This is a genomic window from Gymnodinialimonas sp., from assembly GCF_059726805.1.
The window spans coordinates 1-108,913 of record NZ_AP041059.1; the positions used below are offsets into that span (position 1 = coordinate 1).

Here is a 108,913-nt window from a genome sequence, read left to right on the forward strand (position 1 = left end):
CGACCACCGACGTTCGGGGCACAATGGGCGCGCATGGCAGATTCTGGTGAGGATTCGGCGGTACAAACACGCCGGGCAAAATAAAGGACGGGACGTAGGCATGACGAACGACACTTGGGACGAAGTGCGGCAAGAGCTTTTGAAGGTTGTTGGCAAAAACAACTTCTCTGCATGGATTGAACCGATCTCTTTTGATCGGGTCGATGAACGCACCGCTCACTTCCACGTGCCGACGAATTTCATCGGGTCCTGGGTCACCAACAACTTCGGCGATCTGATCCTGCGTCAACTCTCCGCTCACGGGGCCGGGGCCGACCGGGTGAAGTTCACCGTCGCCCCCCGCGGCTCGATTGCCGCCGCGCCCGCCAACACGCCTACCCCTGCCCCGCAGCCCGCCGCACCCGTGCCGACCCCAGAACCCGTCGCCGCTGCCGCGCCCGCCGCACCGCCCGCACCTGTCCAAGCCGCACAACCCGCGCCCGCCGCCCGGCCTGCGCCAGCCGCACAACCCGCTGCCGTTGCCGCGCAGCCGCCCGAGCTTCCCGGCGCCAAGCTGAACCCGAATTTCACCTTCGCCAACTTCGTCGTCGGCAAACCGAACGAGCTGGCCCATGCCGCCGCGCGCCGTGTGGCTGAAACGCTGGACGTCACCTTCAACCCGCTGTTTCTTTACGGCGGCGTTGGCCTTGGCAAAACGCACCTGATGCACGCCATCGCCTGGGATCTTCAGGCGCGTTTCCCTGACGCCAAGATCCTCTTCCTCTCTGCCGAGCAGTTCATGCACCGCTTCGTGCGGGCCCTGCGCGAGCAGGACACTTTCAATTTCAAGGAAACCTTCCGCTCGGTCGATATCCTGATGGTCGATGACGTTCAGTTCATCGCCGGAAAAACCTCCACTCAGCAGGAGTTCTTCCACACGTTCAACGCCCTGGTGGAGATGGGCAAACAGATCGTCATCTCCGGCGACCGCGCGCCTGTCGATATGGAAGACCTGGACGATCGGATCGCCTCACGCATGCAATGTGGCCTAGTGGTGGACATCCACCCGACGGACTACGAGTTGCGCCTGGGGGTCTTGCAGCACAAGGCCGAGGTCCTGGGCACCAAGTATCCGCATATCGTTTTCGCCGATGGGGTGTTGGAATACCTGGCCCAGAAGATCTCGTCGAACGTCCGCGTGCTGGAAGGTGCCTTGACGCGCCTTTTCGCCTTCGCCGATCTGGTGCGCCGTGAAGTGACAGTTGATGTCGCGAAAGAATGCCTGTCAGATGTCCTGCGTTCGACCGACAAGAAGGTCACGATGGACGAGATCCTCAAGAAGACCTGCGAATACTACAAGATCCGCCAGACCGACATGATCAGCGCGAACCGGCAACGGATCTTCGCCCGCCCGCGTCAGATGGCGATGTATCTGTGCAAGCGGTTGACCGATCGCTCCCTGCCAGAGATCGGCAAGAAGTTCGGCGGACGCGACCACACCACGATCCTCTACGGTGTTCGCAAGATCGAAGCGCTGATGCAGGCCGACAGCCAGATCGCCGAAGACGCGGAACTGTTGCGCCGGACGCTGGAAGCCTAGGTTTCCACTTTGCACGGGTCGCTTGCCACTTGACGCTGGCAAGCGCGCGGGCAGTATCTTATTCAACTTGTGAATATCTGGGGTCCGAGTAGTCTCGTGGCCCCACACTTTGTCGGAGCGATTGCCATGAAACTCTCCATCGAACGCGCCACGCTGTTGCGCGCTGTCTCTCAGGCTCAGTCTGTGGTGGAGCGACGCAATACGATCCCGATCCTTGCCAACGTGCTGATCGAGGCCGAAGGCGATACGGTCAGCTTCCGGGCGACCGATCTGGATATCGAAGTGGTGGACAAGGCGCCCGCCCAAGTGGAACGCGCAGGCGCGACCACGGTGTCGGCGGTGACCCTGCATGAGATTGTGCGCAAACTACCCGACGGCGCGCTGGTGTCCCTGACGGAAGACACAACAGCGGCCCGCCTGACGATTGAGGCCGGACGCTCGTCGTTCCAACTGGCGACCCTACCGCGCGAAGACTTCCCGGTGATGGCCTCCACCGATTACGCCGCAAATTTCTCGGCCAAAGCGCCCGAGCTGCGGCGCCTGTTCGACAAATCCAAATTCGCGATTTCCACCGAGGAAACGCGCTACTACCTCAACGGCGTCTATTTCCACATTGCCGATGGCGACAACGGCAAGGCGCTGCGCGCTGTGGCCACCGATGGCCACCGCCTGGCGCGGATCGACTCCGCCCTGCCCGATGGCGCGCAAGAGATGCCCGGCGTCATCGTGCCCCGCAAAACGGTGGGGGAGCTGCGCAAGCTGCTCGATGATGATGACGCGCAAATCGCGGTCTCGGTTTCCGAGACAAAGATCCGCTTTGCGACGCCCGAGATCACCCTGACCTCCAAGGTCATCGACGGCACCTTCCCGGACTACACCCGCGTCATCCCCGCCGGGAACACCCGCCGCATGGAGGTGGACGCCGGTGATTTCGCCAAAGCAGTCGACCTGGTGGCAACCGTCAGTTCCGAGCGGTCCCGTGCCGTGAAGATGGCGCTGGATGAAGACCGCCTCGTGCTGTCCGTAAACGCGCCAGATTCAGGGAATGCCGAGGCGGAACTCGTCGTGGCCTACGCCGACGAGAAGCTGGAAATCGGCTTCAACGCCAAATACTTGCTGGAGATCGCCAGCCAGGTGGACCGGGAAAACGCCGTCTTCATGTTCTCCTCTCCCGCGGAGCCCACGCTGATGCGCGAAGGCAATGACGAAAGTGCGATCTACGTCGTCATGCCGATGCGCGTGTGACGGGTTTTGGGACCCTCCGGGGGGAGTTGTATTTGGCAAGATGAAGCCAGGGGAGCGCGATGAGCAAAGTGTTCGTCTCGTCGTTGGCCTTGTCGCATTTCCGGTCTCACAGGCGGGCGCGGATGGGGCTGGACGGGCGCCCTGTGGCGCTTTTCGGGCCCAATGGCGCGGGTAAGACGAACCTGATGGAAGCCGTGTCGCTGCTGTCGCCGGGGCGCGGGCTGCGGCGGGCGCAGGCGGAGGAGATCATCCGGCGGCCGGAGGCGATTGGCTGGAAGGTAAAGGCCGAGGTGACCGGGCCCGGTGTGGGCCACGAGATCACGCTGACGGCAGAACCGGGCCAGCCCCGTACGACCCAGGTGGACGGGAAAGGCGCGCCGCAAGTCGCGCTGGCAAAGCTGCTTCGGGTTGTCTGGCTGGTGCCATCCCAAGACAGGCTCTGGAGCGAGGCGGCTGAGGGGCGGCGGCGTTTCCTTGACCGGATCACACTCAGCTTCTTGCCAGATCACGCCGATGCCGTCCTGAGCTATGAGAAAGCGATGCGAGAGCGCAATCGCCTGCTGCGCGACGACGCCCGCGATCCCGCCTGGTACCGCGCGCTGGAGGCGCAGATGGCTGACGCCGGGACGCGGATTGTGGAGGGGCGCAACGCGGCCCTGGCGCGGATCAGCGCCGCGCAGGACGGCGCTGCCACCGCTTTCCCCGCCGCTGATCTAGGCATCGAGACCGAACATCCCTGTGCCACCGCCGAAGACTTCATGCAGGCCTTTGCGGAAAGCCGTCCGCGCGATCTTGCTGCCGGGCGGACGCTGGTCGGCCCCCATCGCGCCGACATGGCCGCCATCTACCGCGACAAGGGCGTGGCCGCCAAGCAATGCTCCACTGGCGAGCAAAAGGCGCTTTTGATCTCGCTGATCCTGTCCAACGCCCGCGCCCTGAAGGCTGAGACCGGCACCGCGCCCCTGGTACTTCTTGACGAAGTCGCGGCCCATTTGGATGCGAACAGGCGTGCCGCGCTGTTCGATGAGATTTGCGCGTTGGAGGCTCAGGCCTGGATGACCGGCACGGGGCCGGAACTATTCGCAGAGCTCGGCGACCGGGCGCAGCATTTCGAGATCACCGAAGACAGCGGCGAAAGCCTCGTGTCATGACGGAACAGGTGCTTTTGCTGCGCGGGATCAACGTGGGCGGGCACGGCAAGCTGCCGATGGCCGAGCTACGCCGCCTGCTCGATGAACTCGGCGCGGGAGGCGCGCTGACGCATCTGCAATCGGGCAACGCAGTCTGCCCTAAGCCCGTCGATACTCACGCGCTGGCCGAAAGCATCGAAACCGCCCACGGTTTCCGCCCCGCCATCATGGCTATCACCGACTGGCACGCCCGTGTCGCCACGAACCCTTTTGCGACGGACCAACCCAAGGCGTTGCACGGCTTTTTCCACGATGGCCCGCCGCTTAACGCCGCGCCGATGCAAGCCTTACTTTCCCCATCCGAGCGCCTCCATGCCACCCCCGGCGTCACCTGGCTTTACACGCCCGACGGCTTCGGACGCTCGAGAATCGCGACCCGATTGGAACGTTTGGCAGGGTGCCCAGTAACGGCGCGAAACTGGAATACCGTGGCCGCCGTCACGGCGTTGCTGATCACCCTCCAAACCCCCTAAATCTTGTGCCAATCGCGTGACATTGCCCCCGCAAATGCGTATATATTGGGCAGCAGAACGGGACAAAAAAGACATGAGCGACACACCCGCAAACGGCGAAGACTACGGCGCCGATTCTATCAAAGTTCTCAAAGGGTTGGAGGCCGTCCGCAAGCGCCCTGGCATGTACATCGGTGATACCGATGACGGCAGCGGTTTGCACCACATGGTTTACGAGGTCGTGGACAACGGCATTGACGAGGCATTGGCCGGTCACGCGGACGCCGTCACCGTCACGATCCATGCGGACTCCAGCGTTTCCGTGCACGACAACGGGCGCGGAATTCCCGTGGGTATCCATGAGGAAGAGGGTGTGTCTGCCGCTGAGGTCATTATGACCCAGCTCCACGCAGGCGGTAAGTTTGACAGCAACTCCTACAAGGTCTCGGGCGGTCTGCACGGGGTGGGTGTGTCCGTCGTGAACGCGCTCAGCGATTGGCTGGAGCTGCGCATCTGGCGCGACGGCAAGGAGCATATCGCGCGGTTTGAGCGGGGCGATACCGCCAAGCATCTGGAAGTTGTGGGTGACGCGGGCGGCAGGACCGGGACGGAGGTTCGCTTCATGGCGTCGACCGAAACGTTCTCCAACCTCGATTACATCTTCACCACCCTGGAAAACCGCCTGCGCGAGCTGGCTTTTCTGAACTCCGGCGTGCGCATCATCCTGCGCGATGAGCGGCCTGCTGAGGCGTTGGAGAGCGAGCTATACTACGAAGGCGGCGTACGCGAATTCGTCCGCTACCTCGACCGCTCCAAAACCTCCGCCATGGAAGAGCCGATCTTCATCACCGGTGAGAAGGACGAGATTGGCGTCGAAGTCGCCATGTGGTGGAACGACAGCTACCACGAGAACGTGCTGCCGTTCACCAACAACATCCCCCAGCGCGACGGCGGCACGCACCTCGCAGGCTTCCGGGGCGCGTTGACGCGAACGATCAACCTTTATGCGCAATCCAGCGGGATCGCGAAGAAGGAGAAAGTGAATTTCACTGGCGACGACGCGCGCGAAGGCCTGACCTGCGTGCTGTCCGTGAAGGTGCCGGACCCGAAATTCAGCAGCCAGACGAAAGACAAGCTGGTCTCGTCCGAGGTGCGTCCCGCTGTGGAAGGCCTGGTGAACGAGAAGTTGCAGGAGTGGTTTGAGGAGCACCCGAACGAAGCCAAGCAGATCGTCAGCAAGATCATCGAGGCCGCGCTGGCCCGCGAAGCCGCCCGCAAAGCGCGCGAACTGACCAGGCGCAAGACGGCGATGGATATCGCCTCACTACCCGGCAAGCTGGCCGATTGTCAGGAGAAGGATCCGTCGAAGTCCGAACTGTTCCTGGTGGAGGGCGACTCCGCCGGTGGCTCCGCCAAACAGGGGCGAAGCAGACACAACCAGGCCGTCCTGCCCCTGCGCGGCAAGATCCTCAACGTCGAACGCGCGCGGTTTGACCGGATGTTGGGCTCCCAGGAAATCGGCACGCTGATCACTGCGCTTGGCACCGGCATTGGCCGCGATGAATTCAACATCGACAAGTTGCGTTACCACAAGATCATCATCATGACCGACGCCGATGTCGACGGCGCCCACATCCGCACGCTGCTGTTGACGTTCTTCTTCCGCCAGATGCCAGAGCTGATCGAAGGCGGCTACCTCTACATCGCGCAGCCACCGCTCTATAAAGTCAGCCGCGGCAAGTCCGAGGTCTACCTGAAGGACGAAACCGCGCTGGAGGACTACCTCGTCGCTCAAGGCATAGAGGGCGCCTCCCTGAAGCTGTCCTCAGGCGAAGAGATCGCGGGCCAGGACCTCGCCCGCGTCGTCACTGGCGCGCGCAATTTCAAGCGCATCCTCGATGCCTTCCCCACCCACTACCCGCGTCATATCGTGGAACAGGCCGCCCTCGCGGGCGCGTTTGACGCAGGCAAGGCCGACGCCGACCTGCAAGGCGTGGCCGACACTGTCGCCCAACGTCTCGACATGGTCGCCGTGGAATATGAGCGCGGCTGGAGTGGCCGCATCACCCAGGACCACGGCATCCGCCTGTCCCGCGTGTTGCGCGGCGTGGAAGAGATCCGCACCCTCGACGGCGCGGTCCTGCGTTCCGGCGAGGCGCGCAAACTGGCCGAGGTCTCCAAGGACAGCCGCACCGTCTACCAAGACCCCGCGACCTTCTCCCGCAAGGAACGCACGCAATTGATCCACGGCCCGACCGAGCTGCTCAAGGCGATCCTCGATGAAGGCGCCAAGGGCCAGCAGATGCAGCGCTACAAGGGCCTGGGCGAAATGAACCCCGATCAGCTCTGGGAAACCACCCTGGACCACGAGGCGCGGACGCTCCTGCAGGTCAAGATCGACGACCTGGCCGATGCCGACGACATCTTCACCAAACTGATGGGCGACGTGGTGGAACCTCGGCGGGAGTTCATCCAGAACAACGCACTCAGCGTCGAGAACCTGGATTTCTGACCCCTTGCGCCTCGCCCCAACACTCGCCCTCTGCGCCGCGCTGGCGACGCCCGCCGCTGCACAAAGCGGCGCAGACCTGATCCGCCTCCATTTCTCCGGGATGCCCGGCGGGTCCGAAGCCCTGGAAACCGCACAGCGGGTCCTCATGGCTTCTGGTCAGCCGGTCCAGCCCACCGGCATCTGGGATGCCGCCACGGCACAGGCCTTCCAGACCTCGATCAACACGATGCGCGCGATCGGCTTCACCGGCCTCGACACTGATGACCCCTTCACCCTGACCCGCATCGTCATGGACTGGCACCTGGGCGCGCTCCGCTCGGAAATCGGCCTGCAAGACTTCCCGGACTAGCGCTCTCCCCTCTTTCCCCGTTCTTGAAATATCCCGGGGGTGCGGGGGCTGGCCCCCGCTTGTTGGTGTGTGCGGGGGCTGGCCCCCGCTGCGCCACCGGTGACTCTGCGCGCCAAAGCTCTATCATCATCCCGAAACGGGAGCTTCCACCATGTCCGACGGTTTCGACACCCTCATCACCCGCGCCAACGCGTTCTTCGCGCAACTCGCGGCCAACAACACGCGCGACTACTACGAGGCCAACAAGGCCACCTACAACTCCGACATCAAGAAACCCGCTGAACTCCTGGCCGACCTCTTGGCCGAGGATATCGCCAAGCACACCGGCAAGGCGCACAAGCCCAAGGTTTTCCGCATCCACCGCGATGTGCGGTTCTCCAAGGACAAGACGCCTTACAACACCCATTTGCACCTGATGTGGTCACGGCCCGGTCTGGGGCCCGCGTGGTTCTTTGGCGCGTCGCCTGAGTACCTGATCCTCGGGATGGGGATCATGGGGTTGGAAAAAGACAGCCTCACCACCTACCGCCAGATGGTCGACCGCCACGGCGATGACCTTAGCGATGCGATTGCCGCCTCCAACGCGCAGATCAGTGACTGGGGCCCCGATCCTCTCAAGCGGGTGCCCAAGCCCTACAACCAGGACCACCCCCACGGCGCGCTTCTCAAACGCAAAGCCCTGGCGCTTTCGACCGATTTGCCGACCGGGTGGGAGAACGACGGCCTCCTCAAGACCCTCAACAAGATGATTCCCGCGATTCTTCCGGTGTGGAAAATCCTGGATGAGACCTTTCCGGGCTGACCCCATTTTCAAGAATGATTCGAATCAACGCCAAGAGGTAAGGGCAGCCTTACCTTAAGCGAAGCTTCCGACGAATCCCGCGCCTGCGCGTCGGTTCAGGAATTGCGGGGAAACCTTACCTGCCGCTCTGACAGCCGATAACATCGCTCTTACAACGCCATGACAGAGTGCTATCGCGCAATTTTCCGACGTTGCGTCACCTCCGCCGCCCACTCAGTAAAAAACATATTTTTCAGCATGTTACACTGATGACATCCAATAACATCGTGCTGTTATGACCTTTCTTTTCACGGAAATTGTCTGACAGCCGGGGAATGGGCCAAAAGTTGGTCATCGGCTCACAGGGCATTACCCAAATACGAGCTGCACAACACGAACCTGAAACACACACCTAAACCAAAACTTCATATTTATAGGAATTCACACAATGAAACTCGCACTTATCAAAACCGCCGCCGTCTCCATCGCTCTGATCGCAACTGTTGGCGCCGCATCGGCCTGCAACATCGCAACGGCGACTCAGTTCGGCTGGGACAACTCCGCTGGCGTCCAGCAGTTCGGCAACTGCAACAACACCGCCATCGGTCAGAACGGCTGGAACAACGTCGCCGCCGGCATCTCCAACGGCAACTTCAACACTGTTGTGGTCGGTCAGGACGGCGCGTTCAACACCGGCGTTGTCGGCCAGAACGGTTCCTTCAACGCTGGCGCAGTTCAGCAGTCCGGCGCCTTCAACTACGGTGAGGTTGTCCAGAACGGCAACTTCCAGACCGGCGCAGTGATCCAGTCCGGCGTGGGTAACACCGGCATCCTGAACCAGAACGGCACCGGCAACACCGCCCTGATCATCCAGGCCAACTAAGACCCAAGACCCGGGCCAACCCCTTCTGGCCCGGAACCCTCCGGGGGCGGGATTCCCCTTCTCCCCTTCGCCCCGCCCCCGGAGTAAACCACCCCAAGATTTTCCAAGACGCCTTCTTCGACCCTCATTTTCATAAAGGACAGGCCAATGACCAAGCTTATCAAATCCTCCACGGCCCCCAAGACCGCTGCAATTACCGCCGCCGTCGCAACGGCCGTCCTGGGCTGCACCGCGATCTCTGCCGAAACCGCAGATGTCACCCGCGAAGCCCACGCCCAGACCGCCGCGCCGATTGCCTGCGCGCTCGCCATCGGCACCAACAACGGTCTTTTGCAGATCGAGCCGATGATCCAAGCCACCACCGCCGTTTCCGGCATCTACCAGTTGCGTGTTGAGGGCCCCGGCACTCGCATGAACCAGGGCGGTCCCTTCTCGGTCCGCGCCGGTGAAACGCTGGAGCTGGGTCGCATGATGACCAGCGGCTCTGCCTCCAGCCTGGATGCCGAGATGATCCTGACCATCGACGGGCAAACCTACCGCTGCCCCGCCACCCTGTAACACTGCTCCAAGACCAAGACCTTTTTCCAAGACATCTTTTATTCGACCCCTTCTCAAAACCACTTTTTTCCAAGGAACACTGCCATGTTTAAGAAAACCTTTACCGCCGCCGCCCTCGTTCTCGCCACCGCCGCTGTCCCCGCAGCTGCCCAACAGATCAGCTTCGGCATCTCCGCCGGCAACCAGCAGGAGCGTGACATGATGACCGGCGCCCTGGCCCTCTTCCAGATCGCCAACGGCGCAGATGCCGGCCAAGTCCTCGGCCAGGTTGCCCAGGGCGGCTCGGTGGGCGTCATCCACCAGGAAGGCAACGGCCACAACGGCTCGCTCGCCCAGGGTGGCGGAGGCAACGCCGGTGGCGTTTTCCAGTTCGGTGAAAACACCAACGCCCACCTCGCCCAGAACGGCAACCAGGGCGACCTGGTCTTCGTCTTCGGCTGGTAAGCCACCAATGACTTTCGGCTGGTAAGCCTCAATCGCACCAGCCTCCAAGGATCGGCCAGCCCCCTGGCCGAAACCCCGGGCACCTAACCCTCCCTAGCCCCCGTTTCCCCTGATGGGTTGGGTGTCCGGAAATTCTCTCTCCCTCTCTCTCACTCTCCCCCACGCATCCTCACTCAGGCGTGTCCCAACTCCCCCGGCGCAAGTCGGGGGCTTTTTCGTTTGGCAGCGTTCCGCGTCCGTGCGAGGTCCGGTCCATGACCCGTCGCTTCGCCCCTTTCCTGCTGCTGCTGTTCATCGGCACCCTCAGCAATTCTGCCGTGGTACCGTTCATGGGGTTCTTCCTGATCGATGGGCTGGGGCAACCACCCTGGATGCTCAGCGTCTACTCCTTCCTCGCCATTGTGCTGACGGTCACCGCAAACCGCGCCTTCGGGCGCTGGATCGATGCGGGCGTACCGGTGTTCCCGCTGATCGGGGTGGCGGCGGGCGGTTTTACGGTCGCATCGCTGGTCATGTCCGTGTCGCCGACCGTCCCGGTGATGCTTACCATCGGCGTTGTCGGCTACGGTATCAGCGCCTCGGCGATCTCAACGATGTTCAGCCTTGGCGGCCATATGGCCGAGCGGCACGGCGTGGCGCGCACGCGCTTCAACGCGATCATGCGCGCCACCACCTCCACCGCCTGGATGGTCGGCCCCGCCGTCAGCTTTCTGGCCGCCGGACAGTTCGGCAATGAGATCGTGTTCAAAGGCGCCACGGTCGTGGGCGCGGTGTGGCTGGCCTGGTGGTACCTAACCCTGCCCCGGGACGTACAGGCCAAGGCACCCGAGAAACCGCCCGCCGGGGGCAAAGTGCCCACAAACACCGGCCTTTGGCTGGCGGCGGCGTTCATCTTTGCGATGTCCGTCGCCCACGGCCTGACGTTCACCGCCCTGCCCCTGTTCTTCGTGACCGAGGTCGGCCTGCCCGATTTCGCGCCCGGCTTTGCCTTCAGCGTGAAGACGTTTGTGGAGGTCTTTGCGATCTTCTCCACCCCGTTCCTGATGGCGCGTTTCGGGCTCAGCGGCCCGCTGCTGGTCACAAGCTGCATCGCGGTGGGCGCGATCCTGTTTCTGTCGCAGGTCACGAGCTTGCCGCAGATGGTGATCGGCTCGGCGTTGGAAGGGCTTTACTACGGCCTCTTCGCCAGCCTCGGGATCAGCTACGTTCAAAGCTTTGCGCAGGACCGTCCGGCGCAGGCGACGGCGATCTATTGGAACACCTTGATGGTCAGCGGGCTCTTGTCAGGCCCGGCCGTGGGGTTGATCGCCCAGGCCACGAGCTTCCAGACTGTGGTTCAGGTGTCATCCATCGGCGCGGGCCTTGCCGCGCTGGTTCTGCTGGCCGGGATCTGGCACGGGCGGCGGGCGGCCTAGCGGCGGAAGTGAACCTCGCCCCGCGCCTTCGCCAAGGCGATCTGCTTTTGCCGCTCGCGGAACCGCGCGCGGTCGGCATCGGAGTGTACGTCGATGCAGCGCGGGCAAGACACCCCCTCCTCGAAGGCGGAATCCGCCTTCTCCTCGCAGGTAATCGGATGGCGGCAGGCGCGGCACAGCTCGAACGGCAGCTCCTTCAGATCGTGGCCCACGGCGACCCGTTCGTCGAAGACGAAACAGCCGCCCTGCCACAGGCTGTCTTCTTCCGGCACATCCTCAAGGTACTGCAAGATCCCGCCCTTCAGGTGGAACACGTCCTCCACCCCCTGCGCTTTCAGATAGGCGGTGGATTTCTCGCACCGGATGCCGCCGGTGCAGAACATCGCGATGCGCTGGTTGGCGAAACGCTCCTTGTTGGCTTCCCACCACGCGGGAAAATCGCGGAACGTCTCGGTGCCCGGATCGATGGCGCCTTCGAACGTGCCGATCTCCACCTCATAGGCGTTGCGAGTGTCGATCACGGCCACATCGGGCGCGCTGATCAGCGCGTTCCACTCCGCCGCCGCCACGTGGGTTCCGACCGTGGCCGGGTCCAGCCCCGGCGCGCCCATCGACACGATTTCTTTCTTCAACCGCACCTTCAGCTTCCCGAAGGGCGCCTCCTGCGCGTGGCTTTCCTTCCACTCCAGCCCGGCGAACCCGGGCAAATTGCGGATATGGGCCAGGACCCGGTCGATCCCCTCACGCGGCCCCGCAATCGTCCCGTTGATCCCCTCGGGCGCGATCAGGAGGGAGCCTTTGACCCCCGCCCCGCATGCCACCTGCGCCAGCGGCTTCTGCACAGCCGCAGGATCGGGCACGGGAGCGAAATGATAAAGGGCGGCGACGGTATACATGGCAGCCCAGATACGCCCTCGGACGGCTCAGTTCAATCACAGGCCCGCGGGCAGCAGCGCGACCTCTCTGGCCTTGGGGTGGCTTAGCCGCGCGGCGTCATAACCGATGCGCCCCAAGGCCTCGGGCCGCAGATCCGGGTTCTCGGCCACAAAGGCCTCACTTCCCTCTGGCCCCATCCGCTCTGCCACCAACGACAGGTACGCCAGGGTCAGCGTGGCGTTGAATTTCCCGGGCGCTCCGGCGGCTTGCGTCACCGCCCGCAGGGCCGAGGCATACCGATGGGCGGCTTCAAAGAACTCCCACCGGCGCAGGGCCGCATGGGCCGTGCCCAGATGATCCTGGTGGCTGAGCCCATTTGCGGGCATCTGGCCCGAAAGGATCTGGTCGAGCATCGCATCGTAAGTCATTTGAATTCTTCCTCCAGCCCATGGGCATCGTCCGAGGTCAGCGTGAAGCCATAGACATCGCGAAGCGCCGCAATCTTGGCGCGCGTGGTCTCGTTGAACACGGGCTTGTCGTCAAAGGCGTGCAGCGCAATCGCCTCCACCAGTTCGCTCATGGAAATGTCGAGGTATTCCGCCGTGCCTTTCAGCACTTTCACCATGTTCTTTTCCAGGCGCAGGCCCGTTTGCATCCGTTCGATCTTCTTCATGCCACGACGATAGCCTGATTCGTGTCATGACAACAAGACAACATTTCCACTATGAGGCCATCCACTGATCCACCCGATCCGCCAACCCGTCCCAATCCGTGTATTCGTGATCCAGGTTCGGGTCCGCTTCGGGATTCTTCGCGGCCACGATGCGCCGCATGATGAAGCGTTTCAGAATGTCGTACTGGCTGGGTTTGTAGGCGCCCGCGACATGCTCAATCACACCCGGGGTCCACCCCGTTGCGGCACTGAAATCTGCGGCGATCTTGTCCAAGGTCCGCCAATCCTCTGCATCATGTCCTGCCGCGGCCAGCGACAGGGACAGGAACAGCGCCGGGTGCGTGCCCAGCCAGGCGTCGTGCTGCGTCACGAACTCAGCCAGCGATGATTGATAATGGCTCGCATGGATGGACGCGATCAGCACGGCGCGGTCAAACCGGCTCAGGTCCAGGTCATCGCCGTCCGCCAACGCCATCAACTCCACCGAATGGCCGTCATCCACCAACCGGTCACTCGCCCAGCGCGCGACCTTCCGCGATTGGCCTTCCGTCGTCGCATATCCGATAAACACTTTCATGGATCATCCTCCTTGCCCGCATGTCCCGGTATGGGATTGCCAAGGCAAAAGGATACCGCACCGGGCCCGTTCGCGCGTTGATGCGGGTCAATTCCCGCGCCTGTCCGGTTTCCAAATCGCCCGTCACGTCGTACTTTCAGGTGTGCAGGAAAGGACGCCCCATGACCCAAGCCCTCCTCGTCATCGATGTGCAAAACGACTTCTGTCCCGGCGGTGCGCTGGCCGTGGCGGACGGAGACGCCATCGTGCCCGGCATCAACGCGCTGATGGCCGACTTCGCCACCGTCATCCTCACCCAGGATTGGCACCCGGCCGGCCATTCGTCGTTCGCGTCGTCCCATAACGCCGAGCCGATGAGCCTCACGCAGATGCCCTACGGCCCCCAGGTGCTGTGGCCCGATCACTGCATCCAAGGCTCCCCCGGCGCGGCCTTCCACGAAGACCTCACCACCGACCGCGCCGATCTGATCATTCGAAAGGGCTACGACCCCGCCATCGACAGCTACTCCGCGTTTTTCGAGAATGACAAAACCACGCCCACGGGGCTGGACGGCTACCTGAGGACCCGAGGCATCACGGCCCTGACAATGGTCGGCCTCGCCACCGATTTCTGCGTGAATTACTCCGCCGTGGATGCCGCGAAACTGGGGTTCAACGTGACCGTCCGCGAAGACCTCTGCCGCGCCATCGACTTCGACGGCTCGCTGGAAGCGGCACGCGCGGGGATGGCGGCGGCGGGCGTCACCCTCACATGATCCCCGCCATCGCCCAGCGGATCTGCGATACCCTTGTCACGTCGGGCAGCATCCGCGCCGTCTTTCTGGGTGGCAGCCATGGCACCCAGACCGCTGATCCCTACAGCGACGTCGATTTCGTCATTGTCACCGACGACGGCGCAACGGACGCCGTGGCGGTCCTTTGGCGTGCGGCGCTCGCCCCCCTTGGCGACATCGTCCTTTGGCGCGACCGCACCGTCGCCCCCACCCTGATCAACGCGATCCTGGCCCCTGCCACCCGCATCGACGTGTTGATCCTGAAACCGGATCAACTGGGGCGCCACACCCAGGACGCCACCCGTGCGCTGTTTGACCCCGACAACTTCCACCAAACCCTTGCCGCCACCGCGCCGCCCAGCTCGCTGGATCCCAAACGCCTCGCCTACCAGTTTGAAGAGTTCATTCGCATCCTCGGCCTGCTGCCGCTGGTGATGGGGCGCGAGGAATACATCAACGGCGTCACTGGGCTCATGCACCTGCGCACCCTCCTGATTGATCTGCTGATCGCCGAGGCGCACGTGCCCTACCGGGGTGGCGCGTTGACCCTGAACCCCCGCCTCACCCCTGAACAGCGCGACCTCCTGGTGTCACTGCCGCCGCTGATCCCGACGCGCGACGGCGTGCTTGAAGCCCATCGCGGCTATGCCTCAGCCTACCTGCACCGCGCCCGCAAATTCGCCGATGCAAACGATATCCCCTGGCCCAACGCTTTCGAGGATGCGACCCTCTCGCACATCGGCCAAACCCTCGGCCTGCGCATCTTCTAAACCGTCTTGCCCCGGCCTGCGCCCGCTCCTAAACCGTCTCAGCTACTGGTTCGGGAGGGGACGCCAATGACCAAAACTATCGTCAACAGCTGGAACGAATGGGACCCGCTGCGCCACGTCATCGTGGGCCGCGCCGATGATTGCCATATCCCGCCCGAGGAACCTGCGCTCGATGCCAAAGTGCCCGAAGACAGCGACATGCGCGGCCAATGGGGCCGCCGCCCGCAAGAGACGATTGATCGCGCGAATGAGCTGCTCGACACCTTCGCGCGTCAGTTGGAGGCCCGGGGCATCCGCGTCGACCGCCCCACCTCCATCGACCATTCCAAGCCCGCCACAACGCCCGATTTCCACACCGACAGCCAGTTCGGCTGCATGCCGCCGCGCGATGTCCTTCTGACCGTCGGTTCAGAAATTCTTGAGGCGACGATGTCCTATCGTTCCCGCTGGTTCGAATACCTCAACTACCGGCCGCTCATGCAGAAATACTGGGATGAGGACCCCAACTTCCGGCACGAGGCCGCACCCAAGCCCCGCTTGACTGACGCCGACTACCACCCGGATTACCTGTCCGAAAAAATCGGCAACGCCCAGCGCCTGAAATGGGCGGAAGAAAAGTTCTTCGTGACCACTGAAGAGGAGCCCCTCTTCGACGCGGCGGACGTCCTGCGGTTCGGCAAAGACCTCGTCGTCCAGCACGGCTTCACCACCAACCTCAAGGGCATCGAATGGCTCCGCCGCCACTTCCCGGACCACCGCGTGCACGCCGTGAATTTCCCCGGCGACCCCTACCCGATCCACATCGACGCGACCTTCACGCCGCTCCGCCCCGGCCTGATCCTCAACAACCCCCAGCGCCGCCTCCCCGAAGATCAACGCGCTATGTACGAGCGAAACGGCTGGGAAATCGTCGACGCCGCGCAACCGGCCCACAACGCGCCCCCGCCGCTCTGCTATTCCTCCACCTGGCTCAGCATGAACGTCCTGGTCCTCGACCCCAAAACCGTCTGCGTCGAAGCGTCCGAGGTCTACCAAGCTGAACAAATGGACAAGCTCGGCATGAACGTCATCCCCGTCGACCTGCGCGACGCCTACGCCTTCGGCGGCGGCCTCCACTGCTGCACCGCAGACGTCTACCGCGAGGGCAGCTGCGAGGATTACTTCCCCGTCCAGTAAGACCCCAAAGCGCCTGCAGGGTTTCAGGACTGTGCAGGCGCGCAGCCTGTCTGCATAATCCCCCCGCACCCCACGGAGGAGACAGACATGCGCACCGCCCTCAAACTGCTGACGCTTCTGGCGGCCCTCACCGTCCCCAGCCTTGTCCAGGCCGACACGCCCCGCACCCTGACCGGTGCTGCCCATAACGTCACGGTCGGCGTCCGCGCCGCTGCGACGCTCATCGTCGACCAGAAGCCTGACGGCACCTACGCGCTCTCGGGCGGCTTCGACAACATCAACCTGGCGGGCGATGTCACCGGCACCGGACGCGCGCCCACCTTTGAGGACGGCGTCTCCGCCTGCGCCCCCGGGCACGAATGCATCCTCTTCACCGGCCAAATCATGCTCGACAGCCGCGCCGGGTTTGCCGACGGCACCGCGACCACGTTCATCCTGTCGCTCGATATCGAGCAGGCCCTGGGAACGGCCACCGGCACCTATCACATCGGCCTGCTCCCCGGTTTCCCGTTCGAGCAATACGGCATCGTGCAACTGGCGGTGCCCACCAGCTGAACGACCCGCCGCAAAGACCCTCAATTCGGTGCACCAACATCCGTTTGCTTCTGCTCGGAAGGACGCGCGCCATGTGTCGTGGGCAGAGTGCCAAACCAAGCCCCGCATCGCCGACTCATGGAAGCGAGCAAGACGCCTCGGCCCCTGATGCGCAAGCCGCCCCAGCGACCGATCTCAAAGAAAACCGTCGGACCAGCATCGCATCGTTCAAAGCAGCCCCTGCCACAACTGCACCTTCGTCCCGGAATGATCCACCGGCCCACCGGCCTCCAAATCCAGCCCCGTGGCCTTCGCCAACCCGCCGTCACTGGTCACGATCCCCACACGCCAGCCGCCGAACTTCTCCGCCAGCACCGCCCCCAACGCGCCATACAACCCAAACAACAACTTCCGCTCCCCAATCCGCCCGCCATAGGGTGGATTCACAATCACAATGCCCGGCACCACCCCTTCGGGCGGTTGCAAATCACTCACCGCCCCGCGCCCAAACGCCACGACCTCGCTCACCCCTGCGCGCTCGGCATTCGCCACCGCACCGCGAATAGCCCCATCATTCCGGTCAAACCCAAAGAACCTCGGGACCCGTATCTCACGCCCCCCCATTTCCCCGTTCTTCAAATATCCCCGCCGGAGGCTCCCATCCTGTCCACCCGCCATATCCTCAAAAGCAAAGCGCCGCGACCGCCCCGGAACCAGCCCCAGCGCCATCTCCGCCGCCTCCAGCACAAACGTGCCGGATCCGCACATCGGGTCGACCACAGCTTGAGATCCATCAAACCCCATCTCTGCCAGAAACCCCGCCGCCATCGTTTCGCGCATCGGGGCCTTGCCGACGAATTCCTTGTGCCCGCGCCGGTGCAGCGCTTCTCCGGTCGTATCCACCGAGATCGTGCAAAGATCGTCATCGATCCGCACCTTCACCGAGATCGCACCGTCCTTCGCCACAGGAATCCCCGCCGCCGCCAACCCGCCAGAAACCCTCTGCACCGCCGCCTTGTTCACATAGATCTTCGATCTCCGACACACCGCCTCTACCCGCACCGGCACATCCGGGCGCAACACGGAAAGCCAATCCACCTTCTTCGACCGCTTGTCCAACTGCGCCAGATGCATCGCGCGGAACTCGGCCACTCGCAAAAGCACCCGCACCGCACAGCGGAGCACCAGATTGGCCCGCGCCGCTTCTGCCAAATCCCCTTCCGCCGCCACGCCGCCCGCCACGCGCTTCACCCCGGCGAACCCCAGCCGCCGGGCTTCCGCCTCCAACGGGCCTTCAAGGCCCGGCACGGCCACCAGGAACAGACCACTCATCCTACTCTCCCTCTTGGGACGACCGGCAATCCCCGGATCGCGTCCATGGCCAGGAACGCAGTGACTTCGGCGCTTGGCAAGGGGTCGCGCAGGATCACCTCCAGCGCCACCGCCCCGAAGTCGAGCCTCGGGTCCACGCTCACAAACCCGTCGTCCAGCCCCAGGTCAATCAGAAGCGCTGCGCCAAGGCCCGCGCGCACCATTTCTCGGGCGGTGGATTTGTCATTCACCGCAATCGCGCCGTCGAGCTCCAGCGTCACCTCTTCCCCCGTCGTCTTTTTCCGCGCCCGCACGCGCCCATTCTGCCCGCCGCCACCCAGCAGCGGCAGGTGCGCCGGATCCGCCCCGCGCGCCATCACACAGGCGAGCGGCAATCCGTGATCCGCCATCGTCGCGCGCACCGCCAGATCCACCGCGCTATCGCCCAGGTTCACCACGCCGTCATTGCTGTCCACATGCAGCTGCACACGGGGGTGGGCGGCGCGAAATTGCGCCAGGATCGGCGGCAACCAATGGGCCGCCAACTCCACCGGAACACTCATCGCCAGCCGCCCCGTCAGGGGCCGGTCCGGCGCGCCAATCGTCTGGGTCTGCGCCATCAACGCCACGATCCCGGCGGCTTTCTCGCGCACCCGTTCGCCAGCTTCCGTCAGCCGAAAACTCCGCGTCGTGCGCACCGCCAGGCTGACGCCCAGCTCAGCCTCCAGCTCGGCCAGCGCGCCCGAGATGACAGGCACCGACAAGCGCAACCGCCGCGCGGCGCCGCGGATCGATCCCGCCTCGGCAATCGCCGCGAAATACGTCATCCGCCGCAGGGTCTGGGCCGAAGGCAGTCTCTCCATTCTTCTAAAATCCCGAACAGTGTAATCTTCTTTTCTGTTCTACTGCATAAATGCGCGGCCCGCCATCCTCCTCTCACATACTCATCGAAAGGAAAGACCATGCGTTTTGCCACTCCGCTCCTTGCTGCCACGGCCATCGCCGCAAGCACCCTTGCCCTGCCCGCCCAGGCCGATGACCTCGCCGTCGTCCAGGCCTTCTACACCGATCTTCTGACCGCCCCCGGCGACACCACGCCCGAGATGGTGCGCGATGTCGTGGCCGAGGATTGGGTGACCACCCCCACCCCCCTCGGCGGCCCGGGGGCCGAGGGATTCGCCAACACCATGGCCGCCTTCGGGCAGATCATCCCCGATCTGACTTGGGAAGCGGTCGAGATAATCGAGGCCGGTGATCGCTACATCGTCCGGGGCCGCGCCACGGGCACGCCGGTTGCGCCGTTCTTCGGCATCGATCCCCCCACGGGCAACAGCTTTGACATCATGTCCATCGACATCCACCGGGTCGAAGACGGGCGCATCGTTGAAAGCTACCATGTGGAGGAATGGGCCACCGCGATCCGTCAGTTGACAGCGGAATAACCCCGCGTCGCTGCGGCGACAGAACCCAGGCCGGGCGGGCCCAAAACCCCTTGCGGCCCGCCCGGCAACCTTTCACTTTCCGCCCATGACAGATGACACGTTTCCCGCCCTTGATGCCGACCAGTTGCACGACCTCGACGCGGCCGCGCTGTTCCCGGATCGCGCTGGCGATCCGATCCGCATCCTGATCCTCTACGGCTCCCTGCGGGAGGTCTCTTACTCCCGCGCGCTGGCCCAGGAATGCGACCGCCTGTTGCGGCGCCTTGGGGCGGAGACCAAGATCTATGATCCCAAAGGCCTGCCCCAACCCGATGGGGAGCCTGACGCCCACCCCAAAGTGGCCGAGCTGCGCGATGCGGCGGGGTGGTGCGACGGCTTTGTCTGGGTCTCGCCGGAACGGCACGGGGCTATGACCGGGATCATGAAATCTCAGATCGACTGGATCCCGCTGTCGATGGGCGGCGTCCGCCCCACCCAGGGCAAGACGCTGGCCGTGCTACAGGTCAACGGCGGCAGCCAAAGCTTCAACACCGTCAATCAACTCCGCATTCTGGGCCGCTGGATGCGCCTACTGACGATCCCCAACCAATCCTCGGTGCCGATGGCCTGGGATCAGTTCAAAGACGGCCGCATGAAACCCTCGCCTTTGTATCGCCGCGTGGTCGACGTGATGGAGGAGTTGGTGAAGTTCACCCACCTCACCCGCGACAACCGCGACTACCTGCTCGACCGCTATTCCGAGCGGGTGGAAAGCCACGCGAAACTGTCCAAACGGGTGAACACGCCGAAGGGCGATTGACTGCCAAACCCGCGCTCAGACGTCGCGATTGTCGTCCAGAACCCGGCGCAGCTGTTCCAGCGTCGGCAACATATCCGTCACGCCCTCCACCTGCCCGATCACGTCGCGCAACGGCGCGTCCATGGCGGCGATCACGCCGCGATACACCTCACGCCCCGCGTCGGTCAGGTAAACCACCTTTTTGCGCAGATCATCCGGGTGGGTCTCCACCGTGATCAGTGCCCGTTTTTCCAGCTGCATCAAGGTGTTGGTCATCGAGGGTTTGGGCACCTGAAACGCCGCGGCAAGCATCGCGGGCGTCTTGCCATCGCCCAACCGCACCAGGTTGCCCAGCAGCGAAAACTGCGACGGATGCAGACCGTCGGGCAACCGCCGCGCCAGAATGGCGGTTGCCAGTTGGTTGATGATGCCAATCTCGTTGAAAACACGAAACGCGGCAGAGCGGGGATCGTCCAAAGGCACCTCAGATCAATCTTGCCTCCAATGGCCAGCGCGGACTGGGGGCGACCTGGGCTGCATAGCCGATCCGCGCCAGCATTTGAACCGTTCCGCCCTCGGACGCGAATTGCCGGTGCACACTGTCGTAGATCTCGGACATTTCCGGATACTCCTGCAGCGCCTGGCTCAGCGGCTGCATGGCGACCCCGTCGCGCGTCGCCGCAAGGTTGAGGCGAAGCCAATCGCGCCCGGCGGCGATCTGATCTTCCCGGGTGTTGCCCGGCGTCACCTGCCACAGATGCCCCATCGCCGTGTCCGTATTGGCATAGACCGCGCGCAGCCCCTCCTGGTAGGCGGTCGATGAGGTGTCCAGCAGCGCCTCCCGGTTCATCAAACCCGCCGCGCCCAGCAATTCGAACACCGGACCGGTGAAATCGATCCCGTCGGGGTTCGCATCCACCTGCCGGGCCCCGACCCGGAACAGATCGACGCTTTCCAGGTAGGTTCGGGGCGTCTCGATCTCGATCCTCAGGGCTTCATGGGTCAACTCCCGCAGGGCCGCGATGCTGTCCGGGGCGACCGAACCCGCAACGCGGGTCTGCTGTGCGGCGGCCAGAACCTGATCCAGGATCGCGGGCGTCACGGGCGCTTCGGTGTCGAAGGGCTCTTTCGTGGACCGCCGCTCTAGCCGATGCGCAAACAACGGATCGGGCTGCGCCGCGCCGCCAAACCGCAAAACCGCAACGGGGCGGCCATCAAGGCCCTGGCTGTCCGAGCCGTCTGGAAACAGCTCTGCCGTCATCGCCAGGGACTCTTCCGCGGCAGCCATCCGCGCCATCTCGATGAAACAGCCCAGACCGATGGTGATCTGGCGGTTCATCGGATCGGTCTCGGGCAGCAACCGATCCGTGTCGACAAACAGGGTCGCCTGATCCGGGACTGACAGATCGACCAGCCAGGGCTGCCTGTTATGCGGGTTCGGCGCCAGGATGGCCCAGGACAGAGCCCTTTGGCGCGGGTCCGAATAGGCGACGCCCGCCGTTTCCCACGGCAAAAGCGCCGTTTGGGTCTGGCGGCTGGCCACCAACCCGGTTGCGCCCGTCGCAGCAACGATCACGCCGCCACCAAGAATGGATAGAAAATGTCTGCGTTTCATCTGAGGCTCCATTAGTTTGATGTCGAACATATATTGTTCGATCTCGAACTATGTCAACTCACTTGTTGAAGATCCTGCTCAGAACCACCGCTCAGAAATGAAAAAATGTAGAAAGTCCCAACCGCTGGCAGCCCAGCAATTCCAAGGCGGACTCCCGCCCTTAGCGCGGTTCCCCCGCACAAAATCCGCTCATCAGATTTACCGGGACCCGGTCGCCTGATCCCAGACCTCGGCCAGAAGCTGCAACGCCTCGTCCACTTCCGTCACCGCACCGTCGATGTCCATCAGGTCGATCTCGTCGCGTGCTTCTTCCACGATCTGCCCACTCACGAAGATCCGGGCCCGGGGATTGCTGATCCGAAGCGCGATGATCAGCTTGGACAGCGGCTCGATTGATCTGTTGCCCCCCGCCGAAAGCCCAATGATGATCGCATGGGACGCGCTGAGGTCCTCCACCAACTCGTCGTGGGATTTGTCGAGCTTCAGGTCGATGTCCCATCCCGCCTTGCGAAACAGGTCCGCCGCCATCCGCACCCCCAGCACATGGGTGTCGCCGGGGACCGAGGCAAAGACAGCCGACCGCGTGGTGCCGACATGCTGACCGGCAAAATGGTGCCGCAACGCGCGCATGATCGCGTACATGCGCGAAGTTCCAAGTGTCACATCGGTGAAGGACAGTCGGTCGCTGTTCCACCAGTCGCCCAGCAGACGGGCGGCGCCCGCCAGATAGGTCAGGTAGACAACCTCGACAGAGGCGCCATCGGCACGCAGTCCCTTGATGAATTGCGCACCGGCCTGATCATCCTCGGACAAGAGCGCATTGCACAGCGCCTCCAGATCTTCCCCCTCTGGGGTTTGCGCAGGCAGGTCGACCGCGCGGGCGGCGATACGGCGCAGAACCTCCCGTGCCAGGGACTCAACCGAACGTTCCGGCAGGCGCGCCTTGAGGGTGCGAAGCTCGATCTGCGATTGCAGATACTGGTCGACGTCGAAGCGGTCTTCGCCTTCGTCGAAGTCTTCCATGGACAACCCTCCCAAGTCATCAACGCTGGCGTCGGGCAACCGCCCCTGACGCCACCGCGTCCCACAGGTTTAATGAATCGTCCCGCTCAATCAAGTTGGCAGACCACTTCTTGGCCCCGTCCGTCATTTTGACGCGGAGCCTGAGAGCGGAGGGCGCGCCTGCCCGCAAACCCCGTCACGCGGCGTTCACATGCTCCCACACCTTCGAAATCACGACAGAGCCCTCGCCCACGGCCGAGGCGACGCGTTTGACCGATCCCGCGCGCACATCGCCGACCGCGAAGACGCCGGGGCACGACGTCTCAAACGGCGATGTCGCATCCTGGCCCGTTATCACGAACCCGCGCGGGTCCAGGTCGCAGTGATCCCTCAGCCAGCCAGTGTTGGGCGCGGCACCCACCATGATGAAGGCGGCGGGCGTCTCCAGCTCCCACGGGGCGCCGTCCTTGGTGATGGTGACACGCTCCATCGTCTCGTCCCCGTGGAGCGCGGCGATCTGCGCCTTGTAGTGAACGGTCACGTTCGGGTTTGTGTCGAGGCGCGAGGACAGGTAATCCGACATCGACGCCGCCAGGCTTTCGCCGCGCACCAGCACATGGACGTGGCGCGCGCTGCGCGACAGGTACATCGCCGCCTGCCCGGCAGAGTTTCCGCCGCCCACCACGATCACCTCGGCGTTCTGGCAATAACGCGCCTCCATCTCCGTGGCCGCATAGTAGATCCCGCTGCCCTCCAGCCCTTCCAGGCCCTTCAGCGGCAGGCGGCGGTACTGCACGCCCGTCGCCACGATCACCGCGCGGGCACGCACCGTCTCGCCATTATCGAGCGTGGCGCTGAAGATGCCACCGTCCGTGGACAGCGCCGTCACCCGGCTTGGCATGGAAAAACGCGTGCCGAACTTCATCGCCTGAATCTCACCGCGCCAGACCAGATCCGCGCCCGAGATCCCTGTGGGAAAGCCCATATAATTCTCGATCCGGCTGGAGGTTCCGGCCTGCCCGCCCACGGCGGTGTCTTCCACCACCAGCGCTGAAAGCCCCTCCGCGCCCGCGTAAACCGCCGCCGCAACGCCCGCAGGCCCACCGCCCACGATCAGCACGTCAACAATCTCATCGCAGGCCAGATCCATCCCGATCCCCAGCAGCTGCGCGACCTTTGCGGGCGTCGGGCTTTCCACCACACGGTTCTCGCCGAAAATCACCGCAGGCTCATCCATGGCAACGGCGCAGATCTGCGCCGCCTCGCGCGCTTCGTCCGAGCCATCCTCAATGATCCGCACCGGGATCTTGTTGCGCGAGGCAAACTCCGCCACGGCGCGGATCTCTCGGCTGCGATCAATGCCGATCAGCGTCAGCGAGGTATCGCGGTCCTCGATCTGCCGCCGCCTGCGCGCCGCAAAGACGGTGATGATGATGTCCGACATCTCCGGGATCCGCGCCATCGCGTCCAGCATCTCGGCACGCGGCACCACGATGGCCGTCGTCTCCCGCTTGGCCCGCATCGGCAGCGAATAGACCCCGCCGCTCAGGAACACGATCTCGCCCATGAACTGCGTCGGCCCCAGGGTTGTCGGCAGATACGCCTCGCGCGTGACCGGGTGGATCACCTCGATCTCGCCCTCCACGATATAGGTGAACGTATCCATCGGATCGCCCACCTCCGCCACCATATGCCCCTCGGGGAAGGTCACGACCTCCCCGATCCGGCGCAATTCCGCGACATGCTCGTCATGCAAAGGCGTGCGCACCATTTCGCGCAGATTAGCGGCTAGGCTTTCCATCGGGCGTCTCCATCGGGGGCTTTCCCAAACCTAAGCGCGACCGCCGCGAAATCCATAGGCACCTTGCCTCGCCCGCGCGCTCTTGCTCTAACCGCCGTGCACAACGGAGCTACTGCCATGGTCGACATCGCCACCCGCGTCTGGAATCACCGTTGGAAGATCGACCCGATCGTCCGCTCCCTGATCGACACCGATTTCTACAAACTCCTGATGTGCCAGTCCGTGTTCCGCAACAAGCCCGACACCACCGTCACCTTCTCGCTCATCAACCGCACCACCCGCATTCCGCTCGCCGACCTCATCGACGAGGGCGAGCTGCGCGAGCAACTGGATCACGTCCGCACCCTCCGCCTCACCCGGGGCGAGAGCACCTGGATGCGCGGCAACACCTTCTACGGCAAACGCCAGATGTTCTCGTCCGAATTCATGGATTGGTTCGAGACGCTGCAACTCCCCCCCTACCACCTGGAACGCGTCGGCGACCAATATGAGCTGACGTTTGAGGGCAGCTGGCCCGAGGTCATGCTCTGGGAAATCCCCGCGCTGTCGATCCTGATGGAGCTGCGCGGCCGCGCCGTCCTCGGCACCATGGGCAAGTTCGAGCTTCAGGTCCTCTACGCCCGCGCGATGACCAAACTGTGGGAGAAGATCGAACGCCTCAAGGGCGACGACACCCTGCGCATCGCCGACTTCGGCACCCGCCGCCGCCACTCCTTCCTCTGGCAGGACTGGGCCGTCCAGGCCATGCGCGAAGGCCTGGGCACCAGCTTTGCAGGCACGTCCAACTGCCTCATCGCCAAGAACCGCGACCTGGAAGCCATCGGCACCAACGCCCACGAACTCCCCATGGTCTACGCCGCCCTCGCCTCCGACGACGCGAGCCTCGCCAACGCCCCCTACGACGTGCTCTCCGACTGGCACGAGGAACACGAGGGCAACCTGCGCATCATCCTCCCCGACACCTACGGCACCCAGGGCTTCCTCGACAACGCCCCCGACTGGCTGGCCGGCTGGACCGGGATCCGCATCGACAGCGGAGACCCCGCCACCGGCGCCGAAGTCGCCATCGACTGGTGGAAGTCCCGAGGCGAAGACCCCCGCGAAAAGCTCGTCATCTTCTCCGACGGGCTCGACGTCGACAAAATCGAAACCCTCCACCAACAATTCGCCGGAAGAGTCCGCGTGTCCTTCGGCTGGGGCACTCTCCTGACAAACGACTTCCGCGGCCTGGTAGAAAACGACGCCCTCGCCCCGTTCTCGCTTGTCTGCAAAGCGGTGTCGGCGAACGGACGCGCGACCGTCAAACTGAGCGACAACCCCGAGAAGGCCATGGGGCCTACGGCTGAGATCGAGCGGTATAAGCGGGTGTTTGGGGTTGGGGAGCAGGAACGGGTGGAGGTGGTGGTTTAGTCCGAAATTACCGAAAGCGAGAGCGGCCCCGACCTCCGACAATTTCCAAGATCCCACTACGAAAGTTAGCATCTTGCATTAAGCGATCGATAAATTCAGCATCCATTTCCGGTGGGTCGCCTTCGACCTTCGCATCCAACGACAGTGATCTCAAAAATAACTTCGGCAGCTCGTACATCGCAGCCTTATACTTCTCGAATTTCTTGGTGTATCCTGGGTAAAGTGAGCGTGACCTGCCCTGAGAGTTCAAGATTTCGATGTGGTTTTCTCGTGCTTGCTTCAGATAAGCATCCGCTGCACTGGAAATGAATTCTATTGCAGCACCAAAGGTTGCATCCCCAGGCACCCGACAAAGAAGATAGATTGAAAAAGATATACCTTGACGACCTTTTTCATCTTGCAATTTAGAATGGCGACTAACCATTTCAAACTCTAGCGCTCTGCCATCCATACTTCTTATCGCAATATTTGGCCAATCTTTGTTGTCTTTCTCCTCTAAGCCGGATGAAAGGCGCTCTTCAATTAAAGCTCTCCTCTTGTAAGAAACGTCATCGGCCTCCTCGGGAAACCACTTAGTAAAATAACCTGAATTCGGACTCGGATCATGCAGTAAAAAAAATGCGTCGATTGGAATGATTCTCATGACTCTGCTCCAAACGTTTCAACCCCATTCACAACGCCTTGCAGCAAATTTAAGATATTGACGTTAGTTTCCGCGCTAACCGTAAAGTACTTAAGGTTGGGCGCGAAAATTGACTCAATCACATCAAGGTTAGTCGAGTACTCATTTTTGAGATCATGAAGAATGCTGCTGAAGTTTCCTTTCTCATAGTCTTGCGCAAGATCAATTTTGTTAAATACTATACAGACTTGTTCAACTGAGCTTGCTCTCGTTCCAGAGCTTGTAAATGCGTCATTGAGGCGTTCCGCAAAAATTCGGCTATAGTAGCGAGTGTTAGAGCTACGGTCAGATAGATCAGCATTGAAAACAAAAATCACAGATGAACCCTTTGTTGACGCAAGTCTTTGGGCTGCAGCTAATACTTTTCCATCTTCTCCGGCATAGTCGTATATGCGAATCCACTTTTCAAATCTCTTTAGTCTCTTAACTGAAATATTCTCATCAAAAAAGGATTCTTCACGAGTATCTCCTACTTTATATTCATGCGTTTCAAAGTTAGGTGTTGGAGAAATTGATGAAATAATTTGCTCTATTTTGCACCATAGAGATACTATTGAACTCTTTCCGGATCCACGGGGGCCAATCACAACTAGATTGTGGTATTCCTTTGTTGTTGTGTAAACACTAGACGAAAAATTCTCCAGAGATTGCGCTTTGACACTAAGCGCTTTCAGCTCACTGTCCTTAATCTCTAGCGCCCTTTCGAGGCTATTAATGCGTGAAGTCTGATCTTCAATAGTAGACTGCCGCTGCCAGAGAAAGTAGGCCGCAAGGGTAGACGCTATCGTGGTTAACGTAAGAATTACGCTCAGTAAACTTTCCATAAACTGTCACCTAGACTTCAACGTATTCTTGTTGTAGCGACCTCGGCTTTGTATTCAAGACTTTTCCGATCCCGTAACGCCTTCACCTCGCCCCGCTTCTTCGCCGCCTCCACCTGCTTCCGCTTCTGGTTCAACGACAACCGCGTCTTGACCCGCCGTTTCGGCGCGACCAGAGCCGCGCGCATCGTCTCGGCCAGCCGCTCCGCGCGATTTTGAGCTACAGCGCTTGAGACCACTTCTCCGTCCTGAACTCGTAGGGTGGGTGAAACCCACCGCCCCGAGACACCGGTTACCCCGTGTCACCCGTCGCACCTTTTAGTGGATTCCACCCTCACGTCCACGCATCCAACAGCCTTTCATGCAAAACTCACCCAAAACACGGTTAATCAAACGCAAACAAAACTGATTTCACATATAAAACAAATGCTTAATGCCCTGCTCAAGCTTGAGCAGCCCTCTCACTCCTCCCCAACAGACCCCCGCAGCGCCTTCACCTCCCCCCGCTTCTTCTTCGCCTCCACCCGCTTTCGCTTCTGGTTCAGCGACACCCGCGTCTTCACCCGCCGTTTCGGCGCGACCAGAGCCGCGCGCACCAGCTCCGCCAGCCGCTCCCGCGCGATCTCGCGATTCCGGGCCTGGGACCGCTCCTCCGCCACGAACAGCACCAGCGCGCCTTCTTTCGTCCAGCGGCGTCCGGCGAGCCTCCGAAGCCGTCCCTTCACGGCCCCCGGCAACGAAGGGGACCGCTCGGCCTCGAACCGCAGCTCCACCGCCGTGCTCACCTTGTTCACGTTCTGCCCGCCGGGCCCGCCCGCGCGCACGAAGCTTTCGGTCAGCTCCCAGTCCTCGATCGTGATGTCGTCGGTTATGCGCAGCATCGGCCTTGTCCGTTCGGTGTACAGGTTGTGTACAGGGTGTGTACGGGCTGTGACCCGCTGTTTCAGCCCAGTCTACACCAAAAAGGGCTGCCCACGGAGGGCAGCCCTTTCGAGAAATCAGGAGGTGGGCGCGGTCAGAACCAGCGGCTCACCTGGGTTGGGCTGTTGGCCCTAGGGTTGCCTAGCGGCGTGCCCCCCAAGTTGTCCCGACACCATTCTCCAATACCTCTCTAGACACTGGATCACCTCCTTCCGATTTTGTTTCAACTAAGCTGATGCTGCCACAGATTTTGTGGATGTCAAAACATTTTACGCAGGATGTGCCATGATTTTGCGGGTGAGCAGGCGGAACGGCACCAAAGCGATCAAGGCGAGGGCAAGTTTGACACCCCAGTCGGCGATGGCGAGGCTAACCCAAAGCGGTGCCTCGGGACCCATGCCGAGGATCGGCAGGATCTCGTTGGCCCAGGCGACGTCGCCGGGGAGCATGGGGGTGAGGGCGCCCGAGAAGGCGATGAAGAAGAACAGCGCCGTGTCGACGGATGATCCGATAATGCTAGAGATTACAGGGGCTTGCCACCAACCGCCGTTGCGCAGGCGATCGAAGATCGACACGTCCAGAAGCTGCGCGACAAGGAACGCGGTGCCCGAGCCGAGCGCGATGCGCAGTGTGACCAGCGGGCCGAACTCACCCATGATCTGCGTGCCGATCAGCGAGCAGATGACCCCCACGATGAAGCCCGAGAACACGACCTTGCGCGCCACGGCCGCGCCGTAGACGCGGTTCATCACGTCCGTGACGAGGAACGCCAAAGGATAGGTGAAAGCGCCCCAGGTCAGCCATTGGCCGAACAGGAATTGCACCAGGATGTTTGAGGCCACCACGATGGCCGCCATGGCGAGGACGCCGGGCAGGAGTTTCGTCATTGATTTGGTTCCGTTTTTGCAAGGTAGTCGGAGACTTGGTTGTCGCGCCTTTCCTGAAGGCGCAAAGACGGCGCGGAGTACGCCTCTACGGTGCCTCCGTCAACCCAGCACAGCCGCCAAAGCGCGGGCGACCTTGGGGATGTTGTTAACCGTCAGCCCCGCCACGTTCATGCGCCCGTCGCTCACCACATAAACGCCGTGGTCCTCGCGCAACGCATCCACCTGCGCGGGCGTGGTGCCAAGGAGCGAGAACATGCCCTGATGCGCCGCAAGAAACCCGAAGCGGTCCGATCCGGTCTCCGCCCGCACGGCCTCGGCCAGCGCATTTCGGTTGCCGGTCATGCTGTCTCGCATCTCGGTCAGCTCTGCGTCCCACATCTGCCGCAACTCGGCGTCGTGCAGGATCATTTCCACACAGCGCGCGCCGTGGTCGGGCGGGAACGAAAAGCTGTTGCGGTTCATCGCGGTCAGGTGCCCTTGGACGGCAGCGCGCGCACCGTCAGAGGTCACGACGAGCGCCACCCCGGCACGTTCCCGGTAGAGCCCGAAGTTCTTGGAGCAGCTGGCCGCAAGGAACAGCGTCGGGACCTTTTGCGCCAGCAGGCGCGTGCCAGCGGCGTCTTCCTCCAGCCCCGCGCCAAACCCCTGATAGGCCATATCCACAAGGGGCGTGGCGCCGGTCTCACGGCAGATCGCGGCGACCTCTTCCCAATCCGGTAGCGTCAAATCGGCGCCGCTGGGATTGTGGCAACACCCATGCAGGATGATCACATCGCCCGAGCGGGCGGCGCGCAGATCTTCCATCATGCCGTCGCGGTCCAGCCCGTTATTGGCACGGTCCAGATACCGATAGTTGCGCCGTGCCAGGCCCAGATGATCGGTCATCGCGGCGTGAATGGGCCAGCTTGGGTCCGAGACCCAGACCTGCGCGCCGGGCGTCAACGTGCGCACCAGCTCCAGGATTTGGCGCACGGCGCTGGTGCCGCCCACGGTGGCGATCCCCGCAATCTGGGCCGCATCAACCGCGTCGCTCAAGAGGAGGTCTCGCATTCCGTTGATGAAGCCCGCATCGCCCGCAAAGCCCAAATACGCCTTGGTATCCTGCGCTTGCAGGATGCGGCGTTCCGCCTCTTTCACCGCGCCCATCACCGGCGTCACGCCCTCCGCGTTGCGATAGAGGCCAACCAGCAGATCGACTTTGTCCGGGCGCGGGTCCGCCGCGAATTGGCCGGTGAGCTGGAAGATCTTGTCGGGCGTGGGCGCGGTGAGGGTTTCAAACATTAGATCGCCTGTCATAGCTCAGCACCCGCACCCGCTCTTCCCGGCGCACGGGGGCGAACCCCATCTTCTGATAGAGGCGCAGGGCGGCGGGGTGGTCCAGGGTACAGGTGTTCACCGTCATCTTCTCCACCCCTTCACGGGCCCATCCCGTGGCGATGGCTGTCTGCACCAGCAACGGCCCAAGACCCGCGCCGACAGCCTGTGGCACAAGGCCGAAATAGGCGAGGTCGCATTCGCCGGGTTCCCGCCAATCGAGCATGAAGAACCCGGCGGGCCAGCCGTGCTTGAACGCCGTCCAGATCACCACATCGGGGCTGCGCACGAAGGCTTGCAGGGCGGCGGGATCTTCGTCGGCCTGATCAAACCGGTCCTGCCACTCATAGTCCCGCCCCACGGCGTCATAGAGCGACAGGAAATACCAGACGGGTGGGTCAATCGCGCGTTCCAGCCGCACATCTCCCGGCAGCTGCGCAGGCCCGTATGAGGGCCGCGTGGGCATCTCCAGGTAGGTGATCGTGAAGGGAACCTTCGTCCCCGCGGGGATGACGCTCATCCGACCTCGACCTTCAACTGATCGAACTGGCCCCACTCGGACCAGGAGCCATCGTAGAGCGAGACATCGTGTTGCCCCAAACGCATCAGCCCCAGCATCAGGATCGCCGCCGTCACGCCCGAACCGCAGGTGGTGATGATCCGCTTTTCCAGATCCACGCCACCTGCCTCAAACGCGGCCTTCAGGGCGTCGCCCTCTTTCATCGTGCCATCGGCATTGAACAGCGTCGCATAATGGACATTCTTGGAGTTGGGTATATGACCCGCGCGCAGGCCTTCACGCGCTTCGAGTTCCTCCCCCCGGAACCGCGCGGGGCCGCGGGCGTCCACGATCTGCCAATCCCCAAGCTTGGAGGCCGAGGCGACCTGCGTGACATCCTTCACCAGATGCGCCTGGCGCTGCACGGTCATGTGACGGTCGCGCACGATCGGCGGCATATCCTCCATCGCCCGGCCCTCGGCCACCCACTTCGGCAGGCCGCCGTCCAGCACGGCGACGTCGTTCTTGCCCATCAGCCGGAAATTCCACCAGACCCGCGCGGCCGAGAACAGGCCCATGCCGTCGTAGACAACAACCTGATGCCCGTCGCCGATCCCCATGGCGCGCATGCGGGACATGAACTTCTCCACCGGGGCCACCATGTGCGGCAGGTCCGAGCGGGCGTCGGAAATCTCGTCGATGTCAAAAAACCGCGCGCCGGGGATGTGGCCCGCGTCGTACTCGGCCTTCGCATCGCGGCCCATCTCGGCCAGGTAATAAGACGCATCGATCACGCGCAGGTCCGGGTCACTCAGATGCGCGGCCAGCCAATCAGTCGACACCAGCGTTTGCGGATCGTCCCCGGTGATCACCTCGGCCATTCTGCGCACTCCTGTCCAGATTTCCCGAAAGTCCTACGCCGCCGCCCAGGGCCACGCAAGCCTTCCGCGCGCAACGCTCCCCCCTTCATCTTGCCAAATACAACTCAAATCCCGCAGCCCGCAAAGGGCGCTGTCAGCCGTTCTGCTTGAGCAACCGCGCCTTTTGCCGGTTCCAGTCCCGCTTGGCCGAGGTCTCGCGCTTGTCCTGGGCCTTCTTGCCCTTGGCGATGCCGATCTTCAGCTTCACCAGACCCTTGTGATTGAAGTACATCACAATCGGTACCAGCGTCATGCCCTCGCGCTGGGTGGCGTTCCACATCTTCGACAGCTCTTTCTTCGACGCCAACAGCTTGCGCCGCCGCTTTTCCTCGTGCCCGAAGGTCTTCGCCTGGACATAGGGCGCGATGTAAGAGTTCACGAGCCACAGCTCGCCCTCCTTCACCTCGGCATAGCTTTCGGCGATATTGCTTTGACCCTGGCGCAGGCTTTTGACCTCGGAGCCTTCCAGGATGATCCCAACCTCCAGATCGCTTTCGATGGCATAATCGAAGCGGGCACGCCGGTTTTCGGCGATGACTTTGTAGTTGGGGTTCTCGGGTTTCTTGGCCATGGTGAGGGGTATCTAGGCACTCGGGGGGGCCAAGTCTACCGGCTGATCCAGGCCGAGGCCAATAGATGCACCAGCGCGACAAGGGCCATCGCCCCGCCGACCCATCCGAGCGACAGCAACCCGGCCTGGGTGATCGCCGCACCGCCGATGGCCGCACCCGCCGCCGTGCCCACGTAAATCGCCGCCGCGTTCAGCGACAGGATCACCGGCGCGCGTTTCGGCGACAGGCCAATGATGCGCGCCTGCTGCGGTGCGGTGAAGGACCAGCCGAAGAGCGACCAGATGAAGACCAACACGAACAGCAGCCATCCCGCCATCGGAAGGCCTGACAGGAACGGCGTCAGGATGACCTGAGTTAGCGCCAGGAACACCAGCGTCCGGGTGGCCCCAAACCGGTCCGACATCCAGCCGCCCATCAGGTTGCCGATCACGGCAGCCAGGCCGAAAACCAGCAGCACGGCGGAGATGCCGTTGCGGCCAAAGCCCATGTGGGTCTCCACCAGCGGAGCGAGGTAAGTGAAAGGCACGCAGATCGCGGCGAGGAACGTGGCGGTAAAGAGCGTCGCCAGCATGATCCGCCAATCGCCCAGAACCCCGGCCAGATCGCGCAGACCGACGGGTTGGAAGTGCAATCCACGGGGCACGCGGGTCCAGATCAGCCAGAGGCAGGGCAGCGCCAGAACGGCGACCAGCGCGAAGGCAAAGCGCCAGCCGATGCTGTAGGCGATGAAGCTGCCCGCCGGCACGCCGATCACCTGCGCGAAGGTCAGCCCGAACAGCACCGCCGCCAGCGCCTTGGCGCGGCGTTCCGGCGCGACCACGCCCGAGACGACCGCCGCCGTGACCGGGGTGATCATCCCCGCACCCATCGCGGCCAGGGCGCGCGCTACGAAGACGACATCGCTATTGGGCGCGAGGGCGGCCAGCAGGTTGGCCCCCGCGAAAAGGGAAAGCCCCAGAAACAGCACCTTCCGCCGCCCGAGCCCGCCGGTGCCCGACACCAGCAGCGGCGAGGACACGGCGTAGGCCAGCGCGTAGAACGTCATCACCCAGCCCGCGCCCGCCGTGGTCAGGCCAAGGTCTTCGGCCATCGGTGGCAGCATCCCGATGACCATAAAGGCCCCCATCCCGACGACGAAGTTCGTCGCCGACAGGATGTGGATCAGGCTTTGGGTGGACCCTTGGTCAGGGCCCTCGGTCACGCAAGAAGGCCAGCGTGGCGCAGCGCGGCCTCGATCTTGGCCTTGGTGCTGTCTTCCACCGTCGTCAGGGGCAAGCGCACCTCGTCCGAGCATAGGTCCAGCACGGACATGGCGTATTTCACGCCGCAGAGGCCAGGCTCGGTGAAGATCGCCTCGTGCAGGGGCATCAGGCGGTCCTGGTACTCCAGCGCCAGCGCCCAATCGCCCGCGCGCATCGCGGCCTGGAACTCAGCACAGAGCTTGGGCGCGACGTTGGCCGTCACGCTGATCGCACCGACACCACCATGGGCGTTGAAGCCAAGCGCGCTGGCATCTTCCGCCGACATCTGGATGAACTCCTTGCCACAGCTCGCGCGCTGTTGCGACACGCGGGCCATGTCGGCGGTAGCATCCTTCACCCCGATGATCATCGGGTGCTTGGCCAGCGTGCCCATCGTTTCGGGCGTCATGTCGATGATGGACCGCCCGGGGATATTGTAGACAAAAATCGGGATGCCGACCTCGGCCAGCGCTTCGAAATGGGCGATCAGCCCGCGCTGGGTGGGCTTGTTGTAATAAGGCGTCACGACCAGCGTCGCATCGGCGCCCACTTCCTTGGCGTGCTGCACGTGGCGCAGCGCCTCGACGGTGTTGTTGGACCCGGCGCCCGCAATCACTGGCACGCGGCCGCCCGCGGCTTTGACGACCGTTTCAATCACCTGTTCATGCTCGGTATGGCTCAGCGTCGGGCTTTCGCCGGTAGTCCCAACAGGCACCAACCCGTTAGAGCCTTCCGCGATCTGCCAATCCACCAGACGTTTCAGCGCGTCGAAATCCACAGCACCATTTGTCATCGGAGTGACCAGAGCGGGCATCGAGCCATAGAACATCATTCGCGTCCTTCTATCAGGAGTGTGGGCAAGGGGATTGGAGTGGCAATTTCCCGCCCCAATACAAGGCCCTCACACAATTGCCAAGTTCGTGAGTTGCTTCCTCGTGCGTGTGACGTATTTTACCTGTTCTGGGGACAACTAATTTAGGAGACGCCGCGTGATCATGCGACGCCTGATATCAGCACTTGCCCTCAGCTCCCTCCTTGGGGCGACCGCAACTTTCGCACAATCGGACTCGGAAGCCTTGGCAAACGCCCTTGCGGCCTACAACGCCGGGGATCTGGCGGGCGGCTCGGCGGCGGCGCAAACGCTGACCGATCCGGTCGCGTTGGACCTTCTGGCCTGGACCCGCCTGCGGCGCGGCCAGGGCGATTTCGCGGAATACATCTCATTCCTGGATCGCAACCCCGATTGGCCCGGCCTGCCCTACCTGCGCCGTCAGGGTGAGCCCTCTATCCCCGATGGCGGCGATGCGGCCACCATTCTGGACTATTTCGCCGACATCCTGCCCGAAACCGGCGCCGGGTCACTGGCCTTGGCCCGTGCGCTGGCCGACACCGGCAACCCTGTCGTGGCAGAGGCCATAGTCGTGCGCGCCTGGACGTCGCTGGTGATGACCGGCACCGACGCACAAGCGCTGAACCGGGCCTTTGGCGATCTGTTGACGCAAGACCACCACATCGCGCGGCTGGACCATCTGCTGTGGGAAAACGCCGAGGAACGGGCGCGGGCGATGTTCTCGCTGGTGCCCGAGGAATATGCACCACTGGCCGAGGCGCGCCTGGCCCTGCGCGACCGCGCGCCCGGGGTGAACGCTTTGATCGATGCGATCCCCGCGTCTTTGCAGGGGGATCCAGGGCTGGCCTACGAACGCTTCATCTGGCGCGTTCGCGAAGGCCTTTGGGACACCGCCGGAGAGTTGATGGCCGAACGCTCCACCTCGCCCGCCAGCCTGGGGCGGCCCGCGGCCTGGGGCAGGCGTCGCGCCGATCTGGCGCGCGATGTGATGCGCGAGGGCGATCACGCCACCTGCTATGATTATGCCGCCAATCACCACATCGACCCCGATGACGACTATATCCGCTTCGCCGATCTGGAATGGATCGCGGGCTATTGTGCGCTGCAACTGAACCGGGCCGAAATTGCCGTCACCCACTTCCAACGGTTCCGCGAAGTCGTGTTCTCCCCGATCTCGGTCGGGCGCGCGGGCTATTGGATGGGGCGCGCCCATGAGGCGGCGGGCAACGCCGATGCAGCGGCAGAGGCCTATGCCCTGGGCGCGCAATATCAATCCAGCTTCTACGGTCAATTGGCGCAGGAGCGCGGTGGATTTCCTGTCGATCCCGAGTTCTTGGGCACGCGAGATTACGGCGATTGGCGCACCTCCAGCTTCGCCGAGCTTGACGTGTTCCACGCCGCGCAGCTGCTTTACGAGGCAGGGCAGATCAACCTGGCCGAACGCTTCTTCACCCATATCACCGAGCGCCTCAACGAGGACGAGGCCGGGCAGATGGGCAACCTCATGCTCGAGATGGGAGAGCCACACCTTGCCCTTCTGGTTGCCAAACGTGCCGCCCAATCGGGTCATGAGATCTTCCCCGCTTATTACCCCCTCGCCGATCTGGAGGACGTGGACCTGCCCATCGACCGCGCCTGGGCCTTGTCCATCGCCCGGCGCGAAAGCGAGTTTGATCCCGTCGTCGTCTCAGGCGCTGGGGCGATTGGCCTGATGCAGGTGATGCCGGGGACGGGGCGCGATTCCGCCGGAGATCTGGGGATCAGTTTCTCGGAAAGCCGTCTGCGCAGTGATCCCGCCTATAACGTGCTTCTGGGCTCCAATTACATCGCGGGTCTGATGGAGACCTATGGCGGCAACCCGGTGCTGGTCTCTGTCGGGTATAACGCCGGGCCGGGGCGCGTGCGGCAATGGCGGGAACGTTTCGGCGATCCGCGCAACGTCGACGATGTGATCGACTGGATCGAGGACGTGCCGTTCACCGAGACGCGCAACTATATCATGCGCGTGATCGAGAGCCTGCCGATCTATGAAGCGCAATTGACCGGAGAGTTGCCGACGTTGGGCCTGAGTGAGCGATTGGTACAGTAGCAGACTAAATTGACAGCCAGGGTGTACCCCGCAGGCGAATGGGGTAGGTTCGGCCCATGGATTGGTCAGTCTTCCCCCTCTTTCTTGGTGCCTGCTGCGCGGCGGCCACGACCGGCGCGATGTTTTCGCCGGGCCCGTGGTACCGCGATCTGTCCAAGCCAAGTTGGACCCCGCCTGATTGGGTCTTCCCGATCACCTGGACAGTGCTTTACATCGCGTCTGCCGTGGCCGCGACGCGCGTGGCCTTGCTAGACGGCAATGCCCACGCCATGGGCTGGTGGGCGTTTCAGATTGCGTTGAACACGCTCTGGACGCCGGTGTTCTTTGGGATGGAACGGATTAAGGCGGGCGCCCTGGTGCTGGTGTTCCTCTGGATATCAGTCGCGGGCTCCATGTGGACGTTCTTCCAGCATGACACTTTGGCGGGTTTCCTGATGGTGCCCTATCTGGTGTGGGTGACAATCGCGGGCGCGCTCAACTTCTCGGTCTGGAGCCGGAACCCGGCGGAAGCTGCCAAGGGGTGAGTCGGCTTTTGGGCTGAATCTTTCGGAATGTGAGTCGTCCACGCCGCTGATTCCCCCGCGATCTTCTTGAAATGTTGCAATTTCTGCCGCCGTGCTCACGGGGGCGAGATGGGGGCTCACGGGGGCGTGGGGTTGGTGCAGGGGCTTGGGGTTTGTGTGCGCATTCGCACCATCCTCCGCCCATTCTCGCGTTTACGTGTGTGGAATGACGGCTTCGCCCGGCGCATATTCATCTCATCGGAACGGAGCAAGACGCAGCGTTCCACACCAACAATCTAACCCGGGGCCGCGAGATACGCCGCCCAACCAAGACAGTGAAAAGGACTAACACCATGAAAAAGATCGCAATCATCGCCGCCCTCGCCGCTTCCATCGCCGCTCCGGCCGTCGCACAATCGACCTCCTCGGCCTTCGCCATCGCGCATTTCAACCAGTCGGTTGAGCGTTCCTCGGACATCCGCACCCCCAGCAGCGCGAACACCTCGGTTGTGTCGACGCAAGGCGGCTCGGCGCTGGCCAACGCCTTCGCCGTGTTCAACGGCAGCCAGGACAGCGCGGGTGATCTGCGCGGCCAGAACAACACGACCGTTGTCTCCGGCACGCCGGCCTACGCCCAGGACATCTTCGCCCGCCTGCGCGCTGAATCCGCAGAAGACGAGTAAGTCTTGGCGATTTGACCCTTCATCATCCCCAAGGGCACCCCGAATGCGGGGGCCCGCACCCCCCCATTCCAAAGGACTAACACCATGAAAAAGATCGCAATCATCGCCGCCCTCGCCGCTTCCATCGCCGCACCGGCCGTCGCTCAATCCACCTCTTCGGCCTTCGCCATCGCGCATTTCAACCAGTCGGTTGAGCGTTCCTCGGACATCCGCACTCCCAGCAGCGCGAACACCTCGGTCGTCTCCACGCAGGGCGGTTCGGCCCTCGCCAACGCCTTCGCCGTCTTCAACGGCAGCCAGGACAGCGCCGGTGACCTGCGCGGTCAGAACAACACCACGGTCGTCTCCGGCACCCCCGCCTACGCCCAGGACATCTTCGCCCGCCTCCGCGCTGAATCCGCCGAAGACGAGTAAGAACGGGGCGTTACAGCTTCACTCTCGGGACAGCCCCTCGTCAAACTGGCGGGGGGCTTTCTTTTCTTGGAGAACACGAACGAAAAAGGGCGCCACAATGGGCGCCCTTTGTTTTGTTTCGCTGCTTGGGTCAGGTAAGCGAGCGCTCAACCTCTTCCCGCTCGAAGATCTCGATGACATCGTTGGGACGGATGTCTTCGTAGTTCTCGAACGCCATACCGCATTCCTGGCCGGACTGGACCTCTTTGACCTCGTCCTTGAAGCGCTTGAGCGTCTTCAGCGTGCCTTCGTGGATCACCACATCGTCGCGCAACAGGCGCACTCCGGCGGAGCGGCGGGCCACCCCTTCGGTGACAAGGCACCCGGCGACGTTGCCGACACCCGAGACCTTGAAGACCTCTTTGATCTGCGCGTAGCCGATGAAGTTTTCGCGGATCTCCGCGCCCAGAAGGCCAGAGGCCGCCGCTTTCACGTCGTCCACGAGGTCGTAGATCACCGAATAGTAACGGATCTCCACGCCCTTTTGGTTTGCGGCGTTGCGTGCCGGAGCATTCGCCCGGACGTTGAAGCCGATGACCGGCGTGCCCGAGGCTTCGGCCAGGCCGATATCGCTTTCCGTGATCGCGCCGACACCGTAGTGCAGCACGCGGACGCGGACCTCATCGTTGCCGATTTTCTCCAGCGCCTGGACAATCGCCTCGGCAGAGCCCTGCACGTCGGCTTTCATCACCACCTGCAGCTCGCGCACATTCTCGTCGGCTTTGGCGTTCGCCAGAAGCTGATCGAGGGTTGTCGCGGCGCCCACGGCGGCCCGTTTGTCCTTGGCGGCTTGCTCGCGGTATTCCGCGATCTCGCGCGCCTGGGCTTCGGTTTCCACCACGTTCAACACGTCGCCTGCCTCGGGGGTTCCGTTGAGGCCAAGCACCTCGACCGGGACCGAGGGGCCCGCTTCGTTGACGCGCTCGCCCTGGTCGTTGATCAGCGCGCGGACCTTACCCCACTGCTCACCGACGACGAAGATGTCGCCCCGGCGCAGCGTGCCTTTTTCCACCAGAACGGTGGCGACAGGGCCGCGACCCACGTCCAATTGTGCTTCGATAACAGCACCTTGCGCGGCGCGGTCGGGGTTGGCCTTCAGCTCCAGCACTTCCGCCTGAAGCGCGATGGCTTCCAGAAGTTCGGACATGCCCTGACCGGTTATGGCAGAGACTTCAACGTCCTGCACATCGCCGGACATCGCCTCCACGATCACCTCGTGCTGCAACAGATCCGTGCGGACCTTTTGCGGATCAGCTGCGGGGCGGTCGATCTTGTTGATCGCCACGATCATCGGAACGTCAGCCGCTTTGGCGTGGGCAATGGCTTCGATGGTCTGGGGCATCACGGCGTCGTCCGCCGCAACCACCAGAACCACGATATCCGTTACCTGAGCACCGCGCGCCCGCATCGACGTAAACGCCGCGTGGCCCGGGGTATCGAGGAACGACAGGACCGCACCGCTTTCGGTGGTCACCTGGTACGCTCCGATGTGCTGGGTAATGCCACCGGCTTCGCCTGAGACGACGTTCGCCTGGCGAATGCGGTCGAGAAGCGAGGTCTTGCCGTGGTCGACGTGACCCATGATCGTGATGACCGGGGGACGCGGGAGCAGCTTGCCCTCGTCATCCTCGACCGTATCGATCACCTGCTCCACATCGGCATCGGACACGCGCTGAATGCGGTGGCCAAACTCTTCGATGATCAACTCGGCGGTGTCCGCGTCAATCGGTTGGTTCTGCGTGATCATCATGCCGTTGTTCATCAACGCCTTGACCACATCACCCACACGCTCGGACATCCGGTTGGCCAATTCCGAGACGATGATCGTCTCGGGCACCTGCACGTCGCGGATGACCTTTTCACGGTCCACAGTGCCGCCCATCGCCTTTTGGCGTTGGCGTTCCTGCTTGCGCTTCATCGCCGCCATGGAGCGTTGGCGACCGCCTTCGCCGCCCGTCATCGCCTGGTTCACGGTCAGCTTGCCGGAACGACGGCCCCCGGCATCATTGCCGCGGCCCCGCTCGTTGCGCTTGTTGTCGCGCTCGGGCTCGCGCCGGGCTGGCGTGGCTTTGCCACCGCCGCGCGGGCCAGAGGGGGCCGCGGCTGGATCTGCGGCAGCGGCGGCCGGAGCAGCAGGCTCGGGCGGCGCGTTGCGGCGCGCCTCTTCCTCGGCCTTGCGGCGTTCGTCTTCTTCGGCCTTGGCTTTCAGGGCTTCTTCGCGCTCACGCTCTTCCCGCTCTTTGGCTTCGGCCTCAGCACGGCGGCGGTTGCGTTCTTCTTCACGCTCGCGTTCGGCTTTCACACGCTCTTCGGCTTCCTGGCTTTCGCGGGCCTTGGCGGCTTGCAACGCCTTCAGGCGCCGCTCCATCTCGGCGTCGGGGACCGACTTGTCGCGCTTGCCGCCTTCGGCGTTTTGCATCGCAGCAGAGGGCGCACCAGGCTTGGGCACAATCACGCGCTTGCGCTTCGTCTCGACCACCACAGATTTGGTGCGCCCCCGCGAGAAGCTTTGGTTCACGCGGCCTGACCGCGCGCCACCAGATAGGCCAAGTGGTTTTTTTCCGTCTTGATCGCTCATGCGTTCCGTCTGTCCTTCTCGGTGGTCTGGCCACCGTCTGCTAAGCGCAGTCCCTGGAGTTTCGCCGCCCCCTCTATAACACGGGGGGCGAGTCCACCAGCGGCAAGCGCGCCATGTATCACACTTTGGCGTCCGAATGCCAAACCCAATTCCTGGGCGGTCAGAATGCCGAAGTATCGGGCCCCTTCCGGGGTCCAGAGTTTCGATTTACCGCGTTCCGACCCATCGGAGGCCTGAAGCAGCACGCCGACGTTTCCGTTCGCCAGCCAGTCTTTCACCTTTTCAAAGCCCGCAACCGCCTTGCCGCCCTTGCGACACAGGGCAATCAGGTCGGTGACCCGGCGCGCCAGTTGGGTTTCCACCCGGTCGACCAGATCCTCGGGCACGCTCACTTGTTGCTTTGCGGCGCGCGAGAAGAGGTTCTTCTTCACCGCCAATTCAAGCGCCGCGCGATCCGCGCTGACCCACATGCCACGACCGGGCAGTTTTTCGAGTGTGTCAGCAGCAACCTGCCCATCGGGCGCCACCACGAACCGGATGAAACCGCGTTTGGGCGCGATTTCTCCGGTTGCGATGCACTTCCGTTCGGGACCGTCTGTCCGGTCCTTATGTTGGCCACCACGCGTCATTCGCGGGCTCCCGGCAAAGGGCGTTAGCCCTCTGCCCGCTCCTCTGCTAGGGCTTCAGCTTCGGCAGCGGCGTCGGCTTCCAATTCCTCGATTGTCACCCAACCCAATTGCAGGCGTGCGGTCATCACCATGTTCTGTGCTTCTTCCAAAGAAACTTCGAAGGGTTCCAGCAACCCGTCGTCCTTGATGCGCTCTCCGCCTTCGGTTGTCCAACCGCCGGCCAATTCCCAGTCTGCGCAGGTGGCGAAGTCTTCCAGCGTTTTCACGCCATCTTCACCCAAGGCCACCAACATTTGGGGGGTGAGCCCCTCAAATGCAATGAGGCTGTCTTCCACACCCAGTTCTTTCGCGGCTTCCAGCGCCTTTTTGTTCTGCTCTTCCAGGTAATCACGGGCGCGGGCCTGCAATTCTTCTGCGGTGCCTTCGTCGACGCCGTCGATGACCAGAAGCTCATCAGCTTCAACATAAGCCACTTCCTCCAGGGCCGTGAAGCCTTCGGAGACGAGAAGCTGCGCGAAGAATTCATCCAGGTCGAGGCTGTCCATGAACAGCTTCGTGCGCTCTTCAAACTCGGCCTGACGGCGCTTGCTTTCTTCTTCCTCCGTGAGAATGTCGATGTCGAGGTTGGTCAGCTGAGACGCCAGGCGCACGTTCTGACCACGACGGCCAATGGCCAGCGACAGCTGCTCATCCGGGACCACGACTTCGATTTTCCCGGCGTCCTCGTCGAGAACAACTTTGGAGACCTCGGCAGGCTGAAGCGCGTTCACCAGGAAGGTCGGCGCATCCTCATTCCACGGGATGATGTCGATCTTCTCACCTTGCAGCTCGTTCACCACGGCTTGCACGCGGCTGCCGCGCATACCCACACAGGCCCCGACAGGGTCGATACCGTTGTCATACGAGATGACGGCGATCTTGGCGCGGGACCCAGGGTCGCGAGCGACGGCCTTGATCTCGATGATGCCGTCGTAGATCTCGGGCACTTCCATTTTGAACAGCTCGCGCATGAACTCGGGCGCGGTGCGCGACAGGAAGATCTGGTGGCCGCGGTTCTCGCGGCGCACATCCTTGATGTAGCAGCGGATGCGGTCGCCGTTGCGATAGGCTTCGCGGCCGATCTTCTCGTTCCGGCGCAGCTGCGCCTCACCGGCGCCCACGTCGACGATGACGTTGCCGTATTCCTCACGCTTGACGACGCCGTTGATGATCTCGCCCACGCGGTCCTTGAACTCTGCGTACTGACGATCCCGCTCGGCCTCGCGGACCTTCTGCAGGATCACCTGCTTGGCCGATTGCGCGGCGATCCGGCCCATTTCCACGGGCGGCACCTCGTCGGCGATCATGTCGCCGACAACGGGGCCAGCGGTCTGGTCCACGCCTTCGGACAGCAGCTTGTCGGCTTCCGTGGGTTTGCGCAGCAGGAAACGGCGGACGTCGCGGGTTTCCACCAGCTCGCCTTCTTCATCGTAGGTGTGGGACTTGGCGTTGAAGACAACAACATCGGGGCGCGCGTGCTTCACGAGGTCCGTGGCATCGGCGGGCAGCATCTCGGCCTTGTCGTTTTCCAGCATATCCTCATCGGTGACGGTGCGCACGCGGGTGAAGGTGGCGCGGCCCGTCTTGCGGTCGATGGACACGCGAATGTCCAACTCGCTGCCGTAGCGAGACTTGGCGGCACGGGCGAGGCTTTCTTCCATCGCTTCGACCACCAGATTGGGGTCGATCATCTTTTCGCGCGCCACGGCTTCCGCGGTTTGCAGCAGTTCCAGCTGGTTGGCTGATGTAATGGCCATGTTTTATTCCTCCGCCCCAGGGGCAATGTCACCGGGCTCTTCTTCGATATCGTCAAAATCGGCCTCGTTGATGAGGCCCGCATCTTTGCGCTGTTTCAGCATTTCCTTGATCAGCTCGTCCGTCAGGACCAGCTTGGCATCGCTGAGCCATTCGAAATCAAGGCCGACGGTCACCGTCTCTTTGCCTTGCTCGATATTGACCAGCACTTCGCCGTCTTCCACGCCCGCCAGCACGCCCTTGAAGCGGCGCTGACCGCCGATCATCTCGGACGTCTCAAGCTTTGCCTCATACCCTTCGAACGTCTCAAAATCCTTGAGCCGCGTCAGGGGGCGGTCGATGCCGGGGCTGGAAACCTCCAGCGCATAGGCGTCTTCCAGCGGGTCTTCCACGTCCAACAGGACCGAGATCGCGTTGGAGATCTGGGCGCATTCATCCACGTCGATGCCGCCTTCGGGGCGTTCCGCCATGATCTGCAGCGTGTTGGTCTTGCCGCCCATGACGCGAATGCGCACGACCTCAAAGCCAAGCGCCTCGATCGAGGGCGTGACGATTTCCGCCATCCGGCGGTCCATGGAGGTTTTGGCGATCAGGTCAGACATTATGGTCGTGGGGGTCCTAGAAACGAAAAAGCGGGCCGTGCGGCCCGCTGGAAGTGTCGGTGGAGCCGGTAGTCTCGGCGCCGCTGTTGAAGGGGATATAGGGGGAATCAGGGGGCGGTGCAAGGCCGCCCGCCCTCCTTGGCAATTAACCGCAATAGACGCGGTCGATCACGTAATGCGCGTCCGTGCTAATGTTCAGGCGGTAGGGCAGATAGTTCATCGTGCCGTAGGGGCTGTCGGGCGTGAAGTAACGCGCCGCGATGCCATAGGATTGCGCGACAGTGACGTGGTGACCAAGCAGGCGCTGATACTGCTGCGCGCCGCAGTCCTGGGCTTGCACCGGGGTGCCAATGACACCCGGAGCCAGCAGGACCTGCATCCCGCCTTGAAGCTGCTGAGGGATAGCGACCCCATTGATTTGGGCGCCACCGGGGCTCGGGAAGATCGGGTAGATGTCGTTCTGGGCCGAGGCCACAGCGGGGGTGAGGCTCAAGACGAGGGCTGCGAAAATCGCTTTGCTGGAAAAGGTCATGTGACGGGCTCCGAAGGGGGGAAGGGCGTCAAATATCGCGATAACCTACCCCAAACCGCCCCCGCCATCACCGCTGGAATCCCGTAACCTCCCAGGCTACCCGCAATAGATGCTTGTGATGACGTTATCGTTGTCCACGTCGAAATTGATCCGCTCCAACCGGTGGTCTCGCGTTACGATCGAGCCGGGGGTGATCACGCGCTTGGGCTGGTCCAGCACCAACATCGCGGCAATCTCGGCGCTTTGGCCCACGAGGCCCTGAAACCCCGCCGCACCGCAGGTGTCTGGATCATCCGATTGCGCCATGGTCATCACCGGCAGCGCGATCAAGGCCGCGATCAAAGGGAAACGGGTCATGGTATCCTCCGTTGCTTTGTATTCGAGATTGTCACAGTCTTGGACAAACACAAGTCTGTGGGAGGACACAACAATATGCGCACACGTGCAGCAGTCGCTTTGGAAGCGGGCAAGCCACTGGAAGTTATGGAAGTAAACCTCGACGGCCCGCGCGCCGGTGAGGTTCTGGTCGAGATCAAGGCCACGGGCATCTGTCATACGGACGAATTCACCCTGTCCGGCGCTGACCCCGAGGGGCTTTTCCCTGCAATTCTTGGCCATGAAGGCGCGGGCGTCGTGCTGGAAGTCGGCCCCGGTGTGACCTCTCTGAAGCCCGGCGATCACGTGATCCCGCTTTACACGGCGGAGTGTCGCGAGTGCGAATATTGCCTCAACCCCAAGACGAACCTGTGCCAGAAGGTCCGGGCGACGCAAGGCCAGGGTCTAATGCCCGACGGGTCTTCGCGATTCTCCATGCTCGATGGTACGCCGATCTTGCACTACATGGGCTGTTCCACCTTCGCGAACCACACCGTGGTGCCCGAGGTGTCCTTGGCGAAGGTCCGCTCCGACGCGCCGTTTGACAAGATCTGCTACATCGGCTGCGGCGTGACGACGGGCATTGGTGCCGTGATCTATACGGCGAAAGTCGAGATCGGCAGCCGCGCGATTGTCTTCGGCCTCGGCGGTATCGGCCTCAACGTGATCCAGGGCCTGCGCCTTGCCGGCGCAGATCAGATCGTGGGCGTGGACCTGAACCCTGGCAAGGTCGAGATGGCGACGCATTTCGGCATGACCGATTTCGTGAACCCCAAGGATGTCACCGGCGATCTCGTTGGTCATCTAGTGGAGCTGACAGGCGGCGGCGCGGATTACACCTTTGACGCCACCGGCAACGTGGACGTCATGCGCACCGCGCTGGAAGCCTGCCACAAGGGGTGGGGCGAAAGCATCATCATCGGCGTGGCTCCTGCAGGCGCCGAGATCAGCACGCGCCCCTTCCAGCTTGTCACCGGGCGCAGCTGGCGTGGCACGGCCTTTGGTGGTGCCCGCGGGCGTACCGACGTGCCGCAGATCGTCGATTGGTACATGGACGGCAAGATCGAGATCGATCCAATGATCACCCACACCCTGACGCTCGACAACATCAACGAAGGTTTCGACCTGATGCACCGCGGAGAATCCATCCGCTCGGTTGTCGTCTACTAGTCCCGAAATTACCCGAAGAAGACTTTGAGAAAGGATCCCTAATGAAACCCACACGTATTCTGACTGTCGCCGCATTGTCGCTGGCCGCCGCCGGGGCCGCTCAGGCCGAAGGCTGGACGGTCACAGATTTCTCGTCCCTGCCAGACCGTGATACCTGCATGAACTACGCCGAGACGACGTTTGACACCTACCGCCAGCGGTTTGGCGGCGACGGGTTCACCGGGCGGTCGAACTGGACCATTGGCGGCTATGACCTGCGCGGCGAAGTGGTAGACGGGCTGTTCATCTGCGCCGACGAAAGTGGCCTCGTGGCGCCCTTCCTGGTGGTCTACAACGTCGACGACGACAGCGACGCGCGCGAGACCATTGCAGATCGCCTGGGCGACATCTGGGATGAAGTGGTCGACGGCAACGGCGTGCCCGGCGGCGCGGCCCCCGCGCCCGTACCTGCACCGGGCGGCACGAAGTAAGCGCCCCGGACTATCACCTTGTGAAAGGGCCACTTCGGTGGCCCTTTTTTGCGGGTCCCCTGACTTCTGGTGAAGCCTTCAAACGTCCGATAGGGTGACATGATGAAGTCTCATCTGCCCGCTCTGGCCCTTGCCTTCGCACTCTTCCCGCCACTTCCCGTGGCGTCTCAGACGGGGAATCCGCTGTCCCTGCTGACCAATCTGCCCGAGCTTCCGATGTTGAGCTACACGACCATCGGCAGGATGAATGCGATCTCCCCCATTGACGTGCGCGAGATTGAAATCGCCTCCTCCGGCGACCAGACGGATGTGTTCATCCGCTTGTTTGACGGCGCGAAACAAGACCTCGCGGACTGGACCACCCTGGCCGAAGGCTTCGCGATGACCGTGTCAATTTGCGGGGCTCGGGCGCTGGAGGTCGAAAACCTCTCGCCAATCACCTCCGGGACGCTGTACATCCCCAATCTGACCTTCGTCCAAGCCGATGCGCTGCGCAGCATCTGGCACGGGCGCGAAACCTGCTCCACCCTATCGCCCGAGGTATTTCCCGTTGGCCAATGATACGCCCCTTCTTGCCGTCCTGATCGATGCCGACAACACATCCCACAAGCACGCCCAGGCGATCTTTGAAGAGATCGCGCGGTTTGGCGAAGCCTCTGTGCGGCGCATCTATGGCGATTTCAGCTCGACCCACATGAAGGGCTGGTCCGGGGTGCAGGCGGAATATGGCATCGTGCCGTTTCACCAGCCCGCCAACACCGTGGGCAAGAATGCGTCAGACATCGCGCTGGTGATCGACGCGATGGATGTGCTGCACTCGGGCCGGTTTGACGGATTTGTTTTGGTGTCCTCCGACAGTGATTTCACCCGGCTCGCCAGCCGCATCCGCGAACAGGGCCTCGACGTTTACGGTATCGGCCAGCAGAAAACGCCCGAGGCGTTCCGCAAGGCCTGCAAGCGGTTCATTTTCATCGAGAACATCCTGCCCGATCAGCCCAAAGGCACCCCTGCCGCCAAGTCCGAACCCAAGCCCCAGGCCGCCCCGATTAACGAGGCGCGTGACCTGATCTTTCGCGCGATGGAGGCGATTGAACAGGACGACGATTGGTATTCGCTGGGGCAGCTTGGCCAATACATGACCGCCGCCAACCCCGATTTCGACACCCGCACCTATGGCAAGCGCAAGCTGAGTGATCTGGTGGAAAGCCTCAAGATGCTGGAAGTTAAGCGCGGCCAGGGCAACCAGCTTCTGGTGCGCCGCCTGGATTGACCTAAGTGCGGTTGTGGCTGGCATCCGAGGCGGAGAAGGCGGACGTTAGCGAGGCCTATGCCGCCTATATGGCCGAGCTGGTCCCGCAGGAAACGCGGCAAACGCCGGACCCCTACTTTGACCTCTACTGGCAAGCGCCCAGGGATCGCTTTCCCTATCTGTTCGGGGACGCGGGGCCCCTGGGCTTTGCCTTTGTGCGCGGCCTGGACGAGCCGGACCTTGACTTTGAAATCGCCGAGTTCTGCGTCTACCCGGTGGCACGGCGGCGTGGCGTGGGGACAAGGATTTTGCCTGCGCTCCTCTCCGCCCATCCGGGTCGGTGGGAGGTATCGGTCTTGATGACCAACGCCGCGGGTCTCGCGTTTTGGCCAAGCGCCTTGCGCGGCGCAGGCGTTCAGAATCTGCGCATCTGCGAAGATGAAATCTCTCGTGATTTCCGGTTTACGGTCGCTTAGCCCATCGCCTTGGGCACCCGGCGGTAGCGAGCCAGGAAGGTGCGCACGGCCTCATCCACAATGCGGTCCAATTCCTCTTCCGAGGGGTCCTTCTCGATCCCGAACATCACCTTCAACATCAGGTCAGTCCGGCACAGCTGCGCCAGTTGGTCAGCCGCCAGCAGCGGGTCTTCGATGTCCAGGCAGGCGCGGGACTTGTCACTGCACAGGAACCCCGCGATCTTCTCCCCCCAATGCTTGGGGCCGCTGGCGTAGAAGGTCTCTCCCAACTCAGGGAAGCGCTTGGCCTCGGCGACGCAGACGCGGAACATGTCCTGCCCGAAATCGCTGACGAAGAACGTGATCAGCTTCTTGCAGATCACGGCCAGCTTTTCCTCGACACTCAGGCCGACCTGCTCGAACAGCACTTCAACCTCAGACTGGGCGGTGCATTCGGTCTTCAGCACCTCAAGAAACAGATGCTGCTTGTCGGGGAAATAGCTGTAAAGCGTCGCTTTCGAGACGCCCGCATCCCGCGCGATTTCATCGACGGACGCCCCTTCAAAACCTTCGCGCATGAACACAGCACGCGCCCCGGCGACGACCTGGTCGTACTTACGACCTTTCTTGATCTGTAACTCAGCGTTCATAAGGTGGCGTCTCTCTCCTGACACCTATTGTAAACTACTTAGTTCAGTTCCGGCAAGCTGGACGTTTGGGCAAGTCGCTTGCTGGACAGTGGCGGGCGCTTGGCATAGCGCTGGGATATGCTCGAGATCTTCTTGAAGACGCTGCCCTTCTTCGCCCTGATCGCGCTGGGTTTCCAAGCCTGCCGCACCGGGTTCTTCACGTCCGAGGCAGCGGCCTACCTTACGAAGTTCGTCTTCTACTTCGCTCTCTCGGCGATGTTGTTCCGGTTTGCGGCCAATCTGTCGCTGTCTGACATCATCGATTGGCAGTTCGTGGGCGCCTACCTTTCGGCCTGCATCGTCGTCTACCTGATCGCCACGGCGGTCGCGATGGCCCGCAAGCGCCCCGTCGCCGAAGCCGCGTTCGAGGCGCAATGTGCCATCATCGGTAACGTCGGTTTTCTGGGCATCCCGATGCTCGTCGTGTTGCTGGGGGAAGCGGCGGCAGGCCCGGTGATCCTGGTTCTGTCGGTGGATCTGATCGTATTCTCCAGCCTGATCGTGATCATCGTCACCGGATCGCGCGACGGGCGGATGTCTTTGGGTGTCCTGCGCACCGTGGGCCTTGGATTGTTGAAGAACCCGATGATCGTCTCGATCACCCTGGGCCTCGCGTGGTCCACGACGGGCCTTGCCGTGCCTGGCCCGGTCAATGAGTTCCTGGCGATCCTGGGGGCGGCGGCGACCCCCGGCGCGCTTTTCGCCATCGGTGCGTCGCTGGCGGACAAATCCGCGGAACGGATGTCCGTCGCGGGTTGGCTTACCTTCTGCAAACTGGTCCTGCATCCGCTGGCTGTCGCCGTCGCCGCACTGTGGATCTTTGACGTGCCCGATTACGACGCGGCGGTGATGATTGCCGCCGCCTCTCTGCCCGTGGCGGGCAATGTCTACATCCTGGCGCAGCACTACGGGGTGGCGCCGCAAAGGGTCTCGGCGACGATCCTGATCTCTACCGCTCTGTCGATTTTGACGGTTTCTGCGGTGATTGCCTGGTTGGCGCCGCTTTCGGGCACGTAAACGGGGCCCTTGGGCACGTAAACATTGCGCTTTCCGGGTCGCCCGCGCTACTCCATGACAAAATAGGTTGGGGAGCATCGAGCCAATGGAAACCATTTCCGAAAACAAGGCCTTCGGCGGCACGCAAGGCGTCTACACGCACCGGTCCGATGCGACGGGCTGTGACATGACCTTCGGCCTTTTCATGCCGGGCGAAGCGGCGCACGGGCCGGTGCCCGTCCTGTGGTATCTGTCGGGCCTGACCTGCACCCATGAGAACGCCATGAGCAAAGCGGGCGCCCAGGGATGGGCCGCCGAGCAGGGCATCGCGCTGGTTTTCCCCGACACCTCGCCGCGCGGCGAGGACGTGGCCGATGATCCGGCCTATGATTTGGGCCAAGGCGCGGGTTTCTACGTGAACGCCACGCAATCGCCGTGGGCGCCACATTTCAACATGTGGGACTACATCGTGGACGATCTGCCCGGGCTGCTGTTCAAGTCCTTCGCGCTCGATCAGGAACGCCAGGCCATCACCGGGCATTCCATGGGCGGCCACGGCGCGTTGACCATCGCCATGCGGCACCCGGATCGCTTCACCTCCGTCTCGGCCTTCGCACCGATCTGCAACCCCACCGACAGCGAGTGGGGCCGCAAGCAATTGACCGCGTATCTGGGCGAGGATGAAGAGGCATGGGCCCCCCATGATGCCACGCTGCTGATGCATGCGGCGGGCTTTGACGGGCCGATGCTGATCGACACCGGCACCAACGACCAGTTTGGCGACCTTTTGAAGACCGAAGCCCTGGCCCATGCCGCAGCACTTCGCCGCCAGGATCTGCAATTGCGATTGCAGGAGGGCTATGATCATTCCTACTTCTTCGTGTCGAGCTTCATGGAAGACCACGTGAATTTTCACGCCGAAGCGCTCTACGCCGTCTGATGGCCGTTGAAGCCGTCATTTTCGACATCGGTAACGTTCTGATCGAATGGCAACCCGAGCGGCATTATGACCGGGTGATTGGCGAGACGCGGCGGCGCGAAGTGTTCGCCGCAGTCGATCTGCACGGGATGAACGACCGGGTGGATCGCGGCGAGAACTTCCGCGAGATGGTGGTGGAAACGGCCGCCGCCTACCCCGATTTCCACGATGAGATCATGCTGTGGCATGACGACTGGCTGCACATGGCCTCGCCGGTCATTCCCCATTCGGTCACGCTCCTCCGCCATTTGCGCCAAGGCGGCGTGCCCGTCTTTGCCCTGTCGAATTTCGGGATCGAGACCTTTGACATCGCAAAGCCCGAATATCCGTTCCTGAGCGAATTCGACCACTCCTACATCTCGGGGCATATGGGCGTGATAAAGCCGGACGCCGAGATCTTTCGGCGGGTTGAGGCGGATTGCGGCCTACCGCCCGAGAGCCTGCTGTTCACCGACGACCGCGCCGATAATATCGCCGCAGCCGCGGCCCGGGGGTGGCAGACCCATGTGTTCGAGGGTCCGCGAGGATGGGCGGAAAGGCTCGTCCAAGAGGGACTGTTGAGCGAGAAGGAGGCGGGGTTATGACGGTGATCATCGGACCCGAGGCAGAGGAAAAGCTGGACTGGATCGCGCTGAGCGATGCCATCGAGGCAGGCCACCGCCTGCCCCGCGCCGAGATCGGTGATACCTTCCTTTATCGCGGCGATGATACTCTGCTGAGCCGCGCGGCGTGGATCGATGGGCTGGGGCAATTGGCCAAGACGGCGACGATTTTTCCCGGCAACAAGGCTTTGGGCAAACCCGCGATCAACGGTGGCGTGTGCCTGTTCTCGGACCGGGATGGATCGCTTGAAGCGATCATCGATTTCCATCTTCTGACCAAGTGGAAGACGGCAGGCGACAGCCTGTTGGCGGCCCGCAAACTGGCGCGCCCGGACGCGCAGCGGATCCTTCTGGTGGGGGCCGGTAACGTGGCGCAATCGCTCTACGAGGCCTATTCCGCCGCCTTCCCGGGGGCCGCTTTCACCATCTGGAACCGGAGCCTCGCCAAGGCTGCCGCCTTTGCGACCCGCTACCCCGGCATGACAGTCGCGCGCGATCTGGAAGAGGCGGTAGGCGAGGCCGACATCATCGGCACCGGCACCATGACGACCGAACCGATCCTGGCGGGCAAATGGCTGCAGCCGGGCACGCACCTCGACCTGATCGGCGCGTATCGGCCCGATATGCGCGAGGTCGATGATGACGCGTTGCGTCGGAGCCGCGTGTTTGTGGACAGTCGCGCGACGACGTTCGGGCACATCGGCGAGCTGAAGATCCCGCTGGAGGCAGGGGTGTTCTTCGAGTCCGATGTGGTGGGGGATTTCTATGACATGGACATGGTGACACGGACGTCGGAGGCCGAGATCACCCTGTGCAAGAATGGCGGCGGGGCGCATCTGGATCTGATGGTGGCGCGCTACATTCTGGATGCGGTGCGGGTTGGCTAACCGGTGTTTCGCTCGCTTTGCGAGCGACCAATGCGAGGGGCTCTGCCCCTCGCGCTCCCCGGAGTTGTAGGGGCAAGATGAAGGAGCGCGTCAGGCGGCGTGTGGGAGGCGCTTGGTGAGGGGGATTTCCTTGATTGGCAGGTGGATGATCGCCGAGAGCGCGCCGACGCCGACGCCAACCCACCAAACGGCGGTGTAATCTCCGGTGGCGTCAAAGAGCGCGCCGCCGAGCCAGACCCCCATGAAGCCGCCCAATTGGTGGCTGAAAAACACGATGCCGTAGAGTGTTCCCATGTAGCGCAGCCCGTAGATGTAGCCCACGAGGCCGCTGGTGAGCGGCACGGTGGCGAGCCAAAGCGAGCCCATGACGGCGGAGAAGACGATCACGGAGGTGGGCGTGATCGGCATCAGGATGAACGCCGCGGCGGCAATCGTGCGGGCGGTGTAGATACCCGCCAGAAGGTTCTTCTTGGAGTAGGTCTTGCCCAGATAGGCCGCCAGCAGCGTGCCGCCGATATTGGCCAGGCCAATGACCGAGATCGCCAATGCGCCAAGGGCCGAGGTCGTTGTGACGCCCATGGAATGCAAGACGCCACCCGGTGGGATCGGGCCACAGAACTCGGTGATGAATGCGGGGAAATGGGCGGTGATGAAGCCCAATTGGTAGCCGCAGGAGAAGAAGCCCACGAAGATCAGGGTGAATGACGGATCGCGCAGCGCCTTGCCGACGATCTGGGCCATCGTCTCTTCCAATTGCGGCGTGGCCGCGCGTTCAGGCGCGCGCAGGAGCGGCAGGAAGAGGAGCGACGCAAAGACCATCGCGGCAAAGATCAGGAACACGGATTGCCACGGGAACGCGCTCAAGAGCGCTTCGGCAAGGGGCGGACCCACGATCTGCCCGCCAGATCCCGCGGCGGTGACAATGCCCAGGGTGAGCGAGCGGTTTTCGTCCGATGCGGCGCGGGCGACCATGGCGAGGATCACCCCAAACCCAGTGCCCGCAATGCCAAACCCTACAAGAATTTCAAGAAGATGGTGCTGGCCCGGCGTGATCGCATAGGCCGACACCGCAAGCCCGATCACATAGAGCGCGACCCCCAGCATGATCGCTTTGCGATCACCGAACTTCTCGGCCAGGGCGCCGAAAATCGGCTGGCCGACGCCCCAGGCCAGGTTCTGGATCGCGATGGCGAGGCTGAATTCGGCGCGCAGCCAGCCGAATTCCTCGGCGATGGGGATCTGGAACAGGCCAAAGCTGGCGCGCACCGAGAAGCTGATCAGGATGATGAAGCAGCCGCCGATCAGAACCGGGGTGAGGAGGGTGTCTTTGCGATCCACGGGGCTTCCTTGACGCGGTGATCGCATGACTGTGCCGCCTCGGCGCAGGAGGGTCAAATCAGACCTTGTGACATGCGCGGTGAATTTCTGTGAACATGCTGATTTCCATGGGCAAACGGGCGGTTTATCCGGTAGAACGCCAGTCATGCCGCAACACCTGACCTCGCTTTATGATACCCGCGTCTCGGAGGGGCTTTTACGTCCTGACCCGGCGCAGCGGGCCGTGATGGAACGGCTGGAGTCCGTGCGCGAGGCCCTGGAGGCGCCGCAACCCAAGCGTTTTCTGGCACGGTTTCGCAAGGCGGAACCCTTGGGAAAACAGGGGCTTTACCTCTGGGGCGGCGTCGGGCGCGGCAAGTCCATGCTGATGGACATGTTCTTCCAGCACGCGGGCATTGCGGCCAAGCGGCGGGTCCATTTCCACGCCTTCATGCAGGAGGTCCAAGCCGCCCTGCATGAGGTGCGCAAGACCGGGGTGGACGACGCGATCAAGCCGGTCGCCGATGACATCGCCCGCGACCTGCGCCTTTTGTGCTTTGACGAAATGCAGATCACCGACATTGCCGATGCAATGATCGTAGGTCGCCTGTTCGAGCGCTTGTTCGAGGCGGGCGTTGTCGTCGTCACAACCTCCAACAGGCCCCCCAAGGACCTATATAAGGACGGGCTTAACCGCGCGATTTTCCTGCCTTTTATCGCTCTTCTGGAAGAGCGGATGGAGGTGGATGAGCTGGATGCCATGACGGATTATCGGCAGGATCGTCTGGCCGGCGAACAGGTCTGGTTCACCCCCGCCAATGCCGAGGCCACGCGCGCCATTGACCTGATTTGGCGCGATTTGACCGGGGGCCGGGACGAGCCGATGACGCTTGAGGTCAAGGGCCGCAGCGTGGTCATTCCGCGGTTCTGGGCGGGCCAGGCGCGCGCAACTTTCGCACAGCTGTGCGGCACCGCGCTGGGGCCTGCGGACTACCTCGCGTTGGTGGGGGCGGCGAACGTTCTGGTCCTGGAAGACATCCCGCAGATGGGGCCTGCCAACGCCAATGAGGCCAAGCGTTTTGTGACCTTGATCGACACGCTTTACGAGGGCCACGTCCGCCTGATCGCCAGCGCCGAGGCCGAGCCAGAGGCGCTTTATGTGGAAGGCACCGGGGCATTCGAGTTTGAGCGGACCGCCAGCCGTCTGCGCGAAATGCAGGGCGCGGAATGGGGCGCGGCCGGACAGGTCAGTTAAGAGAAACTGATCTGAGGCCCCTGTGACATCCGTACACCGGGTGTACACAACCTGTACACCGCTGCGCCACAAACCTGCCGGACAAGCACGGGAGTGCCACCATGACAGAGCCTTTGCCCGCGCTGGCCCTTTCCGTCCGGCAACCCTCGGCCTGGGCGATCATTCATGGCGGCAAGGAGGTGGAGAACCGCTCGCTCGGGTCGATCCGGGCGGGGCGGATGGGACCCGGGCGGATCGCGATCCATGCATCGATCGGGATGAAACGGGAGGAGTACGATTACCTCGTGTGGCGCTGGCAGCGCGATGGCGTGCACACCCCGCGCCCCGATGCCCTGCCCCGCCGTGCGATCATCGGGACGGTCGAGGTGGTCGATGTCATTACCGAGAGTGACAGCCTCTGGTTTGGCGGCGAGGCGGGACTGCTGCTCCGCAACCCGGAACCCTGCGTGCCCGTGCCCGCGAGTGGCGCGTTGGGGTATTTTCGGTGGGAGGCATCCGGTGCGCTGGCGGACCCCCTGCCCTGGATGCGGGACTGGGGCGCCAGTGATGGAGGCTTGTTCGAGGATCTTCCCGTGGCGCACAAAGAGGATCCGACAAAACCCTTCGGACGGAAAAAGATCTAGAGCCCGTCCAACGCCTGTTGCACGGCGGCGAAATAGGCACCGACATGGGCGCCATCGGCCAGGGCGTGGTGAACCTCCAACGTCATGGGCATCGAGAAACGGCCTGCGTCTTCCACGATCTTGCCCCACCCCACGCGGGGGATGCAGTCCTCCGGGCCGGGCATTGCGTTGGTCAGCGACGTGTAGTCCAGCCAGGGCATGCAGGAGAGGTAGGCGAGGTCATCGCGCTCACCCGCGTTCGCCGCCAGATCGCCCCCAGCTGCCACGGCGTCGATCAGGGATTTGGCGGTTGCATCGAAGCTCGCGAAATCGGGCATGAAAGGCACATAGGCGTAAGAGAAGCTGCCCGCCTTGGTGGGCACCGTCATCGACAGCTCCACCGCGTCATGGCGCACAACGGCGTTGTCCCGGAAGCGCATCAACAACTCGGGCACCGCATGGATGCCCGCGCCGATGGCATAGAGGCTGGCACGATACGGCGAGGTGCCTGCCGGTTTGTGGCGCGTCATCAGATCGGTCACATCGATGCGCGAGGTGACGGCAAAATGAGGCCGCGCGTAGGTGCGGAAGAACTGGAACTGCGCCGCACGGGGCCAGGAGGCAAGGTCGACGGAATGTGCCATCAGCTGACGGGAACCGTGGTTTCACAGCTCAACAGCACATCCATCGGTTGCGCGAACAGCGGCGTGTCGGGGTCGATGGAGCTATCCTCGATCCAGACGTTGTTGATGCAGACATCCTGCGCGTAGTTGCCACCGTTCCAGCCGAAGCCGTCGACCGCGCCGCAATTGTTGACCTGCCCGTTGGCGTTCCACTCCTGATAGGAGTTCTGGGACCGAATGCCGCCGGTGGGAAAGCTGAGCGTGTCAGTATCGAACCGCAGCAGCCAGGACGTCTCGGGCGTGGCATCGGCCATGTTCCAGGAGCCGATGGCGACGCCATCGACCAGGCCGATGATCTGGAAACTGGTCACGTCGGTCTCGGTGATCAGGCCGGTGCCGAGGTAGGCGTCGGGGAAGCCGATCTGGCCTTCCATCGTGTAGCCATTGGCGCCCACCCAGCAGAACTGGAACTGGGCGGCAGACGCGGGCGTTGCGGCAAGGATGAGGGCGATAAGCGCGGTGTACTTCATACCCGGGAAGGTGGGGCTTGTTTGGGCCGGGGTCAACTGGATGAAAGCCTGCCTTGGCGCGTCGGGGTGGGCGGGTGGGCGGCGCGACAAGGCAGGCGACGGTGCCCCTTAGCCGTTCGTCTTGAGGATCTCGCCCGCCAGGTAGAGGGATCCGCAGATGAGAATGCGGGCCGTGGGGTCCTTCTCGGTGATGGCGGAAAGCGCCGCTTCCACGCTCGGGGCGATCTGGGTCTTCATGCCCGCGGTTGAGGCCGCCGCGGCGGTATCTTCCGCGCTGAGCGTTGCGGTTTGGCCCGGGATGGACACGGCGGTGAGGCTTTGCGCCCAAGGCACCAGCGGCGCCATGTAGCCGGTGACGTCCTTGGTGTTGAGCATGCCGCAGATCAGATAGGTGGGCCGTTTGGGCAGGGTCGCCAGCGTCGCCGCAATGGCGCGCGCGGCATGGGGGTTATGGCCGCCGTCGAGCCACAGTTCGGCCTCGGGCGCTGCTTCCGTCAGAGGGCCCTCACGCAGTTTCTGCATCCGGGCGGGCCAGGTGACGTTGGTCATGGCGGCATCCGCATCGCCTTGGCCGAGTGTGCGCAGGGCGGCGATGGCGGCGCCTGCGTTCTGGATCTGGTGCGGTCCCGCCAGGGCTGGCAGGGGCAAGTCCAGCAGGCCCGTCTCATCCTGGAAGATCAGCCGCTCCCGCTCCGTGGTGACGTGCCAGTGCTGGCCGTAGGCGACGACAGGGGCGCCGAGGCGGGCGGCGCGCGCCTCGATCACTTCAAGCGCCTCGTCCTGTTGGGGGCCGACAATGACCGGGACGCCGCGTTTGATGATGCCCGCTTTTTCGCCCGCGATGGCGGCGAGCGTGTCACCCAGGAATTGCTGGTGGTCCATATCGATGGGCGTGATCACCGTCAGGGCGGGCTTGTCGATGACATTGGTGGCATCCAGCCGCCCGCCGAGCCCGACCTCCAACAAGGTGTAATCGGCGGGGGTCTGGGCGAAGGCCTGCAGGGCGGCGGCCGTTGTGATCTCGAAGTAGGTGATCGGGTCGGGGCCATTGGCCACAAGGCAGGCGTCGAGGATATCGCTGAGCAGCCCCTCCTCGATAAGATCTCCTCGCAGCCTGATGCGTTCGTGGAAACGGGCGAGATGCGGCGAGGTATAGGCGTGGGTGGCCAGGCCCGCGCCTTCGAGGCCCGCGCGGATCATTGCCTGGGTGGAGCCTTTGCCGTTGGTGCCGGCGATGTGGATGACCGGCGGGATCCTCTTTTCTGGGTGATCCAGCGCCGCGAGGATGCGCCACATCCGGTCCAGGGTCAGGTCAATGATCTTGGGATGCAGCGCCATCATCCGATCGAGCAATTGGTCTGATTGCAGCGTCATGGCTCTTCCTGAGAGTGCGGCGCCTGGGGCTGGTGTGGGAGCCTCCGGCGGGAGTTTTTCTGGCAAGATGAAAGGGGAGCGGCGCTAGTCCGTTTTGGCCGGCGCGCTGTCGGGGTCGGGCGCTGGGGCGGTTTCGACCGCAGGCTCGGCCGGTTCCGGGGCGGGAAGGTCGCCTTTGACGGCGGGGGTTTGGCCCATCAGCATCCGGGTGATGGTGATCAGCTCATCGCGCATCTGGGCGCGGTGGGTGACGCGGTCGAGCATGCCGTGGTCCAGCAGGTATTCGGCGCGCTGGAAGCCTTCGGGCAGTTTTTCGCGAATGGTCTGCTCGATCACGCGGGGGCCGGCGAAGCAGATCAGCGCGTTGGGCTCGGCGATATGGACATCGCCCAGCATGGCGTAGGACGCCGTGACACCGCCCGTTGTGGGGTGGGTGAGCACGACAATGTAGGGCAGGTTTGCCTCTTTCAGCATCTGGATCGCAACGGTCGTGCGCGGCATTTGCATCAGGCTCAGGATGCCTTCCTGCATCCGGGCGCCGCCTGCGGCGGAGAACAGGATCAGCGGGCGGCCTGTGGCCACCGCACGTTCGGCGGCGGCGATGATCGCGTTGCCCACATACATGCCCATCGAGCCGCCCATGAAGGAAAAGTCTTGGGCTGCGGCCACGATCGGGGTGCGGCCAATGTCGCCTTCGGCGACCAGCATCGCCTCGGTCTCGGAGGTGGCGGCGCGGGCGGCTTTCATCCGGTCGGGGTACTTCTTCTGATCGCGGAATTTGAGCGGGTCAGCCAGCGGCTCGGGCACTTCGACCTGGGCAAAGACGCCGTTGTCGAACAGTGCCGTGAAGCGGTCGCGCGGGGTCAGCGCCATGTGGTGGTCGCAGTTGGTGCAGACGTTGAGGTTGTCGGTCAGTTCCCGGTGGAACAGCATGGTGCCGCATTCGGAGCACTTGGACCACAGGTTCTCGGGCGTCTCGCGGCGCGAGAAGATGGAGTTGATCCGCGGGCGGACGTAGTTGGAGATCCAGTTCATGGGCACGCTATCCGGTCTGTTGGCCTTTGGCTCAGATATTGTGCGCGGCGTGGAATTGCAAACGCCGAAAGCCTATGAGGCGCGGGTGACCGCCAGGCGGATCAACACCCAGGTGACCACCGTCGTGCCCATATCCAGCAGGATCAGCGGCCGGATTTCTGCGGAGGCGGCTGAAAGCGGGGCCGTGTAGAGCGCCAGGCCCGACAGCGGGCCGTCGAGCGCCACGATCAGGATCGCCACCACGTTGTTGGCGAAGTGAAAGCCCCAGGCCGCCCCGATGGAGCCTGTCTTGGCTGTCAGATCCGCTGCCAGAAGGCCGAAAAGCCCGGTCGCCGCGACGACAAGCATGGCGTTGTCGCCCATCACGGAGGGCTGGTAATGGAGCGCCGCGAACAGGAGCGAGGGCAGCACCATCCAGATCAACGGAGAGGCAAAGCGCGCCGCCAGTTGTTGCTGGACGTAGCCGCGAAACAGGATCTCTTCCGCGCCGGTTTGCAGAAGGATGCCCACCAGGGCCAGGGGCAGGAACGACAGCCACAACGCCCGCTCCATCGCCGGTTCGATGCGAAGATCACTGGGCAGGAAAAACGTGATGCCATAGGCCACGACGCAGACGGCCATGGCCACCAGGAAATGACGCAGGGTGCGCGGCAGCGGACCGAAGAGGCTGCTGATACTGCGGCCATGCAGCAAGACCACGGCCAGCATCGGCCCAAGGGCCATGCCAATGAAAGTCGCCAGGATCAGTAGCGTGCCGGTGGGGCCCGTGGCCTCGACCATCTCTGCGGCCCAGGCCTGCATGCCATCGAGGCCAGAGACGAGGAATATGCCGCCAAAGACCATGGCAATGCCGACCCCATAGATCAGCATCGCCACGATCAGCCCCAGGAGCAGACGCCAGAGCTGCGGGCGCGTGCGGGCGGGGGCCACGAATTCGATGTGGGCGGGGTACTGCATCGGGGGGCCTTGTTGTCTCGGCGGTTTGGGGAAGTCTACCGTGGTATACTGACGCCTTCAATCGCGGTTCTGCACCTCTGTGGCGGTGTTTCCTGCCCCTGTTAATCCGCACATAGACGCGCGGGCGGGGGTCTCGCACACTTTGGCGTAACGCGCGGCGTCGGACGAAAGGGTTGGGCATGAAGATCATGGGCAGGGTTGGTGCGGGTGCGCTGTTGGGGGCACTTACGGGATGTGTGAGCGTCGGCGGGCCATCCGCGGTCCCGCCGTACGGGGCGCCTGCCGCGACGGCCGCCCTGGCCGAGGCCTGCATCCAGGAATTGCGGGCTGTGACGAATAACCCGGTCGATGACATCAACGTCCTGGGCTCGGACGCGCGGGACGCCTTGCGCGACTACACGTTGGAGATCGGTGGCACCGGGATCTGGAGTTGCCAGATCGATGGCACTGGCAGGCCTGTGTCGGTGGATCTGCTCAGCTCGGACGGCTCTGCGCTGGCGTAGAAGCGGCGGGGGGCGGGCGCGCCGTCTCTCTCTTGCCCCTCGCGCGCCTGCGCACTATCCCGAACGCAACACGTGTTTCAGGGAGATCCGCCATGTCCGCCAACCGTCCAGACAAATCCAAACTGCCAAGCCGCCACGTGACGGAAGGCCCCGAACGCGCGCCGCATCGCTCGTATTTCTATGCGATGGATCTGACCCAGGAGCAGATTGACCAGCCGTTTGTGGGCGTAGCCACCTGCTGGAACGAGGCCGCGCCGTGTAACATCGCGCTGAACTGGCAGGCGCAGTCGGTCAAACGCGGCGTCGCGGATGCCAGTGGCACGCCGCGCGAGTTTACGACGATCACTGTCACCGATGGCATTGCGATGGGGCATGAGGGGATGCGGTCTTCGCTGGCGTCGCGCGATGCGATCACCGACACGGTGGAGCTGACGATGCGGGGGCACTGCTATGACGCCATCGTGGGGCTGGCGGGCTGCGACAAATCCCTGCCCGGGATGATGATGGCGATGGTGCGCCTGAACGTGCCCTCGGTCTTCATCTATGGCGGCACGATCCTGCCCGGCAAGGCGCCTGCGGGCGCGGATATCCCGGCGGAATTCGCCAACCGTGATCTGACCGTGCAGGACATGTTCGAGGCCGTGGGCAAGTATCAGTCCGGCCAGTTGAGCGAAGAGGCGCTGGCGGTTCTGGAACGCGTGGCCTGCCCCAGCGCCGGGGCCTGTGGCGGTCAGTTCACTGCCAATACGATGGCCTGCGTAAGTGAGGCGATTGGCCTGGCGATGTTGAACTCGTCGGGCATGCCCGCGCCCTATGAGGGGCGGAAGGAATTCGGCGAGGCCTCGGGCCGGGCGGTCATGAACCTGCTCAACAACAACATCCGCGCCCGTGACGTCGTCACTCGCAAGGCGCTGGAGAATGCGGCGCGCGTTGTGGCCTGCACCGGTGGCTCGACCAACGCAGGTCTGCACCTGCCCGCGATTGCCCATGAGGCCGGGATCGATTTCGACCTGTTCGATGTCTGCGATATCTTCAAGGACACGCCTTACTTCGTCGATATGAAGCCGGGCGGGCAATATGTGGCCAAGGACCTTTATGAGGTGGGCGGCGTGCCGGTCGTCATGAAAGAGCTTCTGAAAGAGGGGCTGTTGCATGGCGATTGCCTGACCGCCACCGGCGAGACGATGGAAGAGGCGTTGGACAAGATCCAGGGCGAGCCCGATGGCCGCGTGGTCCATACGGTTCAGAACCCGATCACCAAGACCGGGGGCGTCGTGGGCTTGCAGGGCAACCTGGCTGTGGAAGGCGCGATCGTGAAGGTCGCGGGCATGGACGAGGAACAGCAGGTGTTCACTGGCCCGGCCCGTGTGTTTGAGTGTGAGGAAGACGCCTTTGCCGCCGTGAAGGCGCGGGGCTACGAGGAAGGCGAAGTGATCGTTATCCGCAATGAGGGGCCCAAGGGCGGCCCCGGTATGCGTGAGATGTTGGCAACGACCGCGGCGCTGTCGGGCCAGGGCATGGGCAAGAAGGTGGCGCTGATCACCGATGGCCGGTTCTCGGGCGCGACGCGGGGGTTCTGCGTGGGACACGTGGGGCCGGAGGCCGCCGTGGGCGGGCCGATTGGCCTGCTGGAGAATGGCGATATGATCACCATCAATGCGATCACCGGGGAGCTTTCGGTGGCGCTGACCGATGCTGAGTTGGAGGCGCGGCGCGCGAATTGGAAGGGCCCGCGCGAGACGATCTATGCCTCGGGCGCGCTGTGGAAATACGCGCAACTGGTGGGCGAGGCGCGCTATGGCGCCGTGACCCATCCGGGCGCCGCGCAGGAAAAGCACGTTTATGCAGACCTCTAGGCTTCGGCTTGGGGTCGCGCTCCTCCTCGGCCAAGGCCTCCTCGCAGCTTGTGTGAGCCTGGGGGGAGGGGCTGACGCGCCGCGTCAGGTGCAGGTGACGTCGGATCAAGTGACGATCACCGGGCCGCGGGGCTTCTGCGTCGACCCCACGGCGACGCGGAACGCGGGCGACACGGGGTTCGTGCTTCTGGGCAATTGCGCCGCGATCTCGGGCTCGGCCCGGGCGGGGCAGCCGGAGGTGCAGGCGGTGTTGACCGCGGCCGTCTCTGCGCCCTCGGGCGGGGCTGGATTGACGGAGAACCTTGGCGCGCTGGAAGCCTTTTTCCGGTCCGAGGACGGGCGCGCGCTTTTGAGCCGTTCGGGTGATGCAAGCTCTGTCGAGATCCTGGATACCCGCGTGCAGGCGGGCATGTTCCTGCTGCACGCCCGCGATACCAGCGCCGGAGACGTCGTCGGCGTCGCCAGTGATTACTGGCGTGTCTACATGGATATCGGGCCGCGCCTGGCGACCCTGTCGGTTCTGGCCCTGGAGGATGCCGCCGTCAGCGACGCCGCCGCCCTCGCCACCCTGACCCAATTTGCCGCCGCCGTGCAGGGCGCAAACCCCGCCATAGGCGCGGCAGACCTGCCACAGGGGGTTAACGAAGAGTTAACACCCCCCTTCCGCCAAGGCTTGTTTCGGCGGATATTCCAGTAACCGTTTGCCAAGAGACATCTGTTATAAGGATGCCAGGGTGCGGTTCGAGTACAAAGGGCATCAATCATGGGTCAGGAATTTCCTGGTATTTTCGGTGGGTTTGGCCTGGGTCAGACCCTGAAACGCTGGCAACGGGCGTTGCGGACACCCGGGGATCTTTCGACATCTGAACTCAAGCGCATGAACGGCGACATTCGCGGGATGCGCGACCGGATGGATGCCATGGCGGCCCAGTCCCGATCCGCGCTGCTGGCGCGCTCTGCCGGGTCTGACGGGATCGAGCGCCCGGACCAATGCGACTGGGCGGCGCGTCCCGCCCCCTGGAGCGACGAGATGCGGCCCCGTGGCATGGTGGGGCTGAGCTCTCCCACACCGCTGCCGGGCGGCGCGACGGTCTTCCACGACGCCAGCCACGCCGAGATGAGCCTGCGCCAGGAACGCGCGCCCCATTGGGTGCCGGGCGCGCAATTCGGGCTGGTGTTGGAGGTCTACCGTTTCGACGGGTCCTTCGTGTCTTTCGTCCAGGACCTGGCGCCCGAGGCGCTGGTGGGCCTGACCCGCAACCACTTCATCACCGTGAACCTTGTGGCCGACCGCGAACAGCCGGTCGAGATTTACGCCCGCCTCAACATCCAGCACGGCCCCAATGTCGAACAGATGGTGCGCCAGGTGGAGTTTGAAGACACCAAGGGGCAGGCCGAATTCGACCTCGCCTATTCCAAGATCAACGAAAAGCGGCTGGAGAAGGCCTGGCTGGACCTGATCGTGGAAGGCCCGAAGATGACCCGGGTCGCCCTGTGGGACATGGTGATGCTGCGCGCGCCGCGGGCTGATTTTTAAGGAGTGACCATGGCAGAAGCATTGGTGCGCACGACCCTTCAAGCTGGCCGTTATCAAGGCGTGCTAACGGGCGCGGGACAGACCGAGATCGAGGCGCTGCACAAAGGCCGCATCGTCGGCGTGGCGCAGGTCACGGCGCATCCCGATGAGCCGGGCGCGATGCAGGTGGCGCTGGACCTGCCGGCGGATGTGTTGAGCGATGGGGTGCAGGTGGTGGGCCTGCGGTCCACGGCCACGGGCGAGGTGCTGGACCGGATCACGCTGATGGCGGGCTCGGCACTGGATGAGGATATTCGGGGCGAGTTGACGCTACTGCGGGAAGAGCTGGAGATGCTCAAGCGCGCGTTTCGACGGCATTGTGCAGATACGGGCGAAGACTGATCCTTCCGTGATCTGATCAAAATGAGCGCCTTTGGCGCATTTCCTTTGTTTTTGGGGGCTCTGCCCCCAAGCGCATCAGGGATGCGCAGACCCTCCGGGGGGAGTTTTTCTGGCAAGATGAAAGGGGCGCGAAGGGTGGGCGGATTTCCCTGCCCTTCGCCACGGGCGCCCGCGCGAGCCTCCCCCAAAAGGGGGGAGGGGAGAAGAAAGGAATGCGCCCTTGGGCGCTCCTTTAAGTCACGGCACGCGTTTAGTCGTTGAACTTGCGGTTTCGGGCGGCGAGCAGTTTCAGGCGCAGGGCGTTTAGTTGGATAAAGCCTTGCGCGTCGGTCTGGTCGTAGGCGCCCATGTCTTCTTCAAACGTCACATGCGCTTCCGAGTAGAGCGAATGATCGGACCAGCGGGCCACGGTGCGCGCGGCACCTTTGTAGAGTTTCAGGCGCACGGTGCCGGTCACATGTTCCTGGCTTTTATCGATCAGGGCTTGCAGCATCTCGCGCTCGGGCGAGAACCAGAAGCCGTTGTAGATCAGCTCGGCATAGCGCGGCATGATGCTGTCTTTCAGGTGGCCCGACGCGCCGTCGAGCGTGATTTGCTCGATCCCGCGGTGGGCTTCCAGCAGGACCGTGCCGCCGGGTGTCTCGTAGATGCCGCGGGATTTCATGCCGACGAAGCGATTTTCCACGAGATCGAGGATGCCGATGCCGTGCTTGCCGCCCAAGCGGTTGAGCTCGGTCAGGATCGTGGCGGGGCTCAGCGCTTCACCGTTGATGGCGACGGCGTCGCCCTTCTCGAAGGTGATTTCCACCATCTCGGGCGTGTCGGGCGCGTCCTCCGGCCGGGTGATGCGTTGCAGGATGTGATCGGGCGCTTCCTCGGCCGGGTCCTCCAGCATCTTGCCCTCGGAGGATGTGTGAAGAAGGTTGGCGTCGACGCTGAACGGTGCCTCGCCGCGTTTGTCCTTGGCGATGGGGATTTGGTGCGCCTCAGCGAATTCGATCAGCTTGGTGCGCGAGCCCAGATCCCACTCGCGCCAGGGCGCGATGACCTGGATCTCGGGGTTCAGGGAATAAGCGCAGAGCTCGAACCGGACCTGATCGTTGCCCTTGCCGGTGGCGCCGTGGGACACGGCATCGGCGCCGGTTTCCTCGGCAATCTCCACCAGCCGCTTGGAGATCAAGGGCCGCGCAATCGACGTGCCCAGAAGGTACAGCCCCTCGTACAAAGCATTGGCGCGGAACATCGGGAACACGAAATCGCGCACGAATTCTTCGCGCAGATCCTCGATATAGATGTCGGAGGCACCCATCATCTCGGCCTTTTTCCGCGCGGGTTCCAGCTCTTCGCCCTGGCCCAGATCGGCGGTGAAGGTGACGACCTCGCAGCCATACTCCGTCTGCAGCCACTTGAGGATGATCGAGGTATCGAGGCCGCCGGAATAGGCGAGCACAACCTTCTTTGGGGCAGACATGGGCGGAACTCCGTGATGCATGTTGACGCAAGGCGCGATACCGGGTTTTCAGGGGGCAAGCAAGCAAGTGGAGCGCCCGATGGACTATGGCTACCAACTCCTCCGGCACGTGGTGGTGCAGGTCTTCGGCAACCTCGGCCATGCCGCGCGGATCACGCTGGTGCTTTTGGCGGTGCCCGTGGTGATCGTTCTGGTCACCAACCCTGGCTTGCTGACCGGCGAAACCTTCTTGATGGGCATCGATACGGGGCCGGATGATGGCACCGCAGCGGGCGTCTGGGGGTTTGTGCTGGCCGTGATTGCCGGGTTTGTGTGTTGGCTTTGGGCGGCGGTCGCCTGGCATCGATTTGTCTTGCTGGAGGAATATCCCACCGGGCTGTTCCCGAACTGGCGCGGGTCGAACATTGCCAATTACCTTGGCAATGCGATCCTGATCGGCCTGATCATGATCGGGGCGGGCTTTGGCATTGCCCTCGTGATCGGCATCGTCGTGGCGGTTGTGCAAAGCCAGGCGCTGGCCATCGCCCTTGGCGTTGGCCTGGTCTTTGGCTTGTCGTGGATCGCGACGCGGATCGGGCTGATCCTTCCTGCCGCCGCCATTGGTGAGAAACTGGGGATTGGCGAAAGCTGGCGGGCGACGGCGCCGGTGTCGGGCCAGATCGTGCTGCCGATCATCGTGATTGCGCTGGCGTCGACGATCCTGAACCAGGGCATCATCGCCGCCTTCGGCACGGCGATCCCGGTCGAGACTCCCTTCGGCGCGCAACAGCAGGTGACGCTGTCGATGGTCGGCGTGATCCTGAGCATTGCGGTCAGCTGGATGCAGATGCTGGTGAACCTGGCGCTGATGACAACGCTCTACGGCAATCTGATCGAGGGGCGTCAGTTGAACTGAGCCTCGGCGTGATCTTTGGCTGGACTCGAAGCGCGCAAGCCGCCAAGTCAGAGAAATGACTGTTTTTTCCACTGCCACCAGTTTTTCCGAGAAGGCGCGGGCCACAACTGCCGCGCTCCGGGATTTGTTTCCGGCGACCCCGCTTTTGAAGAACGCTTATCTGAGTGAGCGTTTCGCGGCGGACATCTGGCTAAAGCGCGAAGACCTGTCGCCGGTGCGCTCTTACAAGCTGCGCGGCGCGTTCAATGCGATGCGCAAGGTGCGTGCGGCAAAGCCGGACCAGATGGATTTCGTCTGCGCCAGCGCCGGCAACCACGCCCAGGGCATGGCCTATGTCTGCGCGCATTTCGGGGTGCGGGGGCGGATCTATATGCCGGTGACAACGCCGGATCAGAAGGTGCTGAAGACCCGCACCTTCGGCGGCGACGCGGTCGAGATCGTGCTGGAAGGCGATTTCTTCGACGAAACGCAGGCCGCCGCTAAGGCCTATTGCGCTGAGGTTGGCGCGCATTTCCTGTCCCCTTTCGACGACCCGGACGTGATCGAGGGCCAGGCCTCGGTCGCGGTGGAGATGTTGGAGCAATTGGGCCGCGCGCCCGATCATCTGGTGCTGCCGGTGGGCGGCGGCGGCCTGTCGTCGGGCATGTTGTCCTATCTGCGCGATATGGGCGCCGGCACCGCCACGACGCTGGTCGAGCCCGCGGGCGGGCCCAGCCTGACCGCGTCGTTGAAGATCGGCGCGCCGCAAACCATTGAAATCACGGATACATTTGTGGACGGTGCCGCCGTCGCCCGCATCGGCGACCGCAACTTCGAGGTCCTGCGCAGCGTCAGCCCGCGCGATGTGCTTGTCGTGCCCGAAAACCGGATCTGCGTGACGATTCAAGAGATGTTGAACCTGGAAGGGGTCGTGTTGGAGCCTGCGGGGGCGCTGTCTGTCACGGTGCTCGATGACATCCGCGATCAGATCGCGGGCAAGACGGTTGTGTGCGTCACCTCGGGCGGGAACTTTGATTTTGAGCGGTTGCCTGAAGTGAAGGAGCGCGCCCAGAAGTGGCAGGGGTTGAAGAAGTACTTCATCCTCCGCCTGCCACAGCGCCCCGGCGCGCTGCGCGATTTCCTGGATCTGTTGGGCGAGGACGACAACATCACGCGGTTCGAGTACCTCAAGAAGAACTCCCGCAACTTCGGGTCAGTGCTGATCGGCATCGAGTCGCTCCGTGCCGCCAGTTTCCCCGAGTTGGAAGAGCGTGTCGCGTCGCGCGGTTTTGGCTTTCGCGATATCACCGACGACCAGATCCTGGCGGATTTCCTGATCTAGGCCGCCAGCTCCGGGACATGCGGCGCAACCTCGTTCAGGGCGGCGGCGAAGGCGCGGCTTACGGCGTTTACGTCGGGCTTTTCGCTGGCATTGCACGCCGCTTCTGCCAGGGAACAGGCGTCGACCAACGTCACAAACCCCAGGTTCGCCGCAGAGCCCCGCAGAAAGTGGAAATCCGCCGTCGTGGCCTTTTCCGGCGTCAACTTGTCCAGCGTTTCCTGCAACTCGGCCACGAAAAGCATCGCGACATCGGCGAAATCTTCTTCCCCGATATCTGCGCGCAACTCATTCAGGCGGTCCCAATCGACATGGTCCATGGTCAGATTCCTTCTCGTCCGTCACCGCGCAGTAGGCCGTGCAAACCTTAACAAAACGATGGGGCGGGGCAGGAAATCCGTTCGAATTGTTCCATTCACACCCCGTTAAATGAATCGGCCCATAGTCCGCGTCGAAACAGACCGAGGACGATCATGGGGGCACTATTTCCGACAGCGGTGACGGCACAGGTTGGCACCGCCGATCCAAGTCCCGATTCCCTGACCGTTCTGGTGTTGGATGACAGTGCCGCGCAGCGCAACATGGTCTGTGCATTGCTGCGAAAGTGGGGCCATTCCGCGATCTCTACCGGCGACCCGGTAGAGGCGTTGACGCTGGCGCGGGATCCGGCAGTCTCCCTGATCCTGTGCGACTGGATGATGCCCGAGATGACGGGGCCGGAATTCTGCCGCTGCCTGCGCGCCGAGGTGACCGAGACCTATCCCTATGTCCTGCTTCTAACCTCCAAGTCCGAGCGGAGCGCGGTGGCCGAGGGGTTGGCCGCGGGCGCCGATGATTTCCTCAACAAACCCGTGCGCCCGCCCGAATTGCAGGCCCGCATGAACGCGGGCGCCCGGATCGTCGCCATGCAGCAGGAACTGCGGAAGAAAAACGGCCTGTTGGAGACGACGCTGGACGAATTGCAACTGCTCTACAGCGCGATTGACCGCGACCTGGATGAGGCGCGGCGCCTGCAAATGGCGTTGCTGCAAGACGCCCATCGCCCCTTCGACGGCGCCCGGGTGTCGTTGTTGCTGGAGGCAAGCGGCCATGTCGGCGGCGATATGGTGGGCTATTTCAACGTGAGCGAGGATGTCATCGGGCTGTTCAGCATCGATGTGTCCGGGCACGGGGTCGCCTCGGCGATGCTGGCGGCGCGGATTGCCGGGATGCTGTCAGAGGCCTCGCCGGATCAGAACATCGCGCTGACGCGCGGCATGGACGGCACGCTGTGCGATCTGCCGCCCGATGTGGCGGCGGGGCGGATGAATGACCTGATGCTGAAAGAGGTGCAGACTGATCGCTATTTCACCATCTGCATCGCGGTTGCGAACCTGAAGACCGGGTTGGTGCGCATGGTACAGGCAGGCCACCCGCACCCGATGATTCTACGCGCTGACGGCCATGTGGATATGGTCGGCGATGGCGGCCCCCCGGTGGGCCTTTTGCCCGAGATGCCCTTCACTTCGTTCGAGGCGCAGTTGCACCCCGGTGACCGTCTGTTGCTCTACTCCGATGGGTTGACCGAATGCCCCGACCCGGACGGAGAGATGTTGGACGATGACGGCCTCATCGCCCTGATGGGCGCCCACAAAGACAGCCAGGATCAGGCCTTCCTTGACGCGCTGCGCAACGGGTTGGTGGACTTCGCGGGTCACAAGGATTTTCCCGATGACCTCTCGGCGCTGCTGTTCAGCTACGACGGGCGCGGCCCTTGAGGTAACGGGCAAGGAAATGGCGGTCGCCGGACACGGCGAGCTTCTCTGCCGCGACGTCCCAGGGCAGAAACACCGCCGTGTGCCCCGGCTCGGTCGGGGCGGACCAGCGACGGCCCAGGCGCGCGGTGTAGATATGACATTGCTTCTGCGCATAACGATCATAGTCGGGCATGAAGGTATAGCGGTGGAACATGCCCAGGCGGCGCAGGGAATGAATGCGGTAGCCGGTCTCCTCCATCACCTCGCGGTGCAGGGCGGCAAGCGGCTGCTCTCCGGGGTCGATGCCGCCGCCGGGCAATTGCAACTCGGGCACCGGGGCTTCCTGGAAAGAGGCCAGAAGGCCGTCGCCCGCGTCGATGATGGCATAGACACCGGGGCGCGGCGGGTGCGGTTGGCCGGGCTTGGGCCAATTTCCAAAACGTCTGTTCATGGCGCCTGTTCTGCCACGGGCGGGGACGGGCGAAAACCCAATCTTCTCGCCAAGCGCGCGCGGCTCCGCTAAACGGCGCATATGTCCGATGAAATACCCCATTCCCTGCGCGACACTGGCGCGCGCGTGTTGCACACCGAGGCCCGCGCCGTCCGCGCGCTGGCTGACGCCCTGCCCGAGGATTTTGCCCCGGCGGCCGAGGCTATTCTGGCCACCACCGGCCGGGTGATCCTGTGCGGCATCGGAAAGTCCGGCCACATCAGCCGCAAGATCAGCGCGACGTTTGCCTCCACCGGGACGCCGTCGACCTTTGTTCACGCCGCCGAGGCCAGCCACGGCGACCTGGGCATGGTGATGCCGGGCGATCTGGTGATCGCGATCTCGAATTCCGGCGAGACGACGGAATTGGGCGACATCATCGCCCATGTCGCGCGTTTTGCGATCCCGCTGGTCGGGATCTCGAAGAAGCCCGACAGCACCCTGATGCGCGCCGCCGACTACCGCCTGACCCTTCCGGCGGCGGAAGAGGCCTGTGCCCTGGGGATGGCGCCCACCACATCCACGACCCTCGCCCTGGCGCTTGGCGATGCGCTGGCCGTCGCGGTGATGGAACGCCGCGGGTTCCTGCCCGAACAGTTCCGCACCTTCCACCCGGGCGGCAAACTGGGCGCGCAACTGTCCACCGTGGCGCAACTGATGCATGGGCCGGATGCGCTGCCCCTGGTGGAAGCCGCCACGCCGATGGCCGAGACCCTGGTGGTGATGAGCGAGAAAAGCTTCGGGATCGCTGGAGTGATTGAGAACGGTGCCCTGACGGGCGTTATCTCGGACGGGGACCTGCGCCGCAACATTGCCCATCTCACTGACCACACCGCGGGGGAAGTGGCGACGCGAAAGCCCCGAACCACCGCGCCGGACGCGCTGGCGGCTGAGGCGATGGGCGTGATGGCCGCCAACAAGATCACGGCGCTGTTTGTGGTGGATGCGGAGACGCGGCCCATCGGGATCATCCATCTGCACGACCTTCTGCGCGCGGGCCTTGCGTAAACGAAAACGGCCCCCGCCGTGAAGACAGGGGCCGCAGGTTGCTAGGTGTCTGGGCTTAGTTGCCGCCTTCTTCCTGCTCTTCCATCAGGCGACGGAAGATGTCGGCTGCGAAGGCCGGATCGCCCATGATCACCGTGACGCCGTTGCCGGAACCCGCAACGTCCATGGCGCGGTCAGCGTCCATGTTGAGGTGCGAGAAGACGTCAGCGATGGTGCTGCCGGGTGTCAGTTCGACCGTGGTCAGGCCCATGGGCGACATGCGACGGTCACCGGCGCTGTCCTGGTCCATGTTGAAGTGCATGATCGCGAACTCGGCGGCGCTGCTTTGCGCGAAGGCCGGAGCGGCGATGGTGGAGGCGGCGAGTGCTGCTGCAAGTGCGAGGCGTTTCATTGGTAGTATCCCTTCAGTTTCATATGTTTAGGGCAATCTCTCGTGCCGTGTGCCGGGCCGTTTGGCTTGTCCTTGGGACCCGACGTTTGGCTGATTGCCTGGGAGTACCTTTGGAGCCTGAAGGCGGCTCAAAATAGATGATTTCACTCTCCTACTCTCCAGGTGATGACCCCGTGAGCGGCGTTCTCACGGGTCGGTGTTCACCCAAGGTCATTCCCGTGAAGAGCGCGTGAACACCACCGCTGAGACTGTAACATTTCACCAAAACACCGGCCCGAGGGCCCTGGGGCCGCTCGAATCACGAAGGTCATGCGTTGGGGGGATAAAAGGCGGCGGATCTAGCGCCCGACGCCCTCGTAGGCCTCGAACCCGGCGCGTTTGGCGTCACGGGGACTATAGACGTTGCGCAGGTCCGCCATGCGGGGCACCGCCATCTTCTTGGCAAGTTTGGTCAGATCCAGCGCCCGGAACTCATTCCATTCCGTCAGGATCACCACGAGGTCGGCCTTGTTGGCCGCCTTATAAGGGTCATCGACCCAATTGACGCCGGGCAGCAGCGCCTCGCCCTCGCGGAAGCCCTGGGGATCCACAACGCGGACCTTCGCGCCACCGCCCACAAGGGCTGGCACAATCGTCAACGACGGCGCGTCGCGCATGTCATCGGTGTTGGGCTTGAACGTCACGCCAAGCACGCTGATGATTTTGCCGTTGAACGTCCCATCGCAGAGGTCGCGCAGCTTTTCGATCATCCGGTGCTTAATGTCGTCGTTCACCCGGATGACCGTTTCGACAATGCTCTGGGGCACAGCGTGGTCCTGACCGATGCGGGCCAGGGCAGAGGTGTCCTTGGGGAAGCAAGACCCGCCATAGCCCGGCCCGGCATGGAGGAACTTGTTACCGATGCGCCCATCCATGCCGATGCCCTTTGACACCTCTTTGACATCCGCGCCGACCTTTTCACACAGCGCCGCAATCTCGTTGATGAAGGTAATCTTCGTCGCAAGAAACGCGTTGGCGGCGTATTTGATCATTTCCGCGCTTTCCAGGTCCGTTGTCACGACGGGGAAGTCGCGCAGGAACAGGGGGCGGTAGATCTCGTCCATCACCTCGGACGCGCGGGGGGATTGCACGCCGACAACGACACGGTCGGGCCGCATGAAATCGTCAATCGCAGCGCCCTCGCGCAGGAACTCGGGATTGGAGGCGACGTCAAACTCCAGATCGGGCCGCGCCTTGTGGACGACCTGTTTGACCTTGCGGTTGGTGCCCACCGGCACGGTGGATTTGGTGACGATCACGGCATAGTCGGTCATCGCATGGGCGACTTCCTCGGCTGCGGCCATCACATAGGTCAGGTCTGCATGGCCATCGCCGCGCCGTGTGGGCGTGCCGACCGCGATGAACACCGCATCGGCACCGTCCACGGCAGAACCCAGATCGGTGGTGAAAGACAGACGCCCGGCCTCCACGTTCTTGGCCATCAGCGCATCAAGACCCGGCTCATAGATCGGCACTTCGCCCGCCGTCAGCATCTCGATCTTGCGGGGGTCTTTGTCCACGCAGATCACATCATGGCCAAAGTCCGAGAAACAGACACCCGAGACGAGGCCGACATATCCGGTTCCAATCATGGTGATGCGCATTTGCGAAAGTCCTTGTGAGCTTAGACGTTGTAGTAGTCGCGATACCACGCGACGAAATTGGCGACACCCTCGGTGACTTGGGTCCGGGGTTTGTATTGGGTCAGGTGCTGCAACAGGCTGGCGTCGGCCCAGGTCGCGGGGACATCGCCCGGTTGCATCGGCATCATGTTCTTCTCAGCCCTGCGCCCGGTGGCCGCTTCGATCGCCTCTATATAGTCGAGCAGTTGCACCGAATTGGAATTGCCGATGTTGACGATCCGGTGCGGGGCCACGGGCGACAGGCTGTCGCCTTCCACGCCGTCGGTGCCGGGAACAGCCTCGATCAGCCGGATGATCCCGTCCACCAGGTCCGTCACATAGGTGAAGTCGCGCGCCATATCGCCATTGTTGTAGACGTCGATGGGCTGGTCTTCGAGGATCGCCTTGGTGAACTTGAACAGCGCCATGTCGGGCCGTCCCCAGGGGCCATAGACGGTGAAGAAGCGGAACATCGTCGTCGGCAAATCGTAGAGGTGCGCGTAGGAATGGGCCATCACCTCGTTCGATTTCTTGGTGGCGGCGTAGAACGACATCTGGTGGTCGGCCTGCATCGTCTCGGCGTAGGGCATTTCGGTGTTGGCGCCGTAAGCGGACGAGGTGCTGGCCAGCAGCGAATGCTTCGGCGGGAAGGCCCGCATCGCCTCCAGCAGGCGGAAGGTGCCGATCAGGTTGGCCTCGACATAGCTTTCGGGGTTGTCGATGGAATAGCGCACCCCCGCTTGCGCGGCGAGGTGAATGACCGCCTCGGGACGGTGCTGGTCGAACAGGTCGTGCAGCACGCCGGGGGTTTCAACGCGCGCCTGGACCGGGGTGAAGGCCTCATTCGCGGTCAGCATGGCAAGGCGCGAGTCCTTCAGCGCGACTTCATAGTAATCGGTCATCGCATCAAGGCCCACGACCTTCCAGCCGTCCGCCAGCAAGCGCGCGCAAAGGTGGTAGCCGATGAACCCGGCCGAGCCTGTGACAAGCGCGGTCCTCATTCCTCGGGCTCCTCTGACGAATGCGGCCCAACGATCCAGCCCCAGCTGGAGGCGCACATGTCGTCCAGCGACTTTTCGGTTCGGAAGCCCAGGACTTCTTCCGCCTTGTCGGCCTTGGCCACATAGATCGGCACGTCGCCCGCGCGGCGTTCCACCACCCGGTTGGGGATGTCGCGGTTTGATGCGCGTTTGTAGGCGGCCAGAACCTCGCGCACCGAATTGCCAACCCCGGTGCCAAGGTTCACCAGATGGCTCTGGTCATCGCCCAACAGCGCGCGGAGTGAAAGGACGTGTCCGCGCGCGAGGTCTTCGACATGGATATAGTCGCGCACGCCGGTGCCGTCCGCGGTGTCATAGTCGTCGCCGTAGATGTTCAGCTCGTCCAGCTCGCCTGCGGCGACCTTGGCGATGAAGGGCATCAGGTTGTTGGGGATGTCGCGCGGGTCCTCGCCGATCAGGTGGCTTTCGTGGGCCCCGGCGGGGTTGAAGTAGCGCAGGATGCCGATGTTCCAGCGGTCATCGGCGGCGACCAGTTGGTTCAGGATCTGCTCACCGCTGATCTTGGTCTGGCCGTAGGGGTTCATCGCGCGGAACTCGGCCGTCTCGGGCGTCGGCGTCTCGTCCGGGACACCGTAAACGGTGGCAGAAGAGGAAAAGACGATCTTCCGACACCCCGCCGCGTCCATCACGCGCAGCAGGTTGATCAGCCCGCTGATGTTCACGTCGAAATAGTCGAGCGGTTTTTCGACACTCTCGCTGACGGCCTTGAGGGCGGCGAAATGCACGACCGCGTCGAACTGATGCTCGGAAAACAGAGAGGCCAGCGTGGTGGCGTCGCGCACGTCGGCCTCGGCCAGGTTGACCGGCTTGCCCGTCAGCTGCGCGAGCCGGTCCACGACCGAGCGGTTGGCGTTCTGGAAATTGTCCAGAATGGTCACCTCAAACCCGGCCTCGACCAACGCCACATAGGTGTGCGAGCCAATGTACCCGGCGCCGCCCGTCAAAAGGATGTGTTCTGCCATGCGCGGTGTGCCTTGCCCGACCTGCCGTCTTCGTATTGCACACCGATTGCCATGGAATTGCCCCCGTCGTCAAAGGCCTAACGGCAGTTTCATCGGCTAGGGTAAATTTGCACCGCCCAAAGCGGAATGCGCCTGCCGCCGTTGACGGCGCGGGTTTGCGCTGTAAACCTCAGGCGAACTCAAAGGTTTGTCACCTGATCTGGGGGGATCTCTGACACCCATGGCCCGATTGCGGTTATCAAAGATCTTGGCCTGCGCCGCCCTGTCGCTGACCCTTGTGGCCTGCGATGCGTTACCCCGTGGCGCCCCGGTGGAACGGGAGGTGACAGAGGCCGCCAGCGGCGAGATTGCCGATTTCGCCGTCTACCCCGTGACCCGTGTTTTTCTGGGCATCCTCAACGACTGGCCCGCCACCGGCGAGCGTCACCTGAACTGGATCCCCACCTCGGGCGGGGCGCGCACCCAGGTCATCGCCTCGGGCGATCAGCTGCGCCTGACCGTGTGGGACAGCGCCGATGACAGCCTGCTGACGAATGGAGAGCCCTCTGCTGTCATCGACGCGCTGACCGTGGGGCCTGATGGGACGATCTTCGTGCCCTACGTGGGCAACGTCCGTGTGTCCGGCATGTCGACGCAATTGGCGCGAGAGCGGTTGCAGCAAGAGATCGACATCATCGCCCCCTCCGCTCAGGTGCAGCTGGAACTGGTGGAGGGCCGCACGAACTCCATCGATCTGGTCGGCGGTGTAGGCGCGCCGGGGCGCCTGCCGATGCCCGACCGCAACTACACCGTGCTGAACGCCATCGCCGATGCCGGCGGCGTGCGCGGCGGGATGGAGAACCCGCAGATCCGGCTGATCCGCGCGGGCTCGATCTATGGCACTTCGATTGACCGCCTGTTCGCGGAACCCGGCCTTGATACGCTGCTGCGCGGCGGCGACCGGGTGATCGTGGAGGAAGACCGCCGCTATTTCCTGTCGCTCGGCGCGGCGGGCCAGCAGAACCAGCACGCCTTCCCGCAGGACCGCGTCACCGCGCTGGACGCGCTGGCGATCATCGGCGGGGTGGAAAGCCGCCGCGGCGACCCCGGCGGCATCCTGATCCTGCGTGAATATCCCACCTCCGCCGTGCGCAACGACACGCGCGGACCCAGCCAATCGCGCGTCGTCTTCTCGCTTGATATGACCAATGCCGACGGTCTGTTCTCGGCCCGCAATTTCCGGGTGAACCCCGGCGATCTGGTGCTGGTGACGGAAAGCCCGGTGACCGGCGTTCAGACGATCTTCGGGCTGATCGGCTCGGCCTTCGGGTTGGTGGGCTCTGCCAACAACATCGCGAATTGACGCTCTTTCCTTGCGCTACCGCCCTTTGGGTTACTTGAGCGCGGGCAACGCGATCCGTTTCGCCTTGGGCACCAGCGCATTGATGCGCCGCAGATGCTCGGGCAGGCACACCGTTTGGAAGTCGTAATTCTTGACCACATGCTTGCGGGCGGCGGGGCCCAGATGCGCATAGGTGCCGGGCCGCTCCAACACGTCCACCACCTTGCGGGCGATATCCTTGGGCTCGAAGAAATCCGCCAAAAGCCCGGTCTTGCCATGCTCGATCGCCTCGCGCACCGGCGCCACGTCGGACGCCACAATCGTGGCCCCCATCGACATCGCCTCCAGACAGGACCACGACAACACGAATGGTACCGTCAGGTAGATGTGGCAGCGGCTGACCTGGATGATCTTCTGGTAATCCTCATACGGCACCCGCCCCAGGAAATGGACGCGGGACCAATCGACGGCATCGCCAACCTCCCGCTCCATCTCGGCCCTATAGCCACCCTCGGACCCCGACTTCTTGCCATAGGACACGTCTGACCCACCGATGATCAACGCCCGCGCCTTGGGGCGCGCATCCAGAATGTGGGGCAGCGCCCGCATGAAGGAATGAAAGCCGCGGGTCGGCTCCATATTGCGGGCCATATAGGTGAAGATCTCGTCTTCTTTAGTGACAGACCGGCCAAGACGTCCCAGGGCGACCTCTGCCTTGGGGTCCGGCAACAGCTTGTCGGTCCGGATGCCGTCATGCTTGACGTAGATCTTGTCCTTGAAACTGTCCGGGAAGGTGTCGCACTGCCACTGGGTCGGCGAATGCCCCTGATCGACGGTCTGGATGTTGGCGAAGTTGACCGCGTTGCGGGCATGCATGGTGAAGGGCGCATGGGGGCTGGCGGGAAACTCCGGGTCAAAGCCGACGCTGCCGCCCTTGGCGAGGAAGTAATACTCGAAATAGCCGATGATCGGCGTGTTGGGCCAAATCTCTTTCAGGAACGTCAGCTCTCCCCAGCCGACGTGGCCCAGAATGATGTCAGGCGTGAACCCCTCGCCGCGCAGCTTGCCGGCGGCCTGGGCGCAGCCAAAGCCGTTGCCGGTGCATTCCTCCCAATATTGGGTCAGGGCGTAGGCGTCCTTGGCGGGCTTGTGGTGCGTCGCATAGGTCACGATCCGCGCGCCTTCCATCACCGGCACATCCTTGCGCTGGGTCAGAAACACCAACTCATGCCCGCCTTGCGCCCGCAGCCACGAGAACAATTCTCGGTACTGGCCGGGGAAGTTTTGATGCACGAAAAGGATCTTCATCATTACGCCTGCTTTTGGTTAACCGGGGTGTCCCAACCCCATGCGGCAGACGCAAGGCAGAACTGCGGCAGGAAGGGGGTTTGGTGTTGCCCAAGCGCCCCCTATATGGGACCAGAACTTCCAATATTCGGTAAAGGGGGGCTGACCCCATGACTTTGACCACAAAACTCGCGTGGGATGACACGGTGTTGCCGTTCCAGCTGGACCGCTCGGACATCCGGGGGCGCGTGGCGCGCCTGGATACGACGTTGGACCGGATCCTGTCGCAACACGACTACCCCGCGCCGGTAGAGGCGATGGTGGCCGAGATGGCCTTGCTGACCGCCTTGATCGGGCAGACCATCAAGCTGCGCTGGAAACTGTCGTTGCAGGTGCGCGGCGATGGGCCGATCCGGCTGCTGGCCACGGATTTCGTGGCAGGCACCGCCGAGGGGGAGCCGGCGCAGATCCGGGCCTATGCCTCTTATGATGCAGACCGGTTGGACCTGTCCGCGCCCGCGTTCGAGCAGATCGGCAGCGGCTACTTCGCGATCCTGATTGATCAGGGGCCTGATATGGCACCCTATCAAGGGATCACGCCGCTTGCCGGGGGGTCGCTGTCGGCCTGTGCCGAGGCCTATTTTGCGCAGTCCGAGCAGTTGCCGACGTCCTTCAAGCTGTCCTACGGGCGCGCCCAGGAACCGGGCCAGGCCGAGGGTTGGCGCGCCGGGGGCGTGATGCTGCAGGTGATGCCGGAAACCTCGCTGGAAGCCAAAGATGGCCCCAGCGGCGCGGACGGCGTGTTGACGGCGCAAGACCTGATCGAGCCCGACAAGGCCGAGGATTGGAACCGCGCCAACATCCTGATGGGCACGGCGGACGAGATGGAGCTGATCGGTCCCCATGTCGCCCCGACCGAGCTTCTGGTGCGTCTGTTCCATGAAGAGCAGCCGCGCGTGTTCGATGCCCTGCCCGTGGGGTTCGGCTGTACCTGCTCCGAGGATCGCGTGCGCCAGTCCCTGTCGATCTATTCGGCCAAGGACATCGCCCATATGACAACGGACGAAGGCCGTGTGACCGCAGATTGCCAGTTCTGCGGCGCGCATTACGACTTTGATCCCCTGTCTTTGGGGTTTGAAGCCGAAAGGGCCCCCGATGGGTCGCCCGTTTGACCTAAGCAACCTGGAGGCCGCGCTGGACCATGTTCCCGCGCGGCCTTCCTCAGATTACGATCTGAACCCCGGTGTGGTCCTGCCCGAAGGCCGCGTGCTGCGCCCGGCTGCGGTGTTGATCGGCGTGTTGGACGATCAGGTGATCCTCACCAAACGCGCCTCCACCCTGAAGCATCACCCGGGGCAAATCGCCTTTCCAGGCGGCAAGGTCGACGCGGGCGAAAGCCTCGTTCAGGCCGCCCTGCGGGAGGCCCGCGAAGAGATCGGGCTTGATCCGTCCAACGTCTCTGTTCTGGCCGAACTCCCCGCCCACGAGACGGTGACAAGCTACTCGGTGACGCCCTTCCTCGCCCGGATCGAGGCCGAGTTTCAGCCACGCCCCGAGCCTGGCGAAGTGGCCGAGGTGTTTCGCGCGCCGCTGTCGTTCCTGATGGACCCCGGCAATTACGCCGTGGAAGGCCGCCGCTGGCGCGGGATGCGGCGCGAATACTACGTGGTGCCGTTTGGCCCCTACTACATCTGGGGCGCGACGGCGCGGATGCTGAAATCCCTCGCGGACCGGGTCGCGTGATGCGGCTTTCCGCACCCTGGCTGACCTCGGCTGAAACCGCTGCCATTTTTGATGCCCTCGGGGATCACGGCGCCTGGTTCGTCGGCGGCTGCGTGCGAAACGGCTTGCTGGACGCGCCCGTGGCGGACCTGGACATATGCACTGAGTTGCGGCCTGAAACAGTCATGGAACTGGCCACGGCAGCCGGCCTGCGCGCCGTCCCCACGGGGATCGACCATGGGACCGTCACGGTCGTCTCAAACGGCACACCCTATGAAATCACGACCCTACGCCGCGATATAGAGACGGACGGCCGCCATGCCTCCGTCGCCTTCACCCGGGAATTGGCGGAGGATGCCGCACGACGGGATTTCACCATTAACGCGTTATACGCCACGCGCGACGGCGCGGTTCTGGACCCCAACGGCGCGGGCTTGGACGACCTCAAGGCAAGGCGCGTGCGGTTCATCGGCGACGCGGACGCGCGGATCGCCGAGGATTACCTGCGCATCCTGCGGTTCTTTCGGTTCCATGCCTGGTATGCCGACCCCACGGGCGGGCTCGACGCCGAGGGCCTCGCCGCCTGCGCCGCAAACCTCGACGGGATCGCGCGGCTTTCGGCGGAACGGGTGGGGTCCGAGGTTCAAACCCTCCTCCGCGCGCCTGATCCAGCGCCCGCTGTCGCGGCGATGGATCAGACCCACGTCCTCGCAGCGGTCTTGCCCGGGGCGTCATCGCGGATGCTGACGGTGTTGACGGGGCTGGAAGACGGCCTCCGCCCGGATGCTATCCGGCGCCTCGCGGCCCTTGGGGGGGACGCAAACGCGTTGCGCCTGTCGAAGGCAGAGGCGAAACGGCTCACGCTTTTCCGTGACGAGATGGCAAGCACGACGACGCCGGGCCCCCTTGGCTATCACCACGGGGTCGACGCCGCGCGCGATATTCTGGTGCTGCGCGCCGCGCTTTTCGAGCAGCCGGTGGACGCAAACGCGCTGCACGCGGCGGAAATCGGCGCAAAGGCCACCTTCCCGGTGAAGGCCGCCGACCTGCCTGATTTTCAGGGCAAGGCGCTGGGGGATCAGCTCAAATCCCTGGAACAAGCCTGGATCGACAGCGCCTTCACGCTAAGCAAATCCCAGCTGCTCAGCCGGTAATGGTCATTCCCGACCCGGCGGGTTATACCACCCGTCTGACACGGGAAATGTCATGTTCAGAAAATTCGAAAATCTGGTCGATCCCTATGTGGCCCATGCCGAACAGGATCGCCCGCCGCGCCGTCTTTGGCCGTTCCTTTGGGACTATTCGCAGCCTTTCAAAGGGCTCTTTGCGCTGACCGCCTTCATGTCGGTCGTCGTCGCCGCGATCGAGATCGGGCTGATCTGGTACATGGGCCGCGTGGTGGACCTGATGACCTTGGGCGACCCGGCGACGGTCTTGTCGGAGTATGGGTTGGAGCTGACCCTTGCCGCCGTCTTCATCCTCACGATCCGCCCGATCCTTCAGGGCCTCGACGTGGCGCTGCTGAACAACGCCATCCTGCCGCAGTTTGGCGCCTTGGTCCGCTGGCGGGCGCACAAACAGGTGCTGCGCCAATCGGTTGGCTTTTTCGAGAATGACTTCGCAGGCCGCATCGCCAACCGGATCATGCAGACGCCCGGCAGCGCGGGCGATGCGATTTTCCAGGTGTTCGACGCGATCACCTTCAGCCTCGCCTATCTGGTCGGCGCGGCGATCCTGCTGATGGGCTCGGACCCTCGGCTGGCCCTGCCGCTGATCATCTGGTTCACGCTCTACGCCCTCCTCCTGCGCTGGACGATGCGCCGCGTCGGCCCGGCCTCCCAAGCGGCCTCCGATGCGCGCTCCATGACCACGGGGCGCGTGGTGGACAGCTACACCAACATCCATTCCGTGAAGCTTTTTGCCCATAACGAGACCGAACTCGCCTACGCCAAGGAAGCCATCGAATTCACCCGCCAGACCTTCGCCAAGGAGATGCGGATTTTCACCACGATGGATGTGATGCTGGTGATGCTGAACGGCTTCCTGATCGTGGCGGTCGTCGGCTGGGGCATCCTGTTGTGGAGCCAGGGCGCGGCCTCCGTCGGCGTTGTCGCGGCGGCGACCGCGCTGGCGCTGCGGCTTTCAGCTATGACCGGCTGGATCATGTGGGCGGTCTCCACATTCTTCCGGTCCCTCGGCATCGTCGCCGAAGGGATGGAGACGATCACCGAGCCGATTGATCTGGTCGACGCGCCCGGTGCGAAACCGCTTGTCCTGACCGAGGGGGAGGTGCGCCTTGAAAACCTCAGCCACCATTACGGGCGCGGCGCAGGGGGCCTCGACAGCATTTCCATGACCATCAAGCCGGGCGAAAAAATCGGCCTTGTAGGCCGGTCCGGCGCTGGGAAATCCTCGCTCGTGAAGCTGCTTCTCAGGTTCTACGACGCCGAACAGGGTCGGATTCTAATCGACGGGCAGGACATTGCCCTGGTGCAGCAAGACAGCCTGCGGCGCGTGATCGGCATGGTGCAACAGGACTCGTCGCTGCTGCACCGCTCGGTGCGCGACAACATCCTTTACGGGGCGCCCGATGCGTCCGAAGACGCCATGATCGAGGCCGCCAAACGGGCCGAGGCCCATGATTTCATCCTCGACCTCGAAGACCCCCAGGGCCGCAAAGGCTATGACGCCCATGTGGGCGAGCGGGGCGTGAAATTGTCGGGCGGACAGCGCCAGCGGGTGACGCTGGCCCGGGTCATCCTGAAGAACGCCCCGATCCTGGTGCTGGATGAGGCGACCTCGGCGCTCGACAGTGAAGTGGAGGCCCAGATTCAAGAGACGCTTTACGGCGTCATGCAGGGCAAGACCGTGATCGCCATCGCCCACCGCCTTAGCACCATCGCGCAGATGGACCGGATCATCGTGCTAGATGATGGGCATATCGTCGAAGACGGCACCCACGACGCGCTTTTGGCCAAGGGTGGCCTATATGCAGGCTTCTGGGCCCGCCAATCGGGCGGGTTCATCGGCACCGAAGAGGCAGCGGAATGAAGACCCTGATGGACACCCTGATGCGTCTTGTGAATTGGCTCGCAGGCCTCGTCCCGCCATTTGCGGAGGCCTCCGGCCCGCCGCCGCGCACGCTGTGGCCGTTCATGAAATGGTGCCTCTCGGGCGCCTGGCCGATCATGTTCGTCGCGGCCCTGATGTCGGGCCTCGCGGGCTTGATGGAAGTTGCCGCCGCCTGGTATCTGGGCGCCTTGATCGACACGACCACCGGCGGCAATGCCGATTACCTGGCCCAGCACGGCTGGCTGATCGCGGGCTATATCGCCTTCTACCTTCTGGTGCGCCCGCTGTTTTTCGGTACCTCTGCCGCCTTCACCGGGATCGTGCTGCCGCCCAACATCGCGCCCCTGGTGCAGTCACGCCTGCACCGCTGGACGCTTGGCCACGACATCACCTTCTTCGACAATGATTTCGCAGGCCGCATTGCCCAGAAGCAGATGCAGGCCGCCACCGCGATGGTCAACATCGTGACCGAGGTGATCAATGCCGCCGCCTATGCGATCATCACGCTTCTGGGGACGGTCGTGCTGCTGGTCGCGATTGATTGGCGGATTGCCGTGGCGCTGGTGATCTGGTGCGGGCTCTACACGGTGATGATCCGCTGGTATCTGCCGCGCATCCGCGTCCGCTCCAAGGCGCGGGCGGCGACGCGGGCCAATGTCACCGGGCAGGTGGTGGATACGATCACCAACATCAAGACGGTGAAGCTGTTTGGTCATACGGATCATGAGGACGCCGCCGCGACTGGCGCGATGGACGATTACCGCACCGCCGCCCTGTCGTTCGGCGTGCTCTCCACCGGGTTTCGTTTCGCGCTGATGACCACCGCCGGGCTGTTGCCCGTCGTGCTGGTTCTGGGCGGCGTGGTTCTGTGGCAGAACGGTCAGGCGACGCCCGGCGATATCGCTGCCATCGGCGCCATCTCCATGCGGATTTCCCAGATGACCGGTTGGGTTTCTTTCACGCTGATGGGCATCTACGCCAACCTGGGCGAGTTGGAGGACGGCATGCGCACCCTCACCCCGCCCCATGGCCTGACCGATGCGGGCGGCGCACAGCCCCTGCCTCGCGTCACCGGAGAGATCACCTTTGACGCCGTCTCCTTCGCATATGGCCAGCGCACGGGCGGGATCGATGCGATCAACCTGACGGTGAAACCGGGTGAGAAACTGGGCGTCGTGGGCGCCTCGGGTGCGGGTAAATCGACCCTCGTGGCGCTTCTGATGCGGCTCTATGATGCGGAACAGGGTCGCGTTCTGGTGGACGGTGTGGATGTGCGGGGCGTCACCCAAGACAGCCTGCGCCAACAGATCGCTATGGTCACCCAGGACACCGCCATGTTCAACCGCACCGCGCGCGACAACATCCTTTACGGCCGCCCCGATGCGAGTGAGGCCGAGGTGATTGAGGCCGCCAAACGGGCCGAGGCCCATGACTTCATCCTCGACCTGCGCGACCACCGTAACAACGCGGGCTATGACGCGTTCCTGGGCGAACGCGGCGTGAAGCTTTCCGGCGGACAACGCCAACGCGTGGCGCTCGCCCGTGCCTTCCTCAAGGACGCCCCGGTGCTGGTGCTGGACGAGGCGACCTCCGCGCTGGACAGCGAAGTGGAGGCCGCGATCCAGGACACCCTGCATTCGGTGATGGAGGGTAAAACCGTCATCGCCATCGCCCACCGCCTGTCGACGCTCAGCGCCATGGACCGGATCATCGTCCTCGATCAGGGCCGCATCGCCGAGGATGGCACCCACGCCGAACTCCTGTCGCAAGACGGCCTCTACGCCCGCTATTGGAACCGCCAATCCGGCGGCTTCATCGGGCTGGAGGACGCGACGGCGGCTGAGTAATCCGGCCATGAAACGCGTCATGATCATCGGCCAGCCGGGCTCGGGCAAATCGACCCTCGCCCGCGCGTTAGGGTCAAAAACAGGCCTCCCCGTCGTCCATGTCGACCACATCCACTGGATGTCCGGCTGGGAGGAACGACCCAAGCCCGAGAAGATCCGCCTCGCCCTGATCGAACAGGAAAAGAACGCCTGGATTTTTGAGGGCGGCCTGGGCGCGACCAAAGAACATCGGCTGGCGCGCTGCGATACGCTCATCAACCTCGACTTTCCGCTCTGGCTCCGCGCCTGGCGCGTCTTCAAACGCACGATCAAGCACTACGGCAAAACGCGCCCCGACCTGCCCGAGGGCTGTCCCGAGCAGTTCAGCGCCGAGTTCTGGAAATGGATCTGGGACACCAGCGCCACGAACCGCGCCGCAAACCTGCGCTGGATGGCGAAGGCCGGGCCCGGCGTGGCGGTCCACCATCTGACCTCCCCACGCGCGGTGCGTCGATTTCTGGATGGGCTGTAGGGCGGGACTTGTCCCGCCGCCCGCTTTGTCGCAATGCTCCCCCATGGATTATGAAACCATCTCTGCCGAGGATTTTGGCCGTTCACTGACAGGCATCGGCGTGAACCTGTTGACCCGCGATGTCCGCGCCCTCGCCGCCTTTCTGCAGAGCGTCTTCGGCCTCCAGGCCCACCGCCTCTCCGATGATTTCGCCATCATTACCCACGGCAACGCCGTGTTTCAGCTGCACGCCGACGGCACCTACCATGCCAACCCCCTGCCGCAACTCATCCCCGAAAACCCGCCCCGGGGCGGCGGCGCGCAGTTCTATCTGTTCGGCATCGACCCCGACGCCGCCGTGGCCCGCGCGGACGCCGATATGGTGATAGAGCCGCCCGCCGACAAACCCCACGGGTTGCGCGAAGCAACGATCCTGTCGCCCGAGGGCTACGCCTTTTCCCCCGCGGTGCCCCGTGCCTGAGGTCACGATCACCCGCCTGGGCCACCACGGCGATGGCATCGCGGAAGGGCCCGTTTTCGTCCCCCTCACCCTGCCGGGAGAGGTCGTTTCGGGCGAGATCGACGGCGACCGCATCGCCGCGCCCTCTGTGATCACACCCTCGCCCAACCGCGTAAAGGCACCCTGCCCGCACTACAAATCCTGTGGCGGTTGCAGCCTGATGCATGCCTCTGACCCCTTCGTGGCCACGTGGAAGGCAGATGTGATCACAAAAGCCCTACACGCCCACGACCTGCCCGCGCCCCTGCGGCCCATCGTGACCTCCGCCCCCAAGTCCCGCCGCCGCGCGACCCTGGCGGGCACCCGCACCAAGAAGGGCGCGATGATCGGCTTTCACGCCCGCAAATCAGGCACGATTGTGCCGATTAGAGAGTGTTTTTTGCTGGAACCGGCTCTGCTTGAAACCCTCCCGGCGCTGGAGGAAATCGTCAAACTCGGCGCCTCCCGCTCGGCCACACTGGGCCTTTCCGTCACCCTCACGGAAACCGGCATCGACCTGCATGTCACCGGCGCAAAACCCCTCGACGGGCCGCTGCGCGCAGCGCTTCCCAGCGTGCAGCACACGTTTTCCCGCCTCACCTGGGGGGATGAGCCCGTTTATTCCGAAACACCGCCCCGCCTGACCCTCGGCACCGCCCGCGTCACGCCACCGCCCGGCGCGTTTCTGCAAGCCACCAAGGACGGCGAGCAGGCCCTGCAAGCCGCCGTGACCGAGGCCACCGAAGGCGCCAAACACATCGCCGATCTCTTCTGTGGCATCGGCACCTTCGCCTTGCCGCTCGCCCAAACCGCGCCGGTCCACGCCGTCGAAGCCGCGCCTGACCTTCTCGATGCGCTGGACCACGCCACCCGCTTCGCCACCGGCCTCAAAGCGATCACCACTGAAAAACGTGACCTCTTCCGCCGCCCGCTTCTGCCCGATGAGCTTGCCAAATTCGACGCAATCGTCATCGACCCGCCCCGCGCGGGCGCGGAGGCGCAGACCGAACAACTCGCCAAGGCCCAAATCCCCATCATTGCCGCCGTGTCCTGCAATCCCGTGACCTTCGCGCGCGACGCTGCGATCCTGAAAGATGCCGGGTATTTACTCGAATGGGTGCAGCCGGTGGATCAATTCCGCTGGTCGCCCCATGTGGAACTTGCGGCACGCTTCTCGCTTGCCCATATCAGCGCCTAAGCTGAAGGAGCCCGCCATGAATGACATACGCACCCGCCTCGCCGCATGGCTGGAAAGCCCCCTCGTGCGCAATTTCATCGTCGGCGTGATCATCTTCAACGCGGTCATCCTGGGGATGGAGACTTCTGCGCCGATCATGGCCGCCGCTGGCCCGCTGATCCTGATGCTCGACACGCTCTGCCTGTCGATTTTCACCATCGAGATTGCGCTGAAACTCTTCGCCCTGGGCCCCCGCTTCTTCCGCAACGGCTGGAACATCTTCGATTTCGTCATCGTCGGCATTGCGCTTGTGCCCGCGACCCAAGGCCTCAGCGTGCTCCGCGCCCTGCGCATCCTGCGCGTGCTGCGCGTCGTCTCTTCCGTCCCCTCGCTCCGCCGCGTGGTCGAGGGCCTTTTGACGGCGCTGCCGGGCATGGGAAGCGTGTTCCTGCTGATGTCGATCATCTTCTACATCGGCGCGGTCATGGCGACGAAGCTCTTCGCCGCCCAGTTCCCCGACTGGTTCGGCACCATCGGCCTGTCCCTCTACACGCTGTTCCAGATCATGACGCTGGAAAGCTGGTCCATGGGCATCGTGCGCCCAGTGCTAGAGGTCTACCCCTACGCCTGGCTCTTCTTCGTGCCGTTCATCATGGTGACGACATTTGCCGTGGTGAACCTGATCGTAGGCCTCGTGGTGAACTCGATGCAGGACGCCCACTCGGAGGAATCGAACGCCGCAACGGATGCCTACCGCGATGAAGTGTTGGAGCGGCTCCTGGCGATCGAGAAGAAGTTGGAAGACCGAAAGTAGCCCCCTCGCCGACGCCGCTTTGCGGGCTGCGAAAGCTATGGCATGATTTTCGCCGTCATTCCCAACCCGCGCCGAACGGAGGTTTTCGCTATGTCCAACCCAAGCATCGTTCCCTATCTCTCGTATAAAGACGGCGCGGCGGCCATCGACTTCCTGACCCAGGCATTCGGCTTCCGCGTCAACATCAGGGCCGACGATCCGGAGGGCGGCGTCCTCCACGCAGAATTGGTCTATGGCGACGGCGTGATCCTGATGGGGACAGCGGATCTGCCAAAAGGCTCTCCGGGCATCTATCTGGTCGTCGAAGACGTCGATGCCCACCACACCACGGCGATGGCTGCGGGCGCGACGGAAGTCTACCCGCCCGAAGACACCGAGTGGGGCACACGCCGATACCGCTGCACGGACCCCGAGGGCCACGAATGGACGTTCGGCAGCTACAGCCCGTCGACGGAAGCACCCGCCTGGGGCTAAGGCTTCGGCGCGTTTGATCGAGTCTTCAGGCGGCCATTGCCCCGCGCAACCGGCATGTGTCACGACCGCTGCACCTGACCGTTCGAGCGCTCACGCCCGCTGGCTCAGCACCTCGACGCCCAAGGTCGTCAGCACCTTGGCGACGATATCCTCCGCGTTCATCCCTGCAACCGCATACATGTCGCGCGGGCTGGCCTGGTCGATGAAGACATCGGGCAATACCATAGAGCGGTACTTGATCCCGGTGTCGAACACGCCCCGCTCTGCCAGCAGATGCGCCACGTGGCTGCCGAAGCCCCCCACGGCGCCTTCCTCCACGGTGATCAGCGCCTCGTGATGGCGGGCGAGTTGCAAGATCAACTCTTCGTCCAGCGGTTTGGCGAAGCGCGCATCGGCAATCGTCGGCGTAATCCCGCGCTGCGCCAGCGCCTCCGCCGCCTCCTGCACCTCCTTCAGACGGGTACCGAAGTTCAAGATCGCCACGCGGTTCCCCTCCGAGATCATCCGCCCCTTGCCGATCTCCAGCGCCACACCGCGCTCGGGCAGCTCCACCCCAACGCCCTCGCCCCTCGGGAAGCGGAAGGCGCTGGGGCGGTCATCGATCTCCAAGGCGGTCCGCACCATGTGGCGCAGCTCGGCCTCATCGGCGGCGGCCATGACGATGAAACCGGGCAGGTTGGCGAGGTAGCTGATGTCGTAGCTCCCGGCGTGGGTGCAGCCGTCCGCCCCCACAAGCCCCGCGCGGTCGATGGCGAAACGTACGGGCAGGCGCTGAATGGCGACGTCGTGGACGACCTGATCATAGCCGCGTTGCAGGAAGGTCGAATAGATCGCGGCGAAGGGCTTCAGCCCCCCTGCGGCCATGCCGGCGGCGAAAGTCACGCCGTGCTGCTCTGCGATGCCGACGTCGAAACAGCGGCTGGGGAAGCGCTCGGCGAAGAGATCGAGGCCCGTGCCATCGGGCATCGCCGCCGTCACCGCGACGATCTTCGGATCATCCTCGGCCTCCGCAATCAGCGACTGCGCGAAAACCTTGGTGTAGCTCGGCGCATTGCTCGGCGCCTTCACCTGCTCTCCTGTGGCGATGTTGAACTTCGCCGTGGCGTGGCCGCGATCCGCCCGGTGCTCAGAATATCCCTTGCCCTTCTTGGTGATCGCATGGATCAGGATCGGGCCGTCCGCGCGCGCCTTCACGGTCCGCAAAACCGACAACAGGCTCTCCATATCGTGGCCGTCAATCGGCCCGACGTAGGAAAACCCCAACTCCTCGAACAACGTCCCCCCCACGGTCGCGCTCTTCAGCAGCTCTTTCGCGCGGCGCGCGCCCTCCTGGAACGGCTCGGGCAACAGCGACACCGCCCCCTTGGCCGCCGCCTTGAACTCCTGGAACGGCGCGCCTGCGTAGAGCCTGGACAGGTAAGACGACATCGCGCCCGTGGGCGGCGCAATCGACATCTCGTTGTCGTTCAGGATCACGATCAGCCGCTTGCCCATATGGCCCGCGTTGTTCATCGCCTCGAACGCCATGCCGCCGGACATCGCGCCATCCCCGATCACCGCAATCGCATCGCCGTGGCCGGTGTCACTGTCCCCGCCCAGATCCCGCGCCACCGCAAAGCCCAACGCGGCAGAGATCGAGGTCGAGGAATGCGCCGCGCCAAACGGGTCATAGGCGCTCTCCGACCGCTTGGTGAACCCGGACAACCCGTCCTTCTGACGGATCGTCAGCATCTGCTCCCGCCGCCCGGTCAGGATCTTGTGGGGGTAGCACTGGTGCGACACGTCCCAGATCAGCTTGTCACGCGGCGTATCAAACACGTGGTGCAAGGCCACCGTCATCTCCACCACCCCCAGGCCCGCACCGAAATGCCCCCCGGTCTGGCTGACCGTCCAGATCATCTCGGCCCGCAACTCATCGGCAAGGCGCTTCAGGTCGAAATCGCTCAGACCCTTGAGGTCATTGGGGGATTGGACCTTGTCCAGCAGCGGGGTGGAGGGGCGCGCGGTCATGTCGGGCACACTTTCATTCACGTATAACGGGCTTTCACGTATAACGGGCTTTCACTTATCCCGTGTCACTATGTAGTGCGCCAAATCGCGAAGCGTCTGCGCCTTATTGCCATAGGGCTGAAGTGCCTCAGTGGCCTCTGCGAGGAGGTCTTTTGCCCGCGATTTCGCGGACGAAAGGCCGAGGAGGGACACGAACGTCGCCTTGCCGGCCTCCGCATCCTTGCGCAGCGCCTTTCCCGCCTTGGCGGCATCGCCCTCCACATCCAGGATGTCATCGGCGATCTGAAAGGCGAGGCCGATGGCCCGGGCGTAGGTTTGCAACGGTGCGGGATCCGCGCCGCCCAGGATCGCGCCGGCGACCGCGGGCCATTCGATCAGGCGACCGGTCTTGTTGGCCTGCAAGGCGGTGATCTCCTCCAGCGTCAGAGGGCGGCCTGCTGTTTCTGCCGCGATGTCCTGGGCCTGGCCCAGAACCATGCCCTGCGCGCCGCTCGCTTTCGCGAGGCTGGCGATCAGGGCCAGCCCCTCCTCCGCCGTCCCGGCGTCCTCGCAGCTGAGCAGTTCAAAGGCGAAGGTCTGCAACGCGTCGCCCACCAGAACCGCCGTCGCCTCATCCCATTTGACGTGGACGGTGGGCTGGCCCCGGCGCAGGTCGTCGTCGTCCATGCAGGGCAGATCATCGTGGACGAGGGAATAGGCGTGCAGGCATTCCACCGCCGCCGCCGCGTAAAGCGCCCGGCTGCGCGGCACGTCGAACAGCGCCGCGCTTTCCAACGCCAGGAAGCCCCGTAGGCGTTTGCCGCCTCCCGTCGCGTAGCGCATCCCTTCGGCGATGTTGTCATCGCCAAAACGGGCCATCTGCTCTGTCAGAAAATCACCGATCGCGCCCTGCGCCTCGGTCAGCGCCGTCTTGAACACGTCTTACAGGCCTTCGACCGGGGTGGTGCCCGTGGGCTGACCGCCCGCATCCAGCGTGATCTGCGCCACCTTCTCTTCGGCCTCTTTCAGCTTTGCCTCGCAGCGCGCTTTCAGCGCCGCGCCGCGCTCGTAGAGCTTGATCGAGTCTTCCAGCGCCACGTCGCCCCGGTCCAACTGCGTGACAACCTGTTCCAACTCGCGGATTGCGTCCTCAAAGCTCATCTCTTCAAGGCTTTTCTCAGCCATCCCGATCCTCCAATTCCGTCACATGGGCCAGCACGCCTTCGCCCAGCCCCTGAAGATCATACCCGCCTTCCAGAGTCGAGACGATGCGCCCCTCGCAGACCTCCTCGGCAAGGCGCACCAACTCGCGCGTGACCCAGGCGAAATCCTCTGTATCCCAGTCCAGATTGGCCAACGGGTCGCGGGTATGGGCATCGAACCCGGCGGAAATCAGGATCAGCTCTGGCTCGAAGTCGCGCAGGCGCGGGAAGACGTGGCTGGTGTAGCGCTGTCGCATCGCCTGCCCGTCCGATCCGGGCGGCAGCGGCAGGTTCATCACGTTGTCCGAGCCGCCGCGCTCATGCACCGCGCCCGAGCCGGGGTAGAGCGGCATTTGGTGGGACGAGATGAACAGCGCCCGCGGCTCGTCCCACAACAGGTCTTGCGTGCCGTTGCCGTGGTGGACGTCAAAATCGACAATGGCCACTCGGCCAAGGTTGTGCCGCTCCAGCGCGTGGCGCGCGGCGATGGCGATGGACCCAAACAGGCAGAACCCCATGGCACGGGATTTCTCGGCGTGATGGCCCGGCGGGCGAGTGGCCACAAAGGCGCGCTTATGGGCACCGGACAGGACCCGGTCCACTCCCAGAAGGCAGCCGCCCACGCCGCGCATCGCGGCCTCCCAGGTGCCGGGCGAGGCGCTGGTGTCGGCATCGATCTGCACCCTGCCTTCGGTCGGCATCGCCGTGCGCATTGCATCGATGTAGTCCTGGGGGTGGCACAGCGCGACGTCATCCTCGGTGCCCAGCGGCGCCTCCGCCCGCTCGGCCTCGACGTCGGCGAGAACGGCAAAGACCGTCTCCAGCCGGGCGATGCGCTCGGGGTGGCCTTCGGGCATCTCATGCTGCAGGCCACTGGGGTTATTCACGATCAGCATGGGGTGAGGCTCCGGTGAAAGGGGGAGGGTCCGCAGGGCGGAAAAGGTGGTAAACGGAAGGTTAACAGATTTTGATCATGTTGGAATATCAATGGGTTGAGAGGTTGCTCAAGCTTGAGCACCCCCTCAATCCGGCGCCAACATATACCCCGCCCCGCGCACGGTCTGCAGGTAACGGGGCTGTTTGGGGTTCATCTCGATCTTGCGGCGCAGCCGGGTGATCTGCACGTCCACGGCCCGCTCCTGCACCGGCTCTCCCCCGACCTTGTCGCGGTTCAGAAGGCTCACAAGCTCCCCCCGCGACAGCGCTTCCGCCGGTTGATGCGCGAAGATCCGCATCAGCGCCGCCTCCGTCGCCGTCAGCCGCACGGGGTCCTGGCCCTGCCACATCTCGCCCCGCTCGATATCGTAGCGCACGGGCCCGAGGTGAAGGACCTGCGGCACCGTCGCATCCTCGGCAGGCGCCGGCATCCGCCGCAGGATCGCGTTGATCCGCAAAAGCAGTTCCTTGGGCTCGAACGGTTTGGAAAGGTAGTCGTCAGCTCCCGCTTCCAACCCCTCGATCCGGTCACCGCTTTCGCCTTTTGCCGTCAGCAACAGGATCGGCGTCGTGGACGTCGTCCGGATATCGCGACAAAGGCTGAGGCCGTCCTCGCCCGGCATCATCACATCCAGCACGATCATGTCGAAGCTGAGCCCCGCCAGCAAAACCCGCGCCTGCGCCGCATCCCGCGCACCCGAGGCCATGAACCCGTTGCGCATCAGAAACTTCTGCAGAAGCGTGCGGATCCGCTCATCATCATCGACGATCAACAGATGGGCCCCGATGTCCATATTCATATTCATTGCTCTCGCTCCACGCCCTCAAGGTAGTGGCGTCGCATGTCGGGGTCCATCATCTCTTCAAGCACGGCCCGAAACCCCGAAACCGCCTCTGGCCCCGCATTGCGGAAAGCCGCGCGCATGCGGTTGCGCTGCGCCTCGCTCAAAGCGCGTTCCAGCGCCACACCGTCGGCGGTCAAATGCAGGTGCCGCTCGCGCTTGTCACGGGTGCCGACGCGAGCCTCCACCAGACCATCCTCCACCAAAGTCCGTAGCACCCGGTTGAGCGATTGCTTAGTCACGCCCAGGATCGACAGCAGATTATTCACCGTCGTGCCCGGCGTGCGGCTGATGAAATGCACGGCCCGATGGTGAGCGCGCCCGTACCCGCGGTCGGCCAGGATCAGATCGGGATCAGCGGTAAACCCCCGATAAGCGAAGAACATCGCTTCAATCCCGCGGCGCAATTGCTCATCCGTCAGGAACAGCAACGTGTCCCCCCGGCCCATCCCGGCGCCGCGCTCTGCCATCCCTTGGTCCCTCCCGTTTGTGGCAGTTTATGTCAGCCTTGTTGACTTTCCAAGAATCAATTGTTAGCCAAACTGGCAATCTGTGTAATATTATGTCCGAAACGGCCATATCTTGCGCAACTTTTGGAAATTTCATCCCGTGTGGAAGCGGGCACTAGGAAGGGACGAGACCAATGGCAGCCTATGACGACAGGGACGGCGTGATCTGGATGGACGGCAAACTTGTCGACTGGCGCCAGGCCAATGTCCACATCCTCAGCCACGCGATGCATTACGCGTCGTCGGTGTTCGAGGGGGAGCGCGCCTACAACGGCAAGATCTTTGAAAGCCGCAAGCATTCCGAGCGTCTGCACTACTCCGCCTCCTGCATCGACTTCGAGATCCCCTTCACCGTCGATGAGGTCGAGGCCGCGAAGTACGAAGTCATGAAGGCCAACGGCCTGACCGACGCCTACGTGCGCGCCGTGGCGTGGCGCGGCGCGGGCGACGACATGGGTGTCAGCTCGATCAAGAACCCGGTCCGCGTGGCGATCGCCGCGTGGGAATGGGGCAGCTACTACGGCGACGCGAAAACGCGCGGCGCCAAGCTGGACATCTCCAAGTGGAAGCGCCCTTCGCCCGAGACGATCCCGGTCCACGCCAAGGCGGCTGGTTTGTATATGATCTGCACGACCTCCAAACACGCGGCCGAGGCCAAGGGCTGCTCGGACGCGCTGTTTATGGACTACCGCAACTACGTGGCCGAGGCGACGGGCGCGAACATCTTCTTCGTCAAGGACGGAGAGGTTCATACCCCGACAGCTGATGTGTTCCTGAACGGCATTACCCGCCAGACGGTCATCGGAATGCTGGAGTCCAAGCAGATCAAGGTCCACGAGCGCCACATCATGCCGGAAGAGCTTGAGTCATTCGAGCAATGCTGGCTGACCGGCACGGCGGCGGAAGTCACGCCCGTGGGCCAGATCGCGGATTACAACTTCGAGGTCGGTGCCCTTACGCGAGATATCGCGGAAAGCTATGAGGCGTTGGTGCGGGCTTAAGTTTTAGCGCCTAACGGCCACAAAGACTGCAAATCGCGCCCGATCCAGTTCGGGTGCGGACCAGAATCGATCAAGGGTCGTTTCGACAGTTTGAAGATCGCTTGTGACAGTCGATAACTTCAATTGCGCGAGAGGGTCATAATCGGCCTTTTCGCGCTTATTTTTCATTGCCGTGATTTGTTTGGAGAAGGATGCGAAGGGCTCAGAAAACTTGGGGTCGTTTTGACCGACACGCCGCGCGTTCTTCTCCAATCGACCGTGATCGACCTGACGGTAGATTGCCATGAAGACGTCCCGAAATGTGCTACTCTCTTCATCGAATTCGATCTGCTCGACCAACGCAGCACAAACCCCATGGAAAAGCGCAAAGTAGAGATCGCTTGTTGCGCGGCGAAGCTCGCCTTCTTGTTTTAGGGACGATTCCGTCTGCAAGCGCCGCCTAGCGCACTCAAGGAACTCATCACTCAGCTGCCGCAAGCGGTTGATCCTCTTCGCTCGATATGAAGCTCACAATCGGTGTGACGTTTTCTTCCGCAAGGACAATCCACGCTTCATCAACTACCCGTGCCATCGTCTCAAGCTCTGGGCCATCGGCAAACCCTTTATGCACCATATCAATCCAAACAACATCGAGACCGTCTGAGTTGACCTCTTCAAGCAGACGCATGTCGACAAAATGCTGAGCACCAATAGCCGCTTTTAATCTAGCCCGAAGGTCGTCACGCATCACAATTCTCCCTTGCTCCCCCAAAGAGTTAGCGTCTGGCGTTAGGCCTGTGAATCCTACAAAATCGCACATGCCTTTAAGTTGCTTGAATGACTCGATAAAAAATCGATCTTGCTCGTTCTTCACGTCGTAAACGCTTGATTTGCGAGCTGAACCCTTCCACCTTTCAACCATGGCAATCCAATTCCAGCCCACCGAGCCCACCATCACCCAATCTCAAGTCGCGTTCCACCGCACCGAGCTCGGCCCCATCCTCGGCCTTTACGGGCGCATGGTCGCGGCAGGCGAATGGCGCGACTACGGGATCAGCCACCTGAGTGACGTCGCCGTCTTTTCCATCTTCAAGCGCACCGCCGAGAACCCGATTTACCGGATCGAGAAGCGGCCCAAATTGCGCGAGAAACAGGGGCAATATGCGGTGATCGGCATGGACGGGCGCATTCTGAAACGCGGGCACGACCTCAAGACTGTCCTACGCGTGCTGGAGCGAAAACTGATCCGAGCGGTGGACTGACGCGCCGCCGCTCCCCCCTTCATCTTGCTAAATACAACTCCCCCCGGAGGGTCCGTCCGCCCCACCGCGCGCAGCCAGCCAACAGGGCGCCGCTATCCCAAAGCCAGACGTTTGCGCGCGGTGATCGGGCCGAATTCCTTCGCCTCAATCCGCGCGGCGGCGTCCTTCAGCGGCTCATAAGCGGTCGACATGTGGTGGGCGTTGGCGTGGAGCAGCATGCGGTCACTGGCCATCATGCCCACATGGCCTTTCCAGAAGATCAGGTCGCCGCGTTTCAGCGCCTCGTCCGATGCTATTTCCTCGCCCAGGGCCGCCTCTTGCTGGTCGCTGTCGCGGGGGCAGGCGATGCCGCAGGCCAGCAGGCACGCCTGCACGAGACCCGAGCAATCGATCCCCCAGCGGCTTGTCCCGCCCCAGAGGTAAGGCGTGCCCAGGAACAGATCCGCGATGCCGACGGGGTCGGAAAACCGCGCCTTGATTGGCATCAGGTGCTGCGACGGCATGAAATGGCCGGTGTGGATGCGCTTGTATTCGCCGGACTCGCCGGTGACCTTCACCTGGCTGCCGAAGTAGAGACACACATCGGGCGACACTTTGAGATCCGCCTTCGGGTAGAGGTGCGTCGCGGGGGAAATCACCCAGTGCGTTGCGGGCTCCGCCCCGGTCAGGGCACCCGACAGGATGTAGCCGACGTAGCCGTCCCGCTCGGCCTGGCCGAAGGCGAAGCCGTCCTCGGTATCGAGCACCAGGAACCGCTCTCCGAACATCAGTTGCGAGGTGCGCGCGCCGCGCGGTTTGTCGGTGATATTGGCGATGGGCTGCTGCACCATCATCCAACGCCCCTCGGTATAGCGCTCGGCCTCAACTGTGCCGTTGAGGGAGGCGTGGGCAACGCGGCCGTTGGAGGGGGTCGTGCGGGGATCACTCATGTCTTCAGGGCCTCGGGCAATGCATCAAAGAGCGCGCGGATGCCTTGGCCGACACCGCCCTTGGGGCGGGCGGGGGCATTGGCGCGCTGCCAGCCGTAGATGTCAAAATGCGCGAACCGAGGCACGGGCGCGAAGCGTCGCAGGAAGAGCGCAGCGGTGATGGCGCCCGCCATGCCGCCTGCAGGCGCGTTGTCGAGGTCCGCGATGCCGGGCTCGATCTGTGGCTCGTAGGCTTCGTGGAAGGGCAGACGCCAACAAGGATCGGCCACCCGCGCGCTGGCGGTCGTCAGGGCATCCGCCAGCGCATCGTCATCGGTGAAAAACGGGGCGATGTCGGGACCCACGGCGACACGGGCCGCACCCGTCAACGTGGCCATGCAGATCAGCAGATCGGGCGGTGTTTCGGACGCCAGCGCGAGGGCATCGGCCAACACCAGCCGCCCCTCGGCGTCGGTGTTATTGATCTCCACCGTCATGCCATTGCGGGCGGTGAAGATATCGCCGGGGCGGAAGGAATTGCCCGCGACGTTGTTTTCCACGGCGGGGATCAGCACGCGCAGCTGCACCTCGATGCCGCTGGACATGATCATCCGTGCGAGGCCCAGAACATTGGCCGAGCCGCCCATGTCCTTCTTCATGATGCCCATCGACGCGCCGGGTTTCAGGTTGAGGCCCCCGGTGTCGAAGCACACGCCCTTACCGACCAACGTCAGGGTCGGGCCCGCGCTGCCCCATGTCATCTCGATCAGGCGCGGCGCTTTTGCCGCCGCGCGGCCCACGGTGTGGATCAGTGGGAAGTTCTGCACCAGAAGCGCGTCGCCTTCGACGGTCGTGACCTTGGCACCGAACTCGGCCGACAGCGCACGGACGGCGGCTTCCAACGCATCGGGGCCCATGTCTTCGGCCGGTGTATTGATCAGGTCGCGGGTGAGGGCCTCGGACGTGGCGATCTTTTGCAGGCGCTCTGCGTCGACGTCCAAGGGCGCGACCAACCGCGCCTTGGCGGCGCTTTGCTTGCGATAGCGGTCAAACCGGTAGGTGGACAGCAGATAGCCGAGGGCGATTTCATCGGCCTCTGGCCCCGCGTCTGGCATGTTGGAAATTTGGTAGGTCGCCTCGGGCAGACCCGCAATCGCGGCGCCGACGGCAAAGCGCTTGCGCTGTCGATCCTGCGCGGTGCCCATGCCCACCAGCGCGCCGGCCAAACCGTCGCCGGGCAGCGTCAGCACCTCACCCAAAGCGCCTGTGAACCCGTGGGCCGCGGCCCAATCCGCATGGGATGGTGCCAATGCGCCCGGATCTTCGCCCTTACGGACCAAAAAAATTGGCAGAGCCCCCAGCTCCGCCCCCGCCTGTTTAACGGCAAATTCCATCGGCATTGGCGCCCCTTAATCGTGATAGCGCCAGCCTAGCGTTCCTCGGCTGCTCTGCAAGTCAGATCAGGCGGCCCCGATCAGACAGCCCCGGATCAGACGGACAAATCCTCCAGATCCCAGACCGCGTGGATGGACCGCTCCCCCACCCGGTCGAGCCGCGCAAGCGTTGCCGCCAAGGCGACGTGGTTGGCCGTGGCATAGCTGTCCAGGACGCTACGCGCCACACGGGCCAGGGTTGCCATGCCGATCAAATCCGCGTCCTTGCAGACCTGCTCAACCGCTGCGGCAAACCCGTGGCCGTCGTCGCGCAGCATCCCGTCAAGCAGCGGCAGAAGCTCTGAGATGCGGTGCAGGGCCAGGGCAACTTCCGCCTCGGCGCGGACTTCCCCTATTTTCAGACATAGTTCTTCCAGGCACTCCGGATTGAACCGCGCGGGTTCTTCGGGCGCCAGCTCTGTAATATTCAGGCACAGATCAGCCTCTGCTTTCGGCAGCATATCTCACTCCACTTCATTCGCCCCCACCACAGGACGCCCAAGATTGGGATCTCGACCATGGGTATGCGCCGATGTGCTGAAGAAGAGATTTATTGCCGAGGCGAAAGCATCTCCAATTCGCGATGAATGCAGGTTAAGACAGGGGCGGACAACCGGACGAAAGAAGACAGATGCACCGCGTGAACTCTCTGCCCGACTACCTTTTGGAGCGCTACAAGGACTGGAAGGACTCCAGCTTTCCCGAGAACCGGGACTGGTTCAAGAAGCTGGCAGACGAGGGACAGCACCCAAAGGCAATGGTTATTGCCTGTTGTGACAGCCGCGTGGCGATCAATTCGGTCTTCGGGCAACGCACCGGAGAGCTGTTCGTCCACCGTAACATCGCCAATCTGGTGCCGCCCTATACGCCCGACGGCAACCACCACGGCACGGGTGCAGCGGTGGAATACGCAGTAAATCATCTGAAAGTTGAGCATATTTTGGTGATGGGCCATTCCAAATGCGGCGGCGTGGCGGGCTGTATCTCCATGTGCGAGGGCAACGCGCCCGAATTTGACGAGGATGAAAGCCTGATTGGCCGCTGGCTGGACGTGCTGCGCCCGGGGTTTAAGACGGTTGCCGATATCAAGGACCCGGATGACCGCCAGACCGCGCTGGAGAAGGAGGGGATCCACGTGAGCCTGGAGAACCTGTTGGGCTACCCCTTCGTGAAAACCGCCGTGGATGAGGGCACGCTAAGCCTGCACGGATTGTGGGCAGATATTGCCGACATGGATCTGGAGACCTTCGATGGGCGTATTCGCCACTTTGCGCCGGCTTGAACTTGCGCGCCGGGGCCCCCGCGCCTAAACGCGGGCTCAAAGCCGTTTACGCAGGGGAAGACCATGGACGGAATGCTGGCTTTGGCCGCCGACAACCTGTTGTCTCCGATCATCCTTTTCTTCGCCCTGGGTCTTCTGGCGGCCTTCGCGCGATCTGACCTGTCGATCCCTGAGGCTGTGGCCAAGGGCATGTCGATCTATCTGCTGTTTGCGATCGGTTTCAAAGGCGGCGCGGCGGTGGCGGACAACGGCATCGACGGCACGCTGATCGCCTCCTTGGTGGCGGGTGTTGTCTTGTCGTTCCTGATCCCCCTCGTGGCCTTTGCGCTTTTGCGGGTGATGACGGGCCTGTCGGTGACCGACGCGGCGGCAGTAGCGGGGCACTATGGCTCTATCTCCATCGTGACCTTCGTGGCGGCCACGTCGGTAATCACTTCGGCTGGTCTGGGGTCCGAGGGCTATATGGTCGCCGTCGCAGCGGTGATGGAAGCGCCTGCGATCCTGTCGGCCCTGTGGTTGATCGCGCGCTACGACAAGGGCGCAGCCGAGATGGAGGCCGGGTTGCTGCAAGAGATCTTGCTCAACGGTTCCATCGTTTTGCTGGTGGGCTCTTTCGTGATCGGCGTGATCACCGGGACCGAAGGCCTCGATCTGATCGCACCATTCATCGTGACGCCCTTCCAGGGCGTGCTGTGCCTGTTCCTCTTGGACATGGGGCTGGTCGCGGGCCGCGGCCTGCGCGAGGCGCGGGGCGTGTTGAAGCCGGGCCTGTTCCTGTTCGGCATGGTGATGCCGCTGGTGGGCAGCGTGTTCGGCCTCGCCACGGGCGTGCTTCTGGGTCTCAGCACCGGGGGCGTCGTGCTGTTTATGGTGCTGTCCGCCTCGGCCTCCTACATCGCCGTGCCCGCCGCCATGCGCGTGGCCCTGCCCGAGGCGAACCCGTCGGTCTACCTGACACTGTCGCTGGGGGTGACCTTCCCCTTCAACCTGACCATTGGCATCCCGCTTTACCTTGCGGTGGCCAGCCTCGTGACCGGAGGATAATTCCATGCAAACCCACCAAGCCAAACGCGTTGAGATCACCATCGAGTCGGTGATGGAAAGCCGCCTGACCAAGGCGCTGATCGGGGCGGAAGTGACCGGTTTCACGGTGTTGCCGGTCCTCGGCGGCTCCGGCCGTTCGGGCCTCTGGAGCCGGGAAGGCCAGGTAAGCCGCGCGGGCGGCATGGTGTGCTTCGTGTGCATTATCCGGGGCGAGAAGCTGGACGCCCTGCTCGATGCGGCATTCGAGGTGGTTGAACGGCACATCGGCGTGGTCTCCATCACCGATTGTGAGGTCCTGCGGGCCGAGCGGTTCTGATCGGTTAATTCTTCTGCCGAACTTGGCGCGACCTATGGTAGGATCGCCCGAAAGCTATCGCATTGCCCAAGGAGGTTCCCATGCGCCTGATCCGCAATATCCTGATTGGTCTGGTCGCCCTTGCCGCCGTTCTCGCCATCGTCGGCATGTTCCTGCCCCGCTATGTCACGGTCGAGCGGGACCTCGTCGTGAATGCGACGCCGGACGCGGTCTATCCCCATGTCAGCTCGCTTCAGGCCTTCACGGAATGGTCGCCCTGGGGCGATATCGATCCCGATATGGAGGTGGCGTTTTCCGGCCCCGAGGTGGGTGTTGGCAATGTCATGGAATGGACATCCGAGCACCCGAATGTGGGCAACGGGCGGCAAGAGATCCTGGAAGTCGCCGAGAATGAAAGCGTGCGGACGGCGCTTGATTTCGGCGATATGGGCACGGCCGAGGCCTGGTGGCGGCTGACGCCCGAGGGCGACGCGACCCGCGTCGTCTGGGGACTGACCGCGGATATGGGTCAGGGCCCGGTGGGGCGCTGGTTCGGCCTGATGATGGACGGATGGGTCGGCGCCGATTACGAGCGCGGGCTGGGACGGTTGCAGGCAATCGTCGAGGGTTGAGTTAACCCCGGCTTAACTGGAATCGGATTGGGTGGCGGCATGGATATGTCCGCCCCCCTTGCCATCGACCTGCCGCCAAAGGCCCTGACTGTGCTTCGCCAGCAGGCCCAAGCTCGCCGCATGTCGCCCGCCACCCTGGCACACCTTTTGCTGATGCATGCCCTTGGGCAAAACCACTCCGCTGCGAGGACCGTTCGCCCCCAAAGGGACGATAGGGAGGAGGGGCGCGGTGATCCCACCCTCCTCGGGTGCTTGCGCACCCTCCTCGCAGCTGACTTGTCTGGGGCGCAGGGATGGGACGCTCTGCAAGCCCGTCTGGCGCAGCATGGTTACACCTTCCGCGAGCGAGGCGGCGGCCTGGCTCTTTATTCCACATCCACAGCGGCGCGCATTTGCAAGGCCTCTGAGCTGGGGTGGTCCTACGCCGATCTGATCCGCCGCTTCAACGCGCCCTTGCCCGGCCATTCCCAAGAATCGCTGGCCCGGCGCATGCTGCACCGGGCCGATCTTGGCGCTCACCCAGATCTGTTTCCTGATCTGGTGGAGGAGGACGTCATCCTGATCGAGGATGAGTGATCAGGGCTGCCAGTCCAGGATCTGACCCTCGGGGTACTCAAACTCCACCGTCATTTCGATGATGTCCGTTTCGCCGGATCCAACCTCCAGATCCCAGGCGTGGATCCCGCGTGCATCGTCGACGTCTTCCTCGGTCGGGCGGGGGCTCAGCGTCAGGTCCATCTCCAGGTCCTCTTGCTCGGCAAAGGGCGTCGCATAGAGGATGCGGACCTCTGCCGCCTCCGTGCCGGTATTCTCCACTCCGAACGCGATCTCGCGCGCCTGGGTGGTGGACGACACGAACAACCCACGGTCGCCCTCGGCCAGAGACCGGTCGATCCAGGTCAGCTGCAGGTGATCGAGCGCGCCAAAGGCCATCTCGGCCTCGGCCCCGGCGGGGATCAGCGGCAGGTAACCGTCGCCCAGAAGCGCGCCGTCGCGGTAGAAGATCGCGTCGCCCGGCAGGATCGGCTCTCCGGTGTCGTTTTCCATCATCGCGATCAGGAAGGCCGTCTCGTCCCAACGCGGCACCGCGCGGTTCTCGGTCTCGACCTCCAGGTCCATCGTGTCGAAGGACAGCAGGATGTCTGTGCCCGAGGTGATGCTGACCGGCTGGTCGTAGGTGTAGGACACAGACAGGCCGTCGAATTCTGCCGTCGCACCCCCGGTATCCTCCACGATCACCACCGGCTCCATTGCCGCAGTGGCATAGCCGAGGGCTGCAGGGCTCGGGGCCTCCTCTCGAAGATCCTCGGCCGAGAACATGCCCGCGACCCCACCGCTCACCTGCGGCACTGCCGGGTCCAGAAGTCGCGCGGGGATGGAAGCCAGGGTGCTCGGCGAACGGTCACGCCCCGGCGCCGCGGTCGAGAAGGTGACATCCACGTCCACCCACCGGGCCGCGCCAAAGGTTTCCAGCGTCACGAAGCGGTCAATCGTCAGCGCGCCACTATCGCTGTCGAGGTTGACCTCATAGCTCGGGCGCCACCCCGCGTTGCGCGAAAAGTAGTCGACATGCACCTCGGCCTGACCGGCCTCAACCACGGTGACATCCACCGCATAGCCGTTGATCTGGGTGCCGAAAGGCCGCAGCGCGCGAAACGCCTGGGTCGCTTCCGCGTAGACGCGCTGCGCCTCGGTCATGGCTTCCGCCAGATCCCGTCGGGCGACCTGCGCGTCCAGCGCCTCCTCGGCCAGGCGCGCGGTCTCGGCCCCGAGGGTGGAGAGGAACTGCGCCACCAGCGAGGGGTCTTCCGGCATCGCGACGCCGTGCTCACCACCGCGCAGGATCGCGGCGATATAGCCCTGCTGAGCCTCGATGGCGCGGATCGCGGCGTCGGCCTGGGTCAGCGCGTCCTGTGCTTCCAGCACAGCCGCTTCCGCCGCCTCAACCGCCGCCCGTGCGGCAGCCTGCACGGCGTCATCCAGCGCGCCTTCGGCAATCGGATGTCCGCGCAGCTCTTGCGGCGGGCCAATGCGGAGGCCGTCTTCACCCAACACCTGGGGCAGCTCCGCACCATCCAGATCGGGCATGGCAATGATCAGGCGGTGGCGCCCGGCGGGCAAATCCGCCAACCCGCTTCGCGTCAGCTGAGCGCCTTGGCCAAACACGGTCGCCTCGGCCAGATCGGCGCGAATGACGATGTCGTCGGCCAAAGCGGCGAAGGGAAGAACAGCGCAGAGCGCGGTGGTCAGAAGAAAATGTTTCATCGAAATAGGGTCCTTTGAATGTGTGTTGCCGCCAGTCTCGACCCGGTCGCCCGCCCTGCCAAGGGCGGAAATCCAGCGTCGGTTCTGGTCAGCTCTACATCCTAAGACGCACGCCCCTGCGCGATCCTTGGCCCCAAGCACAAATTTTTCTGGAAAGCGCCGACCGCACGATCCTTCAGGATCGTGCCACCACCGGCTGACGGAGGCGCTGCGCCGCCAGGCGCAGGGCTGAGGCAGAGACGGGAGCCCCCCTCCGCCCCAGCGCGACAGCGTCAGCCCTTTTTGAGCACCCGGTTGCCCAGGGTCTCGGCGATCTGCACGGCGTTCAGCGCCGCGCCCTTGCGCAGGTTGTCGGACACGCACCAGAAATTCAGGCCGTTCTCAATCGTCACGTCCTGGCGGATGCGGCTCACATATGTCGCGAAGTCACCGACGCACTCAATCGGCGTGACGTAGCCGCCGTCCTCGCGCTTATCGACCACCATGATGCCAGGCGCCTCGCGCAGGATATCGCGGGCCTCGTCTTCATCGAGGAAGTCTTCCGTCTCGATATTGATCGACTCCGAATGGCCCACGAACACCGGCACCCGCACGCAGGTGGCCGTGACCTTGATGGAGGGGTCGACGATCTTCTTCGTCTCGGCCACCATCTTCCATTCTTCCTTCGTGTCGCCGCTGTCCATGAAGACATCGATATGCGGGATCACGTTGAAGGCGATCTGCTTGGGGTAGACGCTTGGCGCAACCTCCTGGCCGGGCACGTAGATGCCTTTGGTCTGCTTCCACAGCTCATCAATCGCCTCTTTGCCGGAGCCCGAGACGGACTGATAGGTGCTGACCACAACCCGCTTGATCTTTGCGCGATCATGCAGCGGCTTCAGCGCCACAACCATCTGCGCGGTCGAGCAGTTGGGGTTCGCGATGATGTTCTTCTTCGCGTAGTCATGCACCGCTTCGGGGTTCACTTCCGGCACCACCAGCGGCACGTCCGGGTCGTAGCGATAAAGGGACGAGTTATCGATCACGATGCAGCCCGCCTTTGCGGCCACGGGCGCGTATTTCTTCGTCGCCTCGGAGCCCACGGCAAAGAGCGCGATATCCCAGCCAGTGAAATCAAACGTGTCGAGGTCTTTTGTCTTCAGGGTCTTGTCGCCGAAAGAGCATTCCGTCCCGATGGATTTACGAGAGGCCAGCGCCTCAATCGCATCAATCGGAAACTGGCGCTCGTCCAGAATGTTCAGCATTTCGCGGCCCACGTTCCCGGTGGCGCCCACGACGACGACTTTATAACCCATATCCTTAATCCTTTGGTTGGATATCGCGGCACATAATGGATGCCTAAACTCAAGGAAAGGCCCGGAGGTGTGAAGTTTGCTGATCGCGGGCATCGCTGCCCAGAATGTCACAAAGCTTGACTTATCCCCACAACTGCCCCATCTGCCTCTCATCGATGCTGCACTGCCGCGTGAGCAGTCGCTTCGCGCCCGTTCCGGACGCCAGGCTCACAGCACGATCAGAATTCCCAAGACCCCCATCACGCAGGGTTCTGACGATCGGCGGATGAGCCGCCCGGTCGCACCCTAGCCGCGCTGCATGTGATGTGGTGCACATTCGGTTTGTGCCATCCGGCACGGATCCGAAAGGAAAAGATTTGTTCGATTTCGACATGCTCGGCCTCAAGCCGGTCCTCGCAAAAACCCTCAAGACGGCTGGCTTCGACCAGCCCACCCCGATCCAGAACCAGGCGATTCCCCTGGCGCTGGAAGGTCATGACATCATGGGTCTGGCCCAAACCGGCACCGGCAAAACGCTGGCGTTTGGCCTGCCGCTGCTGGAGCATCTGCTGTCCCTGCACGGCAAGCCCGAGCCCAAGACCGCCCGCGCCCTGATCCTGGCCCCGACGCGCGAACTGGTGAACCAGATCGCCGACAGCCTGCGGGTGTTCACCAACAACACGCCGGTGAAAATCGCCACGGTCGTGGGCGGCCAGTCGATTGGCCGTCAGATCAGCCTGCTGTCGCGGGGCACGGATATCCTTGTCGCCACGCCCGGTCGCCTGATGGACCTGATGGATCGCCGCGCAATCGATCTGTCGACCGTGAAGCACCTGGTGCTGGATGAGGCCGATCAGATGCTCGACATGGGCTTCATCCACGCGCTGCGCAAAATCGCACCCGCTCTGGGGACGCCGCGCCAGACGATGCTGTTCTCGGCCACCATGCCGAAAGAGATGGAAGAGCTGTCAAAAGCCTACCTGACGAACCCCAAGAAGGTGCAGGTCTCCCCTCCGGGCAAGGCGGCGGACAAGGTTACGCAGGTGGTGCACTTCATGCCCAAACCCGCGAAGCCTGCGAAGCTGCGCGAGGTTCTGAGCGCGGATCCCGAGGCGCTGGTCCTCGTCTTCGGGCGCACCAAGCATGGGTGTGAGAAGCTGATGAAGGGCCTTGTAGCCGACGGCTTCAACGCCGCCTCCATCCACGGCAACAAAAGCCAGGGCCAACGCGACCGCGCGATCAAAGCGTTCCGCGACGGGACGATCAAGATCCTGGTGGCCACGGACGTGGCCGCCCGGGGCATCGACATCCCTGGCGTGGCTTACGTGATCAACTATGAGCTTCCCGACACGCCCGACAATTACGTCCACCGCATTGGTCGGACCGCCCGTGCGGGCCGGGAGGGCGAGGCAATCGCGTTTTGCTCTGCCGAGGAAGTGGATCTGCTGGTGCAGATCGAGAAGGTCATGAAGATGTCCATCCCCGTGGCCTCTGGCACGCGACCCGAGGCTGTGAAGGCCGAAAAGCCCCAGCGCGGTGGCGGGCGCCGTCGGGGTGGCGGCGGTGGCGGGCGTCCCGGTGGCGGTGGCGGCGGGGGTCGCAAACCCCAGGGCGCCGGTGGTCCCGGCGGCAAAGCGCGCAAGCCGCGTAGGCCCCGCCGCAGCAAGGCAGCCTAAGCGGGCCGCTCTTTAGAAAACGCGTAGGCGGCGAGCCCCACAAGGATCGCCGCCGCGAAAATCGCGAAGAGGGCGCCGTAGGCATCCTCGGGGGCCATGGACGTCGTCAGCGCCACATAGGTGGGGCCCGATGCGAATTGGATGACGCCCGCGCCGCCCATCCCGAACAGGTTCAACAAACTCACCCCGCGCCCGGTCAGGTGCTGCGGCAGAAACGTGCGCCCGTGGGCCATGACGGCGGGATAGGACGCCCCGAAGACGCCGATGGCGACGAATAGCACGACAGAGACCGCGAAGGTCGCCGGCGGCAGGACGTAGAACGACAGGCACAACACCGCCACAAGCGCGTTGCCCAACAGGATGCCGCCTTTCCGGCTGCCAAACCTGTCGGCCACGCCATAAAGGAAATTGCCCGCCACCATGGCGAGGCCCATCAGAAGCGTTGCGGTGCCAACCTGTTCCAGGCTGACGCCGAAGCGGTCGGTGATGTAGGGGCTAATCCACAGGCCCCGGATCCCCGCCGTGGGCGCGTAGCAGATGAACATGCCCACGTAGATCGGCCAGAGCGCGCGGATGCGCAGAAGTTCGGCAAAGCTGCCCTTCGCCTCGCCTTCGGGTTTCGCGGGATCGCGGACAAAGGCGAGGATGCCAATGGCGATGATCAGGGTGAAAGCCGCCGTGGCCCAGAGCGTCTCGCGCCACCCGAAACTGTCAACGGCCCAGGCTAGCGGCGCTGCCGACAGCAAGTTCCCAAGGGAGCTGAAGCCAACGGTGACGCCTGCGAGGGTGCCGAAAACGGCTGCCGAGAAGGTTCGCGCAAAGATGTAGTAGGATGCCATCAGGATCGGCGAGCAGCCGATGCCGATCAGCGCCATCGCCAGAATGATCCCGCCGGGGCCCTGGGCCATAGCGAAGGTGACACAGCCGCCGACAGCGCCGAGGGTAAACAGCGTGGCCGCCGTGCGGCGCGGGCCGAGAGTGTCGAGCGCCCATCCCACGGGCAATTGCATCAACGCGAAGGCGGCGAACCACAGGCCGGAGGCGGTGGCGAGGTCTGAGGTGGTGGCGCTGATGTCCTCGGCCAGGACCGGGGCCAGGACCGCAAGGAACGCCCGGAAGAACTGGCTGAGGCAATAGGCGATGATCAGGAAGGCAAGGCCTGTCCGCATGGTGGCCTCCTCTCCCTTCGACCCCTCCTCGGGAGCTACCGCTCCCTCCTCGCAGCGGCAACCGTGAAGTTCTGGGGCGACGGTGAAGTTCTTCTTGCTTGGCTGGCGTGCTGTTTGTCTGATCATTTTTGTCGGAAATCCCTTGACGGACCCGCCACGAGTCGGCCAGAAAGCGTCCGAGTGTTTTAGTCAGGTACAAACGGAGCCTTCCATGACCCGCACGATTTCTCTTCTTCTGGGCACCACCATCGCCCTTTCCGCCGCCACCGCTGCCCAGGCGCAGGAGCTGAACCTTTATTCCTCGCGCCACTATGATACCGACGAGCGTCTGTACTCGGACTTCACCGAGCTGACGGGCATCACCGTCAACCGGATCGAGGCCAACGCGGATGAGCTGATCGCGCGCATGGAGGCCGAAGGTGCGAACTCTCCGGTCGATGTGTTCCTGACCGTTGACACCGTCCGCCTGCAGCGCGCCGCCGACTTGGGCCTGTTGCAGCCGGTTGAATCCGACGTCCTCAACACCCGCATCCCGGCGTACCTGCGCGATGACGACAACCTGTGGTTTGGCCTGTCGCAGCGTTCGCGCATCTTGTTCTACAACCGCGAGACGGTCGAAAATCCGCCGCAGACCTATCAGGATCTGGCGAACCCCGAGTATGCGGGCATGGTCTGCATCCGCTCGGCCACCAACGTCTACACCCAGAACATCGTCGCGGCGCTGATCTCGCACCTGGGTGAAGAGGCCACGGCAGAATGGGCGGCGGGCGTTGTGGGCAACTTCGCGCGCGACCCCCAGGGCGGGGACACCGACCAGCTGCGCGGGATTGTGTCGGGTGAGTGCGATATCTCCATGTCGAACACCTATTACTTCGCCCGTGCCGTGCGGCGCGATGTGGACGGTCTGACCGAGGGGCTGGACGGCATCGGTTGGGTGTTCCCGAACCAGAATGACATCGGC

General features: G+C 63.4%; 118 protein-coding genes (1 of these 118 cut by a window edge). 63 read left to right on the top strand and 55 right to left on the bottom strand.

Annotated features, from left to right (window positions below):
• Window positions 1-100: 100 nt before the first annotated feature.
• The 11 genes from dnaA to AC6I9R_RS00055 all read left to right on the top strand — a co-directional run bounded on the left by dnaA (window position 101) and on the right by AC6I9R_RS00055 (window position 11,408).
• Window positions 101-1,579 carry a chromosomal replication initiator protein DnaA gene (dnaA, locus tag AC6I9R_RS00005; RefSeq protein ID WP_461428698.1) on the top strand — a complete coding sequence of 493 codons (1,479 nt, stop codon included), beginning with the start codon at window positions 101-103 and terminating at the stop codon, window positions 1,577-1,579.
• Between the two features lie 126 nt (window positions 1,580-1,705).
• Window positions 1,706-2,824, top strand: coding sequence for a DNA polymerase III subunit beta (gene dnaN / locus AC6I9R_RS00010; RefSeq protein WP_461428699.1), 1,119 nt, complete (start codon window positions 1,706-1,708; stop codon window positions 2,822-2,824).
• A gap of 59 nt (window positions 2,825-2,883) precedes the next feature.
• Window positions 2,884-3,975, top strand: a complete 1,092-nt coding sequence (recF, locus tag AC6I9R_RS00015; RefSeq protein ID WP_461428700.1) for a DNA replication/repair protein RecF — start codon at window positions 2,884-2,886, stop codon at window positions 3,973-3,975.
• Window positions 3,972-4,487, top strand: coding sequence for a DUF1697 domain-containing protein (locus AC6I9R_RS00020; RefSeq protein ID WP_461428701.1), 516 nt, complete (start codon window positions 3,972-3,974; stop codon window positions 4,485-4,487). The genes recF and AC6I9R_RS00020 overlap by 4 nt, the downstream gene beginning before the upstream one ends.
• Before the next feature lie 73 nt (window positions 4,488-4,560).
• Window positions 4,561-6,978 carry a DNA topoisomerase (ATP-hydrolyzing) subunit B gene (gyrB, locus tag AC6I9R_RS00025; RefSeq protein WP_461428702.1) on the top strand — a complete coding sequence of 806 codons (2,418 nt, stop codon included), beginning with the start codon at window positions 4,561-4,563 and terminating at the stop codon, window positions 6,976-6,978.
• A gap of 4 nt (window positions 6,979-6,982) precedes the next feature.
• Window positions 6,983-7,327, top strand: coding sequence for a hypothetical protein (locus tag AC6I9R_RS00030; RefSeq protein ID WP_461428703.1), 345 nt, complete (start codon window positions 6,983-6,985; stop codon window positions 7,325-7,327).
• 151 nt (window positions 7,328-7,478) lie between these two features.
• Window positions 7,479-8,129 (top strand): DUF2461 domain-containing protein, encoded by a 651-nt coding sequence (locus tag AC6I9R_RS00035; protein ID WP_461428704.1) that lies wholly within the window; start codon window positions 7,479-7,481, stop codon window positions 8,127-8,129.
• A gap of 427 nt (window positions 8,130-8,556) precedes the next feature.
• Window positions 8,557-8,991, top strand: a complete 435-nt coding sequence (locus AC6I9R_RS00040) for a hypothetical protein (protein ID WP_461428705.1) — start codon at window positions 8,557-8,559, stop codon at window positions 8,989-8,991.
• Between the two features lie 147 nt (window positions 8,992-9,138).
• A complete protein-coding gene (gene csgH / locus AC6I9R_RS00045; protein ID WP_461428706.1) occupies window positions 9,139-9,549 on the top strand; it encodes a curli-like amyloid fiber formation chaperone CsgH in 411 nt (136 codons plus the stop codon).
• Between the two features lie 84 nt (window positions 9,550-9,633).
• A complete protein-coding gene (locus AC6I9R_RS00050; RefSeq protein ID WP_461428707.1) occupies window positions 9,634-9,993 on the top strand; it encodes a hypothetical protein in 360 nt (119 codons plus the stop codon).
• A 254-nt stretch (window positions 9,994-10,247) separates the two neighbouring features.
• The gene (locus AC6I9R_RS00055) at window positions 10,248-11,408 is read left to right on the top strand and encodes an MFS transporter (RefSeq protein WP_461428708.1); all 1,161 of its coding nucleotides are present in this window, start codon (window positions 10,248-10,250) and stop codon (window positions 11,406-11,408) included.
• Here the strand turns inward: AC6I9R_RS00055 and trhO are convergent.
• Genes trhO through AC6I9R_RS00075 form a run of 4 tightly spaced genes read right to left on the bottom strand, consistent with a single transcriptional unit; the run spans window position 11,405 to window position 13,534 of the window.
• The gene (trhO, locus tag AC6I9R_RS00060; protein ID WP_461428709.1) at window positions 11,405-12,304 is read right to left on the bottom strand and encodes an oxygen-dependent tRNA uridine(34) hydroxylase TrhO; all 900 of its coding nucleotides are present in this window, start codon (window positions 12,302-12,304) and stop codon (window positions 11,405-11,407) included. The two genes, AC6I9R_RS00055 and trhO, sit on opposite strands and share 4 nt — an antisense overlap.
• A gap of 36 nt (window positions 12,305-12,340) precedes the next feature.
• Window positions 12,341-12,712 (bottom strand): hypothetical protein, encoded by a 372-nt coding sequence (locus AC6I9R_RS00065; RefSeq protein WP_461428710.1) that lies wholly within the window; start codon window positions 12,710-12,712, stop codon window positions 12,341-12,343.
• Entirely contained in the window at window positions 12,709-12,957 is a 249-nt protein-coding gene (locus tag AC6I9R_RS00070) for a hypothetical protein (protein WP_461428711.1), read from the bottom strand. The genes AC6I9R_RS00065 and AC6I9R_RS00070 overlap by 4 nt, the downstream gene beginning before the upstream one ends.
• A 49-nt stretch (window positions 12,958-13,006) precedes the next feature.
• Entirely contained in the window at window positions 13,007-13,534 is a 528-nt protein-coding gene (locus tag AC6I9R_RS00075; RefSeq protein WP_461428712.1) for a flavodoxin domain-containing protein, read from the bottom strand.
• Window positions 13,535-13,695: 161 nt separating this feature from the next.
• On the opposite strand from AC6I9R_RS00075, the gene pncA reads away from it, so the two are divergent.
• From pncA to AC6I9R_RS00095, 4 genes are all read left to right on the top strand, one after another.
• Window positions 13,696-14,289, top strand: coding sequence for a bifunctional nicotinamidase/pyrazinamidase (gene pncA / locus AC6I9R_RS00080; RefSeq protein WP_461428713.1), 594 nt, complete (start codon window positions 13,696-13,698; stop codon window positions 14,287-14,289).
• A complete protein-coding gene (locus AC6I9R_RS00085; RefSeq protein WP_461428714.1) occupies window positions 14,286-15,077 on the top strand; it encodes a nucleotidyltransferase domain-containing protein in 792 nt (263 codons plus the stop codon). The genes pncA and AC6I9R_RS00085 overlap by 4 nt, the downstream gene beginning before the upstream one ends.
• A gap of 66 nt (window positions 15,078-15,143) precedes the next feature.
• Window positions 15,144-16,253, top strand: coding sequence for a serine/threonine protein kinase (locus tag AC6I9R_RS00090; protein WP_461428715.1), 1,110 nt, complete (start codon window positions 15,144-15,146; stop codon window positions 16,251-16,253).
• 87 nt (window positions 16,254-16,340) lie between these two features.
• The gene (locus tag AC6I9R_RS00095) at window positions 16,341-16,808 is read left to right on the top strand and encodes a hypothetical protein (protein WP_461428716.1); all 468 of its coding nucleotides are present in this window, start codon (window positions 16,341-16,343) and stop codon (window positions 16,806-16,808) included.
• A 207-nt stretch (window positions 16,809-17,015) separates the two neighbouring features.
• Here AC6I9R_RS00095 and AC6I9R_RS00100 read toward each other — a convergent pair whose 3' ends face one another.
• Entirely contained in the window at window positions 17,016-18,119 is a 1,104-nt protein-coding gene (locus AC6I9R_RS00100) for a THUMP domain-containing class I SAM-dependent RNA methyltransferase (protein ID WP_461428717.1), read from the bottom strand.
• Window positions 18,116-18,961: a LysR family transcriptional regulator gene (locus AC6I9R_RS00105; protein WP_461428718.1), complete on the bottom strand. Its 846-nt coding sequence runs from the start codon at window positions 18,959-18,961 to the stop codon at window positions 18,116-18,118. The genes AC6I9R_RS00100 and AC6I9R_RS00105 overlap by 4 nt, the downstream gene beginning before the upstream one ends.
• A gap of 99 nt (window positions 18,962-19,060) precedes the next feature.
• Here AC6I9R_RS00105 and AC6I9R_RS00110 point away from each other — a divergent pair, with 99 nt between their 5' ends.
• Both AC6I9R_RS00110 and arsH read left to right on the top strand, forming a co-directional pair.
• Window positions 19,061-19,540, top strand: coding sequence for an ester cyclase (locus AC6I9R_RS00110; protein WP_461428719.1), 480 nt, complete (start codon window positions 19,061-19,063; stop codon window positions 19,538-19,540).
• 85 nt (window positions 19,541-19,625) lie between these two features.
• Entirely contained in the window at window positions 19,626-20,339 is a 714-nt protein-coding gene (gene arsH / locus AC6I9R_RS00115; RefSeq protein ID WP_461428720.1) for an arsenical resistance protein ArsH, read from the top strand.
• A gap of 15 nt (window positions 20,340-20,354) precedes the next feature.
• Here the strand turns inward: arsH and AC6I9R_RS00120 are convergent, their stop codons facing one another.
• The 4 genes from AC6I9R_RS00120 to AC6I9R_RS00135 all read right to left on the bottom strand — a co-directional run bounded on the left by AC6I9R_RS00120 (window position 20,355) and on the right by AC6I9R_RS00135 (window position 24,736).
• The gene (locus AC6I9R_RS00120) at window positions 20,355-20,795 is read right to left on the bottom strand and encodes a MarR family winged helix-turn-helix transcriptional regulator (protein WP_461428721.1); all 441 of its coding nucleotides are present in this window, start codon (window positions 20,793-20,795) and stop codon (window positions 20,355-20,357) included.
• Window positions 20,796-20,802: 7 nt separating this feature from the next.
• Window positions 20,803-21,933, bottom strand: a complete 1,131-nt coding sequence (locus tag AC6I9R_RS00125; protein WP_461428722.1) for an Acg family FMN-binding oxidoreductase — start codon at window positions 21,931-21,933, stop codon at window positions 20,803-20,805.
• 198 nt (window positions 21,934-22,131) lie between these two features.
• Window positions 22,132-22,956, bottom strand: a complete 825-nt coding sequence (locus tag AC6I9R_RS00130; RefSeq protein ID WP_461428723.1) for a cobalamin B12-binding domain-containing protein — start codon at window positions 22,954-22,956, stop codon at window positions 22,132-22,134.
• 175 nt (window positions 22,957-23,131) lie between these two features.
• Window positions 23,132-24,736, bottom strand: a complete 1,605-nt coding sequence (locus AC6I9R_RS00135; protein ID WP_461428724.1) for an FAD-dependent oxidoreductase — start codon at window positions 24,734-24,736, stop codon at window positions 23,132-23,134.
• Between the two features lie 117 nt (window positions 24,737-24,853).
• Between AC6I9R_RS00135 and pncB the strand changes: the two genes are divergently transcribed.
• Window positions 24,854-26,146, top strand: a complete 1,293-nt coding sequence (gene pncB, locus AC6I9R_RS00140; RefSeq protein WP_461428725.1) for a nicotinate phosphoribosyltransferase — start codon at window positions 24,854-24,856, stop codon at window positions 26,144-26,146.
• A gap of 7 nt (window positions 26,147-26,153) precedes the next feature.
• On the opposite strand, the gene AC6I9R_RS00145 is transcribed toward pncB, so the two are convergent.
• Together AC6I9R_RS00145 and AC6I9R_RS00150 are read right to left on the bottom strand one after the other, a co-directional pair.
• A complete protein-coding gene (locus AC6I9R_RS00145; protein ID WP_461428726.1) occupies window positions 26,154-26,789 on the bottom strand; it encodes a hypothetical protein in 636 nt (211 codons plus the stop codon).
• Window positions 26,786-27,652, bottom strand: coding sequence for a GTPase domain-containing protein (locus AC6I9R_RS00150; protein ID WP_461428727.1), 867 nt, complete (start codon window positions 27,650-27,652; stop codon window positions 26,786-26,788). Before AC6I9R_RS00150 ends, AC6I9R_RS00145 begins: the two co-directional genes overlap by 4 nt.
• Window positions 27,653-27,700: 48 nt before the next feature.
• Between AC6I9R_RS00150 and AC6I9R_RS00155 the strand changes: the two genes are divergently transcribed.
• Window positions 27,701-27,868, top strand: coding sequence for a hypothetical protein (locus AC6I9R_RS00155; RefSeq protein ID WP_461428728.1), 168 nt, complete (start codon window positions 27,701-27,703; stop codon window positions 27,866-27,868).
• Window positions 27,869-28,110: 242 nt separating this feature from the next.
• On the opposite strand, the gene arfB is transcribed toward AC6I9R_RS00155, so the two are convergent.
• The 8 genes from arfB to dapA all read right to left on the bottom strand — a co-directional run bounded on the left by arfB (window position 28,111) and on the right by dapA (window position 34,832).
• A complete protein-coding gene (gene arfB, locus AC6I9R_RS00160; RefSeq protein WP_461428729.1) occupies window positions 28,111-28,530 on the bottom strand; it encodes an alternative ribosome rescue aminoacyl-tRNA hydrolase ArfB in 420 nt (139 codons plus the stop codon).
• Window positions 28,531-28,839: 309 nt separating this feature from the next.
• Entirely contained in the window at window positions 28,840-29,457 is a 618-nt protein-coding gene (locus AC6I9R_RS00165; protein WP_461428730.1) for a queuosine precursor transporter, read from the bottom strand.
• 99 nt (window positions 29,458-29,556) lie between these two features.
• Window positions 29,557-30,738 carry an amino acid aminotransferase gene (locus tag AC6I9R_RS00170; protein WP_461428731.1) on the bottom strand — a complete coding sequence of 394 codons (1,182 nt, stop codon included), beginning with the start codon at window positions 30,736-30,738 and terminating at the stop codon, window positions 29,557-29,559.
• Window positions 30,731-31,291, bottom strand: a complete 561-nt coding sequence (locus tag AC6I9R_RS00175; protein WP_461428732.1) for a GNAT family N-acetyltransferase — start codon at window positions 31,289-31,291, stop codon at window positions 30,731-30,733. The genes AC6I9R_RS00170 and AC6I9R_RS00175 overlap by 8 nt, the downstream gene beginning before the upstream one ends.
• Window positions 31,288-32,151, bottom strand: coding sequence for a 3-mercaptopyruvate sulfurtransferase (sseA, locus tag AC6I9R_RS00180; protein ID WP_461428733.1), 864 nt, complete (start codon window positions 32,149-32,151; stop codon window positions 31,288-31,290). Before sseA ends, AC6I9R_RS00175 begins: the two co-directional genes overlap by 4 nt.
• A 133-nt stretch (window positions 32,152-32,284) precedes the next feature.
• Window positions 32,285-32,761: an SsrA-binding protein SmpB gene (smpB, locus tag AC6I9R_RS00185; protein ID WP_461428734.1), complete on the bottom strand. Its 477-nt coding sequence runs from the start codon at window positions 32,759-32,761 to the stop codon at window positions 32,285-32,287.
• A gap of 35 nt (window positions 32,762-32,796) precedes the next feature.
• Window positions 32,797-33,963 carry an MFS transporter gene (locus AC6I9R_RS00190; RefSeq protein ID WP_461428735.1) on the bottom strand — a complete coding sequence of 389 codons (1,167 nt, stop codon included), beginning with the start codon at window positions 33,961-33,963 and terminating at the stop codon, window positions 32,797-32,799.
• A complete protein-coding gene (dapA, locus tag AC6I9R_RS00195; protein WP_461428799.1) occupies window positions 33,960-34,832 on the bottom strand; it encodes a 4-hydroxy-tetrahydrodipicolinate synthase in 873 nt (290 codons plus the stop codon). Before dapA ends, AC6I9R_RS00190 begins: the two co-directional genes overlap by 4 nt.
• Window positions 34,833-34,998: 166 nt before the next feature.
• On the opposite strand from dapA, the gene AC6I9R_RS00200 reads away from it, so the two are divergent.
• The 4 genes from AC6I9R_RS00200 (at window position 34,999) to AC6I9R_RS00215 (ending at window position 38,542) form a co-directional block, all read left to right on the top strand.
• Window positions 34,999-36,942: a lytic transglycosylase domain-containing protein gene (locus AC6I9R_RS00200; protein ID WP_461428800.1), complete on the top strand. Its 1,944-nt coding sequence runs from the start codon at window positions 34,999-35,001 to the stop codon at window positions 36,940-36,942.
• A 56-nt stretch (window positions 36,943-36,998) separates the two neighbouring features.
• Window positions 36,999-37,466 (top strand): tryptophan-rich sensory protein TspO, encoded by a 468-nt coding sequence (gene tspO, locus AC6I9R_RS00205; RefSeq protein WP_461428736.1) that lies wholly within the window; start codon window positions 36,999-37,001, stop codon window positions 37,464-37,466.
• A gap of 332 nt (window positions 37,467-37,798) precedes the next feature.
• Window positions 37,799-38,128, top strand: a complete 330-nt coding sequence (locus AC6I9R_RS00210) for a hypothetical protein (protein WP_461426276.1) — start codon at window positions 37,799-37,801, stop codon at window positions 38,126-38,128.
• A gap of 84 nt (window positions 38,129-38,212) precedes the next feature.
• Complete coding sequence (locus tag AC6I9R_RS00215) at window positions 38,213-38,542, top strand: hypothetical protein (protein WP_461426276.1); 330 nt, start codon at window positions 38,213-38,215, stop codon at window positions 38,540-38,542.
• A gap of 130 nt (window positions 38,543-38,672) precedes the next feature.
• On the opposite strand, the gene infB is transcribed toward AC6I9R_RS00215, so the two are convergent.
• The 6 genes from infB to AC6I9R_RS00245 all read right to left on the bottom strand — a co-directional run bounded on the left by infB (window position 38,673) and on the right by AC6I9R_RS00245 (window position 45,073).
• Complete coding sequence (gene infB, locus AC6I9R_RS00220; protein WP_461428737.1) at window positions 38,673-41,159, bottom strand: translation initiation factor IF-2; 2,487 nt, start codon at window positions 41,157-41,159, stop codon at window positions 38,673-38,675.
• The gene (locus AC6I9R_RS00225) at window positions 41,156-41,788 is read right to left on the bottom strand and encodes an RNA-binding protein (protein WP_461428738.1); all 633 of its coding nucleotides are present in this window, start codon (window positions 41,786-41,788) and stop codon (window positions 41,156-41,158) included. The genes infB and AC6I9R_RS00225 overlap by 4 nt, the downstream gene beginning before the upstream one ends.
• Before the next feature lie 23 nt (window positions 41,789-41,811).
• Window positions 41,812-43,584 carry a transcription termination factor NusA gene (gene nusA / locus AC6I9R_RS00230; RefSeq protein ID WP_461428739.1) on the bottom strand — a complete coding sequence of 591 codons (1,773 nt, stop codon included), beginning with the start codon at window positions 43,582-43,584 and terminating at the stop codon, window positions 41,812-41,814.
• Window positions 43,585-43,587: 3 nt separating this feature from the next.
• The gene (rimP, locus tag AC6I9R_RS00235; RefSeq protein WP_461428740.1) at window positions 43,588-44,184 is read right to left on the bottom strand and encodes a ribosome maturation factor RimP; all 597 of its coding nucleotides are present in this window, start codon (window positions 44,182-44,184) and stop codon (window positions 43,588-43,590) included.
• Window positions 44,185-44,329: 145 nt separating this feature from the next.
• Window positions 44,330-44,716: a hypothetical protein gene (locus tag AC6I9R_RS00240; protein WP_461428741.1), complete on the bottom strand. Its 387-nt coding sequence runs from the start codon at window positions 44,714-44,716 to the stop codon at window positions 44,330-44,332.
• A 96-nt stretch (window positions 44,717-44,812) separates the two neighbouring features.
• A complete protein-coding gene (locus AC6I9R_RS00245; RefSeq protein ID WP_461428742.1) occupies window positions 44,813-45,073 on the bottom strand; it encodes an I78 family peptidase inhibitor in 261 nt (86 codons plus the stop codon).
• A gap of 75 nt (window positions 45,074-45,148) precedes the next feature.
• Here AC6I9R_RS00245 and AC6I9R_RS00250 point away from each other — a divergent pair, with 75 nt between their 5' ends.
• The 5 genes from AC6I9R_RS00250 to AC6I9R_RS00270 all read left to right on the top strand — a co-directional run bounded on the left by AC6I9R_RS00250 (window position 45,149) and on the right by AC6I9R_RS00270 (window position 48,456).
• Entirely contained in the window at window positions 45,149-46,261 is a 1,113-nt protein-coding gene (locus tag AC6I9R_RS00250; RefSeq protein WP_461428743.1) for an S-(hydroxymethyl)glutathione dehydrogenase/class III alcohol dehydrogenase, read from the top strand.
• A gap of 41 nt (window positions 46,262-46,302) precedes the next feature.
• A complete protein-coding gene (locus tag AC6I9R_RS00255) occupies window positions 46,303-46,731 on the top strand; it encodes a hypothetical protein (RefSeq protein ID WP_461428744.1) in 429 nt (142 codons plus the stop codon).
• Between the two features lie 99 nt (window positions 46,732-46,830).
• Window positions 46,831-47,292: a hypothetical protein gene (locus AC6I9R_RS00260; protein ID WP_461428745.1), complete on the top strand. Its 462-nt coding sequence runs from the start codon at window positions 46,831-46,833 to the stop codon at window positions 47,290-47,292.
• Window positions 47,282-48,001, top strand: a complete 720-nt coding sequence (locus AC6I9R_RS00265; protein WP_461428746.1) for an NYN domain-containing protein — start codon at window positions 47,282-47,284, stop codon at window positions 47,999-48,001. Before AC6I9R_RS00260 ends, AC6I9R_RS00265 begins: the two co-directional genes overlap by 11 nt.
• 11 nt (window positions 48,002-48,012) lie before the next feature.
• Window positions 48,013-48,456, top strand: coding sequence for a GNAT family N-acetyltransferase (locus tag AC6I9R_RS00270; protein WP_461428747.1), 444 nt, complete (start codon window positions 48,013-48,015; stop codon window positions 48,454-48,456).
• Here the strand turns inward: AC6I9R_RS00270 and AC6I9R_RS00275 are convergent.
• Window positions 48,453-49,085, bottom strand: coding sequence for a TetR/AcrR family transcriptional regulator (locus AC6I9R_RS00275; protein WP_461428748.1), 633 nt, complete (start codon window positions 49,083-49,085; stop codon window positions 48,453-48,455). The two genes, AC6I9R_RS00270 and AC6I9R_RS00275, sit on opposite strands and share 4 nt — an antisense overlap.
• 117 nt (window positions 49,086-49,202) lie before the next feature.
• Here AC6I9R_RS00275 and AC6I9R_RS00280 point away from each other — a divergent pair, with 117 nt between their 5' ends.
• From AC6I9R_RS00280 to AC6I9R_RS00295, 4 genes are all read left to right on the top strand, one after another.
• Window positions 49,203-50,141: an AEC family transporter gene (locus AC6I9R_RS00280; protein ID WP_461428749.1), complete on the top strand. Its 939-nt coding sequence runs from the start codon at window positions 49,203-49,205 to the stop codon at window positions 50,139-50,141.
• 85 nt (window positions 50,142-50,226) lie between these two features.
• Window positions 50,227-51,060, top strand: a complete 834-nt coding sequence (fghA, locus tag AC6I9R_RS00285) for an S-formylglutathione hydrolase (protein WP_461428750.1) — start codon at window positions 50,227-50,229, stop codon at window positions 51,058-51,060.
• Window positions 51,060-51,683 carry an HAD family hydrolase gene (locus AC6I9R_RS00290; RefSeq protein WP_461428751.1) on the top strand — a complete coding sequence of 208 codons (624 nt, stop codon included), beginning with the start codon at window positions 51,060-51,062 and terminating at the stop codon, window positions 51,681-51,683. The genes fghA and AC6I9R_RS00290 overlap by 1 nt, the downstream gene beginning before the upstream one ends.
• Window positions 51,680-52,588, top strand: a complete 909-nt coding sequence (locus AC6I9R_RS00295; RefSeq protein WP_461428752.1) for an ornithine cyclodeaminase family protein — start codon at window positions 51,680-51,682, stop codon at window positions 52,586-52,588. The genes AC6I9R_RS00290 and AC6I9R_RS00295 overlap by 4 nt, the downstream gene beginning before the upstream one ends.
• Before the next feature lie 90 nt (window positions 52,589-52,678).
• On the opposite strand, the gene AC6I9R_RS00300 is transcribed toward AC6I9R_RS00295, so the two are convergent.
• A complete protein-coding gene (locus AC6I9R_RS00300; protein WP_461428753.1) occupies window positions 52,679-53,926 on the bottom strand; it encodes an MFS transporter in 1,248 nt (415 codons plus the stop codon).
• A gap of 145 nt (window positions 53,927-54,071) precedes the next feature.
• On the opposite strand from AC6I9R_RS00300, the gene zapE reads away from it, so the two are divergent.
• The gene (zapE, locus tag AC6I9R_RS00305; protein ID WP_461428754.1) at window positions 54,072-55,160 is read left to right on the top strand and encodes a cell division protein ZapE; all 1,089 of its coding nucleotides are present in this window, start codon (window positions 54,072-54,074) and stop codon (window positions 55,158-55,160) included.
• Window positions 55,161-55,261: 101 nt separating this feature from the next.
• The gene (locus AC6I9R_RS00310; RefSeq protein ID WP_461428755.1) at window positions 55,262-55,783 is read left to right on the top strand and encodes an ASCH domain-containing protein; all 522 of its coding nucleotides are present in this window, start codon (window positions 55,262-55,264) and stop codon (window positions 55,781-55,783) included.
• Here AC6I9R_RS00310 and AC6I9R_RS00315 read toward each other — a convergent pair.
• The 5 genes from AC6I9R_RS00315 to AC6I9R_RS00335 all read right to left on the bottom strand — a co-directional run bounded on the left by AC6I9R_RS00315 (window position 55,780) and on the right by AC6I9R_RS00335 (window position 60,281).
• On the bottom strand, window positions 55,780-56,406 hold the full coding sequence (locus AC6I9R_RS00315; RefSeq protein ID WP_461428756.1) for a CatA-like O-acetyltransferase: 627 nt from the start codon (window positions 56,404-56,406) through the stop codon (window positions 55,780-55,782). The two genes, AC6I9R_RS00310 and AC6I9R_RS00315, sit on opposite strands and share 4 nt — an antisense overlap.
• On the bottom strand, window positions 56,406-56,915 hold the full coding sequence (locus AC6I9R_RS00320; protein WP_461428757.1) for a hypothetical protein: 510 nt from the start codon (window positions 56,913-56,915) through the stop codon (window positions 56,406-56,408). The genes AC6I9R_RS00315 and AC6I9R_RS00320 overlap by 1 nt, the downstream gene beginning before the upstream one ends.
• A 108-nt stretch (window positions 56,916-57,023) precedes the next feature.
• The gene (locus AC6I9R_RS00325) at window positions 57,024-58,289 is read right to left on the bottom strand and encodes a bifunctional folylpolyglutamate synthase/dihydrofolate synthase (RefSeq protein WP_461428758.1); all 1,266 of its coding nucleotides are present in this window, start codon (window positions 58,287-58,289) and stop codon (window positions 57,024-57,026) included.
• 84 nt (window positions 58,290-58,373) lie between these two features.
• Entirely contained in the window at window positions 58,374-59,324 is a 951-nt protein-coding gene (gene accD / locus AC6I9R_RS00330) for an acetyl-CoA carboxylase, carboxyltransferase subunit beta (RefSeq protein WP_461428759.1), read from the bottom strand.
• A 72-nt stretch (window positions 59,325-59,396) separates the two neighbouring features.
• Window positions 59,397-60,281 carry a CPBP family intramembrane glutamic endopeptidase gene (locus AC6I9R_RS00335; protein ID WP_461428760.1) on the bottom strand — a complete coding sequence of 295 codons (885 nt, stop codon included), beginning with the start codon at window positions 60,279-60,281 and terminating at the stop codon, window positions 59,397-59,399.
• A 179-nt stretch (window positions 60,282-60,460) separates the two neighbouring features.
• Here AC6I9R_RS00335 and AC6I9R_RS00340 point away from each other — a divergent pair, with 179 nt between their 5' ends.
• From AC6I9R_RS00340 to AC6I9R_RS00360, 5 genes are all read left to right on the top strand, one after another.
• Window positions 60,461-60,784: a hypothetical protein gene (locus AC6I9R_RS00340; protein ID WP_461428761.1), complete on the top strand. Its 324-nt coding sequence runs from the start codon at window positions 60,461-60,463 to the stop codon at window positions 60,782-60,784.
• 92 nt (window positions 60,785-60,876) lie between these two features.
• A complete protein-coding gene (ilvD, locus tag AC6I9R_RS00345) occupies window positions 60,877-62,640 on the top strand; it encodes a dihydroxy-acid dehydratase (protein ID WP_461428762.1) in 1,764 nt (587 codons plus the stop codon).
• Complete coding sequence (locus AC6I9R_RS00350; protein ID WP_461428763.1) at window positions 62,627-63,337, top strand: hypothetical protein; 711 nt, start codon at window positions 62,627-62,629, stop codon at window positions 63,335-63,337. The genes ilvD and AC6I9R_RS00350 overlap by 14 nt, the downstream gene beginning before the upstream one ends.
• Window positions 63,338-63,403: 66 nt before the next feature.
• Window positions 63,404-64,177: a DUF6478 family protein gene (locus AC6I9R_RS00355; RefSeq protein WP_461428764.1), complete on the top strand. Its 774-nt coding sequence runs from the start codon at window positions 63,404-63,406 to the stop codon at window positions 64,175-64,177.
• 9 nt (window positions 64,178-64,186) lie between these two features.
• Window positions 64,187-64,558: a hypothetical protein gene (locus AC6I9R_RS00360; RefSeq protein WP_461428765.1), complete on the top strand. Its 372-nt coding sequence runs from the start codon at window positions 64,187-64,189 to the stop codon at window positions 64,556-64,558.
• Between the two features lie 250 nt (window positions 64,559-64,808).
• Here AC6I9R_RS00360 and AC6I9R_RS00365 read toward each other — a convergent pair whose 3' ends face one another.
• Window positions 64,809-66,029: an argininosuccinate synthase gene (locus AC6I9R_RS00365; protein WP_461428766.1), complete on the bottom strand. Its 1,221-nt coding sequence runs from the start codon at window positions 66,027-66,029 to the stop codon at window positions 64,809-64,811.
• 79 nt (window positions 66,030-66,108) lie between these two features.
• On the opposite strand from AC6I9R_RS00365, the gene AC6I9R_RS00370 reads away from it, so the two are divergent.
• Both AC6I9R_RS00370 and ilvA read left to right on the top strand, forming a co-directional pair.
• Entirely contained in the window at window positions 66,109-66,924 is an 816-nt protein-coding gene (locus AC6I9R_RS00370; protein WP_461428767.1) for a hypothetical protein, read from the top strand.
• Between the two features lie 55 nt (window positions 66,925-66,979).
• A complete protein-coding gene (gene ilvA / locus AC6I9R_RS00375) occupies window positions 66,980-68,245 on the top strand; it encodes a threonine ammonia-lyase IlvA (protein ID WP_461428768.1) in 1,266 nt (421 codons plus the stop codon).
• On the opposite strand, the gene AC6I9R_RS00380 is transcribed toward ilvA, so the two are convergent.
• Entirely contained in the window at window positions 68,242-68,562 is a 321-nt protein-coding gene (locus tag AC6I9R_RS00380; RefSeq protein ID WP_461428769.1) for an Hpt domain-containing protein, read from the bottom strand. The two genes, ilvA and AC6I9R_RS00380, sit on opposite strands and share 4 nt — an antisense overlap.
• 153 nt (window positions 68,563-68,715) lie before the next feature.
• Between AC6I9R_RS00380 and AC6I9R_RS00385 the strand changes: the two genes are divergently transcribed.
• Window positions 68,716-69,999 carry a PP2C family protein-serine/threonine phosphatase gene (locus AC6I9R_RS00385; protein WP_461428770.1) on the top strand — a complete coding sequence of 428 codons (1,284 nt, stop codon included), beginning with the start codon at window positions 68,716-68,718 and terminating at the stop codon, window positions 69,997-69,999.
• Here the strand turns inward: AC6I9R_RS00385 and AC6I9R_RS00390 are convergent.
• Window positions 69,974-70,429: an NUDIX hydrolase gene (locus tag AC6I9R_RS00390; protein ID WP_461428771.1), complete on the bottom strand. Its 456-nt coding sequence runs from the start codon at window positions 70,427-70,429 to the stop codon at window positions 69,974-69,976. The genes AC6I9R_RS00385 and AC6I9R_RS00390 overlap by 26 nt on opposite strands.
• An 81-nt stretch (window positions 70,430-70,510) precedes the next feature.
• Here AC6I9R_RS00390 and AC6I9R_RS00395 point away from each other — a divergent pair, with 81 nt between their 5' ends.
• Window positions 70,511-71,476, top strand: coding sequence for a KpsF/GutQ family sugar-phosphate isomerase (locus AC6I9R_RS00395; RefSeq protein ID WP_461428772.1), 966 nt, complete (start codon window positions 70,511-70,513; stop codon window positions 71,474-71,476).
• 55 nt (window positions 71,477-71,531) lie between these two features.
• Here AC6I9R_RS00395 and AC6I9R_RS00400 read toward each other — a convergent pair whose 3' ends face one another.
• From AC6I9R_RS00400 to galE, 4 genes are all read right to left on the bottom strand, one after another.
• Window positions 71,532-71,867 (bottom strand): hypothetical protein, encoded by a 336-nt coding sequence (locus tag AC6I9R_RS00400; RefSeq protein WP_461428773.1) that lies wholly within the window; start codon window positions 71,865-71,867, stop codon window positions 71,532-71,534.
• A 338-nt stretch (window positions 71,868-72,205) separates the two neighbouring features.
• Window positions 72,206-73,510, bottom strand: coding sequence for a UDP-glucose dehydrogenase family protein (locus AC6I9R_RS00405; protein WP_461428774.1), 1,305 nt, complete (start codon window positions 73,508-73,510; stop codon window positions 72,206-72,208).
• 20 nt (window positions 73,511-73,530) lie between these two features.
• A complete protein-coding gene (locus AC6I9R_RS00410; RefSeq protein WP_461428775.1) occupies window positions 73,531-74,529 on the bottom strand; it encodes an NAD-dependent epimerase/dehydratase family protein in 999 nt (332 codons plus the stop codon).
• On the bottom strand, window positions 74,526-75,551 hold the full coding sequence (gene galE, locus AC6I9R_RS00415; protein ID WP_461428776.1) for a UDP-glucose 4-epimerase GalE: 1,026 nt from the start codon (window positions 75,549-75,551) through the stop codon (window positions 74,526-74,528). Before galE ends, AC6I9R_RS00410 begins: the two co-directional genes overlap by 4 nt.
• A gap of 247 nt (window positions 75,552-75,798) precedes the next feature.
• Here galE and AC6I9R_RS00420 point away from each other — a divergent pair, with 247 nt between their 5' ends.
• Window positions 75,799-76,893 (top strand): polysaccharide biosynthesis/export family protein, encoded by a 1,095-nt coding sequence (locus AC6I9R_RS00420; RefSeq protein WP_461428777.1) that lies wholly within the window; start codon window positions 75,799-75,801, stop codon window positions 76,891-76,893.
• A gap of 30 nt (window positions 76,894-76,923) precedes the next feature.
• Here AC6I9R_RS00420 and AC6I9R_RS00425 read toward each other — a convergent pair whose 3' ends face one another.
• Entirely contained in the window at window positions 76,924-78,180 is a 1,257-nt protein-coding gene (locus AC6I9R_RS00425) for a glycosyltransferase family 4 protein (RefSeq protein ID WP_461428778.1), read from the bottom strand.
• A gap of 149 nt (window positions 78,181-78,329) precedes the next feature.
• Between AC6I9R_RS00425 and hslO the strand changes: the two genes are divergently transcribed.
• From hslO to AC6I9R_RS00475, 10 genes are all read left to right on the top strand, one after another.
• Complete coding sequence (hslO, locus tag AC6I9R_RS00430) at window positions 78,330-79,331, top strand: Hsp33 family molecular chaperone HslO (RefSeq protein ID WP_461428779.1); 1,002 nt, start codon at window positions 78,330-78,332, stop codon at window positions 79,329-79,331.
• Window positions 79,315-79,902: an NUDIX hydrolase gene (locus AC6I9R_RS00435; protein WP_461428780.1), complete on the top strand. Its 588-nt coding sequence runs from the start codon at window positions 79,315-79,317 to the stop codon at window positions 79,900-79,902. The genes hslO and AC6I9R_RS00435 overlap by 17 nt, the downstream gene beginning before the upstream one ends.
• On the top strand, window positions 79,902-81,035 hold the full coding sequence (locus tag AC6I9R_RS00440) for a CCA tRNA nucleotidyltransferase (protein ID WP_461428781.1): 1,134 nt from the start codon (window positions 79,902-79,904) through the stop codon (window positions 81,033-81,035). The genes AC6I9R_RS00435 and AC6I9R_RS00440 overlap by 1 nt, the downstream gene beginning before the upstream one ends.
• Before the next feature lie 52 nt (window positions 81,036-81,087).
• Entirely contained in the window at window positions 81,088-82,932 is a 1,845-nt protein-coding gene (locus tag AC6I9R_RS00445; protein ID WP_461428782.1) for an ABC transporter ATP-binding protein, read from the top strand.
• Between the two features lie 20 nt (window positions 82,933-82,952).
• On the top strand, window positions 82,953-84,800 hold the full coding sequence (locus tag AC6I9R_RS00450) for an ABC transporter ATP-binding protein (protein WP_461428801.1): 1,848 nt from the start codon (window positions 82,953-82,955) through the stop codon (window positions 84,798-84,800).
• Window positions 84,801-84,807: 7 nt separating this feature from the next.
• A complete protein-coding gene (locus AC6I9R_RS00455; protein ID WP_461428783.1) occupies window positions 84,808-85,311 on the top strand; it encodes an AAA family ATPase in 504 nt (167 codons plus the stop codon).
• A gap of 43 nt (window positions 85,312-85,354) precedes the next feature.
• A complete protein-coding gene (locus AC6I9R_RS00460; RefSeq protein ID WP_461428784.1) occupies window positions 85,355-85,771 on the top strand; it encodes a VOC family protein in 417 nt (138 codons plus the stop codon).
• Window positions 85,764-86,987 carry a class I SAM-dependent RNA methyltransferase gene (locus tag AC6I9R_RS00465; protein ID WP_461428785.1) on the top strand — a complete coding sequence of 408 codons (1,224 nt, stop codon included), beginning with the start codon at window positions 85,764-85,766 and terminating at the stop codon, window positions 86,985-86,987. Before AC6I9R_RS00460 ends, AC6I9R_RS00465 begins: the two co-directional genes overlap by 8 nt.
• 16 nt (window positions 86,988-87,003) lie before the next feature.
• On the top strand, window positions 87,004-87,780 hold the full coding sequence (locus AC6I9R_RS00470) for an ion transporter (RefSeq protein WP_497863048.1): 777 nt from the start codon (window positions 87,004-87,006) through the stop codon (window positions 87,778-87,780).
• A gap of 90 nt (window positions 87,781-87,870) precedes the next feature.
• Window positions 87,871-88,254: a VOC family protein gene (locus AC6I9R_RS00475; protein WP_461427068.1), complete on the top strand. Its 384-nt coding sequence runs from the start codon at window positions 87,871-87,873 to the stop codon at window positions 88,252-88,254.
• Between the two features lie 90 nt (window positions 88,255-88,344).
• Here the strand turns inward: AC6I9R_RS00475 and dxs are convergent, their stop codons facing one another.
• From dxs to AC6I9R_RS00505, 6 genes are all read right to left on the bottom strand, one after another.
• Window positions 88,345-90,264 carry a 1-deoxy-D-xylulose-5-phosphate synthase gene (gene dxs, locus AC6I9R_RS00480; RefSeq protein WP_461427067.1) on the bottom strand — a complete coding sequence of 640 codons (1,920 nt, stop codon included), beginning with the start codon at window positions 90,262-90,264 and terminating at the stop codon, window positions 88,345-88,347.
• A gap of 51 nt (window positions 90,265-90,315) precedes the next feature.
• On the bottom strand, window positions 90,316-91,146 hold the full coding sequence (locus tag AC6I9R_RS00485; protein WP_461427082.1) for a polyprenyl synthetase family protein: 831 nt from the start codon (window positions 91,144-91,146) through the stop codon (window positions 90,316-90,318).
• A 39-nt stretch (window positions 91,147-91,185) separates the two neighbouring features.
• Window positions 91,186-91,428, bottom strand: a complete 243-nt coding sequence (locus AC6I9R_RS00490; protein ID WP_461427066.1) for an exodeoxyribonuclease VII small subunit — start codon at window positions 91,426-91,428, stop codon at window positions 91,186-91,188.
• The gene (locus AC6I9R_RS00495) at window positions 91,421-92,341 is read right to left on the bottom strand and encodes a histone deacetylase family protein (protein ID WP_461427065.1); all 921 of its coding nucleotides are present in this window, start codon (window positions 92,339-92,341) and stop codon (window positions 91,421-91,423) included. Before AC6I9R_RS00495 ends, AC6I9R_RS00490 begins: the two co-directional genes overlap by 8 nt.
• Window positions 92,342-92,467: 126 nt before the next feature.
• Entirely contained in the window at window positions 92,468-93,187 is a 720-nt protein-coding gene (locus AC6I9R_RS00500) for a response regulator (protein WP_461427064.1), read from the bottom strand.
• Window positions 93,184-93,693 (bottom strand): MarR family winged helix-turn-helix transcriptional regulator, encoded by a 510-nt coding sequence (locus tag AC6I9R_RS00505; RefSeq protein WP_461427063.1) that lies wholly within the window; start codon window positions 93,691-93,693, stop codon window positions 93,184-93,186. Before AC6I9R_RS00505 ends, AC6I9R_RS00500 begins: the two co-directional genes overlap by 4 nt.
• Window positions 93,694-93,866: 173 nt before the next feature.
• Here AC6I9R_RS00505 and AC6I9R_RS00510 point away from each other — a divergent pair, with 173 nt between their 5' ends.
• A complete protein-coding gene (locus tag AC6I9R_RS00510) occupies window positions 93,867-94,733 on the top strand; it encodes a branched-chain amino acid aminotransferase (protein WP_461427062.1) in 867 nt (288 codons plus the stop codon).
• Window positions 94,734-94,736: 3 nt separating this feature from the next.
• On the opposite strand, the gene AC6I9R_RS00515 is transcribed toward AC6I9R_RS00510, so the two are convergent.
• Window positions 94,737-95,165 carry a hypothetical protein gene (locus tag AC6I9R_RS00515; RefSeq protein WP_497863049.1) on the bottom strand — a complete coding sequence of 143 codons (429 nt, stop codon included), beginning with the start codon at window positions 95,163-95,165 and terminating at the stop codon, window positions 94,737-94,739.
• Between the two features lie 28 nt (window positions 95,166-95,193).
• Entirely contained in the window at window positions 95,194-95,460 is a 267-nt protein-coding gene (locus AC6I9R_RS00520; protein ID WP_461427060.1) for a hypothetical protein, read from the bottom strand.
• A gap of 172 nt (window positions 95,461-95,632) precedes the next feature.
• Here AC6I9R_RS00520 and AC6I9R_RS00525 point away from each other — a divergent pair, with 172 nt between their 5' ends.
• On the top strand, window positions 95,633-95,974 hold the full coding sequence (locus AC6I9R_RS00525) for a DUF2794 domain-containing protein (RefSeq protein WP_461427059.1): 342 nt from the start codon (window positions 95,633-95,635) through the stop codon (window positions 95,972-95,974).
• Between the two features lie 92 nt (window positions 95,975-96,066).
• On the opposite strand, the gene AC6I9R_RS00530 is transcribed toward AC6I9R_RS00525, so the two are convergent.
• The 3 genes from AC6I9R_RS00530 to AC6I9R_RS00540 all read right to left on the bottom strand — a co-directional run bounded on the left by AC6I9R_RS00530 (window position 96,067) and on the right by AC6I9R_RS00540 (window position 98,776).
• Window positions 96,067-96,903: a C40 family peptidase gene (locus AC6I9R_RS00530; RefSeq protein ID WP_461427058.1), complete on the bottom strand. Its 837-nt coding sequence runs from the start codon at window positions 96,901-96,903 to the stop codon at window positions 96,067-96,069.
• Complete coding sequence (locus tag AC6I9R_RS00535) at window positions 96,900-98,282, bottom strand: leucyl aminopeptidase family protein (RefSeq protein ID WP_461427057.1); 1,383 nt, start codon at window positions 98,280-98,282, stop codon at window positions 96,900-96,902. Before AC6I9R_RS00535 ends, AC6I9R_RS00530 begins: the two co-directional genes overlap by 4 nt.
• An 89-nt stretch (window positions 98,283-98,371) precedes the next feature.
• Window positions 98,372-98,776: a hypothetical protein gene (locus AC6I9R_RS00540; protein WP_461427056.1), complete on the bottom strand. Its 405-nt coding sequence runs from the start codon at window positions 98,774-98,776 to the stop codon at window positions 98,372-98,374.
• A gap of 170 nt (window positions 98,777-98,946) precedes the next feature.
• On the opposite strand from AC6I9R_RS00540, the gene AC6I9R_RS00545 reads away from it, so the two are divergent.
• From AC6I9R_RS00545 to AC6I9R_RS00565, 5 genes are all read left to right on the top strand, one after another.
• Window positions 98,947-99,597, top strand: coding sequence for a carbonic anhydrase (locus tag AC6I9R_RS00545; RefSeq protein WP_461427055.1), 651 nt, complete (start codon window positions 98,947-98,949; stop codon window positions 99,595-99,597).
• A 63-nt stretch (window positions 99,598-99,660) separates the two neighbouring features.
• A complete protein-coding gene (locus AC6I9R_RS00550; RefSeq protein ID WP_461427054.1) occupies window positions 99,661-100,641 on the top strand; it encodes a sodium-dependent bicarbonate transport family permease in 981 nt (326 codons plus the stop codon).
• Window positions 100,642-100,645: 4 nt separating this feature from the next.
• Window positions 100,646-100,957 (top strand): P-II family nitrogen regulator, encoded by a 312-nt coding sequence (locus AC6I9R_RS00555; RefSeq protein ID WP_461427053.1) that lies wholly within the window; start codon window positions 100,646-100,648, stop codon window positions 100,955-100,957.
• 80 nt (window positions 100,958-101,037) lie between these two features.
• On the top strand, window positions 101,038-101,568 hold the full coding sequence (locus AC6I9R_RS00560; protein WP_461427052.1) for an SRPBCC family protein: 531 nt from the start codon (window positions 101,038-101,040) through the stop codon (window positions 101,566-101,568).
• A gap of 45 nt (window positions 101,569-101,613) precedes the next feature.
• Window positions 101,614-102,144, top strand: coding sequence for a hypothetical protein (locus AC6I9R_RS00565; RefSeq protein ID WP_461427051.1), 531 nt, complete (start codon window positions 101,614-101,616; stop codon window positions 102,142-102,144).
• Here AC6I9R_RS00565 and AC6I9R_RS00570 read toward each other — a convergent pair whose 3' ends face one another.
• The gene (locus tag AC6I9R_RS00570; RefSeq protein WP_461427050.1) at window positions 102,145-103,833 is read right to left on the bottom strand and encodes a mucoidy inhibitor MuiA family protein; all 1,689 of its coding nucleotides are present in this window, start codon (window positions 103,831-103,833) and stop codon (window positions 102,145-102,147) included. It lies immediately after the preceding gene.
• A gap of 272 nt (window positions 103,834-104,105) precedes the next feature.
• Window positions 104,106-105,128, bottom strand: a complete 1,023-nt coding sequence (locus tag AC6I9R_RS00575; protein ID WP_461427049.1) for an aspartate-semialdehyde dehydrogenase — start codon at window positions 105,126-105,128, stop codon at window positions 104,106-104,108.
• 356 nt (window positions 105,129-105,484) lie between these two features.
• Between AC6I9R_RS00575 and AC6I9R_RS00580 the strand changes: the two genes are divergently transcribed.
• A complete protein-coding gene (locus AC6I9R_RS00580) occupies window positions 105,485-106,783 on the top strand; it encodes a DEAD/DEAH box helicase (protein ID WP_461427048.1) in 1,299 nt (432 codons plus the stop codon).
• Here the strand turns inward: AC6I9R_RS00580 and AC6I9R_RS00585 are convergent.
• Window positions 106,780-107,952: an MFS transporter gene (locus AC6I9R_RS00585; protein WP_461427047.1), complete on the bottom strand. Its 1,173-nt coding sequence runs from the start codon at window positions 107,950-107,952 to the stop codon at window positions 106,780-106,782. The two genes, AC6I9R_RS00580 and AC6I9R_RS00585, sit on opposite strands and share 4 nt — an antisense overlap.
• 211 nt (window positions 107,953-108,163) lie before the next feature.
• Between AC6I9R_RS00585 and AC6I9R_RS00590 the strand changes: the two genes are divergently transcribed.
• Window positions 108,164-108,913, top strand: the 5' portion of a protein-coding gene (locus AC6I9R_RS00590; RefSeq protein ID WP_461427046.1) for a Fe(3+) ABC transporter substrate-binding protein. Its footprint extends 267 nt past the window's final position; 750 of the gene's 1,017 nt are visible here — the first part of the coding sequence; it begins with the start codon at window positions 108,164-108,166; its stop codon lies beyond the right edge, outside the window.

Bases quoted from the DNA above. Each gene is read 5' to 3' on its own strand.
- AC6I9R_RS00290 (WP_461428751.1), top strand. From the start codon at position 51,060: ATGGCCGTTGAAGCCGTCATTTTCGACATCGGTAACGTTCTGATCGAA.
- dnaA (WP_461428698.1), top strand. From the start codon at position 101: ATGACGAACGACACTTGGGACGAAGTGCGGCAAGAGCTTTTGAAGGTT.
- zapE (WP_461428754.1), top strand. From the start codon at position 54,072: ATGCCGCAACACCTGACCTCGCTTTATGATACCCGCGTCTCGGAGGGG.
- AC6I9R_RS00070 (WP_461428711.1), bottom strand. From the start codon at position 12,957: ATGAAGAAGATCGAACGGATGCAAACGGGCCTGCGCCTGGAAAAGAAC.
- ilvA (WP_461428768.1), top strand. From the start codon at position 66,980: ATGACTGTTTTTTCCACTGCCACCAGTTTTTCCGAGAAGGCGCGGGCC.
- arfB (WP_461428729.1), bottom strand. From the start codon at position 28,530: ATGCTGCGCATAACCGACGACATCACGATCGAGGACTGGGAGCTGACC.
- AC6I9R_RS00355 (WP_461428764.1), top strand. From the start codon at position 63,404: ATGGGTCAGGAATTTCCTGGTATTTTCGGTGGGTTTGGCCTGGGTCAG.
- AC6I9R_RS00210 (WP_461426276.1), top strand. From the start codon at position 37,799: ATGAAAAAGATCGCAATCATCGCCGCCCTCGCCGCTTCCATCGCCGCT.
- AC6I9R_RS00135 (WP_461428724.1), bottom strand. From the start codon at position 24,736: ATGGAAAGCCTAGCCGCTAATCTGCGCGAAATGGTGCGCACGCCTTTG.
- AC6I9R_RS00380 (WP_461428769.1), bottom strand. From the start codon at position 68,562: ATGGACCATGTCGATTGGGACCGCCTGAATGAGTTGCGCGCAGATATC.
- AC6I9R_RS00525 (WP_461427059.1), top strand. From the start codon at position 95,633: ATGGCAATCCAATTCCAGCCCACCGAGCCCACCATCACCCAATCTCAA.
- AC6I9R_RS00245 (WP_461428742.1), bottom strand. From the start codon at position 45,073: ATGACCCGTTTCCCTTTGATCGCGGCCTTGATCGCGCTGCCGGTGATG.
- AC6I9R_RS00470 (WP_497863048.1), top strand. From the start codon at position 87,004: ATGAATGACATACGCACCCGCCTCGCCGCATGGCTGGAAAGCCCCCTC.
- AC6I9R_RS00335 (WP_461428760.1), bottom strand. From the start codon at position 60,281: ATGCAGTACCCCGCCCACATCGAATTCGTGGCCCCCGCCCGCACGCGC.
- AC6I9R_RS00240 (WP_461428741.1), bottom strand. From the start codon at position 44,716: ATGACCTTTTCCAGCAAAGCGATTTTCGCAGCCCTCGTCTTGAGCCTC.
- AC6I9R_RS00520 (WP_461427060.1), bottom strand. From the start codon at position 95,460: ATGCGTGACGACCTTCGGGCTAGATTAAAAGCGGCTATTGGTGCTCAG.
- AC6I9R_RS00575 (WP_461427049.1), bottom strand. From the start codon at position 105,128: ATGGGTTATAAAGTCGTCGTCGTGGGCGCCACCGGGAACGTGGGCCGC.
- AC6I9R_RS00090 (WP_461428715.1), top strand. From the start codon at position 15,144: ATGACCAAAACTATCGTCAACAGCTGGAACGAATGGGACCCGCTGCGC.
- AC6I9R_RS00365 (WP_461428766.1), bottom strand. From the start codon at position 66,029: ATGTCTGCCCCAAAGAAGGTTGTGCTCGCCTATTCCGGCGGCCTCGAT.
- AC6I9R_RS00250 (WP_461428743.1), top strand. From the start codon at position 45,149: ATGCGCACACGTGCAGCAGTCGCTTTGGAAGCGGGCAAGCCACTGGAA.
- AC6I9R_RS00040 (WP_461428705.1), top strand. From the start codon at position 8,557: ATGAAACTCGCACTTATCAAAACCGCCGCCGTCTCCATCGCTCTGATC.
- sseA (WP_461428733.1), bottom strand. From the start codon at position 32,151: ATGGCCGAGGTGATCACCGGGGACGATCCGCAAACGCTGGTGTCGACT.
- AC6I9R_RS00445 (WP_461428782.1), top strand. From the start codon at position 81,088: ATGTTCAGAAAATTCGAAAATCTGGTCGATCCCTATGTGGCCCATGCC.
- dxs (WP_461427067.1), bottom strand. From the start codon at position 90,264: ATGACCGCGCGCCCCTCCACCCCGCTGCTGGACAAGGTCCAATCCCCC.
- dapA (WP_461428799.1), bottom strand. From the start codon at position 34,832: ATGTTCTATGGCTCGATGCCCGCTCTGGTCACTCCGATGACAAATGGT.
- trhO (WP_461428709.1), bottom strand. From the start codon at position 12,304: ATGTATACCGTCGCCGCCCTTTATCATTTCGCTCCCGTGCCCGATCCT.
- tspO (WP_461428736.1), top strand. From the start codon at position 36,999: ATGGATTGGTCAGTCTTCCCCCTCTTTCTTGGTGCCTGCTGCGCGGCG.
- AC6I9R_RS00555 (WP_461427053.1), top strand. From the start codon at position 100,646: ATGCAAACCCACCAAGCCAAACGCGTTGAGATCACCATCGAGTCGGTG.
- AC6I9R_RS00225 (WP_461428738.1), bottom strand. From the start codon at position 41,788: ATGACGCGTGGTGGCCAACATAAGGACCGGACAGACGGTCCCGAACGG.
- AC6I9R_RS00565 (WP_461427051.1), top strand. From the start codon at position 101,614: ATGTCCGCCCCCCTTGCCATCGACCTGCCGCCAAAGGCCCTGACTGTG.
- AC6I9R_RS00050 (WP_461428707.1), top strand. From the start codon at position 9,634: ATGTTTAAGAAAACCTTTACCGCCGCCGCCCTCGTTCTCGCCACCGCC.
- infB (WP_461428737.1), bottom strand. From the start codon at position 41,159: ATGAGCGATCAAGACGGAAAAAAACCACTTGGCCTATCTGGTGGCGCG.
- AC6I9R_RS00165 (WP_461428730.1), bottom strand. From the start codon at position 29,457: ATGACGAAACTCCTGCCCGGCGTCCTCGCCATGGCGGCCATCGTGGTG.
- AC6I9R_RS00440 (WP_461428781.1), top strand. From the start codon at position 79,902: ATGCGGCTTTCCGCACCCTGGCTGACCTCGGCTGAAACCGCTGCCATT.
- AC6I9R_RS00585 (WP_461427047.1), bottom strand. From the start codon at position 107,952: ATGCGGACAGGCCTTGCCTTCCTGATCATCGCCTATTGCCTCAGCCAG.
- AC6I9R_RS00295 (WP_461428752.1), top strand. From the start codon at position 51,680: ATGACGGTGATCATCGGACCCGAGGCAGAGGAAAAGCTGGACTGGATC.
- accD (WP_461428759.1), bottom strand. From the start codon at position 59,324: ATGAACTGGATCTCCAACTACGTCCGCCCGCGGATCAACTCCATCTTC.
- AC6I9R_RS00395 (WP_461428772.1), top strand. From the start codon at position 70,511: ATGTCCGATGAAATACCCCATTCCCTGCGCGACACTGGCGCGCGCGTG.
- gyrB (WP_461428702.1), top strand. From the start codon at position 4,561: ATGAGCGACACACCCGCAAACGGCGAAGACTACGGCGCCGATTCTATC.
- AC6I9R_RS00085 (WP_461428714.1), top strand. From the start codon at position 14,286: ATGATCCCCGCCATCGCCCAGCGGATCTGCGATACCCTTGTCACGTCG.
- galE (WP_461428776.1), bottom strand. From the start codon at position 75,551: ATGGCAGAACACATCCTTTTGACGGGCGGCGCCGGGTACATTGGCTCG.
- AC6I9R_RS00510 (WP_461427062.1), top strand. From the start codon at position 93,867: ATGGCAGCCTATGACGACAGGGACGGCGTGATCTGGATGGACGGCAAA.
- AC6I9R_RS00055 (WP_461428708.1), top strand. From the start codon at position 10,248: ATGACCCGTCGCTTCGCCCCTTTCCTGCTGCTGCTGTTCATCGGCACC.
- AC6I9R_RS00540 (WP_461427056.1), bottom strand. From the start codon at position 98,776: ATGCTGCCGAAAGCAGAGGCTGATCTGTGCCTGAATATTACAGAGCTG.
- AC6I9R_RS00400 (WP_461428773.1), bottom strand. From the start codon at position 71,867: ATGAAACGCCTCGCACTTGCAGCAGCACTCGCCGCCTCCACCATCGCC.
- AC6I9R_RS00425 (WP_461428778.1), bottom strand. From the start codon at position 78,180: ATGAAGATCCTTTTCGTGCATCAAAACTTCCCCGGCCAGTACCGAGAA.
- AC6I9R_RS00435 (WP_461428780.1), top strand. From the start codon at position 79,315: ATGGGTCGCCCGTTTGACCTAAGCAACCTGGAGGCCGCGCTGGACCAT.
- AC6I9R_RS00385 (WP_461428770.1), top strand. From the start codon at position 68,716: ATGGGGGCACTATTTCCGACAGCGGTGACGGCACAGGTTGGCACCGCC.
- AC6I9R_RS00495 (WP_461427065.1), bottom strand. From the start codon at position 92,341: ATGCTGATCGTGAATAACCCCAGTGGCCTGCAGCATGAGATGCCCGAA.
- AC6I9R_RS00320 (WP_461428757.1), bottom strand. From the start codon at position 56,915: ATGAAGTACACCGCGCTTATCGCCCTCATCCTTGCCGCAACGCCCGCG.
- nusA (WP_461428739.1), bottom strand. From the start codon at position 43,584: ATGGCCATTACATCAGCCAACCAGCTGGAACTGCTGCAAACCGCGGAA.
- hslO (WP_461428779.1), top strand. From the start codon at position 78,330: ATGACTTTGACCACAAAACTCGCGTGGGATGACACGGTGTTGCCGTTC.
- AC6I9R_RS00360 (WP_461428765.1), top strand. From the start codon at position 64,187: ATGGCAGAAGCATTGGTGCGCACGACCCTTCAAGCTGGCCGTTATCAA.
- AC6I9R_RS00170 (WP_461428731.1), bottom strand. From the start codon at position 30,738: ATGTTTGAAACCCTCACCGCGCCCACGCCCGACAAGATCTTCCAGCTC.
- AC6I9R_RS00340 (WP_461428761.1), top strand. From the start codon at position 60,461: ATGAAGATCATGGGCAGGGTTGGTGCGGGTGCGCTGTTGGGGGCACTT.
- AC6I9R_RS00535 (WP_461427057.1), bottom strand. From the start codon at position 98,282: ATGCCGATGGAATTTGCCGTTAAACAGGCGGGGGCGGAGCTGGGGGCT.
- AC6I9R_RS00275 (WP_461428748.1), bottom strand. From the start codon at position 49,085: ATGAACGCTGAGTTACAGATCAAGAAAGGTCGTAAGTACGACCAGGTC.
- AC6I9R_RS00310 (WP_461428755.1), top strand. From the start codon at position 55,262: ATGACAGAGCCTTTGCCCGCGCTGGCCCTTTCCGTCCGGCAACCCTCG.
- AC6I9R_RS00450 (WP_461428801.1), top strand. From the start codon at position 82,953: ATGCGTCTTGTGAATTGGCTCGCAGGCCTCGTCCCGCCATTTGCGGAG.
- AC6I9R_RS00500 (WP_461427064.1), bottom strand. From the start codon at position 93,187: ATGAATATGAATATGGACATCGGGGCCCATCTGTTGATCGTCGATGAT.
- AC6I9R_RS00020 (WP_461428701.1), top strand. From the start codon at position 3,972: ATGACGGAACAGGTGCTTTTGCTGCGCGGGATCAACGTGGGCGGGCAC.
- AC6I9R_RS00505 (WP_461427063.1), bottom strand. From the start codon at position 93,693: ATGGCAGAGCGCGGCGCCGGGATGGGCCGGGGGGACACGTTGCTGTTC.
- AC6I9R_RS00110 (WP_461428719.1), top strand. From the start codon at position 19,061: ATGCGTTTTGCCACTCCGCTCCTTGCTGCCACGGCCATCGCCGCAAGC.
- pncA (WP_461428713.1), top strand. From the start codon at position 13,696: ATGACCCAAGCCCTCCTCGTCATCGATGTGCAAAACGACTTCTGTCCC.
- AC6I9R_RS00075 (WP_461428712.1), bottom strand. From the start codon at position 13,534: ATGAAAGTGTTTATCGGATATGCGACGACGGAAGGCCAATCGCGGAAG.
- AC6I9R_RS00460 (WP_461428784.1), top strand. From the start codon at position 85,355: ATGGATTATGAAACCATCTCTGCCGAGGATTTTGGCCGTTCACTGACA.
- AC6I9R_RS00065 (WP_461428710.1), bottom strand. From the start codon at position 12,712: ATGACTTACGATGCGATGCTCGACCAGATCCTTTCGGGCCAGATGCCC.
- rimP (WP_461428740.1), bottom strand. From the start codon at position 44,184: ATGTCTGACCTGATCGCCAAAACCTCCATGGACCGCCGGATGGCGGAA.
- csgH (WP_461428706.1), top strand. From the start codon at position 9,139: ATGACCAAGCTTATCAAATCCTCCACGGCCCCCAAGACCGCTGCAATT.
- AC6I9R_RS00570 (WP_461427050.1), bottom strand. From the start codon at position 103,833: ATGAAACATTTTCTTCTGACCACCGCGCTCTGCGCTGTTCTTCCCTTC.
- AC6I9R_RS00370 (WP_461428767.1), top strand. From the start codon at position 66,109: ATGGACTATGGCTACCAACTCCTCCGGCACGTGGTGGTGCAGGTCTTC.
- AC6I9R_RS00280 (WP_461428749.1), top strand. From the start codon at position 49,203: ATGCTCGAGATCTTCTTGAAGACGCTGCCCTTCTTCGCCCTGATCGCG.
- AC6I9R_RS00130 (WP_461428723.1), bottom strand. From the start codon at position 22,956: ATGGAAGACTTCGACGAAGGCGAAGACCGCTTCGACGTCGACCAGTAT.
- AC6I9R_RS00255 (WP_461428744.1), top strand. From the start codon at position 46,303: ATGAAACCCACACGTATTCTGACTGTCGCCGCATTGTCGCTGGCCGCC.
- AC6I9R_RS00545 (WP_461427055.1), top strand. From the start codon at position 98,947: ATGCACCGCGTGAACTCTCTGCCCGACTACCTTTTGGAGCGCTACAAG.
- AC6I9R_RS00145 (WP_461428726.1), bottom strand. From the start codon at position 26,789: ATGAGAATCATTCCAATCGACGCATTTTTTTTACTGCATGATCCGAGT.
- smpB (WP_461428734.1), bottom strand. From the start codon at position 32,761: ATGGCCAAGAAACCCGAGAACCCCAACTACAAAGTCATCGCCGAAAAC.
- AC6I9R_RS00095 (WP_461428716.1), top strand. From the start codon at position 16,341: ATGCGCACCGCCCTCAAACTGCTGACGCTTCTGGCGGCCCTCACCGTC.
- AC6I9R_RS00100 (WP_461428717.1), bottom strand. From the start codon at position 18,119: ATGAGTGGTCTGTTCCTGGTGGCCGTGCCGGGCCTTGAAGGCCCGTTG.
- AC6I9R_RS00150 (WP_461428727.1), bottom strand. From the start codon at position 27,652: ATGGAAAGTTTACTGAGCGTAATTCTTACGTTAACCACGATAGCGTCT.
- AC6I9R_RS00390 (WP_461428771.1), bottom strand. From the start codon at position 70,429: ATGAACAGACGTTTTGGAAATTGGCCCAAGCCCGGCCAACCGCACCCG.
- ilvD (WP_461428762.1), top strand. From the start codon at position 60,877: ATGTCCGCCAACCGTCCAGACAAATCCAAACTGCCAAGCCGCCACGTG.
- dnaN (WP_461428699.1), top strand. From the start codon at position 1,706: ATGAAACTCTCCATCGAACGCGCCACGCTGTTGCGCGCTGTCTCTCAG.
- AC6I9R_RS00325 (WP_461428758.1), bottom strand. From the start codon at position 58,289: ATGACGCTGCAATCAGACCAATTGCTCGATCGGATGATGGCGCTGCAT.
- AC6I9R_RS00560 (WP_461427052.1), top strand. From the start codon at position 101,038: ATGCGCCTGATCCGCAATATCCTGATTGGTCTGGTCGCCCTTGCCGCC.
- AC6I9R_RS00490 (WP_461427066.1), bottom strand. From the start codon at position 91,428: ATGGCTGAGAAAAGCCTTGAAGAGATGAGCTTTGAGGACGCAATCCGC.
- AC6I9R_RS00475 (WP_461427068.1), top strand. From the start codon at position 87,871: ATGTCCAACCCAAGCATCGTTCCCTATCTCTCGTATAAAGACGGCGCG.
- AC6I9R_RS00105 (WP_461428718.1), bottom strand. From the start codon at position 18,961: ATGGAGAGACTGCCTTCGGCCCAGACCCTGCGGCGGATGACGTATTTC.
- AC6I9R_RS00410 (WP_461428775.1), bottom strand. From the start codon at position 74,529: ATGAGGACCGCGCTTGTCACAGGCTCGGCCGGGTTCATCGGCTACCAC.
- AC6I9R_RS00405 (WP_461428774.1), bottom strand. From the start codon at position 73,510: ATGCGCATCACCATGATTGGAACCGGATATGTCGGCCTCGTCTCGGGT.
- AC6I9R_RS00125 (WP_461428722.1), bottom strand. From the start codon at position 21,933: ATGAAACGCAGACATTTTCTATCCATTCTTGGTGGCGGCGTGATCGTT.
- AC6I9R_RS00175 (WP_461428732.1), bottom strand. From the start codon at position 31,291: ATGAGCGTCATCCCCGCGGGGACGAAGGTTCCCTTCACGATCACCTAC.
- AC6I9R_RS00550 (WP_461427054.1), top strand. From the start codon at position 99,661: ATGGACGGAATGCTGGCTTTGGCCGCCGACAACCTGTTGTCTCCGATC.
- AC6I9R_RS00035 (WP_461428704.1), top strand. From the start codon at position 7,479: ATGTCCGACGGTTTCGACACCCTCATCACCCGCGCCAACGCGTTCTTC.
- AC6I9R_RS00455 (WP_461428783.1), top strand. From the start codon at position 84,808: ATGAAACGCGTCATGATCATCGGCCAGCCGGGCTCGGGCAAATCGACC.
- fghA (WP_461428750.1), top strand. From the start codon at position 50,227: ATGGAAACCATTTCCGAAAACAAGGCCTTCGGCGGCACGCAAGGCGTC.
- AC6I9R_RS00260 (WP_461428745.1), top strand. From the start codon at position 46,831: ATGATGAAGTCTCATCTGCCCGCTCTGGCCCTTGCCTTCGCACTCTTC.
- AC6I9R_RS00215 (WP_461426276.1), top strand. From the start codon at position 38,213: ATGAAAAAGATCGCAATCATCGCCGCCCTCGCCGCTTCCATCGCCGCA.
- AC6I9R_RS00350 (WP_461428763.1), top strand. From the start codon at position 62,627: ATGCAGACCTCTAGGCTTCGGCTTGGGGTCGCGCTCCTCCTCGGCCAA.
- AC6I9R_RS00530 (WP_461427058.1), bottom strand. From the start codon at position 96,903: ATGAGTGATCCCCGCACGACCCCCTCCAACGGCCGCGTTGCCCACGCC.
- AC6I9R_RS00315 (WP_461428756.1), bottom strand. From the start codon at position 56,406: ATGGCACATTCCGTCGACCTTGCCTCCTGGCCCCGTGCGGCGCAGTTC.
- pncB (WP_461428725.1), top strand. From the start codon at position 24,854: ATGGTCGACATCGCCACCCGCGTCTGGAATCACCGTTGGAAGATCGAC.
- arsH (WP_461428720.1), top strand. From the start codon at position 19,626: ATGACAGATGACACGTTTCCCGCCCTTGATGCCGACCAGTTGCACGAC.
- recF (WP_461428700.1), top strand. From the start codon at position 2,884: ATGAGCAAAGTGTTCGTCTCGTCGTTGGCCTTGTCGCATTTCCGGTCT.
- AC6I9R_RS00200 (WP_461428800.1), top strand. From the start codon at position 34,999: ATGCGACGCCTGATATCAGCACTTGCCCTCAGCTCCCTCCTTGGGGCG.